This is a genomic window from Pseudoxanthomonas sp. P4_B2 (genome assembly GCF_056402315.1).
In genome coordinates this window covers 115,343-215,480 of the sequence record NZ_JBFUHQ010000006.1, presented here as the reverse complement: position 1 = coordinate 215,480, position 100,138 = coordinate 115,343, and the positions used below count along the sequence as shown (strand labels likewise).

The 100,138-nt window shown below is 63.2% G+C and carries 94 protein-coding genes (1 of these 94 only partly in view); 66 read left to right on the top strand and 28 right to left on the bottom strand.

Annotated features, from left to right (window positions below; genetic code table 11):
* The coding region (locus tag AC1DTQ_RS16065) for an Ig-like domain-containing protein (RefSeq protein ID WP_477850855.1) at nucleotides 1-2,726 on the top strand (2,726 nt) is incomplete at its 5' end.
* On the top strand, nucleotides 2,723-6,427 hold the full coding sequence (locus AC1DTQ_RS16060; RefSeq protein ID WP_477850854.1) for a TonB-dependent receptor: 3,705 nt from the start codon (nucleotides 2,723-2,725) through the stop codon (nucleotides 6,425-6,427). The genes AC1DTQ_RS16065 and AC1DTQ_RS16060, both read left to right, overlap by 4 nt.
* Nucleotides 6,428-6,533: 106 nt before the next feature.
* Here the strand turns inward: AC1DTQ_RS16060 and AC1DTQ_RS16055 are convergent, their stop codons facing one another.
* The 10 genes from AC1DTQ_RS16055 to AC1DTQ_RS16010 form a co-directional block, all read right to left on the bottom strand.
* On the bottom strand, nucleotides 6,534-8,591 hold the full coding sequence (locus AC1DTQ_RS16055; RefSeq protein ID WP_477850853.1) for an oxidoreductase: 2,058 nt from the start codon (nucleotides 8,589-8,591) through the stop codon (nucleotides 6,534-6,536).
* 3 nt (nucleotides 8,592-8,594) lie between these two features.
* Entirely contained in the window at nucleotides 8,595-9,899 is a 1,305-nt protein-coding gene (locus tag AC1DTQ_RS16050) for an amino acid permease (protein ID WP_477850852.1), read from the bottom strand.
* 327 nt (nucleotides 9,900-10,226) lie between these two features.
* Nucleotides 10,227-11,519 carry a Xaa-Pro dipeptidase gene (locus tag AC1DTQ_RS16045; RefSeq protein ID WP_477850851.1) on the bottom strand — a complete coding sequence of 431 codons (1,293 nt, stop codon included), beginning with the start codon at nucleotides 11,517-11,519 and terminating at the stop codon, nucleotides 10,227-10,229.
* Nucleotides 11,516-12,586, bottom strand: a complete 1,071-nt coding sequence (locus AC1DTQ_RS16040) for an aromatic ring-hydroxylating oxygenase subunit alpha (protein WP_477850850.1) — start codon at nucleotides 12,584-12,586, stop codon at nucleotides 11,516-11,518. Before AC1DTQ_RS16040 ends, AC1DTQ_RS16045 begins: the two co-directional genes overlap by 4 nt.
* Before the next feature lie 195 nt (nucleotides 12,587-12,781).
* The gene (locus tag AC1DTQ_RS16035) at nucleotides 12,782-14,803 is read right to left on the bottom strand and encodes a S9 family peptidase (RefSeq protein WP_477850849.1); all 2,022 of its coding nucleotides are present in this window, start codon (nucleotides 14,801-14,803) and stop codon (nucleotides 12,782-12,784) included.
* Between the two features lie 4 nt (nucleotides 14,804-14,807).
* Nucleotides 14,808-16,145: an acetyl ornithine aminotransferase family protein gene (locus AC1DTQ_RS16030; protein ID WP_477850848.1), complete on the bottom strand. Its 1,338-nt coding sequence runs from the start codon at nucleotides 16,143-16,145 to the stop codon at nucleotides 14,808-14,810.
* Nucleotides 16,146-16,197: 52 nt separating this feature from the next.
* A complete protein-coding gene (locus tag AC1DTQ_RS16025) occupies nucleotides 16,198-16,983 on the bottom strand; it encodes a CoA-transferase subunit beta (protein WP_477850846.1) in 786 nt (261 codons plus the stop codon).
* Complete coding sequence (locus AC1DTQ_RS16020; RefSeq protein WP_477850845.1) at nucleotides 16,980-17,834, bottom strand: CoA transferase subunit A; 855 nt, start codon at nucleotides 17,832-17,834, stop codon at nucleotides 16,980-16,982. The genes AC1DTQ_RS16025 and AC1DTQ_RS16020 overlap by 4 nt, the downstream gene beginning before the upstream one ends.
* On the bottom strand, nucleotides 17,831-19,399 hold the full coding sequence (locus tag AC1DTQ_RS16015) for an aldehyde dehydrogenase family protein (protein ID WP_477850843.1): 1,569 nt from the start codon (nucleotides 19,397-19,399) through the stop codon (nucleotides 17,831-17,833). Before AC1DTQ_RS16015 ends, AC1DTQ_RS16020 begins: the two co-directional genes overlap by 4 nt.
* The gene (locus tag AC1DTQ_RS16010; protein ID WP_477850842.1) at nucleotides 19,396-20,724 is read right to left on the bottom strand and encodes an aminotransferase family protein; all 1,329 of its coding nucleotides are present in this window, start codon (nucleotides 20,722-20,724) and stop codon (nucleotides 19,396-19,398) included. Before AC1DTQ_RS16010 ends, AC1DTQ_RS16015 begins: the two co-directional genes overlap by 4 nt.
* Before the next feature lie 113 nt (nucleotides 20,725-20,837).
* Here AC1DTQ_RS16010 and AC1DTQ_RS16005 point away from each other — a divergent pair, with 113 nt between their 5' ends.
* From AC1DTQ_RS16005 to hemC, 8 genes are all read left to right on the top strand, one after another.
* On the top strand, nucleotides 20,838-21,653 hold the full coding sequence (locus tag AC1DTQ_RS16005) for an IclR family transcriptional regulator domain-containing protein (RefSeq protein WP_477850841.1): 816 nt from the start codon (nucleotides 20,838-20,840) through the stop codon (nucleotides 21,651-21,653).
* Complete coding sequence (gene pcaF, locus AC1DTQ_RS16000; RefSeq protein ID WP_477850840.1) at nucleotides 21,650-22,879, top strand: 3-oxoadipyl-CoA thiolase; 1,230 nt, start codon at nucleotides 21,650-21,652, stop codon at nucleotides 22,877-22,879. The genes AC1DTQ_RS16005 and pcaF overlap by 4 nt, the downstream gene beginning before the upstream one ends.
* Nucleotides 22,880-22,928: 49 nt before the next feature.
* Nucleotides 22,929-24,338 carry a M20/M25/M40 family metallo-hydrolase gene (locus tag AC1DTQ_RS15995; protein WP_477850839.1) on the top strand — a complete coding sequence of 470 codons (1,410 nt, stop codon included), beginning with the start codon at nucleotides 22,929-22,931 and terminating at the stop codon, nucleotides 24,336-24,338.
* Nucleotides 24,339-24,451: 113 nt separating this feature from the next.
* Nucleotides 24,452-26,482: a tetratricopeptide repeat-containing sulfotransferase family protein gene (locus tag AC1DTQ_RS15990; protein WP_477850837.1), complete on the top strand. Its 2,031-nt coding sequence runs from the start codon at nucleotides 24,452-24,454 to the stop codon at nucleotides 26,480-26,482.
* A gap of 42 nt (nucleotides 26,483-26,524) precedes the next feature.
* Nucleotides 26,525-29,074: a TonB-dependent receptor gene (locus AC1DTQ_RS15985; RefSeq protein WP_477850835.1), complete on the top strand. Its 2,550-nt coding sequence runs from the start codon at nucleotides 26,525-26,527 to the stop codon at nucleotides 29,072-29,074.
* Nucleotides 29,075-29,201: 127 nt separating this feature from the next.
* Nucleotides 29,202-29,867 carry an alpha/beta hydrolase gene (locus tag AC1DTQ_RS15980; protein WP_477850866.1) on the top strand — a complete coding sequence of 222 codons (666 nt, stop codon included), beginning with the start codon at nucleotides 29,202-29,204 and terminating at the stop codon, nucleotides 29,865-29,867.
* 87 nt (nucleotides 29,868-29,954) lie between these two features.
* Nucleotides 29,955-30,686, top strand: a complete 732-nt coding sequence (locus tag AC1DTQ_RS15975) for a LytR/AlgR family response regulator transcription factor (RefSeq protein WP_477850834.1) — start codon at nucleotides 29,955-29,957, stop codon at nucleotides 30,684-30,686.
* A 59-nt stretch (nucleotides 30,687-30,745) separates the two neighbouring features.
* Nucleotides 30,746-31,651, top strand: coding sequence for a hydroxymethylbilane synthase (gene hemC / locus AC1DTQ_RS15970; RefSeq protein ID WP_477850833.1), 906 nt, complete (start codon nucleotides 30,746-30,748; stop codon nucleotides 31,649-31,651).
* Nucleotides 31,652-31,752: 101 nt separating this feature from the next.
* Here the strand turns inward: hemC and AC1DTQ_RS15965 are convergent, their stop codons facing one another.
* The 3 genes from AC1DTQ_RS15965 to AC1DTQ_RS15955 form a co-directional block, all read right to left on the bottom strand.
* Entirely contained in the window at nucleotides 31,753-32,550 is a 798-nt protein-coding gene (locus tag AC1DTQ_RS15965) for a DUF481 domain-containing protein (RefSeq protein WP_477850832.1), read from the bottom strand.
* Between the two features lie 134 nt (nucleotides 32,551-32,684).
* A complete protein-coding gene (locus AC1DTQ_RS15960; protein WP_477850831.1) occupies nucleotides 32,685-33,299 on the bottom strand; it encodes a hypothetical protein in 615 nt (204 codons plus the stop codon).
* Nucleotides 33,300-33,373: 74 nt separating this feature from the next.
* Nucleotides 33,374-34,033 (bottom strand): hypothetical protein, encoded by a 660-nt coding sequence (locus tag AC1DTQ_RS15955; protein ID WP_477850830.1) that lies wholly within the window; start codon nucleotides 34,031-34,033, stop codon nucleotides 33,374-33,376.
* A gap of 226 nt (nucleotides 34,034-34,259) precedes the next feature.
* Between AC1DTQ_RS15955 and AC1DTQ_RS15950 the strand changes: the two genes are divergently transcribed.
* The 11 genes from AC1DTQ_RS15950 (at nucleotide 34,260) to hslU (ending at nucleotide 46,097) form a co-directional block, all read left to right on the top strand.
* A complete protein-coding gene (locus AC1DTQ_RS15950; protein ID WP_477850828.1) occupies nucleotides 34,260-35,228 on the top strand; it encodes a helix-turn-helix transcriptional regulator in 969 nt (322 codons plus the stop codon).
* Between the two features lie 113 nt (nucleotides 35,229-35,341).
* Nucleotides 35,342-35,668 (top strand): hypothetical protein, encoded by a 327-nt coding sequence (locus AC1DTQ_RS15945; RefSeq protein ID WP_477850827.1) that lies wholly within the window; start codon nucleotides 35,342-35,344, stop codon nucleotides 35,666-35,668.
* 68 nt (nucleotides 35,669-35,736) lie between these two features.
* Complete coding sequence (locus AC1DTQ_RS15940; RefSeq protein WP_477850826.1) at nucleotides 35,737-37,878, top strand: prolyl oligopeptidase family serine peptidase; 2,142 nt, start codon at nucleotides 35,737-35,739, stop codon at nucleotides 37,876-37,878.
* A gap of 490 nt (nucleotides 37,879-38,368) precedes the next feature.
* Nucleotides 38,369-40,495 (top strand): S9 family peptidase, encoded by a 2,127-nt coding sequence (locus tag AC1DTQ_RS15935; protein ID WP_477850824.1) that lies wholly within the window; start codon nucleotides 38,369-38,371, stop codon nucleotides 40,493-40,495.
* A gap of 70 nt (nucleotides 40,496-40,565) precedes the next feature.
* Nucleotides 40,566-40,958, top strand: coding sequence for a YbaN family protein (locus tag AC1DTQ_RS15930; protein WP_477850823.1), 393 nt, complete (start codon nucleotides 40,566-40,568; stop codon nucleotides 40,956-40,958).
* 37 nt (nucleotides 40,959-40,995) lie between these two features.
* A complete protein-coding gene (lptM, locus tag AC1DTQ_RS15925; RefSeq protein ID WP_477850821.1) occupies nucleotides 40,996-41,232 on the top strand; it encodes an LPS translocon maturation chaperone LptM in 237 nt (78 codons plus the stop codon).
* Nucleotides 41,233-42,093: a diaminopimelate epimerase gene (dapF, locus tag AC1DTQ_RS15920; RefSeq protein WP_477850820.1), complete on the top strand. Its 861-nt coding sequence runs from the start codon at nucleotides 41,233-41,235 to the stop codon at nucleotides 42,091-42,093. It abuts the gene before it with no gap.
* On the top strand, nucleotides 42,090-42,764 hold the full coding sequence (locus AC1DTQ_RS15915; protein WP_477850818.1) for a DUF484 family protein: 675 nt from the start codon (nucleotides 42,090-42,092) through the stop codon (nucleotides 42,762-42,764). Before dapF ends, AC1DTQ_RS15915 begins: the two co-directional genes overlap by 4 nt.
* A gap of 81 nt (nucleotides 42,765-42,845) precedes the next feature.
* Nucleotides 42,846-43,754 carry a tyrosine recombinase XerC gene (gene xerC / locus AC1DTQ_RS15910; RefSeq protein ID WP_477850865.1) on the top strand — a complete coding sequence of 303 codons (909 nt, stop codon included), beginning with the start codon at nucleotides 42,846-42,848 and terminating at the stop codon, nucleotides 43,752-43,754.
* Nucleotides 43,755-44,054: 300 nt separating this feature from the next.
* Nucleotides 44,055-44,606, top strand: coding sequence for an ATP-dependent protease subunit HslV (gene hslV, locus AC1DTQ_RS15905; protein WP_310095177.1), 552 nt, complete (start codon nucleotides 44,055-44,057; stop codon nucleotides 44,604-44,606).
* Between the two features lie 117 nt (nucleotides 44,607-44,723).
* Nucleotides 44,724-46,097: an ATP-dependent protease ATPase subunit HslU gene (gene hslU, locus AC1DTQ_RS15900; RefSeq protein ID WP_477850817.1), complete on the top strand. Its 1,374-nt coding sequence runs from the start codon at nucleotides 44,724-44,726 to the stop codon at nucleotides 46,095-46,097.
* Nucleotides 46,098-46,196: 99 nt separating this feature from the next.
* Here the strand turns inward: hslU and AC1DTQ_RS15895 are convergent, their stop codons facing one another.
* Nucleotides 46,197-46,646: an OsmC family protein gene (locus AC1DTQ_RS15895; protein WP_477850816.1), complete on the bottom strand. Its 450-nt coding sequence runs from the start codon at nucleotides 46,644-46,646 to the stop codon at nucleotides 46,197-46,199.
* A gap of 97 nt (nucleotides 46,647-46,743) precedes the next feature.
* On the opposite strand from AC1DTQ_RS15895, the gene AC1DTQ_RS15890 reads away from it, so the two are divergent.
* Entirely contained in the window at nucleotides 46,744-48,045 is a 1,302-nt protein-coding gene (locus AC1DTQ_RS15890) for an SDR family oxidoreductase (RefSeq protein WP_477850815.1), read from the top strand.
* The gene (locus AC1DTQ_RS15885; RefSeq protein WP_477850814.1) at nucleotides 48,042-48,512 is read left to right on the top strand and encodes a DUF2269 family protein; all 471 of its coding nucleotides are present in this window, start codon (nucleotides 48,042-48,044) and stop codon (nucleotides 48,510-48,512) included. Before AC1DTQ_RS15890 ends, AC1DTQ_RS15885 begins: the two co-directional genes overlap by 4 nt.
* Nucleotides 48,513-48,522: 10 nt before the next feature.
* Here AC1DTQ_RS15885 and AC1DTQ_RS15880 read toward each other — a convergent pair whose 3' ends face one another.
* Complete coding sequence (locus AC1DTQ_RS15880; protein ID WP_477850813.1) at nucleotides 48,523-48,978, bottom strand: nucleoside deaminase; 456 nt, start codon at nucleotides 48,976-48,978, stop codon at nucleotides 48,523-48,525.
* Nucleotides 48,979-49,209: 231 nt separating this feature from the next.
* On the opposite strand from AC1DTQ_RS15880, the gene AC1DTQ_RS15875 reads away from it, so the two are divergent.
* The 7 genes from AC1DTQ_RS15875 to AC1DTQ_RS15845 all read left to right on the top strand — a co-directional run bounded on the left by AC1DTQ_RS15875 (nucleotide 49,210) and on the right by AC1DTQ_RS15845 (nucleotide 57,290).
* Nucleotides 49,210-50,742 (top strand): metallopeptidase domain-containing protein, encoded by a 1,533-nt coding sequence (locus tag AC1DTQ_RS15875; protein ID WP_477850812.1) that lies wholly within the window; start codon nucleotides 49,210-49,212, stop codon nucleotides 50,740-50,742.
* 189 nt (nucleotides 50,743-50,931) lie between these two features.
* Nucleotides 50,932-51,693, top strand: coding sequence for a bifunctional demethylmenaquinone methyltransferase/2-methoxy-6-polyprenyl-1,4-benzoquinol methylase UbiE (ubiE, locus tag AC1DTQ_RS15870; RefSeq protein ID WP_477850810.1), 762 nt, complete (start codon nucleotides 50,932-50,934; stop codon nucleotides 51,691-51,693).
* Between the two features lie 15 nt (nucleotides 51,694-51,708).
* The gene (locus AC1DTQ_RS15865) at nucleotides 51,709-52,500 is read left to right on the top strand and encodes a 3-keto-disaccharide hydrolase (RefSeq protein WP_477850808.1); all 792 of its coding nucleotides are present in this window, start codon (nucleotides 51,709-51,711) and stop codon (nucleotides 52,498-52,500) included.
* 280 nt (nucleotides 52,501-52,780) lie between these two features.
* Entirely contained in the window at nucleotides 52,781-54,706 is a 1,926-nt protein-coding gene (locus AC1DTQ_RS15860; protein ID WP_477850807.1) for a M1 family metallopeptidase, read from the top strand.
* 3 nt (nucleotides 54,707-54,709) lie between these two features.
* Entirely contained in the window at nucleotides 54,710-55,690 is a 981-nt protein-coding gene (locus tag AC1DTQ_RS15855) for an alpha/beta fold hydrolase (protein ID WP_477850806.1), read from the top strand.
* Between the two features lie 11 nt (nucleotides 55,691-55,701).
* Nucleotides 55,702-56,451: a hypothetical protein gene (locus AC1DTQ_RS15850; protein WP_477850805.1), complete on the top strand. Its 750-nt coding sequence runs from the start codon at nucleotides 55,702-55,704 to the stop codon at nucleotides 56,449-56,451.
* Nucleotides 56,452-56,822: 371 nt separating this feature from the next.
* Entirely contained in the window at nucleotides 56,823-57,290 is a 468-nt protein-coding gene (locus AC1DTQ_RS15845; protein ID WP_310095205.1) for an aminoacyl-tRNA deacylase, read from the top strand.
* A gap of 100 nt (nucleotides 57,291-57,390) precedes the next feature.
* Here the strand turns inward: AC1DTQ_RS15845 and AC1DTQ_RS15840 are convergent, their stop codons facing one another.
* Nucleotides 57,391-58,323 carry a carbohydrate kinase family protein gene (locus AC1DTQ_RS15840; protein WP_310095207.1) on the bottom strand — a complete coding sequence of 311 codons (933 nt, stop codon included), beginning with the start codon at nucleotides 58,321-58,323 and terminating at the stop codon, nucleotides 57,391-57,393.
* Nucleotides 58,324-58,610: 287 nt separating this feature from the next.
* Here AC1DTQ_RS15840 and AC1DTQ_RS15835 point away from each other — a divergent pair, with 287 nt between their 5' ends.
* From AC1DTQ_RS15835 to AC1DTQ_RS15755, 17 genes are all read left to right on the top strand, one after another.
* Nucleotides 58,611-59,660 carry a rod shape-determining protein gene (locus tag AC1DTQ_RS15835; RefSeq protein WP_093283831.1) on the top strand — a complete coding sequence of 350 codons (1,050 nt, stop codon included), beginning with the start codon at nucleotides 58,611-58,613 and terminating at the stop codon, nucleotides 59,658-59,660.
* A 114-nt stretch (nucleotides 59,661-59,774) separates the two neighbouring features.
* Nucleotides 59,775-60,917 (top strand): rod shape-determining protein MreC, encoded by a 1,143-nt coding sequence (mreC, locus tag AC1DTQ_RS15830; protein ID WP_477850803.1) that lies wholly within the window; start codon nucleotides 59,775-59,777, stop codon nucleotides 60,915-60,917.
* Nucleotides 60,914-61,393, top strand: a complete 480-nt coding sequence (mreD, locus tag AC1DTQ_RS15825) for a rod shape-determining protein MreD (RefSeq protein WP_477850802.1) — start codon at nucleotides 60,914-60,916, stop codon at nucleotides 61,391-61,393. Before mreC ends, mreD begins: the two co-directional genes overlap by 4 nt.
* A gap of 2 nt (nucleotides 61,394-61,395) precedes the next feature.
* A complete protein-coding gene (gene mrdA / locus AC1DTQ_RS15820) occupies nucleotides 61,396-63,513 on the top strand; it encodes a penicillin-binding protein 2 (RefSeq protein WP_477850801.1) in 2,118 nt (705 codons plus the stop codon).
* Nucleotides 63,510-64,628, top strand: coding sequence for a rod shape-determining protein RodA (gene rodA, locus AC1DTQ_RS15815; protein ID WP_477850800.1), 1,119 nt, complete (start codon nucleotides 63,510-63,512; stop codon nucleotides 64,626-64,628). The genes mrdA and rodA overlap by 4 nt, the downstream gene beginning before the upstream one ends.
* 275 nt (nucleotides 64,629-64,903) lie before the next feature.
* Entirely contained in the window at nucleotides 64,904-66,055 is a 1,152-nt protein-coding gene (mltB, locus tag AC1DTQ_RS15810; RefSeq protein ID WP_477850799.1) for a lytic murein transglycosylase B, read from the top strand.
* On the top strand, nucleotides 66,052-67,341 hold the full coding sequence (locus AC1DTQ_RS15805) for a septal ring lytic transglycosylase RlpA family protein (protein WP_477850797.1): 1,290 nt from the start codon (nucleotides 66,052-66,054) through the stop codon (nucleotides 67,339-67,341). Before mltB ends, AC1DTQ_RS15805 begins: the two co-directional genes overlap by 4 nt.
* 117 nt (nucleotides 67,342-67,458) lie before the next feature.
* Nucleotides 67,459-68,670 (top strand): D-alanyl-D-alanine carboxypeptidase family protein, encoded by a 1,212-nt coding sequence (locus AC1DTQ_RS15800; protein WP_477850796.1) that lies wholly within the window; start codon nucleotides 67,459-67,461, stop codon nucleotides 68,668-68,670.
* Nucleotides 68,671-68,871: 201 nt separating this feature from the next.
* Nucleotides 68,872-69,840, top strand: coding sequence for a CsgG/HfaB family protein (locus AC1DTQ_RS15795; RefSeq protein ID WP_477850795.1), 969 nt, complete (start codon nucleotides 68,872-68,874; stop codon nucleotides 69,838-69,840).
* A 271-nt stretch (nucleotides 69,841-70,111) separates the two neighbouring features.
* A complete protein-coding gene (locus tag AC1DTQ_RS15790) occupies nucleotides 70,112-70,576 on the top strand; it encodes a hypothetical protein (RefSeq protein WP_477850793.1) in 465 nt (154 codons plus the stop codon).
* 245 nt (nucleotides 70,577-70,821) lie between these two features.
* On the top strand, nucleotides 70,822-71,100 hold the full coding sequence (locus tag AC1DTQ_RS15785; protein ID WP_477850792.1) for a DUF493 family protein: 279 nt from the start codon (nucleotides 70,822-70,824) through the stop codon (nucleotides 71,098-71,100).
* Nucleotides 71,097-71,759: a lipoyl(octanoyl) transferase LipB gene (gene lipB, locus AC1DTQ_RS15780; RefSeq protein ID WP_477850864.1), complete on the top strand. Its 663-nt coding sequence runs from the start codon at nucleotides 71,097-71,099 to the stop codon at nucleotides 71,757-71,759. Before AC1DTQ_RS15785 ends, lipB begins: the two co-directional genes overlap by 4 nt.
* A gap of 119 nt (nucleotides 71,760-71,878) precedes the next feature.
* Complete coding sequence (locus AC1DTQ_RS15775; protein WP_477850791.1) at nucleotides 71,879-72,229, top strand: VOC family protein; 351 nt, start codon at nucleotides 71,879-71,881, stop codon at nucleotides 72,227-72,229.
* Between the two features lie 90 nt (nucleotides 72,230-72,319).
* Nucleotides 72,320-73,318, top strand: coding sequence for a tRNA dihydrouridine(20/20a) synthase DusA (gene dusA / locus AC1DTQ_RS15770; protein ID WP_477850789.1), 999 nt, complete (start codon nucleotides 72,320-72,322; stop codon nucleotides 73,316-73,318).
* Between the two features lie 101 nt (nucleotides 73,319-73,419).
* Nucleotides 73,420-73,665, top strand: a complete 246-nt coding sequence (locus tag AC1DTQ_RS15765) for a hypothetical protein (protein ID WP_477850788.1) — start codon at nucleotides 73,420-73,422, stop codon at nucleotides 73,663-73,665.
* A gap of 42 nt (nucleotides 73,666-73,707) precedes the next feature.
* Nucleotides 73,708-75,396, top strand: coding sequence for a type IV secretory system conjugative DNA transfer family protein (locus tag AC1DTQ_RS15760; protein WP_477850787.1), 1,689 nt, complete (start codon nucleotides 73,708-73,710; stop codon nucleotides 75,394-75,396).
* Between the two features lie 83 nt (nucleotides 75,397-75,479).
* Nucleotides 75,480-76,013 carry an N-acetyltransferase family protein gene (locus AC1DTQ_RS15755; RefSeq protein ID WP_477850786.1) on the top strand — a complete coding sequence of 178 codons (534 nt, stop codon included), beginning with the start codon at nucleotides 75,480-75,482 and terminating at the stop codon, nucleotides 76,011-76,013.
* Here the strand turns inward: AC1DTQ_RS15755 and AC1DTQ_RS15750 are convergent.
* A complete protein-coding gene (locus AC1DTQ_RS15750) occupies nucleotides 75,970-76,932 on the bottom strand; it encodes a hypothetical protein (RefSeq protein ID WP_477850785.1) in 963 nt (320 codons plus the stop codon). The genes AC1DTQ_RS15755 and AC1DTQ_RS15750 overlap by 44 nt on opposite strands.
* Nucleotides 76,933-77,074: 142 nt before the next feature.
* On the opposite strand from AC1DTQ_RS15750, the gene AC1DTQ_RS15745 reads away from it, so the two are divergent.
* Entirely contained in the window at nucleotides 77,075-77,590 is a 516-nt protein-coding gene (locus tag AC1DTQ_RS15745) for a DUF1993 domain-containing protein (RefSeq protein WP_477850783.1), read from the top strand.
* Nucleotides 77,591-77,605: 15 nt separating this feature from the next.
* Here AC1DTQ_RS15745 and AC1DTQ_RS15740 read toward each other — a convergent pair whose 3' ends face one another.
* On the bottom strand, nucleotides 77,606-78,124 hold the full coding sequence (locus tag AC1DTQ_RS15740; RefSeq protein WP_477850782.1) for an adenine phosphoribosyltransferase: 519 nt from the start codon (nucleotides 78,122-78,124) through the stop codon (nucleotides 77,606-77,608).
* A gap of 133 nt (nucleotides 78,125-78,257) precedes the next feature.
* Between AC1DTQ_RS15740 and AC1DTQ_RS15735 the strand changes: the two genes are divergently transcribed.
* On the top strand, nucleotides 78,258-79,595 hold the full coding sequence (locus AC1DTQ_RS15735; protein WP_477850780.1) for a PQQ-dependent sugar dehydrogenase: 1,338 nt from the start codon (nucleotides 78,258-78,260) through the stop codon (nucleotides 79,593-79,595).
* Between the two features lie 25 nt (nucleotides 79,596-79,620).
* Here AC1DTQ_RS15735 and AC1DTQ_RS15730 read toward each other — a convergent pair whose 3' ends face one another.
* Both AC1DTQ_RS15730 and AC1DTQ_RS15725 read right to left on the bottom strand, forming a co-directional pair.
* Nucleotides 79,621-80,130, bottom strand: a complete 510-nt coding sequence (locus AC1DTQ_RS15730; RefSeq protein WP_477850779.1) for a DUF1993 domain-containing protein — start codon at nucleotides 80,128-80,130, stop codon at nucleotides 79,621-79,623.
* 88 nt (nucleotides 80,131-80,218) lie between these two features.
* Nucleotides 80,219-80,620, bottom strand: a complete 402-nt coding sequence (locus AC1DTQ_RS15725) for a hypothetical protein (protein WP_477850778.1) — start codon at nucleotides 80,618-80,620, stop codon at nucleotides 80,219-80,221.
* Between the two features lie 234 nt (nucleotides 80,621-80,854).
* Between AC1DTQ_RS15725 and AC1DTQ_RS15720 the strand changes: the two genes are divergently transcribed.
* From AC1DTQ_RS15720 to AC1DTQ_RS15695, 6 genes are all read left to right on the top strand, one after another.
* Nucleotides 80,855-81,067, top strand: a complete 213-nt coding sequence (locus AC1DTQ_RS15720; protein WP_477850777.1) for a hypothetical protein — start codon at nucleotides 80,855-80,857, stop codon at nucleotides 81,065-81,067.
* A gap of 87 nt (nucleotides 81,068-81,154) precedes the next feature.
* Nucleotides 81,155-81,370, top strand: coding sequence for a hypothetical protein (locus tag AC1DTQ_RS15715; protein ID WP_477850775.1), 216 nt, complete (start codon nucleotides 81,155-81,157; stop codon nucleotides 81,368-81,370).
* A gap of 203 nt (nucleotides 81,371-81,573) precedes the next feature.
* Nucleotides 81,574-82,479 carry a phosphogluconate dehydrogenase (NAD(+)-dependent, decarboxylating) gene (gene gnd, locus AC1DTQ_RS15710; protein ID WP_477850774.1) on the top strand — a complete coding sequence of 302 codons (906 nt, stop codon included), beginning with the start codon at nucleotides 81,574-81,576 and terminating at the stop codon, nucleotides 82,477-82,479.
* A 182-nt stretch (nucleotides 82,480-82,661) separates the two neighbouring features.
* The gene (locus AC1DTQ_RS15705) at nucleotides 82,662-83,915 is read left to right on the top strand and encodes a sensor histidine kinase (RefSeq protein ID WP_477850773.1); all 1,254 of its coding nucleotides are present in this window, start codon (nucleotides 82,662-82,664) and stop codon (nucleotides 83,913-83,915) included.
* A complete protein-coding gene (locus AC1DTQ_RS15700) occupies nucleotides 83,908-84,675 on the top strand; it encodes a LytR/AlgR family response regulator transcription factor (RefSeq protein ID WP_477850771.1) in 768 nt (255 codons plus the stop codon). The genes AC1DTQ_RS15705 and AC1DTQ_RS15700 overlap by 8 nt, the downstream gene beginning before the upstream one ends.
* Before the next feature lie 74 nt (nucleotides 84,676-84,749).
* A complete protein-coding gene (locus AC1DTQ_RS15695; RefSeq protein ID WP_477850770.1) occupies nucleotides 84,750-85,037 on the top strand; it encodes a DUF3247 family protein in 288 nt (95 codons plus the stop codon).
* A 19-nt stretch (nucleotides 85,038-85,056) separates the two neighbouring features.
* Here the strand turns inward: AC1DTQ_RS15695 and AC1DTQ_RS15690 are convergent, their stop codons facing one another.
* A complete protein-coding gene (locus AC1DTQ_RS15690; protein WP_477850768.1) occupies nucleotides 85,057-86,106 on the bottom strand; it encodes an oxidoreductase in 1,050 nt (349 codons plus the stop codon).
* Between the two features lie 134 nt (nucleotides 86,107-86,240).
* On the opposite strand from AC1DTQ_RS15690, the gene AC1DTQ_RS15685 reads away from it, so the two are divergent.
* The gene (locus AC1DTQ_RS15685) at nucleotides 86,241-87,803 is read left to right on the top strand and encodes a carboxylesterase/lipase family protein (protein ID WP_477850766.1); all 1,563 of its coding nucleotides are present in this window, start codon (nucleotides 86,241-86,243) and stop codon (nucleotides 87,801-87,803) included.
* A gap of 18 nt (nucleotides 87,804-87,821) precedes the next feature.
* Here the strand turns inward: AC1DTQ_RS15685 and AC1DTQ_RS15680 are convergent, their stop codons facing one another.
* The gene (locus AC1DTQ_RS15680) at nucleotides 87,822-88,286 is read right to left on the bottom strand and encodes a hypothetical protein (protein ID WP_477850765.1); all 465 of its coding nucleotides are present in this window, start codon (nucleotides 88,284-88,286) and stop codon (nucleotides 87,822-87,824) included.
* A gap of 140 nt (nucleotides 88,287-88,426) precedes the next feature.
* On the opposite strand from AC1DTQ_RS15680, the gene AC1DTQ_RS15675 reads away from it, so the two are divergent.
* The 3 genes from AC1DTQ_RS15675 to AC1DTQ_RS15665 all read left to right on the top strand — a co-directional run bounded on the left by AC1DTQ_RS15675 (nucleotide 88,427) and on the right by AC1DTQ_RS15665 (nucleotide 90,386).
* Nucleotides 88,427-88,858 carry a hypothetical protein gene (locus tag AC1DTQ_RS15675; protein ID WP_477850763.1) on the top strand — a complete coding sequence of 144 codons (432 nt, stop codon included), beginning with the start codon at nucleotides 88,427-88,429 and terminating at the stop codon, nucleotides 88,856-88,858.
* An 80-nt stretch (nucleotides 88,859-88,938) separates the two neighbouring features.
* Nucleotides 88,939-89,511 (top strand): hypothetical protein, encoded by a 573-nt coding sequence (locus AC1DTQ_RS15670; RefSeq protein ID WP_477850762.1) that lies wholly within the window; start codon nucleotides 88,939-88,941, stop codon nucleotides 89,509-89,511.
* A gap of 62 nt (nucleotides 89,512-89,573) precedes the next feature.
* Nucleotides 89,574-90,386: a lytic transglycosylase domain-containing protein gene (locus tag AC1DTQ_RS15665; protein ID WP_477850761.1), complete on the top strand. Its 813-nt coding sequence runs from the start codon at nucleotides 89,574-89,576 to the stop codon at nucleotides 90,384-90,386.
* 89 nt (nucleotides 90,387-90,475) lie between these two features.
* Here AC1DTQ_RS15665 and AC1DTQ_RS15660 read toward each other — a convergent pair whose 3' ends face one another.
* On the bottom strand, nucleotides 90,476-91,621 hold the full coding sequence (locus AC1DTQ_RS15660; protein WP_477850758.1) for a PQQ-dependent sugar dehydrogenase: 1,146 nt from the start codon (nucleotides 91,619-91,621) through the stop codon (nucleotides 90,476-90,478).
* Between the two features lie 152 nt (nucleotides 91,622-91,773).
* Between AC1DTQ_RS15660 and AC1DTQ_RS15655 the strand changes: the two genes are divergently transcribed.
* On the top strand, nucleotides 91,774-92,292 hold the full coding sequence (locus AC1DTQ_RS15655) for a CcdC protein domain-containing protein (RefSeq protein ID WP_477850757.1): 519 nt from the start codon (nucleotides 91,774-91,776) through the stop codon (nucleotides 92,290-92,292).
* A gap of 76 nt (nucleotides 92,293-92,368) precedes the next feature.
* Here the strand turns inward: AC1DTQ_RS15655 and AC1DTQ_RS15650 are convergent, their stop codons facing one another.
* Entirely contained in the window at nucleotides 92,369-92,866 is a 498-nt protein-coding gene (locus tag AC1DTQ_RS15650) for a hypothetical protein (RefSeq protein ID WP_477850756.1), read from the bottom strand.
* A gap of 121 nt (nucleotides 92,867-92,987) precedes the next feature.
* Here AC1DTQ_RS15650 and AC1DTQ_RS15645 point away from each other — a divergent pair, with 121 nt between their 5' ends.
* The 6 genes from AC1DTQ_RS15645 (at nucleotide 92,988) to AC1DTQ_RS15620 (ending at nucleotide 96,055) form a co-directional block, all read left to right on the top strand.
* Nucleotides 92,988-93,176 carry a CPXCG motif-containing cysteine-rich protein gene (locus AC1DTQ_RS15645; protein WP_477850755.1) on the top strand — a complete coding sequence of 63 codons (189 nt, stop codon included), beginning with the start codon at nucleotides 92,988-92,990 and terminating at the stop codon, nucleotides 93,174-93,176.
* A 94-nt stretch (nucleotides 93,177-93,270) separates the two neighbouring features.
* Nucleotides 93,271-93,672, top strand: a complete 402-nt coding sequence (locus AC1DTQ_RS15640; RefSeq protein ID WP_477850754.1) for a hypothetical protein — start codon at nucleotides 93,271-93,273, stop codon at nucleotides 93,670-93,672.
* Nucleotides 93,673-93,869: 197 nt separating this feature from the next.
* Nucleotides 93,870-94,265, top strand: a complete 396-nt coding sequence (locus tag AC1DTQ_RS15635) for an EF-hand domain-containing protein (protein ID WP_477850753.1) — start codon at nucleotides 93,870-93,872, stop codon at nucleotides 94,263-94,265.
* 160 nt (nucleotides 94,266-94,425) lie between these two features.
* On the top strand, nucleotides 94,426-94,740 hold the full coding sequence (locus AC1DTQ_RS15630; RefSeq protein ID WP_477850752.1) for a hypothetical protein: 315 nt from the start codon (nucleotides 94,426-94,428) through the stop codon (nucleotides 94,738-94,740).
* Between the two features lie 131 nt (nucleotides 94,741-94,871).
* Complete coding sequence (locus AC1DTQ_RS15625) at nucleotides 94,872-95,600, top strand: HAD family hydrolase (RefSeq protein WP_477850751.1); 729 nt, start codon at nucleotides 94,872-94,874, stop codon at nucleotides 95,598-95,600.
* Entirely contained in the window at nucleotides 95,597-96,055 is a 459-nt protein-coding gene (locus AC1DTQ_RS15620; protein WP_477850750.1) for a hypothetical protein, read from the top strand. The genes AC1DTQ_RS15625 and AC1DTQ_RS15620 overlap by 4 nt, the downstream gene beginning before the upstream one ends.
* Nucleotides 96,056-96,072: 17 nt before the next feature.
* On the opposite strand, the gene AC1DTQ_RS15615 is transcribed toward AC1DTQ_RS15620, so the two are convergent.
* The 4 genes from AC1DTQ_RS15615 to AC1DTQ_RS15600 form a co-directional block, all read right to left on the bottom strand.
* Nucleotides 96,073-97,197 (bottom strand): cupin domain-containing protein, encoded by a 1,125-nt coding sequence (locus AC1DTQ_RS15615; protein ID WP_477850749.1) that lies wholly within the window; start codon nucleotides 97,195-97,197, stop codon nucleotides 96,073-96,075.
* A gap of 120 nt (nucleotides 97,198-97,317) precedes the next feature.
* Nucleotides 97,318-98,076, bottom strand: a complete 759-nt coding sequence (gene kduD / locus AC1DTQ_RS15610) for a 2-dehydro-3-deoxy-D-gluconate 5-dehydrogenase KduD (protein ID WP_477850748.1) — start codon at nucleotides 98,074-98,076, stop codon at nucleotides 97,318-97,320.
* Between the two features lie 145 nt (nucleotides 98,077-98,221).
* Entirely contained in the window at nucleotides 98,222-99,070 is an 849-nt protein-coding gene (gene kduI / locus AC1DTQ_RS15605) for a 5-dehydro-4-deoxy-D-glucuronate isomerase (RefSeq protein WP_477850746.1), read from the bottom strand.
* A 258-nt stretch (nucleotides 99,071-99,328) separates the two neighbouring features.
* Nucleotides 99,329-100,138 carry the 3' portion of a LacI family DNA-binding transcriptional regulator gene (locus AC1DTQ_RS15600; protein WP_477850745.1) on the bottom strand. It continues 246 nt past the right edge of the window, so the window shows 810 of its 1,056 coding nt (coding positions 247-1,056); its start codon lies beyond the right edge, outside the window — the gene reads right to left on this strand; the stop codon is at nucleotides 99,329-99,331.

The following is a 100,138-nucleotide window of genomic DNA, read 5'->3' as shown; positions in this document are numbered from 1 at the left end:
TTCCCGGAGCCAGCGGCGGCACGGCGGTGACCAACGTACTGAGCAACGACACGCTCAACGGCGCAGCGGTGGTGCCGAGCCAGATCACGCTCACCCCGACCAATAGCGGACCGATCACCATCAATGGCGACGGCACGGTCGATGTCGCCGCCGGCACTGCTGCAGGCAGCTACGCGGCCAGTTACCAGATCTGCGAAATCCTCAACCCCACCAACTGCGATACCGCCATCGTCAATGTCACCGTCGGCGGGGCCACCATCGATGCGGTCGATGATGTCGCCGGGCCGGTCAACGGCGCCACCGGCGCTATTGCGGTAATAAACGTACTGACCAACGACCAATTGAACGGCGCGCCGCTGTCGCCGGCTTTGGTCACCTTGATCCCGACCAACGTTTCGCCGCTGACGATAAACGCCGATGGCAGCGTAGACGTCGCTGCCGGCACGCCCGGCGGCAGTTACAGCGCCAGCTATCGCATCTGCGAAAACCTCAATCCGGTGAACTGCGACAGCGCGATAGTCACCGTGACGGTGTCGGCTGCCGTCATCGATGCAGTCGATGATCAGGCGGGACCCGTTGGCGGCGCGCAAGGCGCCACGGCGTTGATCAACGTGCTGGACAACGACACGTTGGGCGGCGCGCCCGCCAATTCCGGCAACGTGCTGCTGGCACCCGTTTCGCTGGGCCCCATCACGATTAATGTGGACGGCACGCTGGACGTCGCCGCCGGAACCCCGCCCGGAACCTATACCGCCGGCTACCGGATCTGCGACGCGAGCGATGCCTCCCGTTGCGACAACGCCATCGCCACGGTCGTGGTGGTCGCCACCTTGGTGGAAGCGGTGGACGACGCCGGTTCCACCCCACAAAACGTTGCCCTGACCGTGCCGGTGCTTGGCAACGATCTGTACAACAACGCGCCGGTCCAGCCGTCTCAGGTGACCGTAACCGCCGCCACGGATCCGGCGCATGGCACCGTCACCATTGCCGGCAACGGCGTCGTCAGTTATATGCCCGACGCCAACTACAGCGGCGCCGATACGTTCGATTACACGGTCTGCGAAACCCAGGCGCCCTCCAGCTGCTCCACCGCCACGGTAAGCATCGTGGTGCTGGCCAACCAAGTAACGGCCGTGGACGACCAGGCCACTACCGTCCAGCCCGACCCGGTAGTCATCGCCGTGTTGACGAACGACACCTCTGCCGGCGCGCCATTGGATCCGGCCTCGCTAACGGTTTCGTCCGTGCCCGCCAACGGCACCGTGGTTTGCGTGCAGGGCGCGTGTACCTACACCGCCAGCGCCGGCTACTCCGGGCCGGACAGCTTCGTCTACAACATTTGCGATATTTCCCAGCCGGTGCGCGTGTGCGACTCGGCGACCGTTACCGTGACCGTGCTCGCTACGCCGGTGCTGATCAGGTTGACCAAGCAGGCCGGGCAGAGGACCGCCCGTATCGGCGACCTGGTGCGCTATACGGTGACCGCCGAGAACATAGGCGAGGTCGATGCGGTCGCGGTGTCCCTGCTGGACATGGCGCCTGCCGGCTTCACCTTGGTGGACGGCCAGGTGCAAGTGGACGATCTGGACGATGCGGGCGCAGTCGTCGCAACGCGGCCCATGCGCGTGGACGCCCTGGACATACCGGTGGGCGGCCGCGCGAGCATCGTTTACTACCTGCGGATCGGCGCCGGCGTCGGTCCGGGCGTGCATACCAATCGTGCGGTGATGCAGGACGCCGCCGGCGAGGCCATCAGCAACGTGGCCACGGCCGATGTGGAAATAGAGTCGGATCCGCTGCTGGAAGACAGCCTCATTCTCGGCACCGTCTTCAACGACCTCAATGGCAACGGCACGCAGCAGCCGGGCGAAAGAGGACTGCCAGGGGTCCGCATCGGTTCGGTCGAAGGCCTGATCATGGAAACCGACGCCTACGGACGTTTCCATCTGGTGGGCATCAGCGGAGGCGCTTCGGCCCGCGGCCGCAATTTCATCCTCAAGGTGGACACAGCCACTTTGCCGGCCGGCAGCACCTTCACCACGGAAAATCCGCGGGTTCGCCGCATCACGCCGGGCATCCCCGTGCGCTTCGACTTCGGGGTGAAGATTCCGGACGGCAGGATCGGCGGCGGAAGCGCCAAGGCCATGGTCGAGCTGGGCGAGGTGTTCTTCGAGTCCGGACGTGCGACGATCGATGCGCGGTACGAAGACCTGTTCCAGAAAATAATCGAACCCATCAAGTCGGCCAAAGGCGGCCGGTTGCTGATTACCGCCCACGCCGACGCCGAAGATCTGGCCCTGCGCAGAGCGCAGGCGGTACGCACCGCACTGAACGAAAAGCTGGATGCGGCCACCGCCGCGCAGACGGCTATCGAACTGCGCACCGAGATCGACGGTTCCGAGGCGCTTGTGACCCTGGATTCGAATGTCGTGCTGGGAGAACTGCTGTTCGATACCGACCGCGCGGCGATCCGGCCGCAGTACCAAAAACTGATCGAACAGATCGCCCAGAACATCAATCAACGGGGAGCGGGAACGATAGAGATCGCCGGCCACGCCGATGCGCGTGCGAGCGCCGAACACAACCTCGCGCTCAGCCAACGACGGGCCGATGCGGTTTTCCGGGCGATCGCCGCTTTGATTTCGGAAGAGGCGCGGCAGCGATTGCGTGTGGTGGTGTCCGCAACCCCTACGCCCGCGGCGATGTCGGCAGGAGCCAGAAAATGATCATGACCACAAAGCAGTCGCCGGTGAAATTGATCGTTCGGGCTTTCTTGATGCTGGCGGCGATGCCGCTCGCTGTGCCGGCATGGTCTGCCGAAATACCCAAGGCGCAGGCGCCGAACTGCGGCCCCGACGCCTGCCGCAACGGCGACGATCTGATCTTCCGTATCCACAGCTACGGCGAAAGCCTGCCGGCCCGCGCCGGAGACGACGAGTCCGCATTGCAGGCCAGTCGCCGGGTGCGAATAGCCGCGGTGCAGGACAGTCGCGGCACCAGCGGCGTCGCCGAAGAGGGCCGGGCGGTCATCTCCGCCGAAACCAGCATCGAACTGCCGCAGGGCGGCCTGGTATGGGCGACCGAGGATCCGGCGTTGGCCGTGCCCGTGCTCAACGTGCAGGGCGCTTCGGTAGTGGCTTTCGAGCAAGGCCGCATCGCGGGCCCGGTTCGCTTCCATGCCTACAGCAACTATCCGGCATTCATCGAGCGGCTTGAGGTGCTCATCTACCGCGGCAGCGACACCGATCTGGTCGCCCCGCTGGCGACGGTGCCCGTGCCTATCGGCATCGTCGGCAGCGCCGATTGGGACGGCGCCTTGCCGGCCGGCATCAATCTGCGTGTGGGCGATGAGCTGCTGTATGTGGCGCGCGCTTACGGAGCAGAAAGCGCTTTCGATGAAACCCATGCCCAGCGTTTCAGGTTGGTCACCCCTGCCGATCTCGCCCGCAATGCCGTGTCCGCCCAGGATCAGGCGCAAAAGACCCTGGGTGTGGCGCTGGACGCGGACTCGGCGCAGTCCCGCCAGATCAGCAATGCGGTTTACGGCCGTAACGCGCTGCGGACGCAGAACATCGCATTGAATGGTTCGCGCATCCGCTTGCAGGGCCAGGATATCGCTACGGGTACGCGCCTGAGCATCAACGGACAAAACATTCCGGTAGACCAGGAAGGCAAGTTCGCCGCCGAGTTCCTGGAGCCGGTAGGCACCCACCGCTATCTGGTGGCCGCCACTTCCGACGACGCCACGGTAGAGCGAGCCATAGAACTGGACGTTACCGGCCGCTACACCTACCTGGTGGCGATGGCGGACCTGACCCTTTCCCAAAATGATGTAAGCGGCAACGTCGAGCCATTGGCCGGAGACGAGAACTACGAAGACGGTTTCTTGAGCGAAGGCAGGCTGGCGTTCTATTTGAAGGGAAAAGTACGCGGCAGGTTCCTGCTCACCGCCCATGCCGACACGCGCGAACGCGACGTCGAGCATTTGTTCGACGGGTTCCTGGACGCCGATCCGCAGGACATCTTCCGCCGGCTCGATCCTGACCTGTACTACCCGGTGTACGGCGACGATTCCAATACCTATCGCGATGTCGATACCCAGGGAAAGCTCTACGTTCGCGTGGATTGGGACCAGAGTCAGGCGTTGTGGGGCAATTTCGCCACCGGCTTCACCGGTACCGAATACGGTCAGTACAACCGCTCGCTCTTCGGCGCGGCATTGAACTGGCGCTCGCGTCCCGCCACCGCCCTAGGCGAGCCGCGCTCGCTGTTGAAAGCGTTCGCGTCCGAGGCGCAGACGGCGCTGGGCCACAGCGAGTTTCTGGGCACCGGAGGCAGCTTGTATTACCTGCGGCATACTGATGTGCTGCGCGGTTCGGAACAGGTGGTTCTGGAAGTCCGCGATCCCACTACCGGCCGTACCGAAGTGCGGGTGAATCTGCGCCAAGGCGTGGACTACGAGATCGATGCGCTGCAGGGCAGGTTGCTATTGACCCGACCGCTGGCCCAGCTGACGCGCGAGAACGTGCGTACGCTAAGCCGCGATACCCCGCTGGACGGCTACGAACAGCTGCTGATCGTCGATTACGAATATGTACCGATAGGCTTCGACAGCGACGATGTCAGCATGGGCTTGCGCGGCCGGCACTGGTTCGGGGAGCACCTGGCGCTGGGCGCGACCTATGTCGACGAAAATAGAAGCGGCGACGATTACCTGTTGCGTGGCGCCGACCTGACCCTGCAGGCGGGCCGTGGCACCTATCTGAAACTGGAGGCCAGCCGCAGCGAAGCGACGGCAGCGCCGCTGTTCTATTCCGACAACGGCGGACTCAGTTTCATCCAGCGCAATGCAGCAGCGGGCGCGCGATCCGGCGACGCCCGCGCGGTCGAGGCGCGGGTCAATTTGAAAGAGCTGGGTTGGACGAAGCAGGAATGGACCGTAGCGGCGTGGTGGCGAAGAGTCGATGCCGGATTCTCGGTCTCGCGCTTCGATACCGGAACCGAAACGGAGGAGTACGGCGCCGAGTTCCTGGGCTATTTCACCGACAACCTCAGCCTGTTCGGGCGCTACACCCACGCCGAACGCGGGAACGCGTCGCTGGAGCAGACCCAACTGACCGCCGACTGGCGGATCGGAAGCGACGGAAGTTTCGGCGCCGAACTTCGCCGCGTGGACGAACGCACCGCCGCCGACAGCACAGTCGGCATGCTAGCTGCGGTCAGTTACCGCCACCACGTTACCGAAATGCTCGAATTGTATGGAGTGGGCCAGTACACCCTCGACGACGATGGAGGACGGTACGCGCGCAACAACCTGGCCACCGTCGGTGCGCGCTATCTGTTCGGGGACCGCTCCAGTGTAGGCGCCGAAATCAGCAGCGGCAGTCGCGGCCACGGCGGAAAGCTGGATCTGGAAACGCGCGTGGGTCCGGACCATACGTTGTACGGCGCCTACAGTTACAGCACCGACACCACGTCGCGGGAACCGCTGTTCGACCGCGGCCTGCAATCGGGTTGGACCGTGGGCCAGCGTTGGCGCTTGAACAACCAGACCAACGTGTACAACGAGAGCCAGTACTTGAAGGATACCCGCAGCGAAAGCGCGGGCCTTGCCCACACCTTCGGCCTGGATTTCACGCCTTCGCCGGGATGGAATCTGGGCTTCACCCTGATGGATGGAGACCTTGATTCGAGTTCGGGGCATGTGGACCGCAGGGCGTACAGCATCAGCGGCGGCCGGACCGATCCGCGCACGCAGTGGTCCAGCAAACTGGAATACCGCAAGGACAGCGGCGCCGAGCAACGCGAGCAATGGGTCACCACCAATCGGCTCCTGTTCAAGATCAACGAGGATTGGCGCATCGCCGCGCGCGCCAACTACGCCGACACCCAGGACGACCTGAGTTCGGCGGCGAGCGCGAAATTGGCGGAGGCCAACGTGGGATTCGCATGGCGTCCGCACGACAACACCCGGTGGTCGGCATTCGGCAAGTACACCTACCTATACGACGTGGCCACGCTGGGACAGGAAGGTGGCAACCGTTACGACCAGCGTTCGCAGATTCTGTCTTTCGAAGGCATCACTCAACTCGATGATCGCTGGGAACTGGCGGGCAAAGTGGCCAGTCGGCGGGGCGACTATCGCGTTGGCCGCGGCACGGGCGCGTGGCTGAACAGCGATGTCGAATTCGCGGCAGTCCAGGTGCGGTACCATCTGGTGGCAAAGTGGGAAGCGCTGGCGGAATACCGTTGGCTCGGAGTGACCGACGGCGGCGACAAACGGGGTTGGCTGGTGGGCGTAGACCGGCAAATCAGCGACAACTTCAAGATCGGCGTTGGATTCAACTTCACCGAATTCGACGACGACCTCACCGACCTGGAATACGACAACCGGGGTTGGTTCCTGAATCTGTCTGGCTACTATTGAGGGTAGTGCGACGGGAACGCACGAAACCGAGGGCAATGATCTCGTCGGTTTCGGCGCATTCCGGCCATGGTCGAGCCTTTCTTTTTCGGATACGCGCCCGCGGCTATTACGCTGCGTGGAAGTGGCGTTTGAAGGCGACGTCTCCCGTCGGATCAGCATCCAGTTCACGGGCGTAGCGATGGCCCTCGTAGACCGCGTGCGCGATGAGTCCCGGGGCATGCGCATCGCCGATGCAGCGCACGGAGCGGACACCGGCATCGGCCCATTCGGCCTGGCGCGACAGTAGCGCCTGGTAGAGGGCATCGTCGGGCATCCTTGCGGTGATGGCCACGATCGCATCGCATTCCAGCACGCGCGGCTTACCGCTCCAAACGTGTTCGAGCGACAGCGTCGTGCCTTCGAAACCGGCGATGTTGTGCGACACCACTTGTTCGACCTCGAGCTCCGCCATGCGGACCTGGATATGCCGATAGTCCAGCGTATGCACGCTCCACGAGGCGATGGTGTCGTCGGCGGTGAGGTAGATCACCTCGCAGCCGTGTTTGCGCAACGCTTCGGCGATCACGCTGCCCAGGTAGAAGTAATCGTCGTCGAAAATGACCACACGGCCTTGCGGCAGGCGGCCGTCCATGATGTCGTCAGGCGTGAAGATGCGGTCGCTGTCGGCGAAGCCCGCGATCCCCAGTCCATTGCTGCGCCCGTAGCCATCGCGGCGCCAGTGGCAGCCGGTGGCCAGCACCACGTGTTCGGCGCCGAAGTCGAGCACGTCCTGCGCCGTCAGTCGCGAATCCTGGTAGACGCTCACGTTCTGCAGCTTGCCGATCTGGCCCACGCGCCAGTCGCGTACGCGCGCCCACTCGGACAGGCCGGGCAGTCGCGATTCGCGGGTGACGCGGCCGCCGAGTTCCTTGCGTCCTTCGGCCACGTTCACTTCGTAGCCGCGCTGTCCCAGGGCGCGCGCGGCTTCAAGACCGGCCGGACCGGCGCCGACCACCAGCACGCGCGATTCGGATCGGCGTACGGCGATCTTCTCCGGATGCCAGTCCTTGCGCCACTCTTCGCCCATGGTCGGATTCTGCGTGCAGCGGATCGGCGAAACGGTCATGTCGCCCGACACGCAGATGTTGCAGCCGATGCATTCGCGGATGTCGTCGATGCGGCCTTCCTCGATCTTCTTCGGTAGGAAAGGATCGGCGATGGACGGGCGCGCGGCGCCGATCAGGTCCAGCACGCCGCGCCTGATCTGCGAGACCATGGTGTCGGGCGAAGTGAAACGGCCCACGCCGACCACCGGTTTGCTGGTGGTCTTCTTGACGAAATCGATGAAGGGCTCTTGCGCGCCTTCGGCCGCGAAGCGGGAGGGCAGGGAATCGTTGTACCAGGCGGCGACGTTCACGTCCCACAGATCCGGAATCTCCGCCAGCATGCCGACGATGTCGCGCGCTTCGTTCAACTCCACACCGCCGGGCCCAAGCAGTTCCTCGGTGGCGAAGCGAATGGCGACCCCGCAGGTATCGCCGACAGCGTCCTTCGTATCCTGCAGCACTTCGCGCAGCAGGCGCACCCGGTTCTCCAGCGAGCCGCCGTACTCGTCGGTGCGTTGATTGCGGCGGCGTTGCAGGAAATGCATCGCCAGCGACAAGTCGTGCCCGGCGTAGACGTAGATGATGTCCATGCCCGCGCGCTTGCCGCGAATCGCCGCCTCGCGGTGCCAGCGGCGGTATTCGCGGATGTCGTGCAGGTCCATGGCCCGCGCCTGCGTCGGATAACCGTATTTGGTGGGCTGGTGTGAAGGCGCTATCAGCACCTCGCGCGAATACAAATTGGACGCGGTCGGCCCGTTGTGCGACAGCTCCAGCGCCGCCAGCGCGCCGTGCGCGTGCACCTTGTCGCTCATCAGCGCCAGTGCGGGAATGTCGCGGTCGTCCCACAGGCGCGCTTCGACGTATGGAGTCAGGTCGCTGCTGGGGTGGATCTCGCATTCTTCGGTCGAGATTACCGCCCAGCCGCCCTCGGCCTTCACCTCACGCATCGCCGCATGCGCCAGCGGCATGGCGTGGCCCATGCCGTTGCAATGCGGCACCTGGAAGAAACGGTTCTTGGCGGTCACCGGGCCGATCCGCACCGGCGTGAACAGGATGTCGTAGCGTGGGTCGCGGGCCATGATTCAGACCGTTCTCGCGCGCAGGCGCATGAAGAGATAGAGAGGCAGACCCGCGGCCCCCAATCCCAACGCGAGCAGGAAAGGTTCATGGCCCAGACCGACGAAGGCGAACAGCACATAGGCCGTTCCCATGACCGCGATCACCAGCATGTCGCGGACGCCTTGGCCGCTCATTTTCTTACCGCGCCACCACAAAATGCCCAGGGCGAGCGAGCAGCACAGGTACAACGGAAGATTGGCGGCGGTCACCACCGTGCTGAGGAACGTGAAGCCCGACACCAGCGATTTGCTGTAACTCATCAATATCATGATGCTTGCCAGCGCGGCGGTGACCAGCAGGGCGAACGCCGGCGCGCCGCGGCGGTTATTGCGCGACAGGAACGCGGGCAGCACGCCATTGTCGGCCATGGTGCGGGTCAGCTCGCCGACCAGCAAGGTCCAGCCATTCAACGCGCCCAGGCCGCTGATCACTACGAACAAGGCCAGCCAGCGCCCGAAGCCGTCGCCAACGAACCGATCCATCAGCAGCGCGAACGGGGCGGGTGCGGCTGCCAGTTCCTGCGACGGAATCAGTAGCAGGGGCACCGTCGAGACGATGAGATAGATCATCGCGGTGAGCAAGGTGCCGACGAGGGTTGCGCGGGGAATCGTGCGTCCGGGATTTTCGACCTTGGATGCTGGCACCGTGGCCGACTCTATGCCCAGCATCGCGAACAGGGCGATGGTCGAGGCCGCCATCGCATCGCCCAGAGCGATCGGTTTGGTGGGCAGATGCGCCACGTAAGCCTGCGGCGATTTAAGCAGCATCCAGGCGCCCAGCAGCGCGATGGCCAGCATCGGCAACAGCTTCAGAGTCGTGGTCACGATCTGCACGCCGCCGCCGGTGCGCACGCCGAACAAGTTGATAGCGACGAACGTCCACAGCAGGCCGAGCGCGAACAGCGAGGGTTGTAGTTGTCGAAGTTCCGGAACGACCGCGGTGATGTAAGCGACCACACCGGTCGCCAGCGCCGCATTGGTGATCCACACCGAAACCCAATAGCACCACAACGCGATATAGGCGGGTAGGTCACCCAGGGTGCTGCGCACATAACCGTAAGGGCCGTCGGCATGCGCCAGTTCGCGCGCCAGCCGCGCGAACACCCGCGCCAGCGCGATGCAACCGACGACGGTGATACCCCAGCCGATCATCGCGTTGTAACCGTAGGGCGCCAGCGAGGCGGGCAATAGGAAGATGCCCATGCCGATGGTGTTGCCTACTACCAGCGCGGTGCAGGTCCAGAAGCCGATTTTCTTCGTGTCGTTCATGGAACCCCTGAAGACCTGAACGCGTGTAAGTGGATGGGGCGCGGGAACGACCCCTTCTCCCCTTGTGGGAGAAGAGCCTGCCCCGTACTTGATACGGGGTGGCGCGAAGCGCCGGAAGAGGGGGAGACGGAGCCTGGGAGGCTTGCTGAGCGCGGAAGCTTCGAGTGTGGCGACAAGGTTGTATCGGCTCCGGAAACGTTGCCGTCGCATCGGTGGGCTGACTTCGGCGACCCCTCTCCCGCCGCGCGAAGCGCGTCGACCTCTCCCACAAGGGGAGAGGTGGAAATCACCATGCGGTGTGTTCGGGCCATGGTTATGTGCCTGCGGTCAGTCGAGGGAAATGCTTTGGCCGGCCTTCACCACCCCGCGCACCTTGCGCAAACATTCCACGTCCTGCAGCGGATCGCATTGCACTGCGACCAGATCGGCGAACTTGCCCACGGCGATCGAGCCCAGCTCTTTCTCTTTACCCAGCAAAGTGGCCGAACCGATCGTCGCCGACTGGATGGCCTGCAGTGGGGTCATCCCGTACTTGACCATGTAGGCGAACTGGCGCGCGTTGTCGCCGTGTGGGTAGACGCCGGCATCGGTGCCGTAGGAAATGTTGACGCCGGCTTTGACCGCCTTGCGGAAACCCTGGCGCTGGGCGTCGGTGGTTTCCAGGTTCTTGCGCATGATTTCCTCGGACCAGCCGGCTTGGCGGCCGACGGTATCGATGTAGTCGCCATTGTAGATGTCCGCGTCCAGCCAGGTGCCGTGCTGTTTCATCAGGGCGATGGATTCGTCGTCCATCAGCGAGCCGTGTTCGATCGAACGGACACCTGCACGCACCGCGCGCTTGATGCCCTCGGCGCCGTGCGCGTGTGCGGCGACGAAGGTGCCGTGTTTTTTCGCCTCCTCGACCGCCGCGCGGATCTGGGCTTCGGTGTATTCCGACTGGCCCGGCTCGGTGCCTGCCGCCAGTACCGCGCCGGTGGCGATGACTTTGATGAAGTCGGCGCCATGGTCCAACAGATAGTCCACATGCTTGCGGATTTCCTGCTCGTTGTTGGAGACGCCCAGGCGGAATTCCGGCGGCACTACCATGCCCGCGGGCAGACCGGTGATCTCGCCACCACCACCGCTGATGGTGATGTAGGCGCCGGCTACGAACATGCGCGGTCCCGGCACCAGACCGGCATTGATCGCATCGCGCAGGGTGACGTCGGCCAGACCACGGAACACGCCGACGTCGCGCACGGTGGTGAAGCCGGCGCGCAGCGTGTCCCGCGCATTCTTCGCACCGATGAAGGCGTCGCGCCCGGGGCTGCTTTTCAGCGGCGTGGCGGGATCGGCGGACTGGCCTTCGTCGGCCAGATGGGTGTGCATGTCCATCAGGCCGGGAATGACCGTGTAGGCCGACCAGTCGAGGACGTGCGTGCCGGCGGAAGCGGCGTTCCAGGGCGCGATGGAGACGATCTTTCCGTCTTCGATGCCGATCGCCTGGTCTGTCAGCACTTTTCCTGTCTCCACCTCCAGCAGGCGTCCGGCGCGGACGACGCTACGTTCCGCGCAGCCCGCATCGGCGGCGAATGCGCAAAGCGAGAATGCGGCGACCAGCAGGGAAGCGCGAACGGTCATGCGGGTGCTCCAGCGTCGTCGGCATAGGCCGCGCGCAACAGGTTCTGGAAATGCCAGACGCCGCTTTCGCGTTTGGGACAAAGCCGGCCTGCCTCGTAGAAGCCGGAGGCCAACCCTTTCTGCACCGCTTCGCAGATGGTCACGTCCTCGATCTGCACTTCGTCGCTGAAGGCCTGGTCGGCGGCGATGCGCGACATGGCTTTGTCATCCTGCGCGTAGTAATAGTCGAACTCCACGCGGCAGCGTCCCGGGCCCAGCGGCAGGATGCGGTTGGTCTGCAAACGCCCCGGCATGATGTTGAGCATCACGTTGGGATAGACGTGGTAGTAGAACGCCTCGCCTTCGCCATAGAACTCTCCGCCATCGCGCAGCGGCGAGGATTGCAGCGAATACCACGGAAATATTTCGGTGTCGTAGGCGCGGTAGTCCAACACCTTGGACAGGCCCGGATGCACGTGCGGCAGATGGTAGCCTTCCAGGAAATTGTCGATGTAGACCTTCCAGTTGCAGTCTATGTCGTAGGAATCCCGGCGCAGGTAACGCATCGCCGACAGATCGATCGGCGAGATCCGCTCGACGATGCCGCCATAGACCTCATCGAAGGTCGGGACGTCGTCGCTCAAAGCCACGAACACCAGTCCTTGCCATTCATGCACGCGCAATGGCGGCAGACGGATGTCAGCCACGTTGAAATCGGCGGCGGCCTGCATTTCCGGCGCGCTGCGCAGTTGCCCTTCCAGCGTGTAGGTCCAGCCGTGGTATTTGCAATGCAAGGCGCGCGCGCCCTTGCCGTTGCACAGCGCCAGCGGGCCGGCGCGATGGCGGCAGACGTTGGGGAAGGCACGCAGCACGCCGTCTTGGCCACGAATCACGAGCACCGGCACTTCGCCAATCTTCTCGACTACATGGTCGCCTGCTTCAGCCAGTTGGTCGTGGCGCGCTACCAGTTGCCAGCTGCGTGCGAACACCGAGCGCTGTTCCATCGCCAGCATGTTCTCGCCGAAGTAATAGCGCGCCGGCAAGGCGCTCGCCAGTTCAAGTTGCTTTACTGCATCAATGGTTCGCACTGCGGCTCCCCGTATAGTTGCGCGCTGCCGGGCGAGCCCGGCGTGTATAGAGCATCATTTCCCATCAATGCTTACCATCGCATTGTGCGCGTTTTGCGCCTAAGCGATAAGCCGTTCTGGAAAAAATTATCAGACCGTCATTCCCGCCTTCGCGGGAATGACGATTTGTTTTATTGCGAGAAGCAGCACAAGCATTCAGGGTTTAAGGAATCGGTCATACCACTCCAAGTTCCGCTCCAGCCGGTCGCGCAGGTAGCTGGGTACGGTCAGTCCGTGGTTCTCGCCCGGATAGATCACCAACTGCGTGGGCACCTCTAGAGAGCGTAAGGCCTGATACATCTGTTCGGCGCCCAGGCACGGCACGTTGAGGTCTTTCTCGGCGCACTGGAACAGCGTCGGCGTCTTGATCCAGTCCGCATGCAGGAACGGGTAGCTGGCACGGTCGTACAGCTCGCGGTCGTTCCAAGGGGTACCGAGTTCCAGTTCGTATTCGCGAATGTACTGATCGTGTCCGTACATGGCGTACATGTTGGACGCGCCCGCGCCGCTGACCGCTGCCTTGAAGCGGGTGTCGCGTGCGATCACTGCGTTGGTCAGGATCGAGCCGTAACTCCAGCCGCCGATGCCCAGGCGCTGCGGATCGGCGATGCCCATCTTTATCACGTGATCCACGCCTGCCAGCACGTCCTGTACGTCCTTGTTGCCCCAGTCGGCGTAGATCTCCTTGGCGAAATCGAAACCACTGCCGGAACTGCCGCGCGGATTCAATGCGACGATGGCGTAGCCATGCGCCGCATAGACCTGCCAGTCGGCCATGAATTCGTGGCTGTACTCATATACCGGACCGCCGTGGAGGCGCAGCAGGGTGGGGTAGCGCTTGCCGCTCTGGTAACCGACCGGCTTGACCAACAGGCCTTCGATCGTGTCGCCGTCGGCATTCTTAAAGCTGATCTTCTCGACATCCGCCAGCTGCTTCTGCGCCAGCCACTCATTGTGTTTTCCCAACGCGCGAAGACCGTCGCCATCCAATGCCGAGATCTCATAAGGACGATGATCGTCGCCGCCGAGCACCACGATGCGATCGCTGGCGGAAACAGCGAGGTCGTAGTCGAAGCGGTCGCCGTGGGTCAGTTCGGTGACCTTGCCGTCGGCCAGATCGATGCGCGACAAGTGCGTGACCAGGCTCTGCTCTATCAACGCATAGACGCTGTTTCCGTCCGCGGACCAGCGCGGCTTATAGAAGCAGCGGTCGATCGGGGCCGGAATCGTAGCCTGGCCGGTAGCCACGTCCACTACGGCGAGCTGCCAAGGTGCGTAATAGATCCACTTGTCCTCGCCGCTTTGCAGGTAGGCGATGCGTGTGCTGTCGGGACTCCATGCCGGCCGGGTTTCCCAGTAGGGATCGAGGTCGGAGCCCGGGAACGTGGTGACCTGGCGCTCGCTGGCTCCAGCCCTGGGTTCGATCACGTAGAGGTCGAAGTTGAGGTGACGGTCCGGGTCCTTTCCGCGCTTGGTGACATAGGCGATTAGTTTGCCGTCCGGCGACCACGCGGGAAGCTGCTCGTCGTGCGCACCGCTGGTCAATTGCTGGACTTTTCCGCTGGCGACGTCGACCAGGTAGAGATGCTTACGCCGCGAACCCAGGTAACCGGCGCCGTCTTCCTTGAACTGATAGCGCTCGGTGACGATCGGCGGCGGGTTCTTCGGCTTGGGCGTGCCGGCCGGAAATTCCGGATCCAGCGCGATCACCGCCAGTCGCTCGCCATCCGGCGACCAGACGAAATCTTCCACGCCATCGGCGAAGGCGGTGAGCCTGCGCGCTCTGCCGCCTTGCGCGGGGATCGTCCAAACCTGCGTGGTCGTCTCGTCCTCTTTCTCTTTCTCTTTCTCGAATTTCTGGTCGGAGAGGAAGGCGATCTGCTGTCCATCCGCCGACCATTGCGGACGCGATTCACTGCTGCCGGGAGTATCGGTCAATCGCGTACGTTCGCCGCCGTCATAGCGAACGCGCCACAGATCGGACTGGGCCTTGTCCTCGGTCGGATTGGCGGTGCTGACCGAATAGACCAGCGTTTCGCCATCCGGCGCGAATTCCGGTTCGGCCACCTCGGCCAGCCGCGCCAGGTCGGAGGGCAGGAAACGATGATCGGGTTCGGATGATTGGGCTGTGCTCGCGAACGGCACTGCCAAGGCCAGCAACAGGGGAAATCTGATCATGCGGTCAACGCTCGCCCGACAAGGCTTCATCCATGCTGGTCCGAAGCAGCGCGATGGCTTCATCCACTTCGTCCGCACTCACGTTCAACGGCGGCATGAACCGCACCGTACTCACGCCGCAGGAAAGCAGCAGCAGACCGTTGTGGAAAGCACGGGTGACGATGTCGTCGCAGAGCTTGCGTGCGGGAGTCTTCGCACCATCGTCCTCGATCAGTTCCATGCCGATCATCAGTCCTTGGCCGCGTACTTCGCCGATACAGGGATACTCGCGCGCCAGTTCGTGCAGCCGCTTCATGAAGTGCGCGCCAACGCTGGCCGCATTGTCCACCAGTCCGCCACGGACCAGATCCAGCGTCGCATTGGCGGCGGCGCAGGCCAGCGGATTGCCGCCATAAGTATTGCCGTGGGCGCCCCGTTTCCACTGCGACATCAACGATTTCCTGGCCACCACCGCGCCGATCGGAAGACCGGAGCCCAGGCCCTTGGCCAGGGTCATGATGTCGGGCGCTACGCCAGCGTGTTCGCAGGCGAACATTTTTCCGGTGCGTCCGATGCCCGATTGCACTTCATCGAAGATCAGCAGGATGCCGTGTTCGTCGCACAACGCGCGCAGACCGGCCAGGAATCCGTCCGGCGGAACTAGATAGCCACCTTCGCCCTGCAGCGGTTCCACTAGGATGGCCGCGACTTCGGCCGCGGGCACGTTGCGCTCGAACAGCATGCGCAAATAGTCGAGCACGGCCTTGCCCTGGTCGTCGCCGGCGAACAGCGGGCGGTAAGGATTGGGGTAGGGCACGTGGGTCACGCCCGGCATAGTCGGCGCGAAGCCGAGTTGCTGGGTGTATTTGCTGGAAGTGAAAGACAGCGAGCCCATGGTGCGGCCATGGAAGCCGCCCAGAAAGCCGATGAAGCGCGGACGCCGGGTCATGTAGCGCGCCAGTTTCAATGCGCCTTCCACCGCTTCGGTGCCGGACTGGCACAGGAAGCTCATCGCAGGTTCGTCGGCAATCGTTCGCATGGGCGCGATGGTGGCCAGGCGTTCGCCCAAGGCGGTCATGCCCTCGTGCCAGTAGTCGCTGGAGATATGCAGGAAATCGTCCGCCGCCGCTTTCACCGCGCTCACCACCTGCGGATGCGCGTGCCCGGTGGCGCAGACCGCGATACCCGCAGCGAAATCGAGAAAGCGGTTGCCATCCACGTCCCAGGCCTGGGTGCCGCGTCCATGCGACATCACGAATGGATAGTCGCGCGGATAGGAGGGGGAAATGACCTCCGCATCGCGTGCGATCATGGCTTTGGCCTTGGGGCCGGGAAGCGCGGTCTTGATATGCGGATGGCTCATGGAAGGTCTCTGGATCGGTTCGGGGATCGCATTCGGAAGCGCGCGCTCAGGGCTACAGGGGAAGCGCGACGGGTTGCGCATGCGCTGTCCGCGTCCGCGCATACAGGTCGCGCAGGATCTCCAGTTCCCTGGCCTCGGGCGCATCGATGATGCCGACATGGTCGGCCAGCGCCAGCGGCCAGCCCACGGCGGCGCGGGCTTCCTCCACATGCACTCCGCAGAACAACGCGCGCAACTGCAATTCCTGCGTCTGCGGGTGCGGCGCAAGCATGCCGAAGTCGGTGATCACCGAACACGGCCCGCGCCCCAGCACGCTGCTCCGCGCCCGCGCGCCCGAGCCCTGCAGATAGCCGGCGGTGGTGCGGAAATCCAGACTGGTCACGAAGCTGCGCGGCGAAGCTTTCAGCATGACGAAGGTTTGCCTGGCATGGGCGGCTATTTCCGGCGCGCCGCCAGCGCCAGGCAGGCGCGCGTGCGGCGCGTCGTAGGAACCGATCACGGTGCTGTTGAGATTGCCGTAACGATCGATCTGCGCCGCGCCCAGGAAACCTACGTCCACGCGTCCGGCCTGCAGGTAGTAACTGAAGATCTCCGGCAGCGGGACCACGCAGGCGGCGGTGCGGGCAAGTTCGCCGTCGCCGATGGACAACGGCAGCACGTCGGGACGCGTGCCGAGAGTGCCCGACTCATAGATCAGCACGATCTCCGGCGCATGGGTGAGGCGGGCCAGGTTGCAGGCGGCGCTGGGCAAGCCGATGCCGACGAAGCAGACGCAGCCATCCCACAACAATCGCGAGGCCGCGATCGTCATCCATTCTTCGCGCGTGCAGACGGTCATGCCGCGTCTTCCAGCAGGCCGCCGAGGAAATCACGGTGGTCGACGCTGCGCAGCACATGTGCGTCCATCCAGGCCAGGAAGCTTGCGCGGTCGCGTGCGATAGCGTCCCAATGCAGATAAAAAGCGTTGTCGCGTTCGTAATGGCCCTGCGCATAGGACGGATAGGCGCCGCCTGGGCAGTGGGCGACCGCGCTTACGATCCAATGAGGGAGCAGGATGGCGTTCATGGCGGGTGCGAGGTTCTCGACCAGTTCCTCCACCGTGACCACCAGCGTCTTGGCCGCCAGCGCCGCTTCGCGTGCCGCACCGACGATGCCGTGCAGAGCGACGTTGCCCTGACGATCGGCGCATTGCGCGTGCAGGATGGTCACGTCCGGGTTGATCGCCGGTACCGCCGCCAGCGTTTCTCCGGTGTACGGACACTGCACGCTGCGGACGCCGGGGTTGTGTGCCGGCAGGTCGGTATCCAGATAGCCGCGCAGCACGCCGAACGGCAATCGTGCCGCACCGGCGCAGTAGGCGGCCGCCATGCCGGCGTGGCTATGTTCGTCCAGTTGCAACGGCGCGGGCCAACGCTGCTCCACCGCATCGCGCAGGCGGTGCAGGGAGCCGACGCCGGGATTACCGCCCCAGGAGAAAGTCAGCTTGCGCGCGCAACCCATGCCGATCATCTGGTCGTAGATGAGATCCGGCGTCATCCGCACCAGGTGCAGATCATGGCGACGCTGGCGGATGATCTCGTGGCCGGCCGCAAAAGGAATGAGGTGGGTGAACCCTTCCAGCGCGACGCAGGCGCCGTCGTGCACGTGCTCGGCGATCGCATCGGCCAGGGTGAGGAAGCGCGCGCTCATTCCACCACCGTGCGCGATTGTTCCCGCAGGTACTGCGCCAGATAATAGAACGACGCGATGGCTTTGCCGGTGGAGCCGGAGCCCTTCCAGCCACCGAAAGGCTGATAGCCCGGCCATGCGCCGGTGGTGGCGCCCTGCGGCCGGTTGGCGTAAGTGACACCGGCTTCTATATGTTCGAAAAAATATTCCAGGTCGTCGTCGTTGCCATAGCAGCCAGCGGTCAGACCCAGCGGAGAGTCGTTGGCTAGCCGCAGCGCTTCTTCGCGATCCTTGACCCGACACAGCATGACGATAGGCAGGAACATCTCTTCGCCGAACAAGGGGTGATCGGCCGGCGCTTCGACCAGGGTCGGCGCGACGAAATAGCCGTGGGCCAGATCGCCGTCGTCGAGGCGCCGCGCGCCGGCCAGCACCCGTCCGCCGTACTGTGCGAGCAGGGTCGAATAGCGCCCGTAGTTCGTCAGCGCGTTGGCGGTGGCGACCGGTCCTAACCAATTCTCTTTCAAGCTGGGGTCGCCGACGCGCAGCGCCTGAATTTTCACCAGCAGGTTCTCGATCAGCGCATCGGCGATCGCTTCGTCCGCATAGACGCGTGAGAGCGCCGAGCACTTCTGCCCGCCCATGCCGAACGCCGAACGCACGATGCCGGTCGCCGCACGTTCCAGATCCGCGTTTGCGGTGACCACGCAGGCATTCTTGCCCCCCATCTCGGTGATGCACGGCCGTGGATAGGCGCCGGCGGCCATCGCGCGATAGATGCGCATGCCGACATCGAAAGAACCGGTGAAAGTAACGCCGGCGGTGCGCGGATGATCGACCAGCGTCTGCCCGATCTCGCTGCCATTGCCATTGAGATAATTGAACGCGCCCGGCGGAAATCCGGCGTCGCGCAGACAGTCGGCCAGCAGGCGACCGGACCAGGGTGTATCGCTGGCGCTTTTGAACACCACGGTATTGCCGGTGACCAATGCCGCAGCGACCGGACCGCCGGCCAGCGCGAACGGGAAATTGAACGGCGCGATCACCACCCAGACGCCATAAGGCCGCATCATGCTGCGGTTGCGCGAATGGAAACCCGGCAGCGGATCGTCCGGCAACACGTGGTCGTAGCCTTGCTGGCGTTCGAAATCTTCGGCGTAGTGGCGGAAGAAGTCCGCCGTCTCCTGCACTTCGCCTAATGCTTCCATGCGGTTCTTGCCGACTTCCAGGGTCAGCGCGGCCGCGATGGAGTAAACGCGCTCCTCGATCAGCGCGGCGACACGCTTAAGCAGGCGTACGCGCTCGGCCAAGGATGTCGCGCGCCAGCCGGCGAAGGCGGCCTGCGCCGCTTCCATCGCCAGATTGGCTTGTGCCACGTCCGCCAGGGCGAATTGACCCAGTATCCGCCGCTGGTCGATAGGACTGCGGCGTTGCTCCGAATCCGCACCCGCGCAATCCTTTCCTTCGATATGAAGTGCATGCGCTGCGCCCAGTCCCGCTTCGATCTCAGCCAACGCCGCATCGAAGCGGACATGCAGATCCGCCGGCGGATCGAACATCGTCGCGTAGGTCAGCTTGTAGCTCATGCGGGCACCGCAACTACATGGGTCATCGTGCCGATCAGGCGGTCCAGCAAGTTCAGCGCGTCGGTCAATTCGTCCTCCGCGATCACCAGCGGCGGCGCCAGGAGGATCAGATTGCCGCGCGCGGCGAAGGACACGCCTTGCTCGAGCGCTTCGTGCAGCAGCGCTTTCAACGGCGGCGCCATCTGCGGCCACGGGGCCAGCGGCGTACGGCTGGCGCGGTCGGAAACCAGTTCGATCACCGCGAACAAGCCGTGGCCGCCACGCACATCGCCGATCGCCGGATGGCGCGACTGCATGCGCCGCAACGACGCGAACATCTGCCCGCCGAGCACGCGCGAGCGCTCGATCAGCCTCTCGTCCTCGTAGGCTTGCAGCGCCGCCACCCCCGCTGCACAGGACAGCGGGTGACCGCAGTAGGTCAGGCCCGTGTAGAGCATCTCGTGCTCCAGCAATGCCGCGATACCTGCGGACACGACCACCGCGCCGAGCGGCAGGTGCGCGCCAGTCAGGCCTTTTGCCAGGGTCATCAGATCCGGCCTGGCTTGATCGCCATGACGCTGCCAGGCGAACCATTCTCCGCAACGACCGAAGCCGCTCATCACTTCGTCGGCAATCAGCGGGATGCCGCGTTCGCGGGTCAGCTCCCACAGTCCCGGCCAATAGTTGTCGGGCGCGATGATGCCGTTGGTGCCTGCGTTGGGTTCCATCATCACCGCGGCGATGTTCTGCGCGCCGTGCTGGTCGATGGTTTCGGCAACCGCGGCAACGGCGCGCGCGCCGCATTGCTCGTCGCTGTCGCTGCCGAAGGGGCAGCGATAGGCGTACGGCGGTGGAACATGCAGTACATGGAAGGCTTCGGGATCGACCTGCAGTTGCGTGCGCGAATCGCCCGACAAGGCCATGCCCGCATAGCTGGCGCCATGATAGGAACGGTCGCGGGCGATTACCTTGCCGCGCGGCAGGCGGCGTGCCTGACGCGCGAACTTGACCGCATGCTCATTGGCGTCGGCGCCGCCTAGAGTAAAGAACACGCGGCCGCCGTCGAAGCCGGATTTCTCCAACAGCATCTCGGCCAGATCCGCGCGCGGCTGCGCACCCCAGGCCGAAGTCACGAAACACAGGTGTTCGGCCTGTGCGCGGATGGCCGCAACGACATGCGGATGTTGGTGACCCAGATTGCTGCATTCGGCCAGACTGCTCATGTCCAGGTATTCGCGCCCGGCCTCGTCACGCAGGCGCGCGCCCTGGCCGCCGACAATGGTCGGCGCCCGCCATTCCGACTGCACGCACCAACTGTGCAGCACGTTCTCGCGCTCACTCGTCACAATCCATCCCGGCCCGGAGTCTATGTAGTTGTGCGGTAATCGAACACTAATTCGTATTGCGAACCCATTGGAAACCTTCTACGCTCGGGCTGTCAATCCACACGCGGTCGCGCATGGCAGCGAATCCCTTCGAAGAAAGTCCGGACTATGTGCAATCGCTGGCGCGCAGCCTGCAGGTATTGCGCGCGTTCGGGCACGACTTGCCCAGTCCCAGCCTGTCCGAGATCGCGGTAAGCACCAGCCTGTCGCGCGCGGTGGTGCGGCGCATCCTGCTGACCTTGCAGCACCTGGGTTACGTCGGCGCGCGCGGGCGCAGTTTCTTCCTCACCCCGCGGGTGCTGGAACTGGGCTACAGCTACCTGTCCTCGCTGGATCTCAACGAGCTGGCGCAGCAGACCATGGAACAACTGGCGCAGAAAGTCGGCGAGTCCTGCTCGCTGGCGGTGCTCGACGGCAACGACATCGTTTATGTGCTGCGCGTTCCGGTGCGACGGGTGATGAGCATCGCTCTGGGCGTGGGCGCGCGGCTGCCCGCGTTCGCCGCCTCGATGGGACGGGTGATGCTGGCCGACTTGCCGGACGCCGAACTGGACGCCTGGATGCAGGGAAACAAATTCCAGGCCTATACGCCGAAGACGCTGCGCAACGCGCGTGCGCTGAAGAGCGAATTGCTGACGGTGCGCAAGCAAGGCTATGCGATGGTCTCGCAGGAACTGGAACTGGGCCTGTGTTCCATCGCCGTGCCGATCCGCGCCGCCAACGGCTGCGTGGTCGCCGGCCTCAACGTGAGCATGCAATACACCGATAAGGCGCAAGGCCGCGCCTTGAAGGAAATCCTGCCCGCCTTGCGCGCGGCGCAACCCGAAATTGAGCAAGCGATCCGGCAGGGCGGCTGGGACCCGCACGTTTACAGGAGACAGGGCCTGTGACCTGCGCTTACCTCGTCGATGCGACGCGAACGCCATTCGGGCGTTACGGCGGCGCACTCGGCGGGGTGCGCTGCGACGACCTGGCCGCCCTGCCGCTGATCGCATTGATGAAACGCCACCCTACGCTGGACTGGACGGCATTGGACGAGGTGATCCTGGGGTGCGCCAACCAGGCCGGCGAGGACAACCGCAATGTCGCGCGCATGGCCACGCTGCTGTCGGGGTTGCCGGATAGCGTGCCTGCGGTAACGGTCAATCGATTGTGCGCGTCCGGCCTGGAAGCGATCGGGCAGGGTGCGCGTGCGATCGTCTGCGGCGAAGCGGAGCTGGTCATCGCCGGCGGCGTCGAGAGCATGACCCGGGCGCCCTATGTCATGGGCAAGGCCGGCGGAGCGCACGCGCGCGACCAGCAGCTGGCCGACACGACGCTGGGTTGGCGCTTCGTCAATCCGCGCATACAAGCCGGCTACGGCGTCGATTCGATGGCCAGCACCGCGGAGAACCTGGCGCGCGAACATGGCGTCGCCCGTGCCGACCAGGACGCCTATGCGCTACGCAGTCAGCAGCGCGCCGCTGAGGCCAAGCGGCAGGGCTGGTTGGCGGAAGAGATCACTCCGGTCCGGACCGCGGAGGGGCGGCTTGCCCAGGAAGGGTTTGCGCAAAACCGGGAGCCGATCGATTTCTCCCAGGACGAACATCCGCGACCGGACGCCCGCCTCGATCGTCTCGCCGCATTGGAGCCTTTGCCGGGGATGGAAACCATCACCGCCGGCAACACCTGCGGTATGAACGATGGCGCTGCGGCCGTGCTGCTGGCCTCGCAAGCGGCGATCGAGAAACACGGATTGCAGCCGTTGGCACGGATCACCGGTATGGCCTCGGCAGGCGTCGCGCCGCGGGTCATGGGCGTGGGTCCGGTGCCCGCCATCCACAAACTGCGCGCGCGCATGGGTCTGGACCTTGCCGACTTCGACCGTATCGAAATCAACGAAGCCTTCGCCGCGCAGGTGCTGGCCTGCACCCGCGCGCTGGGATTGGCGGACGACGCCGAACACGTCAACGGCAACGGCGGAGCCATCGCCCTGGGCCATCCCCTAGGCGCCAGCGGCGTGCGTTTGGCCATGACTGCGGCCTACGCGATGCGCCGCCACCGACAGCGGCGCGCCTTGGTCAGCCTGTGCGTCGGGGTCGGCCAGGGATTGGCGCTTGCATTGGAAACTCCATGAGCACCCACTCCATGAGCACCCGCTCGAAAGCACCGGCACAGGAGCAGGAATGAAGCACCAGGGTTCGAAGAGAATGTGTTTTTCGGCCGTTTCGGCGGTCTTGCTGTCGCTGCCTTTCGCCGCGCCGGCGGCCGAGCAGGCGCCGGCCACTCATCAGGCGCTCGGCCGCGGGCTGTTGCAAGAGCTGATCGACATCGACACCACGCCCGACCACGGCAGCACCACCGCGGCGGCTGAGGCCATGGCCAAGCGCTTCGTGGCCGCGGGCTTCGACCCGGCCGATGTGCAAGTGGTCGGCGACAATCCGCTGAAACGCAATCTGGTGGTGCGACTGCATGGTCGTGGGGAACGCGAACCGATCCTGCTACTCGCCCACCTGGACGTGGTGGAAGCCAAGCGCGAGGACTGGCACTTCGATCCCTACCGGTTGACCGAGGACGGCGGCTACTTCTACGGCCGCGGCACGTCGGATATCAAGGGTGGCGCGGCGGGCCTGGTCGCCGCGCTGTTGCGCCTGCGCCAGGAAGGCATCGTGCCGCGCGGGGACTACGTGCTGGCGCTGACTGCAGGCGAAGAGGACGGCGGCGACAACGGCGTGGAATGGCTGCTCGCGCATCGTCCCGAACTGATCAAGGCGCAGTATTCCCTCAATGTCGATGGCGGTGGTCCGGAGATCCGCAACGGCAAGCCGGCGGTGCTGTCGGTGGAAACCGCGGAAAAGGTCTATCTCAGCTTCACCCTCACCGTGCGCAACCCGGGCGGCCACAGCTCCCTGCCCACGCCGGACAACGCCATCTACCGGTTGGCGCATGGGCTGGCCAAACTGTCGGCGTTGCAGTTCCCGCTGCATACCAACTCGGCCACGCGGGGTTACTACGCGGGTCTGGCCAAGCTGTACTCCGGAGATGCCGGCGCCGGAATGCTGGCCGCGTCGCGCGAACCGCAGGATCCGGCGGCGCTGGCCCGGTTGGCGGCGACTTCCAGCTACAACAACGCGCAGCTGCGCACGACTTGCATCCCCACCTTGCTGAAAGGCGGGCATGCCGAAAACGCGTTGCCGCAGATGGCCCAGGCCACGGTGAATTGCCGCGTGTTGCCCGATGAAGACCTGGCCGGGGTCGATCTCGCCCTCAAGCAGGCGCTCGCCGATCCGGGTATCGAGCTGGCCCGCGTGGCCGAACCCAAGCCCAGCCCGCCTTCGCCGGTCAATGCTGAATTGTTCGCCCGCATCGCTGACGCCGCGAAGGGAGTTTGGAGTGAAATCCCGGTTTCACCTTATATGTCTGCGGGCGCCACCGACAGCGTCTTCCTGCGCGCAGCCGGCATGCCGGTCTACGTATTCAACGGCATGCCCTACGATGTGGACGACGACCGCGCCCATGGCCAGGACGAACGCATTCTGGTGAAGTCCTACTATCAATCGCTGCAATTCAACTATAGATTGCTGAAAGCGCTGTAAGGCGAACTGCCCCATCGTCGGAGTGTTGCAGTGAAGCGCGAAACCGAGAAAACACGGAGAGGCGAAGCCATTCAGGCTGCTTGGCGCTATGCGAATCCTGCAGGGGCGCCGGCTTGAATACGGCGGCCGGGCCCGTCGCGACACTGGAAACCGCGTTGGCCCACGCCTCGCGTTTGCTGGCGACGGATCCGGCGCTGGCCGGCGAACAGGCCGCGGAAATCATCAAGGCCGTCGGCGACCATCCCATGGCCTTGCTGGTGCTGGGCGTTTCGCACCGCGCACGGGGCGACATCGACGGCGCACTGGGCATCCTGCAACCGTTGGCGACCGCGCAACCGAATTCGGCCATGGCTCAGCTGGAACTGGGCATCGCATTGAGCCGTGCGCGACAGGGCGACGAGGCGGTCGCGGCATTGCGCCGTGCAGTGAAGTTGAAGCCCGATCTGCCGCAGGCCTGGCTCGCGCTGGGCGACCACTTGATGGCGATGGACGATGCCGAAGGCGCCGACGCGGCTTACGCCAACCACTTGCGCTTTTCCACCCGCGATCCACAGTTGCTGGCCGCCGCCAATGCCTTGTACGAACAGCGCATCCCCGAAGCGGAAGCGCTGCTGCGCGAACACCTGAAGCGCGCGCCCACCGATGTGGCCGCCATCCGCATGCTGGCCGAGGTGGCCATGCGCCTGGGCCGCAACGAGGATGCGGAACACCTGCTGGCCCGCAGCCTAGAACTGTCGCCCAGTTTCCATACCGCGCGTCAGAACTATGCGCTGGTACTGCACCGTTCCAACAAGCCCGCCGAAGCGCTGGAACAGATCGACCGGCTGCTGGCGCACGAAGCCGACAATCCGGGTTATCGAAACCTCAAGGCCGTGGTGCTATGTCGTATCGGTGACTACGAACCCGCCATCGATCTCTATCAGCAGATCCTCAAGGTCTATCCCAAGCATCCGAGAATCTGGATGAGCTACGGCCATGCGCTCAAGACCGCCGGCCACCAGGACCGCGCGATCGAAGCCTACCGGCGCAGCCTGCAACTGGAGCCGGGCTCGGGCGAAGTGTGGTGGAGCCTGGCCAACCTGAAGACTTTCCGCTTTTCCGCCGGCGACCGATCGGTCATGCAGCGGGAATTGGTCAAGCCCGATCTGGCTTCCGAACACCGCCAGCACCTGGAGTTCGCCCTTGGCAAGGCGCTTGAGGACGATGGCGAATACGAGACTTCGTTCCTGCACTACCAGCAGGGCAACGATCTGCGTCGCGCCACGCTGGCCTACAGCGCGAAGGACACCGCCGCGCGCGTGGCCCGCATCAAGCGCGGCTATACGCGCGAATTCTTCGAACAGCGTCGTGGTTACGGCGCGGTCGCCGCAGATCCCATCTTCATCGTCGGTCTGCCGCGCGCCGGCTCGACCCTGCTGGAGCAGATCCTGTCCAGCCATTCGGCAGTCGAAGGCACCATGGAGCTGCCGGAGATCACTTCCATCACCCGCGAATTGCGCGGCCAGGGCAATCGCGACCAGGCCATGCCTTATCACGAGGTGCTGGAGGCCATGGATGCCGACGAGCTGCGCGCGCTCGGCGAACGCTACCTGCAGCACACCCGCATCCAGCGCAAGACCGATGCGCCGTTCTTCATCGACAAGATGCCCAACAATTTCCTGCACATCGGCCTGATCCAGCTGATGCTGCCGAACGCGAAGATCGTCGATGCGCGCCGGCATCCTCTGGCCTGCTGTTTCTCGGGCTACAAGCAGCACTTCGCGCGCGGGCAGAGCTTCACTTACAGCCTGGACGACATCGGCCGCTACTACGCGGACTACGTCGAATTGATGGCGCATTTCGATGAGGCGCTACCGGGTAGGGTGCATCGGGTCTTCTACGAGGACATGGTGGACGACACCGAAACCCAGGTGCGCCGCTTGCTCGAATACTGCGAGCTTCCGTTCGAAGACGGTTGCCTGCGCTTCTTCGAGAATAAGCGCGCCGTGCGTACGGCCAGCTCCGAACAGGTGCGCAAGCCGATCTATCGCGAGGGCGTGGACCATTGGCGAAATTACGATCCCTGGCTGGGCCCCTTGAAAAGCGCGCTGGGCCCCGTCCTGGACAGTTATCCGGCAGTGCCGGAGTTTCCGTTGGCAAGGTAGTTATCCAAGTACCGACAATCATCACTGGAGAGAGTGACGCAGATGAGCAGACACGAAACGAAACGAAGCGAACGAAGAAAACCCCCGTCGTCTTTTGCCAGACTGCCGCTCGCGGCCGCCATCTATCTTGCGGTGGGATCGGCCGCCTTCGCGCAGGAAGCCGCGCCTGCGCCGACGCCTGCGGAAAAAGAAGCCGCCACCCTGGACACCATCACGGTGACTTCGCAAAGGCGCTCGGAAAACCTGCAGAAGGTGCCGATCAGCATCCAGGTGCTGGGCACCGAAAAGCTCGAAGAGCTCAACGTCGGCGATTTCGAGGATTACGTGAAATACCTGCCCAGCGTCTCCTACCAGACGTTCGGCCCCGGCTTCGCGCAGATCTACATGCGCGGCGTGTCCAGCGGCGGCGACGGCAACCATTCCGGTCCGCTGCCCAGCGTGGGCGTGTACCTGGACGAACAACCGGTCACCACCATTCAGGGTCCGCTGGATCTGCACATCTACGACATCGCGCGCGTCGAAGTGCTGTCCGGTCCGCAGGGCACGCTGTACGGCGCAAGCTCGCAGGCCGGCACCATCCGCATCATCACCAACAAACCCGACCCCAGCGGCTTCGAAGCGGGTTATAGCCTGGAAGCCAACAGCGTCAGCCATGGCGGCACCGGGCACGTAGCCGAAGGCTTCGTCAATATTCCGCTTTCCGAAAAGGCGGCGATCCGTTTGGTCGGCTGGAACCAGCACGATGCGGGTTATATCGACAACCGGGAGAACGACCGTCAGTTCCCGATCCGCGATCCCGCAGACCCCGACGCCATACCGAGCTGGGGCGGCGTGGTCAGCAACCGGGACTGCACTTCCACCGATCTGCTCTTGTGTACCGGGCGCGCCAAGGACAACTACAACGACGTCGATACCACCGGCGCCCGTTTGGCGTTGCGGCTGGACCTCAACGAAAACTGGACCATCAGTCCGACCGTGATGGGCCAGCGTGCGACCAGCAACGGCCTCTTCGCTTTCGACGACAGCGTCGGCGATCTGGCCGTGAACCACTACTATCCCGAGCGCACCGAGGACAAGTGGATGCAGGCGGCGTTGACCGTCGAGGGCAAGATCGGCAACTTCGACATCACCTATGCTTTCGCCCACCTCAAACGCGACGACGAGACCGATTCTGACTATAGCGACTACTCGTTCTGGTATGACACGCTGTACGCGTACGGCGGTTCCATCTACAACGACAACGGCGACTTCATCAACCCGTCGCAGTACATCCAGGGCAAGGACGGCTACAAGAAGACCAGCCACGAACTGCGCATCTCCTCGCCGGCCGAAAACCGTTTCCGTTTCGTCGGCGGCCTGTTCTGGCAGAACCAGAGGCACGACATCCAGCAGGATTACCGCATCGACGGCCTAGCCACCGACCTCTCGGTGCCGGGCTGGCCGGGGACGCTGTGGCTGACCAAGCAGATACGAGAGGATCACGACGAGGCGGTATTCGGCGAGTTCTCCTACGACCTTACCGACAAGCTGACCGCCATGGTGGGTTTCCGCTCGTTCCGGGTGGACAACACGCTTAAAGGTTTCCACGGTTTCGCCAGTTACATCGAAGACGATCCGGACAATCCCACCGATGCCTTCTGCGCCGATCCCGCCACGCCGTTCATGAACGCGCCATGCGTGAATATCGACAAGGAGTTGAAAGAGCACGACACCATCGGCAAGTTCAACGTCACCTACGAGTTCAGTGATACCAAGATGATCTACGGCACCTGGTCGGAGGGCTATCGCCCGGGCGGTAACAACCGCCGCGGCAGCCTGCCGCCGTACGTGTCGGATTACCTGACCAACTACGAGCTGGGGTGGAAGACCAGCTGGATGGACAACCGCCTCACCTTCAATGGTGCGGTGTTTCGCCAGGAGTGGGAGGATTTCCAGTTCAGCATTCTTGGCGCCAATGGTCTGACCGAAATCAAGAACGCGAACCAGGCGCGCATCAACGGCCTGGAAATGGAAATGAATTTCGCCGCCACCTACAATCTGCAGCTAACCGCCGGTGCGGCGTTCTACGACGCCAAGCTGACCGAGAACTTCTGCGGTTTGACCGATTCGTCCGGCAAACCGATCACCGATTGCCCGATTGGAGTCATCAATCCAGAAACGGGAGAGGAGTTCGAAGGTCCGGAGGCGTCCAGTGGCACCCAGCTGCCGGTAACGCCGAAGTTCAAAGGCAACCTGACTGCGCGTTACGTCTTCAACATCGGCGGGTTCGACGCTTATGTACAGGGAGCCGTGGTGCATGTCGGCGAACGTACTTCCGATCTGCGTACGGCGGAGCGGGAAATCCTGGGTGACCTGCCGGCCTACACCACGGCCGATTTCTCGGTGGGCATCGCCAAGAACAGTTGGGCATTGGACCTGTTCGTCAGCAACGCTTTCGACGAGCGGCCGCAGATCGCCCGGTTCACCCAATGCGCCGAATCGGTGTGCGGCAACGTTGATCATGCCCCCATACCAGGTTACGAAAACGGTCAGATCTACACCGTCACCTCCCCGCCGCGCACGGTGGGGTTGAGGTTCTCGCAGAAGTTCTGATCCATCGGAAATCGATTGGCACTTCGGACCCCGGCTCAGGCCGGGGTCTTTCATGCGCCTTCCTCAACGACGACTTTGTAAGCGGCAGCCGGGTCGGCCACAATGGGCCATGGACAACGCCACCGATCTGCTTGAAACCGTAGAACAGGAAACCGGCCCGTCGCCGCAGTGGGCGGTCATCTGGCTGCATGGCCTGGGCGCCGACGGCCACGACTTCGCGCCGCTGGTACCGGAGCTGGTGCGCCCGGACTGGCCTTCGCTGCGCTTCGTGTTTCCGCATGCGCCAGTGCGCGCGGTCACCATCAACAACGGCGTGCGCATGCGCGCGTGGTACGACATCGTCGGCATGGACTTCCCGACCCGCGCCGACAGCGAGGGCGTGGACCGGTCCATCCTGCAAACCGGCGCGTTGATCGACCGCGAGCACGCGCGTGGCATCGATCCGCAACGGATCCTGCTGGCCGGGTTCTCCCAGGGCGGCGCCATCGCACTGGCGGCGGGCCTGCGGCGAAAAACACCGCTAGGGGGATTGATCGCTCTATCGACCTATCTGCCCGGCGCCGAAGCCGCGGGCGAATCCATGGCCGACGGCGCGGCCACCCAACCGGTCTTCATGGCCCATGGCGCGGCCGATCCGGTGATTCCGATCACCTACGCCGAGCGTAGCGGACAACTGCTGCGGTCGTTCGGTTTCGAGGTGGAATGGCATCGCTACCCGATGGCGCACCAAGTCTGCGCCGAGGAAATTAGCGACCTAGGCGACTGGATGGCGCAGCGGTTCGCACACGCCTAAGTGTGCGCCGCGTCGCAGGGTGACGCTGACCGGAACCGTCGCTACCATGGGTAGCGTCTTCTACGCAGAACCGAGGAAGCAGGCACCGTGAAGGTGGTCATCGCCGACGACGAACCCCTGGCTCGCGAGCGCCTGCGTGCGCTGTTGGCCGAGCACGCTGGCGTGGAAGTCGTCGCCGAGGCGGACAACGGGCTTAGCGCCTTGCAAGCCTGCGCCGAATTCCGACCCGACCTGGTGCTGCTGGACATCGCCATGCCGGGCGTCGATGGTCTGGAAGCCGCCCGCCATCTCACCGCGTTTGATCCGCGGCCGGCCGTGGTGTTCTGCACGGCCTACGATGAGCATGCGCTGTCGGCATTCGATGCGGCGGCCATCGATTACCTGATGAAACCGGTGCGCGCCGAACGGCTCTCGGTAGCGCTGGAGCGCGCGCGCACTTTCATCGCCGGCCGCGAAACGCATGCGCCGGCGCTGCCAGGCCGAACCCCGCGCAGTCATCTGTGCGCGCGCATGCGCGGCAGCCTGCGCCTGATTCCGGTGGAGGACGTGCACTACCTGCAGGCCGAGGAGAAATACGTTGTGGTCCACCACGCGCGCGGCGAAGACCTGATCGAGGAATCGCTGCGCTCGCTGGAGGACGAATTCAACGGGCGCTTCGTGCGCATCCATCGCAACTGCCTGGTGGCGCGACACGAGATCACCGAACTCAAGCGCATCAGCGACGGCCGCGTGCAGGCCGTACTTCGCCACGGCAAGGAGCCGCTTGAAGTCAGCCGCCGCTGTGTGGCGGGTCTGCGCGATACGGTCAAAAACCTCTAGCGGCGCCAGCGGCATCACGGTGCCTGCCCAGCCGGGTGAACCGGCTTCATAATGGGCGAATGAAGCTGATCCGCATCGCCACCCGCAAGAGCCCGCTCGCCCTCTGGCAGACCGAACACGTGGCCGCGCTGCTCCGCGCCGCGCATCCTGGAGTCGAAGTCAGTCTGGTGCCGATGAGCACCCGCGGTGACGATGTGCTGGATCGCTCGCTGGCCGCGATCGGCGGCAAGGGCCTGTTCCTGAAAGAGCTGGAGCTGGCCATGCTGAGGCGCGAGGCCGATTGCGCGGTGCATTCGCTCAAGGACGTGCCGATGGAGCTGGACGCGCCGTTCGCGTTGTCGGCGGTCCTGGAGCGCGCCGATCCTGCCGACGCCTTCATCAGCAATCTTTATCCTTCGCTAGAGGCCCTGCCGCAAGGCGCGCGGGTAGGCACCTCCTCGTTGCGGCGGCAAGCGCAACTGCGCGCGCGCCGGCCCGACCTGCAACTGCTCGATCTGCGCGGCAACGTCAACACACGGCTGGCCAAGCTGGATGCGGGCGACTACGACGCGATCGTGTTGGCCTGCGCGGGTTTGGATCGCCTTGGATTCGAACAACGCATCCGGGTGCGTCTTGCCGCACCCGACTGGCTGCCCGCGCCGGCGCAAGGGGCGATCGCTATCGAATGCCGCGCCGAAGACAGGGAGTTGCAGTCCCTGCTGACGGTGCTGAACCATGGCCCCACCCGCACCTGCGTGGAAGCGGAGCGGGCCATGAACCGAGCTTTGCACGGAAGCTGTCACGTGCCGGTGGCGGCCTATGCGCAATTTCGCCTGGGCCGCCTGCACCTGCAGGGACTTGTGGGTTCGGCCATCGACGGCCGCATGGTGCGCGCGCAGGACGAAGCGGCAAGCGAAGCGCCGGAAGCGCTGGGGCAAGCGGTGGCTCGGGAGCTGCTAGCGCAGGGAGCGGGCGAATTCCTGTAGGCGGTCGGCCCGAATCCTTGTAGAGCCGAGCTTGCTCGGCTGCTTTTACCGCGCAACAAGAGCAGCCGAGCAAGCTCGGCTCTACAAAAAAGCGACGCCGATTACTTGAAGCGATACACGACGTTCATGGTGGTCAGCGTGTCGGTCTTTTTGCGGTCGGCCTCGACTTCGCTGTTGCGACGTGCTTGCAGGCCTGCCTTCAACGCAAGGTGCGAATTCATCGCCACCGAAACGCCCAGGTCGTTCTGGGTATAGGTGTTGTCCTTGCCCGATTCGACCAACAGCTTGTTCTCCAGCTCGGTGTTCTCGGTCAGGTCGAATTTCAGGCCGACGAAACCGCGGCCGATCAGTCCGCTCTCGGTCTGATTGTCCTCAGTGTTATGCGCGCGCCGGAAACCTGGACCCACCTGTACGTCCAGCTTGGTACGCTCGCCATCCATCATCCGCGTGCCGTAGCCCACGCTGACGCTCTGCTGCCAGTCGTAGGTGGCGAAGTCGTCCTGTTCCAGGCGCAGGGCCGTGGTGAACTGGCGGTGTTCGCCCAGTTTGAGCGCGCTGTTGGTACCGAAGGTGTAGCGGTTGGCCGTGGTCTCGGCTCTGCGGGTCACGCCGCCGTTTTCGTCTTCTACCCGATACTCGGCGCGGGCGCGTAGACCGAACAGATCCAGGCTGTGGATCCAGTCGCCCTGGGTGTACTGCAGATTGAAGCGGCCATTGAGGCTTTCGTTGATGCTGTTGCCGCGGGCCGAGGCGAAGCCCAGCTCGCCGCCGCCGGTCCAGTGCGAAACCTCGGCCGGTTCCTCTTTGCCGTCGCACTTACAGTCAGGATCCTGGTTTGCCCAGGCAGCGGGCGCCAGCGAGGTCAGCAAAAGAAGAGTCGGCAAGGCGTAGTGGGACATGGGCGGGCCTGGAAGGAGGTCGGAGTATTAATGTGAGGCGATGAAATCGTTTACAGCATACCTGCGATATCCGGTCGATACCAGGTCAAGTGCTTGTTCCAAATAGCATTTGTGACCGGTTGGCCATTGTCTGTTCAGGGTCGGCAGTATTCGCGATCGCGACGAAGTTCCTCGTCCAGCAACTCGCGTTCGCGGTCGGAAGTGGCGGTGAGCAGACCGGAAATTCGTGCCTGGATGCGTGGGCAAGGCGGTCCGGGATCGCCAAAAGCCTTGCCGATGAAGCCGACCACCCGTGCCGCACTGAGCGGCTCACGCATGCGGAAACTTCCCCGGCGGTCGCCACCCGGCAGTTGCGGGCGACGACTACGAAACGGATCCGGGGCGAAGGAGGGCGCCGCTTGTTCGCGCGCCTGCTCTCGGCCCTGCTCCAGCAATTCGGCCGCCGTAATCGGAAGGTTCGAGGTGGGATTTGCAATCGTCGGGGCAAGAGTGAGCACCACCGCGGGCCGCTTCGGCGCCGAAGCGGAATGCCGGATCTGCGCTTGTGGCACGGGAGACGGTGTTGGCGGGGAAGGCGTGGATCGAAGCACTGGATCGATGAACAACAGGCGCAAACGCGCGTTGTTTTCCAACGGCCGCGATTCACGGTCCTGATAGATCAGGACCCAGAACAATCCCATATGCACCGCCACCACTCCGAGCCACGCAGCGACCTGCGCGGCATACCCCTGCTTCCTTTCGGACCGCATCCTGACCCCCGTCTATTTCGCGAGGAGTCTGGCGGTCGTTCCCCGTTGGCGCAGGTTAAACGGCGGTTAGGAATTCATTGCGGCGCATCGATGGTTATCGTCGGGTCATCGAAGCGCGAATATCGCAAGGTCATCGAGTACGGTTTGCCCTGCGCCTGTCCCTGGTGCAGCAATTGCAGCGGCAGCCCGTCGTCGCCGATCCAGAAGGTGACCTCATTGGCTTCGGGCTGGTTGGGCTCGGGCTGCGTGTTCTTGACCAGGTATTTCTTCGCCGCCTGACCTTCCACGCTGTCGCTGCCCAGCGCTTCGACGCTCAGTCCGGCCTTGTTCTCCTCTATCTTCAGCGGGTCGCGCCATTGACTCAGCGTGCCCTTGGGCAGCGGCACTTTCATCGAGCGGCCGTTGGCCTGCATATACAGGGTGTCGCCGATGATCACTTGAGTCCCCACCGGCATCTTCATGCGATATCGATCGGGAGCGACGAAGTCCATTTCATTGGTCATCCCGCGCGCGCCTTCCATGGTCATCACCGCGTGGAAGGATTTTGCTTTCAGGAACTTGTCCATCGACGCCTTCACCTCGTCCACTGGGCTGGACAGCGGGCTGAGTGCGGCGGTATCGGCCACGGCGTTGGCGGGAGCGGCGGCTGCCACCGTGGGATCGGTTGGAGTGGGGGGCTTGCAGGCGGCCACGGCCAGAAGCAGACAGCCAAGCGCGATCGAACGAGGGGTCATGCGGAACTCCAGGGCTGGGGCACAGATTGGGAAGCACATTAGGAGCAATCGGCTCCGGAACCACAAACGGCGGCAGCTTGGGTCCGCGCGTTGGGGGTCGCTGCACGCGATAGATGCGCAGCGGTATCCGGCACCGCACGGGCCCAAGCTGCCGAGCAGCGGGTCCACATACGATCCAACGGCAACTTCAGCACGAAAACGGCCACGGCTCGGCCATAATCGGCGCATGGACAAGATAGAACGCATCACCGCCCTGCACCGCATCCTCAAGGCCGCGCGCTATCCGGTCACGGTCAAGCGCCTGCAGGAAGAATTGGGTTGCTCGCGCGCCACCGCCTACCGCGACCTGGCCTATCTGCGCGATGCGCTGATGGCGCCGATTGAGGGCGATGGCGAAGCCGGGTTCCGCTACCAGGCCGGCGAAAACGAACGTTTCGAATTGCCGGGCCTGTGGCTGAGCTCGGAAGAGCTTTATTCGCTGCTGGCCGCGCAGCAGTTGCTGATGCGCACCGGCGGCGGCGTGCTGGCAGGCGCGCTCGCGCCGCTGCAGAAACGCATCGAAGGCCTGTTGGCCGACCATGCCGGCGTCGACCACTGGCCGGTGGAGCGGGTGCGGGTAATTCCGCACCGCGGACGCCGGCTGGACGAAGCCAGTTTCCGCAGCGTGGCCTCGGCGGTGCTGGAGCGCAAACAGCTCAATTTCGAATATCGGGCGCGCTCCACCGACGAACGCACGCGGCGTACGGTTTCCCCGCAACGCATCACCCACTACCGCGACAACTGGTACCTCGACGCATGGGATCACGAACGCGCCGGCCTGCGCAGTTTCGCCGTGGATCGCATCAGCAACGCCAAGGTGCTGGAAGAAGCGGCGCGCAACCTGACCGACAGCGAACTCAACCAGCATCTGGCTTCAAGCTACGGCATCTTCTCTGGAGAACCCAAGGGCTGGGCCACCATCGTGTTCAGCGCCAAGACCGCGCGCTGGGTCGCCGACGAGCAATGGCACTCGAAACAGGAAGGCCGTTTCTTGCCCGATGGCCGCTACGAGTTGAAAGTGCCCTACAGCGTCTCTCGCGAATTGCTGATGGACATCCTGCATTACGGCGCGGATGCGGAAATCATCGAGCCGCCGGTGCTGCGCGAGCAGGCCAAGTCGTTGTTGGAGCTGGCGCTGAGCAACTACGGGCGTTGAGCGCTTTTTTCCCTTCTCCCTTCGGGCGCCGGTGGGAGAAGGGAAGAAAGGATGGTCGCAACCCTTGAGATGACGCCATTGCAGTCTGGCCTCCCAGCCAAGGAGCCACTGCCATGCCAAAGCTCGTATCCCCTGAAGACGGCGCCGTCTCGACCGATCCGCAACTCGAACGCACCCTGCGCCTAGTGTTGCTGACCGGATTGGCCCTGGTCCTGTTGCTGCCGGCAGCGCGCGGGCAGAGCGACTGGCTGGGCTGGCTGCCGATGTGGCTGGTGGGAATGCCAGCGGTGGCGCTCTGGTCCCTGCACCGCTTCCGGTTGCCGTTGCGCAAGGCCGCCTCCCGCGACGGCGCTTTGCAGTCCCCGCGCCGCCGTCGTCCGGGCGCGCAGGCGCGGCGCCGTGCGATACCTGTCTTGAAGCGTCTGCCCCGGGCGGCCTGACCTTCGGCAGGAGGGGTGGGTTGACGGCTGTGCTAGCGTGGAGAATTGATCCGGAAACCGGAGTATCCATGCCCAAACTCACCCATGCCTGCCAGACAATCGTCATCGCCGCGGGTCTTGCCGCTGCCGCCGGCAGCACTTTCGCCCAGGAGCCCGCCGCAGTGACCGATGACAAATACGCCTGGCTGGAAGACGTGGAAGGGCAGAAGCCGCTGGCATGGGTCAGGGCCCAAAACGCCAAGTCCGAAGCCGAAATCGCCGCTACTCCCGAGTTCAAGCAACTGGAGGGCAAGATCCTCACGATGCTCGATTCCGACGCCAAGATCCCGGGCGTGGAAAAGATCGGCGACTACTACTACAACTTCTGGAAAGACAAGAACCACGAGCGCGGTCTCTGGCGTCGGACCACGTTGGAGGAATACCGCAAGCCGCAGCCCCTGTGGGAAACGGTCATCGACCTGGATGCGCTGAATGCGGCCGAAGGCCTGCAGGACGACAAAAAATGGGTCTGGCATGGCGCCGACTGCCGCAAGCCAGACTACAAACGCTGCCTGATCGCGCTGTCGCGCGGCGGCTCCGACGCCGACGTCACCCGCGAGTTCGATCTCACCACCAAACAATGGGTCAAGGACGGTTTCTTCCGTCCCGAAGCCAAGGGCGCTCTGGGCTGGAAAGACGCCGATACCGTCTATGTCTACACCGACTTCGGTCCGGGCAGCATGACCCCTTCCGGTTATCCGCGCATCGTCAAGGAATGGAAGCGCGGCACGCCGCTCAGCGCCGCCACCGTGGTGTACGAGGGCACCAACGAAGACATGTACATCGCGGCCTACCATGACAGCACGCCTGGTTTCGAGCGCGATTTCGTCAGTCGCACCATCGCCTTCTACAACGACGAACTCTATCTGCGCGGCAGCGACGGCAAGTTGACCAAGATCGACGCGCCGAACTCGGCCAATAAAAGCGTCCATCGCGAGTGGTTGACGCTGGAGTTGCGGGAACCGTGGACGACCAGCCTTACAAGCAGCCGCATCTACGTGGCCGGTTCGTTGCTGGCTATACGCCTCGACGACTTCCTGGCCGGCAAGCGCAATTTCGAAGTCCTTTTTGAACCTACCGAAAAGACATCGCTGGCAAGTTTCGCTTGGACCCGCAACCGCCTGGTCCTGAATGTTCTCGATGATGTGAAGAACAAACTCAGCGTACTTACGCCCTCCGCTGCAAATTGGAAGAAAAGCGAATTCGCTGGCGCTCCCGCGCTGGGCACTATCGGCGTTGACGCGGTGGACAGCGACGAAAGCGACTCGGTGTGGATGACCGTCACTGATTACCTGACTCCGACCACGCTGATGCTGGCCGAAGCCGGCGGTCCGGCGTCGGCGGTGGAAGTGCTCAAGACCATGCCTGCCTTCTTCGACAGTTCCAAGGAAGCGGTGGAACAGCACTTCGCCACCTCCAAAGACGGCACCAAAGTGCCTTACTTCCTGGTGCGGCCAAAGGACCTGAAGTACGACGGCAGCGCGCCCACTTTGTTGTACGGTTATGGTGGTTTCGAAATTTCGCTGACACCGGGGTATTCCGGCGGCGTGGGCATGGGCTGGTTGGAGAAGGGTGGCGTCTACGCCGTAGCCAATATCCGCGGCGGCGGCGAATACGGCCCGCGCTGGCACCAGGCCGCGCTGAAACAGAACCGCCACAAGGCCTACGAGGATTTCGCGGCGGTGGCGCAGGACATGATCGCGCGCAAGATCACTTCGCCTGCGCGTCTGGGCATCCAGGGCGGCAGCAACGGCGGCCTGCTGACCGGCAACATGCTGATGCAGTATCCGCAGCTGTTCGGTGCTGTGGTGGTGCAGGTGCCGCTGCTGGACATGAAGCGCTACAGCCACCTGTTGGCAGGTGCTTCGTGGATGGCCGAATACGGCAATCCGGACACCGCCGATTGGGAATTCATCCAGAAGTTCTCGCCTTACCACTTGTTCGATCCGTCCAAGACCTATCCACCCACCCTGTTCATGACTTCCACTCGCGACGACCGCGTGCATCCGGGCCACGCGCGCAAGATGGCGGCCAAGATGCTGGAGGCGGGCAAGGATGTGCGCTATTTCGAGAACATCGAAGGCGGCCACGGCGGCGCAGCCAACAACAAGCAGTCGGCGCATATGAGCGCGCTGGCTTACACCTTCCTGTGGCAGCAGCTCAACAAGTGACCTTAGGAAAGTCGGCGGGAGTCTTTCAGAAGTAGCCCTTCCCCTGCTTGCGGGGGAAGGTGCCGAAGGCGGATGGGGCGCTCTTGGCGCCATTTGTCAGAGCAGAGCAAAGCGTTCGCGCTTTGCGCGAGTCACTTTTCTTTGAAAGGCAAAGAAAAGTAACCAAAAGAAAGCCGCCCCCGTATCAAGTACGGGGCAGGCTCTACGGCGCGCCCCACGATAAAGCTGTGGGGTCCGCAAGCAGGCCGGGAATTTCCGTAAGGCGCTTCCTGCGCCTCCGGAAACGGCGCACATCCTTGTGCGCCGCCCCTACGGGGTTTACCCGACCTGCTTGCCGCGCCTCACGGGAGGGAGGAGCCAGAACCAAAGCCAAAGCCAAAGCCAAAGCACGTATCGTCCCGGGCTATCCTTTCCCTAGTCGCGGCACGACGATTGATAGTTCAAGATTGTTCCCCACCATTGCGCAGTGCCCAACAAGGACACACTTGTAATGAAACCAACCTATTTCCTGCTTGCGGCCACCCTTCTGATGACCACTTTCCCCAGCTCCGCCCTCTCGCCGGTCGCCACTGCGCCGGATGTCGCCAAGAAGCCGCATGAAGTCAAGGCTCCTTTCGGCGCCACGCGCAACGACGACTACTACTGGCTACGCGACGACGATCGCAAAAGTCCGGAGATGCTCGCCTACCTCAACGCGGAGAACGCCTACACCGACGCGGTGCTGGCGCCGACCAAGCCGCTGCAGGAGAAGCTCTATAACGAGATCGTCGGCCGCATCAAGCAGGACGACGCCAGCGTGCCCTACCGCGAGCGCGGGTACTGGTACTACACGCGTTTCGAGACCGGCAAGGATTACCCCATCCAGGCGCGTCGCAAAGGCAGCATGGACGCGCCGGAAGAAATCCTGCTGGACGTCAACCAGATGGCCGAAGGCAAGGGTTATTTCAGCGTCGGCGATGCGCAAGTCAGCCAGGACAACAAGCTGCTGGCCTGGGCCGACGATGCCGTGGGCCGGCGCCAATACGTGATCCGTTTCAAGAACCTGGAGACCGGCGAGATCTATCCGGACGCGATCAGCGGCGTGTCCGCCAACCTGGTCTGGGCGGACGACAACAAGACGCTGTTCTACGTTGAGAACGATCCGGAAACGTTGCTGACCGTACGCGTAAAATCGCACGTGCTGGGTACGCCGGCTTCGGCCGACAAGCTGGTGTACGAGGAAAAGGACGACAGCTTCTACATGGGCATCGGCCGCAGCCGCGACGACAAGTTCATTTGCATCTCCGTGGAAAGCACGGTGTCCTCCGAACAGCGCTGCGCACCGGCCAGCGATCCGTCGCGGTTCACGGTGTTGGCGCCGCGCGAACGCGATGTGGAATACAGCGCCGACCACCTGGACGGCCGCTGGGTGATCCGCACCAACTGGAAGGCGAAGAACTTCCGCATCATGACCGCGCCTTCCGCCTCCACTTCGCGCGAGGAATGGAAAGACTGGATCGCGCACAGCGATGAGGTCTACATCGAAGGTTTCGAGCTGTTCGACGGTTTCACCGCCATCAGCGAACGCTCCAACGGGCTGGAGCGCCTGCGTCTGCTGCGCGCCAACGGCAAAGAGGAATACGTCAAGGCCGACGAGCCGGCGTATTCGATGGGCCTGGACGTGAACTCCGAACACGACACGCCGTGGCTGCGCTACAGCTACACCTCGATGACCACGCCTGCCACCACCTACGAACTCAACGTGGAAACCGGCGAGCGCAAACAGCTCAAGCAGCAGCCGGTGATCGGTTACGACGCGAGCAAGTACGCTACCGAACGCCTGTGGGCGACCGCCCGCGACGGCACCAAGGTGCCGGTGTCGCTGGTCTATAAAAAGGGTTTCGAGAAGAACGGCAAGGCCGCGCTGTTCCAGTACGCCTACGGCAGCTACGGTTCCTCGACCGATCCGGGATTCAATTCGACTATCGTCAGCCTGCTGGATCGCGGCGTGGTCTACGCCATCGCCCACATCCGCGGCGGCCAGGAAATGGGCCGCGACTGGTACGACAACGGCAAACTGCTGCACAAGAAGAACACCTTCACTGATTTCATCGACGTCACCGACACGCTGGTCAAGCAGGGTTACGCGGCGCCGGACCGTGTCGCCGCATCCGGCGGCAGCGCCGGCGGCTTGCTGATGGGCGCGATCGCCAACATGGCGCCGGAAAAATACCGCGTGATCGTGTCGCAGGTGCCGTTCGTGGACGTGGTCACGACCATGCTGGATCCGACCATCCCGCTGACCACCAACGAGTACGACGAGTGGGGCAATCCGGAGAAGAAGGAGTTCTACGACTACATCCTCACCTATTCACCTTACGACAACATCAGCAAGCAGGCCTATCCGGCGATCTTCGTGGGCACCGGTCTGTGGGATTCGCAGGTGCAGTACTGGGAGCCGGCCAAGTACGTGGCCAAGCTGCGCGACGACAACACCGGCACGCTGCCGCTGCTGTTCCGCATCAACATGGAAGCCGGTCATGGCGGCAAGTCCGGCCGCTTCCGCCGCTATCGCGAGGCAGCGGAGTATTACGCCTTCGTGCTGGATCAGTTAGGTGTGGCCGAACCAGCGGCGTAATAGCTGGCAACTGTTGTAGGAGCGGGCCCTGCCCGCTCCTACATTGGTACTCTCGGCCTATGATGCGGTCATGAGCAACCGTTCGCGCTTCCGCTGGGCCTGGTGGCTGCTGGCCTACGTCAGCCTGGGTGTCGGCATCGTCGGCATTTTCGTACCGGGTCTGCCGACCACCGTCTTCATCCTGGTGGCCGCCTACGCGGCCTCGCGCGGATCCGACCGCCTGCATCGCTATCTGCAAACACACTCACGCTTCGGCCCGATGATTCGCGACTGGCAGGCCCATGGCGCCGTATCGCGCCGCGCTAAATGGGCCGCTACGCTGACCATGCTGGCTTGCGCCGGAATACTGCTGGCGATCATGGTCAGCGTGGCCTCGCACCGCTGGTGGATGGCGGCGTTGCCGATCGCCTGCATGGCGTTGGTTTCGGCTTGGCTGTGGATGCGTCCCGAACCCCCGGGCTGACCCTGTCGGTTCATGCCTATCTGGCTATACTTCGGCCATGAATAAATCACTCCGCACCGCTTTTTTTCTATCCCTGTGCGCAGCCCTGACGGGCTGCGGCGCCAAGGGCCCGCTGATCCTGCCGGAGAAGGCGGCGCCGATCGAGGCGCCTGCGGAGACGGTCCCGGAAACGCCGGCCCCCGAAACGTCAGTGCCCGCCGATGACACGACCACGACTCCCGCCGACCAGCAGACGGAAGACGCGGTCGACGATCCCGCAACACCGGCCGAGTAAATGACTGATCGGGCTTCCCCAGGGGCGCCAGTATTGCGTTTCTCCAAGATGCACGGCGCCGGCAACGATTTCGTCGTCGTCGATCTGCGCGACGGCGCGCGGCCGCCGGATGCGGCGCTCGCATCGCGACTGGCGGACCGCCACTTCGGCGTCGGCTGCGACCAGATCCTTACCATCGAGAAGCCGCGCAGCGCTGACGCGGTAGCCTCCTACCGCATCTGGAATTCCGACGGATCGCCCTCGCAGCAATGCGGCAATGGCGCGCGCTGTGTCGCAGCCTGGCTGGTGCGCGATGGCGTTGCCCGCGGCGGTCGTTTCCGAGTCGACAGCCCGCTGGCGACGCATGACGTCGAGCGCCTGCAAGACGATCGCTATTCCATCGCGATGGGTGTGCCGGAGTTCGATCCGGCCAAGATTCCGCTGGCGGGATTCGCGTCCATGCAGGACGGCTATGAAATCGCGCTCGACAGGCAAACCATCGGCTTCGGCGCGGTGTCGATGGGCAATCCCCATGCGGTGGTCGAAGTGCAGGACATCGACACTGCACCCGTCGCGACACTGGGTCCTGCGCTGCAATCCAGCGCCGTATTTCCGCAGTCGGCCAATATCGGCTTCGCCCAGGTGATTGCGCGCGACCGATTGCGTCTGCGCGTTTTCGAGCGCGGCGTCGGCGAAACGCTGGCCTGCGGCAGCGGCGCCTGCGCGGCAGCGGCGGTGCTGATGCGGCGAGGGAAATTGGACCGCGCGGCGACTGTCTCGTTGCCGGGCGGCGATCTGCGGATAAGCTGGCCCGATGACGCCGCGGAGGTCATCATGTCCGGACCGGCGGCATTCGTATTCGAAGGGGAATGGAAGCAATGACCGAAGCACAAGAAAAGCTGGGCGCCCACGAGATCGCGGCCTGGCTGCGCCGGCACCCGACCTTCCTCAAGCAGTTCCCCGATCTGGCGCTCACGCTGATCGTGCCGCGTGAGGAAGGTCCCACCGCTTCCCTGGCCAGCTACCAGCTGGAAGTGCTGCGCGACAAGAACCGCGAGCTTTCCAAGCGCCTCAACGACCTGTTCGCCAACGCGCAGGAAAACGAGCGCCTGGCGGTCCGCACCCACCAGTTGACCCTTTCGCTGTTGAAGCAGAACACCGCGCAGGACACCTTGCGTGCGATGGCCGCCTCGCTGGCGGAGGATTTCAACGGCGACCTGGTGCGCATCGTGCTGTTCGAACCGATCCCCGGACTGGACGACGCCGAATGGCTGCAGGTCGTGGCGGAAAACAGCTCGCATCTGAATTCGTTCCGAGATTGCCTGAAGGACGGCGAACCGCTGTGCGGCCGCCTGCAGCCCGAGAAAAACGCGGTTTTGTACGGCGCGCGCGCCGAGGAAGTGCAGTCGTCGGCGCTGCTGCCGTTGCCCGGCCTGGGTCTGGTCGCGGTGGGTAGCCGCGACGGCAACCGTTTCTATCCGGGCATGGGAACGCTGTTCCTGCGCATGATGGGGGAAGCGCTGGCGGTTGCGATGAAGCGGTATGGGGATTGACCGAATAGGGTTGGCCCGTCGTTCCAGCGCAAGCTGGAACCCATTTTGCTTTTGCTTCGCCACATGAGCGCCAAGATCAAAATGGATCCCGGCGTTCGCCGGGATGACGATCGAGGGACCTTCGAAGACTTTCTTTCCCATCTGCAAGTCGAACGCCGCATGTCGGCGCACACACTGGATGCCTATCGCCGCGATCTCACCGCGTTGACCGACTGGGCCGCAGCGCAGGGCACGGCCAACCTCGCCGAACTCGATACCGAACAATTGCGCGCCTTCGTCGCCGCCGAACACCGCCGCGGCCTGTCTCCGAAAAGCCTGCAGCGCCGGCTCTCCGCCTGCCGCAGCTATTTCAACTGGCTGCTCCGGCACGGCCGCATCGCGGCCAGTCCCGCTGCCGCGTTACGCGCGCCGAAATCGCCGCGCAAGTTGCCGCAGGTCCTGGATGCCGACGAGGCCTCGCGCCTAGTGGAAGTGCCGACCGACGTGCCGCTGGGATTCCGCGATCGCGCCCTGCTGGAACTTTTCTATTCCTCCGGTCTGCGTCTGAGCGAACTGTGCGGGCTGCGCTGGAGTGATCTGGATCTGGCTAGCGGTTTCGTGACCGTGCTCGGCAAAGGCAACAAACAACGCAAGGTGCCGGTCGGTTCGCACGCGCGCAAGGCATTGCAAGCATGGCGCGACGAACAGAGACCTGCGGGCGATACGCCCGTGTTCCCGGGACGCAATGGCGGCCCGATTTCCCAGCGCGCCGTGCAAATCCGCATGAAACTGCTGGCGCAGAAGCAGGGCATGTTCAAGAACGTGCATCCGCACATGCTGCGGCACAGTTTCGCCAGCCATATCCTGGAATCCTCAGGCGACCTGCGCGGTGTGCAGGAACTGCTGGGGCACGCCGATATCGCCACCACGCAGATCTATACGCACCTGGACTTCCAGCACCTGGCCAAGGTCTACGACGCTGCGCATCCGCGCGCCAAGCGCAAGACCTAGCTCTCCTTCTCCCATCGGGAGAAGGTGCCCGAAGGGCGGATGAGGGCATGGAGCGTCAGCTTGTACCGATGCATGGGAGGCCTAATCGTTGCCATTCCCTCACCCGGCGCTTCGCGCCACCTTCACAGCCTTGCACACCCTTCGGGCGCCGGTGGGAGAAGGGATGCACATAGCTTTTGATCTTTCCTCCCCCAAAGAGCAGCCGAGCAAGCTCGGCTCTACAACGATGGGCCTGCCAGAAGTCACGCTTGAACCCGCGCCGGCCGTCCCCACCTCACTAGTTAACACCACGGAGGCCGCATGGACCCCAGTCAGAACCCGAATGTTTTCCACGCCACCACCATCCTGTCGGTGCGGCGCAACGGTCGCGTCGCCGTGGCCGGCGACGGGCAGGTCACCCTCGGCAATACGGTGATGAAAGGCAACGCCCGCAAGGTGCGCAGGCTCGGCCGCGACGGCCAGGTGCTGGCCGGCTTTGCTGGCGCTGCGGCCGACGCATTCACTCTGTTTGAACTGTTCGAAGCAAAACTCGAAAAGCACGGCCAGCTGCAGCGCGCCGCAGTGGAGCTAGCCAAAGACTGGCGTACCGAACGCCGTCTGGGCAAGCTTGAAGCCCTGCTCGCCGTAGCTGATAAGGACACTTCGCTCATCATCAGCGGCACCGGCGATGTGATCGAGCCCGAAGACGGCCTCATCGCCATCGGTTCCGGCGGTTCCTATGCGTTGTCGGCTGCGCGCGCGTTGATGGCGCATACCGAGATGGACGCGAAATCCATCGCGGTCGAATCGCTGAACATCGCCGGCGACATCTGCATCTACACCAATCGCAACATCGTCGTCGAAGAGCTGTAAGCCTCGTCAACAATCCATTGTCATTCCGAGCGCAGTGAAGAATCCGCTTCGCTGCTTCCGCAACGCACCGGGCAGAGCCCTCACTGCGTTCGGGAGGACGATACCAAGAGCACACTTATGTCCGCCAAACCCGAGAACATCAGCGCCACCATGACCCCGCGAGAAATCGTGCAGGAACTCGACCGCCACATCGTCGGCCAGCACGCGGCCAAGCGCGCGGTCGCCATCGCACTCCGCAACCGTTGGCGCCGCATGCAATTGCAACCGGACCTGCGCGACGAAGTGATGCCGAAGAACATCCTGATGATCGGACCGACTGGCGTGGGCAAGACCGAGATCGCGCGTCGCCTGGCCACGCTGGCCAATGCGCCGTTCGTGAAGGTCGAGGCCACGCGTTTCACCGAGGTGGGCTATGTTGGCAAGGACGTGGAGCAGATCGTACGCGACCTGGCCGACACCGCCGTCAAGATGTATCGCGAGCAGGCGAAAATACGTGTGCGCACCCAAGCCGAGGAGCGCGCGGAGGATCGCATCTTGGACGCGCTATTGCCGCGGCGCAGTGCCGGTATCGGTTTCGATGCCGAGGCCGCGCGCAACGAACCCTCGGCGCACGACGGCGATACCCGCACCAAATTCCGCAAGATGCTGCGTGCCGGCGAGCTGGACGACCGCGAGATCGAGCTGGAACTCTCCGCCAACGTCAGCATGGACATCATGACTCCGCCGGGTATGGAGGAAATGGGCCAGCAGCTGCGGCAGATGTTCTCCAGCATGGGCAGCGCCAAGTCGCATACGCGCACGCTGACCATCAAGGCCGCGCGCCCGCAGCTGGTGGAAGAGGAGGCGGCCAAGCTGGTCAACGAAGACGATATCCGCGTCGCGGGGATCGAGGCCTGCGAGCAGAACGGCATCGTGTTCATCGACGAGATCGACAAAGTCGCCAAGCGTGGCGGCAACATGAGCGGGGGCGATGTAAGCCGCGAAGGCGTGCAGCGCGACTTGCTGCCGCTGGTGGAAGGTTCCAACGTCAGCACCAAGTACGGCACGGTCAAGACCGACCACATCCTGTTCATCGCCTCGGGCGCATTCCACCTGGCCAAGCCCAGCGATCTGATCCCGGAATTGCAGGGTCGTTTCCCGATCCGGGTGGAACTCTCGGCGTTGTCCAAGGACGATTTCGTGCGCATCCTCACCGAGCCCAAGGCCGCGCTGACCCGTCAATACGAGGCGTTGCTGCAGACCGAGGGCGTGACCGTGGAGTTCACCGTCGATGCGGTCGACCGGCTCGCGGAGATCGCCGCGCAGGTCAACGAACGCCAGGAGAATATCGGCGCACGCCGCCTGCACACGGTGCTGGAACGCTTGCTGGACACGCTGAGCTACGAAGCGCCCGATCGCGATGGGCAGAAGGTCAGCATCGACAAAGCCTATGTCGACACGCACCTGGGCGAACTGGTGCAGGATCCCGACCTGAGCCGCTACATCCTGTAACCAGCTTGTTTTTTTGTAGGAGCGACGTAAGTCGCGAAGCCGTGAAGAATTGAATCGCCATGAGCTTCGCGACTTACGTCGCTCCTACAAATCAAGGATTCATTGCGGCTCGATAGTGACTACGGTCTTCACCGAATTGGCGATGAAGCAATGCTCGTGCGCCGAATGGTGCAGGCGTTGCAGTCCCTCGGCATCGGGCGCACTGCCTTCAGCGAAAACGATCCTGGGACGCAAGGTGACGCGGGTCAGTGCGATCTTGCCGGCCTCGTTTTTGCCCAGCGCGCCTACTGCTTCGTCGGCATAACTGTCGATCACCCAGCCCTTCTTGGCCGCGATCGCCAGCAAGGTCAACATGTGGCACGACGACAGTGCCACTACCAAGGCTTCCTCCGGATCCACGCCGTGTTCGCTGCCCAGGTACGCCGGTGCCGCGGAGCCCGTCAGCCGTTGCCCGCGTTCGAAGCTCCATTCGTGGTCGCGGCTGTAGCCCTCGGGAGTGAACGGCTTGCCGTCGCGGTTCCATTGGAGGGTGGTCTTGTGTTCGGACATGGCGCTGCTCGCGTGCCTGGGGAGGCCAACGATATCCCAATGCCAGGTCCACAGGTGTCTGCTAGCCTTGCAAGCAGAGAGAGGGCCGAGCATCGCAATGGATAGGGAAGAAGAATCCAACAGGACGGTGCTGGTAGTCGGTGCGGCGGGATTCCTGGGTGGGTACATAGTTGCGGCGTTGCGGGAACGTGGCTGGCGCGTATGGCGGGGCGTGCGTGTCCGAAGCCGGGAGTTGGAGGCTGACGAACGCAAATGCGATCTGCAGCAACTTCTGTCTGCCGAAAGCTGGTTGCCGTTACTGGCGGGCGTTGACGCCGTGATCAATGTCGCTGGCATTCTGCGCGAAGAACATGGTCAGGCTTTCGAAGTAGTCCACTATGCCGCTCCGCTGGCCTTGGCCCGTGCCTGTGTCGAGAAAGGTGTCCAGTGCTTCGTGCAGATATCGGCATTGGGCATACCTGAGGATGGCGAGTTCATCGCCTCCAAACATCGCCTCGATGACGCTTTGCTGGAGCTTCCTTTGCGCAGCGTGATATTGAGGCCCTCCGTGGTCTATGGTGTTTCCGGTTCCTATGGTGGAACCTCGCTATTGCGTGCGCTGGCTGCGTTTCCGGGTGCACTGCTTTTGCCGGGCGACGGGCGCTGGCCGATCCAGCCCGTTGCCGTGGAGGATCTGGCCGATCTGGCTGCGCGTGCTCTGGAATCGAAGGCGGAAGGCATCCACGAAGTCGGTGGTCCGGAGCCCATGACCTTGCGCGAGTATCAGAGCATTTGGCGCGAATGGCTGCGTATCCCTGGTCGACGCGCCATTTTCGTTCCCGAACTTTGGGTGGCGCTGTTGGTTCGCTTCTGGGAAATCATCGGTAGCGGCCCGATAGGCGAAACGATGTGGCGCATGCTCAAACGCGGGAATATCACCGCCAACGGCACGACCACGCGCTTGCATGATGAGTTCGGAATCGCTCCTCGACCGTTGCGAGAAGTGCTCATCTCGCATCCCAGTCATGTGCAGGACCGATGGCAGGCGCAGCTTTACTTTCTTGCGCCAACGCTACGCTTTGGCGTCGCTGCGCTTTGGCTGGTTTCCGCCTGGGTGGGGTGGACGACGCAGACATCGGAAATAGAACGATTGACCGAGGACTCGGTTCTCAGTGCGATGGCTCCGGTCGTGATCGCACGCGTGGCCGCCACCCTCGATCTGATCTTCGGACTGTGGCTGCTGACGGGATTACGTTTGCGCGTTGCGATCGCAGCGATGACGGTGATGGTGCTGGCTTATACGCTGGTGTTCGGCATTGCGTTGCCCGCGCTTTGGCTGGACCCTTTGGGCGGACTGGCCAAGAACCTGGTGATCCTTCCGGCGCTTGCCGTGCTCTGGGTGCTTTCCGAGAGGAGATGAGCTTGCTTTACCTTTGGGTCAAATGGATCCACATCCTGTCTTCGACGCTGCTTATGGGCACCGGGCTCGGCATCGCGTTCTTCATGTGGGTGGCGCACCTGCGCGGCGATGCAAAAGTGATTGCGGCCACTGCGCGGACGGTGGTGATCGCGGATGCCTGTTTCACTGCGCCGGCGGTGGTGGTGCAACTGCTGACCGGGTTCTGGCTGACCCGCATCATGGGGATACCGCTCACCCACTATTGGATCAAAATCGCGCTGATACTTTTCGGTCTGGTCGGCTGTTGCTGGCTGCCCGTACTGTGGCTACAGGTACGTGCCCGCAATCTGGCGATGCAGGCGAGCGCTGGCGGAGAGCCCTTGCCAGCGGCTTATTACCGCACCATGCGCTGGTGGTTCTGGCTGGGCTGGCCGGCCTTCCTTAGCGTAGTGGCCATCTTCTGGCTGATGGTGATGAAACCGGGCTGAGATAACGCATTCAATCCTCGCCGATATCCTCGTTCCACACTTCCGGATTGGCGGCGATGTAGTCGCCCAGCATGGCGATGCATTCTTCGTCGTGCAGGTCGATGACGTTGACGCCGTTCTCGCGCAGCCAGTCGATGCCGCCGCTGAAGTTGACCGATTCCCCGACCACCACCGTGCCGATGTTGAACTGGCGCACCAGCCCGCTGCAGTACCAGCACGGCGCCAGAGTGGTGACCATGATGGTGTCGCGGTAGCGGCGCTGGCGGCCGGCTTTCCGGAAAGCATCGGTTTCGCCGTGGACCGAAGGGTCGTTTTCCTGGATGCGGCGATTGTGGCCGCAGCCCAGCAGATTGCCGTTGTGGTTGAAAAGAGCGGCGCCGATGGGAATGCCGCCTTCGGCCAGACCCAAGCGGGCTTCGGCGACGGCGGTTTCCAGCAGGGAGCGGTAGTCGATGGTGGGGGCCATGGATAGGTCCGGAAGAGGCGGGTGCGGGAGATGGTGACATGTGTGGATAATTCAGGAAATGCGGCCTGGGTCACTTCTGCATCGGCGGCAGTCCTCTATCTAGTGATGACAGGAATCGGCAGCAGGTTGTCGCTTTCGCCAGAGCGAGGGGTCGAGGTGGCATTGAGGAAAAGCGCAACGCTTGCGAATGGCATGCGGGCCGTGCTCGCGTGTGGTTTGGCGTTGGGGTTAATGACGGGCGCTGTGCCAGTGCAGGCGCAGATCGTCGAGGGACAGTTGCAGCTGCAATGGGGAGATCCGCGTGGCGGTGTCGGGCAGGCGAAACGACCCGGTAAATTCCTGGTCACGCTGGTGACCGACGAAGGCAAGCGCCAAGTGCTGGACCCAGCGCAGGCAAGGATCGCCGCCGGCGATCTCTACGCGCTGGCTAATCGCCGGGTAGCGATCGAGTTCGCCGCCGATCCGCGCAGCGTCGTGCGCAGTAAAGTCGAAGCCATCGTTCCCGCCGACAACCTCGGCCAGCCCTACGACCCTGCGGTTCCCCTGAAGAGCGGGCCGGTGGCCAAGGCGATTGCAGGCTCCACGCGCTGGGTGACGGTGGCCTGCAAGTTCTCCGATATAGAAACCGAGCAGAAGACGGTGGAATTTTTCCGCGGCCAGTACGGCACGCTGCCCGGCCAGCTGGGCCACTACTGGCCGGAAGTGTCGTACGGGAAAGTTAACCTGACCGGGAGCGATGCCTATGGCTGGTTTACCTTGCCGCAGCCGCGTTCGTTCTACATCACTGGCGAAGGCAATGGAAAAGCCAATCTGGACAAGTTGTTCGAGGACTGCGCCGCTGCGGCCGATCCCACCGTGGATTTCGCCGTCGTGCAGGGCATTAACATGATGTTCAACGGCGACTTGGATGGCTATGCCTGGGGCGGTGGCGCATGCGGGCCGCTGGAGGGCGTCGCCAACCGCTGCATCCGCAACACGTGGAATCCACCGTGGTCATTCAACAATTTGGCCCCGTTGGCCCATGAGATGGGGCACGGCTACGGCTTGCCGCATTCCGATAATTCCGATGGAGACGACGATCCTTACGACAATCCCTGGGACGTGATGAGCGATGGATGGCGTAATGCCGTCGCCAATGCGACCTATGGCAGCCTGCCCAAGCACATCAACATCTACCAGCGCGATCGCCTGGGCTGGGTAGGCGCTGCCCGCAAGCTGCTGCTGACGGTGGGCGGGCCGCGAGTGACAGTCAACCTGGATGCGGCCAGCCTTGCGGGTTCCTTGAACACGCAGATGGTCGTGTTCACGATTCCGCAAGAACCAGGGGTGCTCTACACGTTGGAAGCGCGGAAGCGCGTGGGCAGCTACGAGGCCAACCTGGCCGGCGATGCAGTCATCATCCACCGCGTGGTGAATGACGGCATGGCCCACAGCGTGGATGCGACCGTGCCGCCGGCCAATGTGTCGAACAACGAGGGATCGATGTTCAAGGTCGGCGAAACCTGGGTATCGCCCTACAACGCTTATTGGGTCACGGTGGAATCGGAAACCGCGACGGGCTTCGTAGTGTCCTTGGGTCCGCAGCCGCGTTTCATGGGCGGTCCCGCACCGATGCGACTTTCGACTGGCGGTACGACCAGCGCCTCGCAGCCGACGGTGCTATCGACTCCGGAGAGCGGTAAGCCACGCCAGACAGAGGACTGCGCGGCAGGACGGAGCGGCGGAATCTCCATGCGAAAGCAATGCGGTGGACGTATCAAGTAGCCGGTCCCGGACGCTGACCCCGTGCGCTCTCCAGGGCAATTTTGATTCAGGCCTATACGAAGCTCGTCATCCTAGCTTTCGCTGGGATGACGAAGGCGTATCAGCGCGCGTAGACCTTCCTCTGGCAGGAATGGGCATGGATGCAGGGTTCGCAGGCGACTTCCGCTCCGGCAGTGCGATAATGGCGGCATGAGCGAGTCCCCCTACAAATCCGGCACTACCCACTTCGGCTTCAAGGACGTCGCCGCCAAGGACAAGCAGAAGCTGGTCGGCGAAGTGTTCTCCTCGGTCGCGGGCAACTACGACTTGATGAACGACCTGATGAGCCTGGGCGTGCATCGTGTCTGGAAGCGCTATTTCGTCGGCACTGCGCAGGTGAAGCGCGGCGACCGCGTACTCGATCTCGCCGGCGGCACCGGCGACATCGCCGCGCTGCTGAAGGACCGTGTTGGCGAGGAGGGGGAGATCGTGCTGGGCGACATCAACGCCGGCATGCTCTCGGTCGGCCGCGACCGCATGACTAATCGCGGGCTGGTCAACGGACTGGACTATGTGCAGTGCAACGCGGAATCGCTGCCGTTCCCCGACAACAGCTTCGACCTGGTCACGATCGCTTTCGGCCTGCGCAACGTTACCGACAAGGATGCGGGCCTGCGGGAGATGTTCCGCGTGCTCAAAATAGGCGGGCAGGCGCGGGTGCTGGAGTTTTCGGAAGTGACCGTCGACTGGTTCAAGCCCGTCTACGACTTCCATTCGTTCAAGATCTTGCCGAAGCTGGGCCAACTGTTCGCCAAGGACGCCGGCAGCTACCAGTACCTGGCCGAAAGCATCCGCAAACATCCGCCGCAGGAAGAGCTGAAGACGATGATGCAGGAGGCCGGCTTCGAGCGCTGCAGCTACAAGAATCTGTCCGCTGGCATCGTGGCGGTGCATACGGGCTATAAGGTCTGATACAGGCGACTGGCGATGAATAATGAAAAAGCAATCATGAGAAAACTTCTGATGGTTGCTTTCGTTATCCTGAATGCGAAAGCCGCGTTCGCCCAGGAAATAAAGGACCCAAAAGCAACCGAGGTTTGGGAGCCCGAGCCTAAAATCGTAACGCCCGGCACGGTAGGCATTGCAGCGCCGCCGGCCGATGCCATCGTTCTGTTCGACGGAACGAATCTGGATGAATGGACCTCGGTCAACAAGGCGAACGCTCCTGCAGAATGGACGGTTTCCGAAGGCGTGGTCACGGTAAAGAAAGGCGCCGGAAACATTCAGACCAAACGCTTGTTCACCGACTACCAGTTGCACCTCGAATGGCGCATTCCTGAGAACATCACGGGAGAAGGGCAGGCGCGCGGCAATAGCGGCTTATTCCTGGCCTCCACCGGTCCTGGAGACGAGGGTTATGAAATCCAGATCCTGGATTCCTATAACAACCGGACCTATTCCAACGGCCAGGCCGGTGCGATTTACAAGCAGCACATTCCCTTGGCCAATGCCAATAAGAAGCCAGGGAAATGGCAAACCTATGACGTGGTCTGGACTGCGCCCAGGTTCAACGACAATGGGTCGCTGAAGAGTCCGGCAAGGGTTACTGCGTTCATCAATGGCGTGCTTGTACAGAACGATGTCGAGCTGCAAGGCGCTACCGTTTACATCGGCAAACCATCTTATAAGAAGCATGGCCCTGCGCCCATTAAACTTCAGGATCATGGCGATCCGAGCGAACCCATCAGCTTCAGGAATATTTGGATAAGAGAGCTCTAAGCGCTCAACAACGACTGCATTCTGTTGTTCAGGATTCTGCTGGAGCTGGCGCAGATATCCCTCGGCTTCGTCGATGCGCATTGGGCGGCGTAGCTTCCCTTCTCCCTCTGGGAGAAGGTGGCGCGAAACGACGGATGAGGGAGGGAGAATTCGGGTCACGGGAACTGCATCACAAACCGATAGTCCACTCCCTAATCCGCCCTCCGGGCACCTTTTCCTAGGGAGAAGGGAAGCTAAAGAGCGGTAAACTGAGCGTATCCCCCGTTCCTGGATACCCCTGATGCGTTCCACTTTCCTATTGCTGTCCTGCGTCGCCGTGTTGGCGGTCGGTTGTTCCCGCGAAGCCGCCCCCGTCCCCGAAGCCGCTCCCGCCAAACCCCAGCCCGTCGCCGTGAAAGTGGACCGCAGCCAGGACGAAAGCTCCTATGCAGAGCCCGGTAAGGTCGTGATCACCGATCTGGCGCTGGACTTGGCTGTCGATTTCGACAAAAAGACCATCGGCGGTACCGCCACTTACAAACTCGATTGGAAAGATAAATCCGCCACCCAACTGGTACTGGATACGCGCGCGCTGACGCTTTCCAAAGTGGAAGGCGACGATGGCAAGGGCAACTGGACACCGCTGAAATACGCGCTGGCCGCCAACGACAAGATCTTCGGCAGCAAGCTGACCATCGAAACGCCGGCACGCAACCCCAGCGTGCGGATCGCCTACCAAACCTCGCCCGAAGCCTCCGGCCTGCAATGGCTGGAGCCGTCGATGACCGAAGGCAAGAAGCTGCCTTTCATGTTCAGCCAGTCGCAGGCGATCCACGCCCGCAGCTGGGTGCCGCTACAGGACACGCCCAGCGTGCGCTTCACTTACAGCGCCCACGTCACCAGCCGTCCGGACGTGATGGTGCTGATGAGCGCCGATAACGACCCGGCCGCCCCGCGCGATGGCGATTACAGCTTCAAGATGCCCAATCCCATTCCGTCGTATCTGCTGGCTATCGCTGCGGGCGATCTGGTGTTCAAACCCATTTCCGCGCGTAGCGGCGTATGGGCCGAACCGACCATGGTCGACAAAGCCGCCAAGGAATTCGAAGACACCGAGAAGATGATCGCCACCACCGAAGCGCTGTACGGCCCCTATCGCTGGGGCCGCTACGACATGCTGGTGCTGCCGCCATCGTTCCCGTTCGGCGGCATGGAGAACCCGCGCCTGACCTTCGTCACGCCCACCGTGATCGTCGGCGACAAGTCGCTGGTGTCGCTGATCGCGCATGAGCTGGCGCACAGCTGGTCCGGCAATCTGGTGACCAACGCCAGCTCCAAGGACATGTGGTTGAACGAAGGCTTCACCACTTACGTGCAGTCGCGCATCACCGAGGCGGTGTATGGGCAAGAAGCGGCCGAGATGGAGCGCCAGATCGACCAAGCCGACCTGGCCGAAGAAATCAAGACCGCCGCTCCCGCCGATCAGCTGCTAGTTCTGGCGCCATTGACCGGTCGCGATCCGGATGAGGCCTTGTCCGGCATCCCGTACAACAAGGGCGCCTGGTTCCTGCAGTTCCTGGAACAGCGTTTCGGCCGCGAAGTGTTCGATCCGTTCTTGCGCAGCTGGTTCGACGATCATGCTTTCCAGAGCGTCAACAGCGACCAGTTCGTCGCCTACCTGCGCAAGAATCTGCTGCCCAAGAATCCGACTGCGGTCACCGAGGCCGAGCTGAACACCTGGCTCAACGAACCGGGTATTCCCGCCTTCGCACCGAAAGCGCAGTCGCGCGGCTTCGCCATCGTCGACACCGCGCGCATCGCCTGGCTGGGCAGCAAAACCCTGCCGAACGCGCAGATCACCTCGGCGTGGACCACGCAGCAATGGGTGCATTTCATCGACGGCCTGGGCGACAAGCTCGGCACCGAGCAGCTGAAGCAGCTCGACGACGCTTACAAGTTCACCGGCACCCAGAACGGCGAAATCGCAATGCGCTGGTATCCGCTGGCCGTACGCAGCGGCTATGCCGAAGCGCAGCCGGCGATCGGCGCATTCCTGGAGCGGGTGGGCCGCCGCAAGCTGATCATGCCGATCTACGAGGAGCTGGTGAAGACGCCCGAAGGCCTGGCCTTCGCCAAGGAAGTCTTCGCCAAGGCGCGTCCGGGTTATCACCCGATCACCACCGGGTCGGTCGAAGCGCTACTGGCCAAGACGGAAGCCGGCAAGTAAGCGATGCGTTCTCGGCGTCGTACTCTGAAAACGGTCGCCTTGCTGGCGGCCGTTTTCGTTTGCGCGATGGCGGTATGGCTGTGGCGCGATCCGCTGGCGTTGATCCATGCGGAGTTCGCGCGGCAGCGCTGGGCCGCGGGCCTGTCGCTGCGCCAGGCGCAGGTGGCCGGCCACCGCTGGGTCTACGCGGTGCGCGAAGCAGATGAGGCCGACGCGCCCACCGTAGTGATGATCCACGGCTTCACCGGTAGCAAGGAGAACTGGTATCCGTTGGCCGAGAGATTACGCGGCCGCTATCGCCTGCTGATTCCGGATCTGCCGGGCTGGGGCGACAGCGAGCGCATCAAAGGGCAGGACTACGGGTTCGTGGCGCAAAGCGAAAGGGTCGCGGCTTTCATCGATGAGATCGCCAAACAGCCGGGCAGCGAAGTCGTGCTGCTGGGCCATTCGATGGGCGGGGGCATCGTCGCCCTGACCGCCGCGGATCGCCCGCAAGGCGTGGCGCGCGTGGGACTATTCGATGCCGCCGGCGTGCGTTTCAAGGACAACAAGTTCGGCACCGAGGTGTTGGCGGGCAAGAACCCGTTCGGCGTGGAAGACGAGGCGTCGCTCAAGCGCTACCTCGATACGGTGTTCCATCTCGATGCCGCCAAGCCCTCGATCCCTTGGCCAGCGTCGCGCGCGGTGATCGGCTGGCGCAAGCAGCAGGCCCAATTCGAACAAAGCGTGCTGGACAGGATAGGACGCAGTGACGAACGCTTCCTGCCGGGTGAAGCCGCTGCGTATATCCGTCAGCCTGCATTGCTGTTGTGGTGCAGGCAGGATGCGGTGATCGATTTCAGCGCCATGGACCTTTATGCCGCGCAGATGCCGCAAGCCAGCAAGGTACTGCTTGACGGTTGCGGACATATGTCGATAGTGGAAAAACCGGACGAGGTCGCGGCCGCGGTCGAGTACCTGATCAACAAGGGAGCATCCCGATGAAAAGCAGCCCGATGAAAATCGACTCAATGAAAATAAGCAAGGCAAAGAACGCCGTCTTCCTGCTCTTCTGCGCGCTTGCATTGAGCGCCTGCGGCGATCGCGAAGCCGAACAGCGCGCCGCCGCGCAGGCGCAGGTAGCCGCTCAGGAAGAAGCGGCCGCGGCCTTGGCGCGCGAGTACGACAACGCCGTGACCAGCCAGAACTGGGACATGGCGCGCGTGCACGGCTCGGCGTTGCTCTCGCAGTATCCCGACAGCCAGGCGGCCGCGAAGATGAAAGCTGGCTACGAAGAAGTGAAAGCCAAGGGCGAAGCGGCGCGCGAGCAGCGCCGGCTCGCCGCGCTGTGGAATTACGCCCAGGTCTCCGCGGCAGGCGGTACCCAACGTTCGGCGATGATCTACAGCAAGGATCCGGTGGACCTGGACGGCAGCGGTGCAAAGCCGGTGCAGTTGGTGTTCCGCGACCATCCCAAATGGAAGCGCAGCGCCTACCTGGTGTTGCAGGCCAGCGATTTCCGTTGCGCCGGAGGCTGCAACGTGAAAGTCGTGGCCGATGGCGGCGCTGCGAAGTCGATGGCCGCCTGGCGCCCCGATACCGACGAAGCGATCGCGATGTTCGTCACCGACTACAAAGGGTTGTGGCGGTTGGTCGGCAAGACGAAAGTCCTTTCGATTGAATTTCCGATCAAAGGCGGCGGCACGCGCACCGCTACTTTCGAAACCGGTGGCCTCGATGGCGCGCAGATGCCGGGTTGGAATTAATCGCCCACTCATAGCAAGTGCCGTGTCGACCTCCCCCTTTGAAAAAGGGGGAGGTAGGGGGATTTGCTCTTGCTTTGTCTTTGTTCCGCGCTTGCTCTAGCGAGAGGAAGATCAAAAGCAAATCCCCGGTAGCCCCTTTTTTCAAAGGGGGCACTCCGTGTTTGGCCTTTTTGTTCCGTCATTCAAGCTCTTTGCTCAGCGCGCATGACCATCACGCCATCCTCGGCCGGCGGGAGTATGCTTGGCTTCATGGCGAGCGCAAGCGCAATGAACGCGCCCGCCAAGGTGACGCGACGCCGGAAGCTCGCGTCAGGTACATCTGCGACGCAGCGCTGCATCGGACGGCGAGCCTGCGCCACGCGGAGGCGACCATGCTCTCTCCACGACTGCACCACTTCCTAGACGAGCGCCACGGCCACTACACCGCGCTCACCCACGAACGCACCATCACCGCGGACCAGACCGCGGCCGCGGCGAATATAGGCAGCCGGCATTTCGCCAAGACCGTGATGCTCAAGGTCGACGGCAAGCTGGCGATGATGGTGATGCCCGCCACCTACCGGGTCGACTTGTTGCGCCTGTCGCGCGCGATGGGCGGTAATCTGGTGGAACTCGCGCAGGAAGACGAATTCCGCGATGCGTTCCCGGATTGCGAACTAGGGGCGATGCCTCCGTTCGGCAATCTCTACGGCATGCCGGTCTATGTCGATTCGCGCCTGACCGGACAAGCCGAAATCGCTTTCAACGCCGGTTCGCACACGGATGTGGTGCGCATGCCCTACAGCGAGTTCGAACGGTTGGCGCAGCCGGAATTGCTCTGGCTGGCGCATGTGATGTGATCAGCAGGAGGTAGTGTAGGGCGGGTCTTGACCCTCCTTCAGGGATATCGCGAACTCTCTGAAGGCGGGTCAAGACCCGCCCTACGCGGATTGCGGATGATTACAGCGAATAGCCGAACTGCTGTTTGAACTGCTCGGCGAACTCTGCGTAGTCGAAGCGCTGGTTCTGGGTACCCGGGTGTTCGACTTTCAGCGCGCCCATCAGGTTGCCCATGCGGCCGATGGTCAACCAGTCGTAGCCCTTCTCGATGCCGAAGATCAGGCCTGCGCGGAACGCGTCGCCGCAGCCGGTGGGATCGGTGACGCGGCGTTCGTGCGCCGGCGGGATTTCGAAGGTCTTTTCCGGGGTGTGGATCTGCGAACCGTGCGGGCCGCGGGTGGTGATGTAGGCCTTGACCCGCTGCATGATCTCGTTTTCGCTCCAGCCGGTGCGTTCCTGCAGCAGGTTGGATTCGTAGTCGTTGACAGTGACGTAGTCGGCCTGTTCGATGAAATGGCGCAGTTCGGCGCCGTTGAACAGCGGCATGGCCTGTCCGGGATCGAAGATGAACGGGATGCCGGCTTCGGCGAATTCGGTCGCGTTCTGCAGCATGCCTTCGCGGCCGTCGGGGCTGACGATGCCGAAGCTGACACCGGGCACGTTCTTCACATGGTTCTCGTAGCTGCGCATCATCGCCCCGGGATGGAAGGCGGTGATCTGGTTGTTGTCCAGGTCGGTGGTGATGAAGGCCTGCGGGGTGAACAGCTCGTCGATCACCTTGACCTGGCTCATGTCGATGCCCTGCTCCACGAACCACTCGCGGTAGGGACCGAAATCCTGGCCCACGGTGGCCATCGGGATCGGCTCGCCGCCCAGCAGCTTGAGGTTGTAGGCGATGTTGCCGGCGCAGCCGCCGAATTCGCGGCGCATGCGCGGCACTAGGAACGACACGTTGAGGATGTGGACCTTGTCCGGGAGGATGTGGTTCTTGAACTGGTCCGGGAACACCATGATGGTGTCGTAGGCGAGGGAACCACAGATCAGTGCGGACATCGGGCAGTCTCTTCAATGAGGAAAGTCGCTCCCGGCGGGCCGGGCAACGGCCAGGCGTCGGCACCTTGGCGGCGCAAAGGGTAACGGCTGGGACAGGTGCAGACCAGCGCGCGCGAACTGCGGGGCGTATGAACGATCGCGGCGGATGTCGCGAAACACTGGAAATAGTACGGTTTTCCCCAGATTTTCCCTTGCCGCACCCCGGGGCGGTTGTTAGTCTAGCGAACCCCCGAATTCCCCACCGCGCGGACTTTGCGCCGCGTCGGCACAGCAGGACTCTTCCCTCGATGTTCTTCAAGAAACTCCGCGGCATGTTCTCCAACGACCTGTCCATCGACCTGGGCACGGCCAACACCCTGATCTACGTACGCGGGCAGGGCATCGTCCTCAACGAACCTTCGGTAGTCGCCGTGCGCCAGGACCGCGCTTTCGGGGGCACCCGTACCGTGGCCGCCGTCGGCGCCGAGGCCAAGCAGATGCTGGGCCGCACCCCGGGCAATATCACCACCATCCGCCCGATGAAAGACGGCGTTATCGCCGATTTCACCTACACCGAGGCGATGCTGAAGTACTTCATCAAGAAGGTGCACAAGTCGCGCTTCCTGCGTCCCAGCCCGCGCGTGCTGGTATGCGTGCCGGCCGGTTCCACCCAGGTGGAGCGGCGCGCGATCAAGGAGTCGGCGGAAGAAGCCGGCGCTCGCGACGTCTACCTGATCGAGGAGCCCATGGCGGCGGCCATCGGCGCCGGCATGCCGGTCACCGAGGCGCGCGGCTCCATGGTCATCGACATCGGCGGCGGCACCACCGAGGTCGCGGTGATCTCGCTGAACGGCATCGTTTACTCGCAGTCGGTGCGCATCGGCGGCGACCGCTTCGATGAGGCCATCACCAATTACGTGCGCCGCAACCACGGCATGCTGATCGGCGAGGCCACGGCCGAACGCATCAAGCTGCAGATCGGCTGCGCCTATCCGCAGCCGGAAGTGCAGGAACTGGAGATCTCCGGCCGCAATCTGGCCGAGGGCGTGCCGAAGATGATCAAGATCACTTCCAACGAGGTGCTCGAGGCGCTGCACGAACCGCTGGCCGGCATCGTCAGTGCGGTCAAGCTGGCCCTGGAGCAGACCCCGCCGGAGCTGTGCGCCGATGTGGCTGAGCGCGGCATCGTGCTCACCGGCGGCGGCGCGCTGCTGCGCGACATGGATCGCCTGATCTCCGAGGAAACCGGCCTGCACGTGCAGGTGGCCGACGATCCGCTGACCTGCGTGGCCCGCGGCGGCGGTCGCGCGTTGGAGTTGGTGGACATGCACGGCAACGAGTTCTTCGCCCCCGAATAAAATGCATCGCGTGGGAGCAGCCGCTCCCACGATTTCTGCACGCGGTTCGCACAACTTCTGCGGCAATCACCGATACTGCCGCTTCTCGTTTTCCTCCCATCCGAACCCCGATACGTGCCGTCCTACGCCGGTCCTCCCGTCACTGCCCGTCCAGGCGAAGTCGCCAGCACGCTCAGGCTATTGGGATACCTGGCGTTGGCCATCGCGCTGGTCATCTTCGATCACCGTGGCGGCTGGCTTTCGCAGTTCCGCGTGCAGGCCAACGTCGCCACCCAGCCTTTGTGGTGGCTGGCTGGGCTACCCGGACGGCTGGGCACGCGCATGCAGGACGATGCCGGCACCCGTACCCGCCTGACCACGGAAAACCGCAACCTGCGCAATGAGCTGCTGATCGCCAACGCGCGCCTGACCCGCCTGCAAACGGCCGCTGCCGACAATGCGCAACTGCGTGCGTTGCTGGGCGCCGCCGAAAGTCGCGGCCTGGACGTGCAGCTCGCTCCGATCCTCAACATCGATCTCGACCCGACCCGCCAGCGTCTGGTGCTGGATGCGGGCAGCAGCGATGGCGTGCATGTGGGTCAGGCGGTGATCGACGCCGGCGGTTTGATGGGGCAGGTCATCGAAGCTACCCCGTCCCATTCCACCGTGCTGCTGCTGACCGACCCCGACCACGCGGTGCCTGTGGTGGTGGTGCGCAATGGCGTACGCCTGATCGTGTACGGCCGTGGCGATCATCTGGAACTGTCCGATGTGCCGCTCAATACCGACGTGAAGATCGGGGACGTCATCGTCAGCTCTGGGCTGGGCGGACGGTTTCCGGCCGGCTTTCCAGTGGGAACGGTGACCGGCCTGCGTCCCGACGACAGCCGCGCGTTCCTGGTCGGCGAACTCAGGCCCGCCGCGCAGCTCAATCGCGGGCGCGACGTACTCCTGCTGCGTTCGGCGCCGAAGGCGTTGATAAGGAATAGGGAATCGGCAATGGGCGAAGCCGCCGCGTCGAGCCCCTCTCCCGACGGGAGAGGGGTTGGGGAGAGGGTACGGGGTGAAGCGAATGCTGGTGCTGGTGCTGGCGTTGGAACGTCTTCGCCCGCGGTCGAAAATGCGAATGCACCGACGTCTGCAGCTTCCCGTGTAAACCGTACGCTCACCCCAACCCCTCTCAGCCCTGCACAACCCTACGGGGCGCCGGCGGGAGAGGGGCTTGAAACCAAGCCTGCAAACCCAGTCCCGGCAACTCCGCAGGAGCCCACCCGATGAGCCGGCCACGCAGAGGTTGGATCATGCCGGTGAGCATCATCATCGCGCTGCTGCTGGGCTTGTTGCCCTTGCCTGGCTTGTTGCAGCCGCTACGCCCTTATTGGCTGGCGCTGATCTTGGCTTATTGGGTTATCGAAGCGCCGGATAGCGCCGGGCTAGGTTTCGCTTTCACGGTCGGCATCATCGCCGACCTGATGTTCGGTGCGTTGCTCGGCGAACAGGCGCTGCGCCTGGTGATCATGACCTTCATCCTGCAGCGGTTCCGCGCCCGCCTGCGCTTCTTCCCGATGTCGCAGCAAGCGCTGGCGATCGGGGTGCTGCTGCTCAACGATCGGGTGGTGACCGGCGCCGTGCATCTGGCGCTAGGGGAGCCGGCGTTGCCCTGGAACTACTGGTGGGCGCCGGTGTTGGGCATGTTGCTGTGGCCGCCGCTGTTTGTGATGCTGGATGCGCTGCGCCTGGGCAAGCGCCAGTAATCATGCGGCCCGTCCGCCGACCGTCGAAGAATCCGCATGCGGAAGCCGAACAGTTCCGTCGCCGCGCGGCGCTCGGTTTCATCATGGTCGCGGTCGCGCTGCTGGGCTTGGCCGGGTGGTACTTCAAGCTGCAGGTGCTCGACCACACCGAGTACGCGACGCTGTCCGAGGCCAATCGCATCAAACCCAAACCGGTGGTGCCCGGCCGCGGCACCATCTTCGACCGCAAAGGCCGGCTGCTAGCAGAAAACGTGCCTGCGTTCCGGCTTGAGGTGATGCCGGAGAAGGCCGGCGATCCGAAAAAGCTGGTCGCTGAGCTGGGCAAGATTTTCGTTCTCACACCGGAAGACATCGAGCGTTTCGAGGCCACTCGCAAGGCGACCCGGGGGTTTCGGCCGATCACGCTGAAGTTGCGGGTCAGCGAGGAAGAGATGGCGCGTTTCGCGGTGGATCGCTGGCGCTTTCCCGGGGTGGAGCTAGAGCCCTATCTGACCCGCCGCTATCCCTATGGCGACTTGTTCGGGCATATCGTGGGTTACGTGGCGCGCATCGACGACAAGGACCTGGAAACCCTGGGTGAAGGCAATGCCGCCTTGACCCACATCGGCAAGACCGGCCTCGAGCGTTATTACGAGGACGTACTGCGCGGCAAGATCGGCTACGAGCAGGTCGAAACCAACGTCGAGGGCCGTGCGCTGCGCACGGTGGGACGCGTGCCGGCCCAGGCGGGCTCGGACCTGCGGCTGAGCGTGGATGCCAACCTGCAACTTGCCATGGTGCAGGCTTTCGGCGAACTGGAGGGCTCGGCGGTCGCCCTGGACCCGCGTACCGGCGAAGTGCTGGCCATGGTCAGCCTGCCCAGTTACGACCCCAACCTGTTCGTCAACGGCATCTCGCACGCTGACTTCAACGCATTGAACAGCAACCCTTCGCGCCCGCAGTTCAACCGGCTGGTGCTGGGCGGGGTGGCGCCGGGTTCCACCATCAAACCGCTGACCGCGTTGGCCGGGCTGGACAGTGGTTTGCGCAGACCCGAAGACAAGGTCCTGTCTACTGGCATGTTCCGCCTGCCCGGCATGAAGGGCCGCGGCTGGGGCGATTCCCACCGCGGCGGCCACGGCTGGACCGATGCACGCAAATCGATCGCCGATTCGGTCAATACCTATTACTACCGCCTGGCACTGGACATGGGCGTGGAACGCTACGACACGTATCTGAAGAAGTATGGTTTCGGCGCACCCACCGGGATCGACCTGATGGGCGAGATCGACGGGATCCTGCCGTCGCCGGCGGCCAAGCTGAAGCTCAACAAGGAGCGCTGGTATCCCGGCGATCTGGTCAACGCGTCCATCGGACAGGGCATGTGGAAGGTGACCCCGCTCCAGCTCGCGCGCGGCACCGCCGCACTGGCCGACCACGGCATGTTGCGTCGCCCCCATCTCGTCGCCGCGCAACGCAGCGGTTTCGATTCGCCCTGGCAACCGTTACCGCAACCGGCGCCCATCCGCATCACCGACCATCCTGAGAACCTGCGTGTGGTTCAGGAAGGCATGGAAATGACGGTCAACGGCCCCGGCGGCACCGCGCGCAGAGTCGCCCTCGGCGCGCCTTATCGTATGGCCGGTAAAACCGGCACCGCGCAGGTAGTCAACCGCAGCGCCTATGCGGTAGACCCTCGGTCACTGCCCATGCACAGGCGCCACCGCGCGCTGTTCATCGCTTATGCGCCGGCCGAAAACCCGACCATCGCCATTGCCATTGCGATTGAAGGCGGCGGCTTCGGTGCCGACACCGCCGCGCCGATCGCGCGCAAGGTCTTCGATGCGTGGCTGCTGGGCAAGATGCCGGAAGTGCCGGAGACGGAGAAGGCAGAACCGGGAACGGTCGCAACTGCCTCGAGCCCCTCTCCCCCCGGGGTTGGAGTGAGGGTAGGGGATGAGGCGAATGCAGGCACTCGCGTCGTACCCAACTCGCCCGCGCTCGAAAACGTCAATGCAACAACCTCGGCCGCTCCACGTGTAAACCGTACCCTCACCCCAACCCCTCTCAGCCCTGCACACCCCTCCGGGGCGCCGCCGGGAGAGGGGCTTAAGCCCAAGCCGCAGGAGCCCCAGCCATGAGCGAGATTCTGCGCTGGCTGACGGATCTGGTCCGTTATTTCCTGCGGACCCTGGATTGGCCGCTACTGTTGGCGCTCAGCGCGTTGATGGGTATCGGTCTGGCTGTGCTGTACAGCGCCGGTGGCGAAACACAGGGCACTCGGCTGATGCTGGCGCAGGGCGCGCGTTTTGTGGTCGGCTTGGCGGCGATGTGGGGCCTGTCGCGGGTGACGCCGACGCGCTTGCGCGCATGGACACCAGGCATTTTTCTGGTCTCGTTGCTGCCGTTGATCCTGGTGTTGTTCATCGGCAGCGGCAAGCACGGCAATCACTGGATCGACCTGAAGCTGTTCTATTTCCAGCCCTCGGAACTGATGAAGCTCAGTTTGCCGATGATGATGGCCTGGTTTCTGCACCGCGAACCGTTACCACCGCGCTTGCGCACCGTGCTGGCGGCAGGGTTGCTGGTCGGCGTGCCGACCGGACTGATCCTGCTGCAGCCCGATTTCGGTACCGGCATGCTGGTTGCGGCCAGCGGCGTATTCGCACTGCTGCTCGCCGGATTGCCATGGTGGTGGGTGGGCGTGGCAGTAGGCGGGGTGTCGGCTGCGGCGCCGGTGGCATGGCTGTGGTTCCTGCGTCCTTATCAAAAGGATCGCATCCTGACCTTCCTCAATCCCGAAAACGATCCGCTGGGCACCGGTTGGAACATCATCCAGTCCAAGATCGCCATCGGCGGCGGCGGCATGACTGGAAAGGGCTGGGGCGAAGGCACCCAGTCGCACCTCAACTTCCTGCCCGAGCACACCACCGACTTCATCTTCGCGGTGCTGTCCGAGGAGTTCGGCTGGATCGGCGTGGCCGTAGTGTTGGCGCTGTACTTGTTCGTGATCGGCCGTTGCCTGTGGATCGCCATCGATGCGCGGGATACCTATTCGCGCTTGATCGCCGGCACCATCGGGCTTTCGTTCTTCGTCTATGTGATCGTGAACGGCGGCATGATTTCCGGCCTGTTGCCGGTCGTGGGCGTGCCGATGCCATTGCTGAGTTACGGCGGGACCTCGGCGGTATCGCTGCTGGCCGGGTTGGGATTGGTGATGTCGGTCCGCGCGCATCGTCCGGTGCACGGATATTGAGTAAGCACCTATCCACCAATGGATGCATCCATTGATGAATAGGTGAAAGCGCCGCCACTGCTTTCCCCCTTTGAAAAAGAGGGCTACGACGGATTTGCTTTTGATCTTGCTTGTTGATGAGCAACCAGCAAAACAGAACCACATCAGGAGCAAGAGCAAATCCCCCTCAGTCCCCCTTTCCAAAGGGGGAGGTCTTGCAGGACCGCCGCTGCGAGAAGAAGTTGCTCTCGCACTATTCACTCTTCCTCGCAACACGCATGCTACCCTCGGCGCCGATGACCCGAACCGCTCTTTTCTGTCTGTTTACCCTTGGCCTCGTAGCATGCGCGACGCCGGTGAAGTCCCCGACGCCGGCGCAGCAAACGGCCGCCGAGCCGGTGACTCCCAACTCCGCGAAAGGCCCTGCGGAGGCTTCCGTGGAAGCCCTGCCGGCCAATGCGCCTATCGATCCGATTCCTGTCCCTTTCGAGGTCGCGCGAGCCGATTTCGTGCGCGATACAGCGGCCAAATACGGCATCGCGCCCGCCACGATCGAAGCCACGCTGTCGCAGGCGCAGTTCCTCGACAACGTGGTGTCGTTGATGTCGCGACCGGCCGAGCGGACCAAGACTTGGGCCGAATATCGCCCCAATTTCATTACCGAATCGCGCATCGAGGGCGGGCGCGCCTTCCTCGCCACACATCGCGATGAATTGCAGCGCGTGCAGGCACGCACCGGTGTGCCTGCCGAGATCATCGTCTCCATCATCGGCGTGGAAACCAGCTACGGCGGGTTCACCGGCAACACGCGGGTGATCGATGCCTTGTACACGCTCGCGTTCCGCTATCCGCGCAGCGGCAATCCCGGGCGCGCGGCCTATGAATACAAGCGCGAGCAGTTCTTCCGCGACGAACTGGCGCAGCTGTTCGCGCTCGGCCGCGAGGAAAACCTGGATATCGCCAGCCTGACCGGCAGCTATGCCGGCGCGATGGGCCTTGGCCAGTTCATGCCCTCCAGCTATCGCGAATTCGCGGTGGACGGCAATGGCGACGGCCGCCGCGACCTGTTCAACAGTTACGACGACGTGTTTTCCTCCATCGCCAACTATTTCCTGAAGAAGGGCGGCGAACGCGGCGGTTGGGTGCGCGATGGCGCGGTCGTCGCACGCGCGGAACTGCAGCCGGGTTACGCGGAGTTCAATCCCGAGAGCTGGACGCCCGACTACACGCTGGCCGACTTGGCCCAGCGCGGATACCGTCCGCTGGATCCGGTTGCGCCCGATGCCACCGCCACCCTGGTCTCGCTGGAAGGCAGTGCCGGCAAGCAGTACTGGCTGGGCTTCCAGAACTATTACGCCATCACCCGCTACAACAATTCCAAGATGTACGCGATGGCCGTCTACCAGCTGTCGCAGGCCATCGCCGGCAAAGAGATTCCACCGGCATGAGGTGGCTGGCGCTGCCGTTGATGGCGCTCACGCTTGCGGCTTGCAGCAGCGCACCGAAGAAGTCTTCTCCTCCGCCCTCGTCGGCCGACGCCGGCCGGCGTGCGCAACCCCCGGTGCCGACACAAACGAACGCTGCGGGCTGCACGCAGAAATACTCGCCGGCGCAGGAAGACCTGAGCAAACGCGGCGACTACCAGGCCGGCGGGCTGTATGCGCCGCATGTCCCCGATACCACGCCCGACCACGTTCCCGATGTGGATTGCATCGCCGAGCCGCTGGTCACCAGCGAGCCGCGTTCGGCCATCGGCAACCGCTCCCCTTACAGCGTATTGGGCAAGAAGTACGAAGTGATGCAGCGTGTCGACGGTTACGTGGAGCGCGGCACCGCGTCGTACTACGGCAACAAGTTCCACGGCCGCCGCACCTCCAACCAGGAGGTGTACGACATGTACGCCTTCACCGCCGCCCACAAAACCCTGCCGCTGCCGAGCTTCGCGCGCGTCACCAACCTGGACAACGGCAAGTCGGTGGTGGTGCGCGTCAACGATCGCGGACCTTTCCACGATGGCCGCGTCATCGACCTTAGCTATGCCGCTGCGGTCAAGCTGGGCATCACCCAGCGGGGAACTGGCAATGTGGAAGTACGCGCGCTGACCAGCGCCGATCAGGGCAGCATGCTGGCATCCGCTCCCGCTGCGGTGAAGACCACGATCGCCACCGGCGTACCCACGCGCATCGCCACCGGCAAACCGACACCGATGGACGAACTAGTCGACAATTTGCCCAAGCAAGCGCTGGCGACCGCCACCGACGACGATGCGCCGTCCGATCCTTCGCAGCCCTGGCGCTATCACGTCACCCCGCAGTTGGACAAAAAACCCACTGCCGACGAATTCGACGCCTGGATGAGCTCGCGCGGCGTGCGCGTCGCCACCGGCAAGCCCGCTGCGGTGGAGAACCGGCCCGCATCTGCCGCGCCCGCTGCGGTGGAAGTGGCACGTGCCGCGCCGCCGGCCGCTGCCGCGCGCCCTGCCTCGATGCCGACGCGTCCCAATGGAGACGTGCAGCTGCAGGTGGCCAGTTTCGCCAGCCGCGAGAACGCCGACCGCGCCTTGGCCAGATTGAGTGCCGCCGGCATCGCCCGCGCCAGCCTGAGCGATGTCGCCAGCAATGGCCGTACCCTCTGGCGTCTGCGCGTAGACGCCGCCGACCAGGCGGCCGCCACGGAACTTGCCGGTCGTATCGCAGGCCTGGGATTTGGCCAGCCGCAGGTAGTTCGCGAATAGCCGTCCAAACGGGCGTGTTCGCTGCTGCGGACCGCCTACCCAGCACCGACACCTCAAGCTTCAACCCGTACAATTTCCTTCTTTCATCGGCCCCGGCCTTCCTGGAGTTAGCAGCAAATGAAGTTTCGTTTCGCAATCGCCGCGCTGGCCACCGTTACGGTCGGCCTGGCTTTCGCCCAGACTCCCGCGCCCCAGCCCGTGCCGCAACCTGCCGCACCCGCGGCGGCCACGGCGCCAGTGGCCGTCCCGCCTGCCCCCAAGCCTGCGGGAACCGCCTGGGTGCTGATGGACTACACCACCGGTCAGGTGTTGGCGGGAGAGAACTATAACGAACGCGTAGAGCCGGCCAGCATCACCAAGGTGATGACCTCTTACACGCTGGCCGCCGAACAGAAGAACGGCAAGATCAAGCCCGACGACCAGGTCATGCTGAGCGAACGCGCCTGGCGCGAGGGCGGCGCGGGCACCGACGGCAGCTATAGCGGCTTCGCCGTCAACCAGACCGCCAAGCTCGTCGACATGGAAAAAGGCATGGCGGTGCAATCGGGCAACGATGCGGCTATCGCATTGGCCGAACACGCTGCCGGCAGTGAGGAAGCCTTCGCCGCGCTGATGAACAATTACGCCGCCAAGATCGGTATGAAGGGCTCGCACTTCGTCAATGCGCATGGCCTGTCGGCGCCGGAGCACTATTCCACCGCCTACGATCTGGCGTTGCTGGGGCAGGCATTGATCCGCGACTATCCGGACACCTACGCCTTCAACAAGATCAAGGAATTCACTGTAGGCACCATCACCCAGCCCAACCGCAACCTGCTGTTGTGGCGCGACTCCGCGGTGGACGGCATCAAGACCGGCCACCATTCGGGCGCGGGCTATTGCCTGATGAGTTCGGCCAAGCGCGGCGACCAGCGCCTGATCGCGGTGGTGATGGGCTCCACTTCGGAAAAGCAGCGCGCCGACGACAGCATGGCGCTGTTGAACTGGGGCTTCCGCTTCTTCGAAACCCACCGCCTCTACGAATCCGGCAAGGTCATCGCCCAGCAGCGCGTCTGGAAAGGCACCACCAAGCAGGTGCAGCTGGGCGTTGCGCAACCGTTGTTGGTGGGTGTGCCGCGCGGCCGCTATGCGGACCTGAAGCCTTCCATGGACGTGCCCAAGGTCTTGGTGGCGCCATTCAAGAAAGGCCAGACCGTCGGCACGGTCAAGGTCAGCCTGGACGGCAAGTTGGTGGCGCAGGCGCCGCTGGTCGCGCTCAACGAAGTGGAAGAAGGCGGATTCTTCCGCCGCCTGTGGGACAGCTTCTGGATGTGGTGGGAGTCGGAGTGATCCGCCTGCCATGACCCATGGAAAGCCGGCGCAAGCCGGCTTTTCTCGTTTCTGGGGCCACAGTTTTCCGCGAAGTGGCCGAGGTAGTCAGGAACCCGCGTTCCTACGACTGTTCCGGTGCTGATTACGGACCGGTGTCCGGCGCGGGCGTCCGCAGCGCCGACTCCGGCGTTCATGCATTCTTTATTTGGGGAAGGTTCGATGACTATCAATATTTCCAGGCACGCGGCCCTGGCCGCAGGCGTGTTCGGTTTGGCCCTGGCCGCAGCTTCGGCGCCGGCGCTGGCGCAACGCCAGAGCGCGCAGGAGCAGCGCAAAGAACAGACCGCGCAAATTCCGACCTGTGCCAAACGCCTCGGCACCATCTCAGTGATCGAACCGGAAGATGCGACCAACTGGTGGAGCGGCCAGCAGTTGCCAGCGCCGTCCAAGCTGATCAAGGTCTTCGTCACCAAGTCGCGCTGCTTCACCCTGGTCGACCGCGGCGCCGGCATGAACGCGGCCATGGGCGAACGCGCGCTGGCCTCCAGCGGCGAATTGCGTGGCCGTTCCAACATCGGCAAGGGCCAGATCAAGGCGGCCGATTATGTGCTGGTGCCGGATCTGATCGCGCAGAACAACGACGCCGGCGGCAATGCGATCGGCGGGTTGCTCGGCGGCCTGATCGGCGGTGATGTTGGCCGAATCGCGGGCGGCTTGAATTTCAAGAAGAAGACCGCCGATGTGGTCCTGACCGTCACCGATGTGCGCTCGTCCGAGCAAGTGGCCATGGCCGAGGGCAACGCCAAAAAGACCGATATCGGCTGGGGCGCCAGCGCCGGACTGTTCGGCGGCAGCGGTTGGGGCGAGGCGGGCGCTTCCGGCTACGCCAACACCGAGTTGGGCCAGGTCATCACCCTGGCGTATCTGCAGGCCTACACCGACATCATCAGCCAACTGGGCGGCTTGCCGGACAACGCCTCGGCCGCCAACGTCACCCAGGCTCTTACGGTGACCAGGTCTGCGCGCCTGCTGGCCAATTCCAAGGGCACCGGAAAGGCTGTGCGCACGTTGGATCCGGGCATGATGTTGTACCCGACCGGCAACAAGGACGGGATGATGTGGGAAGTGGAAGACGAGCTGGGCAACAAGGGCTGGGTCAATTCCACCATGACCGAGCTCTCGCGCTGAATCAACTTAAGAGAAGGTGGTTTCTTCCTCCGTCTACGAGGACAAATTCGACGCGGTGGGAGCCGGAGCGATTCCCGCCCTCCATGGTTCAGAAGCAGAGTTGGCATTCTCCGCAATCTCTACGCGCAAGCACTTGTAAGTGTGAGATATATCGCGTTTTTCCTAGGGTTGTGCGCACGCAGCGGCGATGATTTACCATCGGTAAGACACTCGGAAGATCATGTGAGATCTACGGTGCCGCTCAACTCAACCACTATGGAAGGATCGCTTTATGAGCAAGGGATACTCGCGCGTTTTTACTGTGGCTATGCTGGTCTTGTTCTCCGTTGCCGCGCACGCGGGCTCGGCAGATCTGCGTCAGTTCGAGCCAGCGCAGCTCAAGCAAAACATCATCATCGGTAAAACCACAAGCAGTCAGATCAAAGTGATTTACGGGAACCCCGATAGCATCTCCCGGGCGCCGGCCTCCCAGGGCGGATATGACACAGAGTGGACCTACGACAAGAACGAAAGCGATACGGCTGGCGGAAAAGCGCGCAAGTCGGTAATGGGCCGCATGCGGAGTTTGCTCCCGTTCTCCAGCAACACCGGTACGGCCGCCGACGTGGCGGTTGAACAAGGTGCAGGAGATCGAAATACCAAACGTTATGTCCTGCATATCGAGTACGACAAAAAGGGTGTAGTCACGGATTACGCCGTATCTGAATCCAACGAGAAGAAAAGTATCGACGAATAAACAAGGCCAGGAGGCAAAGAGCAGGGGCGTACGAAGCAAGACGGGTGATTTTTCGACTAGGGCCGCATGCGAATGCGGCCTTTTTCATAGTCGGCCCGACGTGGGAGCGGCGTTCCGCCGCGAGCTCTGCTTTTGATTTCGGGCTTGGCACAGGACCGGACAAAAATTCGCGGCGGGACGCCGCTCCCACGGCCGTTCTCACCGCAACACTTGGGTTTAGGCCAAAACGGCCCAATAATCGCGATATGGAAATCAAATCTGACAACCCCGACCACGGCTTCCAGTTCCCCGGCACGTTCGAGCTCAGTGCCATGGGTTCGGCCGACGGTGGGCTGGAAACCGAACTGCCGCGCCTGCTGGTCGCTGCCGGTATCGAAGTGCTGGAGGAAAGCATCAGCTGGAAGCATTCCTCCAACGGCAAATACGTCTCGGTGCGCATCGGCTTCCGTGCCGATGATCGCGCCCAGTACGACGCCGCCCACCACGCATTGCGCGCGCATCCGGAAGTGAAGTGGACGATATGACCGCGTCGCCGGCCCGCGTGCGCGAGCTCGGCCGCCAGTCCTACGAACCGGTATGGCGCGCGATGCAGCGTTTCACCGATGCGCGCGACGAAACCACCGACGACGAGATCTGGCTGGTGGAGCACGAACCGGTGTTCACCCTGGGCCAGGCCGGCAAGCCGGAACACGTGCTGGCCGCCGGCGATATCCCCGTCATCCACGTGGACCGCGGCGGTCAAGTGACCTATCACGGACCCGGGCAGATCGTGGCCTATCCGCTGTTCGACCTGAAACGCATGAAGGTCGGCGTGCGCGAATACGTCCACCGGATCGAACAAGCCATCATCGACACCGCGGCAGAATGGAACATCCACGCAGAGCGCAAAGAAGGCGCGCCCGGTGTCTATGTCGCAGGCGCCAAAGTCGCAGCGCTCGGGATCCGCGTGCGCCGCGGATGCACCTTCCATGGCCTGGCATTCAACGTCGGCATGGACCTGGAACCGTTCCATCGCATCAATCCCTGCGGCTACCAGGGCCTGGAAGTCACCACGCTGTCCGATCTGGGCGGACCATCCGGCATGGACGCGGTCAAGCCGGTGCTGCTGGAGAATCTGGCCCGACAGTTCGGACTTCGACTGCGGACCGAGGCGGAAATGCCGGACCTGTCGCGGGCCGCATAAACGCCCGTTCATGTTTTCGGGGCAACCCGTGACCCGGACATGACCTGTAGCGCGGGTTTCACTACCTAGTAACCGTGTCTTCTGTATCCAAGCACTATCTGAAGCGAAAGGTGAGTGCTATGTCCATCGTCAACGCATTGGCTGGAATCGCGGTTAAGGACATCGATGCGGCCGTGGTCTGGTACGAACAGATACTTGGGCCGGCGTCGCGTCCGATGGACGAAGTGGCCGAATGGCAGCTTCCCAACGGCGGATGCGTCCAGGTCTTCGAGGACGGCATTCGCGCAGGCTTGTCGTCGGTGACGCTGGTGGTGGAGGATCTGGATCGCGAAATCGCCGGCCTGGAATCCAAAGGCATACGTATCGGCGAGAAATCCAGATCCGATCTGGTGGACGTGGCGATCGTGCAGGACCAGGACGGCAACCAGGTCGTGTTCGCGCATGCCAAGAGCGATGCGCTTGTGAGCTGAACGGCGTTGGGCCTTGGTTTTTTCAGGCCGCTACAGAGCCCGCCGCTGATCTGCCGAGTCCCGCGACCGGCCTGCCTTTACAATAGGCGCATGCCCGTCGCGCCTCTTTCCACCGATTCCCTGCGCCTGTCCGTCGCCCCGATGATGGACTGGACCGACAGCCACTGCCGTGTGTTCCATCGGTTGCTGGCGCCGCGCGCGCGTCTGTATACCGAGATGGTGCACGCCAACGCGGTGTTGCAGGGCGATCGCGCACGGCTGCTGGCGCGCGACCCGGTCGAAAACCCCGTGGCCCTGCAATTGGGCGGCAGCGACCCTGCATTGCTGGCTGGCGCAGCGCGAGTGGGGCAGGAACATGGGTTCGACGAAATCAACCTCAACGTCGGCTGCCCCTCCGACCGCGTGCAGGCCGGCCGTTTCGGAGCCTGCCTGATGAAAGAGCCCACGCTGGTCGCCGACAGCGTATCGGCCATGGTCGCGGCTGTGGACATTCCAGTCACCGTGAAATGCCGGCTGGGCGTGGATGAGGAAAACGACTACGACCGTTTCGCCGGCTTCATCGATACCGTGGCCAGCGCGGGTTGCCGCATCTTCTTCGTGCACGCACGCAACGCGTGGCTGAAGGGCCTTTCGCCCAAGCAAAATCGCGAAGTGCCGCCGCTGCGCTACGACTGGGCATACCGGATTAAGCGTGAGCGCCCGGATCTCATGATTGCGGTCAATGGCGGTATCGCGACCGTGGAAGATTCGCTGCTGCATCTGCAGCACGCCGACGGAGTGATGCTGGGCCGCGCGGCCTATCACGATCCCTATCTGCTGCATCGCTTGGATGCGGCTCTGTCCGGCGGGGAAACGCTGCCGCGCGCACAACTGCTGCGCGCAATGCGCCCTTATGTGGAGAGCAGGCTCGATCAGGGCCTGGCGCTGAAGCACATCGCGCGGCATCTGCTGGGATTGTTCCATGGACAACCCGGTGGCCGCGCATTCCGCCAGGTGCTGAGCGAAGGCGCGCATCGTAATGGCGCGGATTGGGCGCTGGTGGAGCAGGCCATCGCGGCGACCGAATCGCGGATGCAGTCTGCGGCGTGATTGCCCGCGAGGCTTTCGCTGTCAGCAGGGACTTCGAGCCGGGACTTCAATTAGGCGGGCAGTACGTACTATGATCGGAGCAGAAGCCAGGAGGCCAGGCCATGACGGAATACAGCCATACGCTACTCGTCCGCGGACGCTATCAGATCGTCGCCCTTACCGAGGAAGCGCAATTCGATCCGGCGGACGTAACCGGTTACGCCGTTTTGTCGTCGGCAGGCGCCAAACTGCGGCACGAGGTCAGCCTTGAAGACGCACGCGATTGGGCGGACCGGCTGATCGAGGAAGAAAGCGCGCAGCGCAGCGATCCGCCGGCATCGGTCAAACCGAAAAAGCGCCGGCGCTAAGCTCGCAGGCCACGGAAGAAAGAACAAGACAAGGAGTTGCAGGTGGACAGTAAAAAGCTCGTTTTCGCGTTGTTCGCCTTGCTGGCGTTCCTGCTGGCCGGGCTGTATCTGTCCGGCTATTTAGCGCTGCTGCTGCTCAAGCTAGATACGGGCCTGTTGAAGTGGAACACCTACCTCGACTACTGGAAAGCATTGGACCTGCCCCAGGTGCAGCGTTACGCGGGCAAGATCAAAGTGGCCGGCTACCTGGGTTTCGGTTTGCCCCTGCTGGTGTGGCTGGCATTGCTGGTCCTGGTGCTCAAGCCGGCCAAGCAGTCGATGCACGGCGATGCGCGTTTCGCCGGTGCGGGCGACCTGGCCAAGCATGGCCTGTTCAAGCAGTCCGACAACGGCATCGTGGTCGGCAAGTTCAACGGCAAGCTGGTGCGCCTAAGCGGGCAGCAGTTCGTGATCCTGGCCGCGCCTACGCGCTCCGGCAAGGGCGTGGGCATCGTCATCCCCAACCTGCTGGATTACCAGGAATCGATGGTGGTGCTGGACATCAAACAGGAGAACTTCGACCTGACCAGCGGTTGGCGCGCCAGCCAGGGCCAGGAAATCTATCTGTTCAATCCTTTCGCCGAAGATCGCCGCACGCACCGCTGGAACCCGCTGAGCTACGTCTCGCAGGACCCGGCCTTCCGTATCTCCGATCTGCAGAGTATCGCCGCCATGCTGTATCCGGATGGCTCGGACGACCAGAAGTTCTGGGTCAGCCAGGCGCGTAATGCATTCACCGCCTTTGCCCTGTACCTGTTCGAGAATTTCGACGAACAGCACGGGCAGGGATATCCCAAGGAATTCCTGTCGTTTCCGACGCTGGGCGGCATCTATCGATTGTCCTCCGGCGATGGCAGCGAGTTGAAGGCCTATCTGCAGAAGCTGTCGAAACAGCCGTTTCTGAGCAATCATGCCAAGACCGCTTTCGCCAATATGCTGTCGCAGGCAGAGGAAACCTTCGCCTCCATCCTGGGCACCTTCAAAGAGCCGCTCAACGCTTTCATCAACCCGGTGCTGGACGCCGCCACCAGCGCCAACGACTTCCTGCTCACCGACGTGCGCAAGAAGAAGATGACCATCTACATCGGCATCCAGCCCAACAAGCTGGCCGAGAGCCGGCTCATCGTGAACCTGTTCTTCAACCAGATCATCAACCTCAACACCAAGGAACTGCCGCAGAGCAATCCGCAGCTCAAGCACCAGTGCCTATTGCTGATGGACGAATTCACCGCCATCGGCAAGGTCGAGATCATCGCCTCGGCGGTGTCCTATATGGCCGGCTACAACATCCGCCTGTTGCCCATCATCCAGAGCATGTCGCAGCTCGACGCCACTTACGGCAAGGACGTCTCGCGCACCATCATCACCAACCATGCACTGCAGATCATCTACGCCCCGCGCGAACAGCAGGACGCCAACGACTATTCCGACATGCTGGGCTACACCACGGTGCGCAAACGCAACCGCTCGCAGTCGCACGGCGCGCAGGGCAGCGTGTCGTTCAGCGAGTCGGAAGAGAAGCGTGCGCTGATGTTGCCGCAGGAACTGAAGGCGATGGGATTCGACAAGGAGGTGTTCCTGTACGAAGGCATCCCGCATCCGGTGAAATGCGACAAGATCAAGTACTACCAGGACAGCTATTTCACCCAGCGCCTGATGCCCAAGGTGACCGTTCCCACGCTCCGTTTTTGAAGCATTGCGCGTGGAGGCGCGTGGCCTGGCCTGCAACGGCTTTGCGTTTACGGTAAGGTAACGTTGCCGATATCCAAGCTCCCATGAAAACCAACGCCGTGATCCGTCCGGCCCGCCTGGCCGATGCCGCCGACCTGTCGGCGTTGATGCGCCGGACTTTCATCGCGGCCAATGGCCATTGCAGCAGCCCGGAGAACGTGGCCGATTTCCTGGATGCGGCCTATACGCCTGAGTTGCAGGCGCGCGAGATACGCGACCCGGATACGCTCACGGTGCTCGTGGAGCAGGACGGGCAATGGGCTGGCTTCGCGCAGCTGCGTTGGGGTTCCACGCCACCGCCGGTAGTGGGTTTGCTGCCGACGGTGGAATTGGGCCGCATCTATCTGGACTCAGCCTTCCATGGTCGCGGCCTCGCCGCGCAACTGGTCGCCAATCTGCTAGCGGCCGCCAGCCTACGCGGTTCGCGTTCGGTATGGCTCAACGTGTGGCAGGAAGCGGCGCAAGCGATCCGCTTCTACCAGAAGCACGGTTTCGAAATCATGGGAAGTTCTCTGTTCAAGGTAGGCGATGAAGTCAAGGATGACTGGGTGATGATGCAGGCGCTGCCGACCGCATAGACGGCGACCGTTGCGACGCCATGATGGCGTCGCGCAGTTGTGTGGTTTTTACGGTGCGGGCGAACGCCAGTTCATCTCCGTGCCTGCTGATGCCGAGTTGCGCGTAAGCGTCGACAAGCGAAGGGAACACGCGGGTCGCGGCATAGCGCCGATACAGCACCGAGAAAGTGTCGTTGCCCGCCACGCGATCCAGCGCCGAAACGAAATCCTGCGGCGCCAGCGAATCGGTGCCGTGCAGGCAGCAATCGGCATAACGGTCGAGAATGGCGTCGAGGGTGGTGCCGGAATCGCGGCGCAAGGCCAGATCGGCTTCCAGCCAATACGCGGCGCCGGCCCAGTACACGCGCATGGTGCCGCCGCGTCCGCGGCCCATCGCATCCAAGCGCGCGCCGGTAGAGGCAGCCTCGCCCCGGCGGAAACCGGCGTCCAGGCGTCGCCAGGCCTCTTCGGCGTCCAGCATGCCCGCGCGGGCGCGCGACACGTTCTGGTAATAGCTGGCCAGCCCTTCCGCCAGCCAGCGCCCGCTGTCGCCCAGGTAGGGATGGAACAGGTGCGAGAGTTCGTGCACCGCTGTCCAGTCCGCGCGCAGCTCTTCGTAGCTCGCATCGCGGCGCACGTAAAGCAGCACGCCGGTTTCGCCGCGACGACGCGTCTGTCCCCAGGGCACGGGGCTGTCGTCGTCGCTGTCGGTTTCTTCGATACGCACGTAGGCGTCGCGCAGCGGATATCGGCCCGATTGCGTTTTGGTGGCCTCGGCGGCTTCCTGGATCCAGCGTTGCAGCATCCGCACGCGCGCAGGATCGTCCACCTCCACGATCTCCACGCGCAGGCGCGTATCGTCGGCCTGCAGCACGCGCGACTCCGTGGTGGCCAGGCATAGTGTCGGCAGCAGCGACAGCAGCAGGAAGAATATGCGCATGGAGCATTGGACGCGCAGGGACGGGCAAGGTTCCGTGAAAGCCGCGCCGTCGCGGGATGCACTCTCCCGCGAATCCGGGCTAATCCGGCACGGCCGCGCTGCGTAGACTGGCCGCCTTCATTCCTTCGGCAGCACTAATCCCATGAGCGATACCCTTTCCATGTACCAAGCCACCGTACCGGTCAGCCAGCGCGCGCTACGCAATCTGCGCCAGTTGCTGGTCAAGGGCGAGTCCCATGCGCAGGCGCAGGGCTATGATCCCAATGTGTTGTTGCAGACGCGGCTGTATCCGGACATGTTCCCGCTGCTACGCCAGGTACAGATCGCCACCGACGGCGTCAAGAACGCCGCCGCTCGATTGACGGGCGTAGAAGCGCTGCGTTTCGAAGACGATGAATCCACGTTCGCCCAGCTTTACGATCGGCTGGATCGTGCCATCGAATACCTGGGCACTTTCACGCCCGAACAGTTCGTGGGCAGCGAAGCACGGCCGATCTCAGTGCCGCGCCGCAACAAGGAGCCGCTCAGCTTCGATGGCCGCACCTATCTGTTGAGCTTCGTCACTCCCAACCTGTATTTCCACGTCGCCACCGCTTACGCGATCATGCGCCATACCGGCGTGCCGCTGGGCAAGGCCGAATTCCTCGGCGGAAGCTGAGACTTCCGGGCGCCTCTAGAACACCGCCGCCGCCCATAGCGGCGCCGGGTCGGTCCAGCCCTTGCGCGCGTCGAGGAAACCAAGCTCCAGCAACACGGCCGCGCCGACGACTTCGGCGCCCTGTTGCCGGGTCAAGGCGAGCGCCGCTTTCAAGGTGCCGCCGGTGGCCAGCACGTCGTCGACCACGATCACGCGCGCGCCGGGTGGCAACGCGTCGGTGTGGATGTGCAAACGGTCGCTGCCGTATTCCAGCGCGTATTCCAGCGACAGCGTGCGCGCAGGCAATTTTCCGGGTTTGCGCGCCGGCACGAAGCCGGCACCCAATTCCAGCGCCAAAGCGGCACCGAGAATGAAACCGCGCGATTCGACGCCGACGACGGCATCCAGATTTTCTGCGCGCCATGGCGCGGCCATTTCCTCGATCGCGGCGGCGAAAGCATCGGCGTCGGCCAGCACCGGAGTGATGTCCTTGAACAGGATGCCGGGTCTGGGAAAGTCCGGAACGTCGCGGAGCAGTTTTTGCCAAGAAGACATCGGAAGGTCCTTTAGGGCGGCTGACGATGCTAAACCGTCGGCGCGCCGTTTTCGCTTTCCCGGGCCGACGCTCACGCCGGATTGACCTTTCGGGTCGCAAACTTCCGTCACCGCCACGCCGGAGGCCAGAGCCATGAAACATGCGTGCCTTGCCGTCTCTTTATCCGTGTCGATGCTGCTGTCGGCCTGTAGCAACGGCCATACCCAAACAGCGACCGGGCAGGATACGGGGCCCTCGCCGGTGCTGCGCGAACCCAAGAGCTCGCTGATTCCCACCATAGATATCGCCCCGGCCGTGGGCTGGCCGGCGCAGGGGAAACCCCTGGCGGCCCAGGATTTCGCAGTCAACGCGTTCGCCAGCGGCCTGGATCATCCGCGCACGGTGTATGTACTGCCTAACGGCGATGTACTGGTTGCCGAAACCAATGCGCCGCCCAAGCCCGACGATGGCAAGGGCATCAAAGGCGCGATAATGAAATCGGCAATGAAAAAAGCCGGGGCCGGCGTGCCCAGCGCCAACCGCATCACCCTGCTGCGCGATGCCGATGGCGATGGCACGGCGGAAACGCGCAGCGTTTTTCTACAGAACCTGAATTCCCCATTCGGCATCGCCCTGGTCGGCGAAACCCTGTACGTGGCCAACACCGATGCGGTGGTGAGTTTTCCCTATCGCAAGAGCGAAACGACCATCACGGCCGCGCCGACGAAAGTCGCGGATCTGCCCGCAGGCACCCTCAACCATCATTGGACCAAGAGCCTGGTCGCCAGCGCCGACGGCAAGCGTTTGTATGTGGGCGTAGGTTCCAACAGCAACATCGGCGAGAACGGCATGGACAAGGAAGTCGATCGCGCGGCCGTGCTGGAGATCGATGCCGCTACTGGCGCGCGTCGCGTATTCGCCAGCGGTCTGCGCAATCCTACTGCGTTGGCCTGGCAACCGCAGGACGGAAAATTGTGGACGGTGGTCAACGAGCGCGACGAACTGGGCGACGATCTGGTGCCCGACTACCTGACTTCGGTGCGCGACGGTGCGTTCTATGGCTTTCCTTACAGTTATTACGGCCAGCATGTGGACACGCGCGTGAAACCGCAGGATCCCGCGCTGGTCGCCAAGGCCATCGCACCGGACTATGCATTGGGTTCCCATGTGGCGGCACTGGGTCTTGCGTTCTATACGGGCCAGGCCCTGCCGCCGCGTTTCCGCAATGGAGCTTTCATCGGCCTGCACGGTTCATGGAACCGCAAACCGCCCAGCGGCTACAAAGTGGTATTCGTGCCTTTCAATGAAGGCGTACCGTCCGGACCGATAGAAACCGTGCTGCAGGGGTTCCTCAACGACAAAGGCGAAGCGCAAGGGCGCCCGGTCGGTGTGGCTGAGGACAAGGCGGGTGCGATCCTGATCGCCGACGATGTGGGCAACACGATCTGGCGGCTGACGTCGTCATCCCGACCGGCGCCAGCCAAGTCCTGACGGCGAAGGGAGCTTCCGTCAGCGATCAGCCGAACGGTCCCAGATAATCCAACTTGCCGACCGGGATGCCTTGATGGCGCAGAATGCCGTGCGCGGTGGCCAGGTGGAAATAGAAGTTGGGCAGGGCGAAGGTCAGCAGATATTCCTCACCGGTGAGTGTGGCCTGAATCTTGCCGAATTTCAGGGTGATCTCGCGTGCTCCGCTGCCCTCAAACTGCCCAGGCTCCACGCTAGAGAAGAAATCCAGGGTGTTGCGGATGCGTTGCCGCAGTTCGGGAAACGTGGTTTCGGTATCGGGGAAACTAGGCGCTTCGATGCCGGTCAGGCGCACGACCGCATTCTTGGAAGTATCGCTGGCGCGTTGTACCTGGCCGGCCAAGGGCAGCATGTCCGGAGACAGACGCGCCTGCACCAATATTTCGGGGTCCAATCCGCTGACCTGCGCATGCGCATCGGCTTTGTCCAGATAGGTTGAAAGCACGCCGAAGCCGCGCACGAACGCGGGGATCGACAGACGGTAGATGGAAAGAGACATAGCATTCTCCGGGCGGAAAACGGGAGTGCGCAACCTGTCGGTCGCGGGTTTTCCCGCCAAGATAACAGGGCGAGGGTCTCCGTACCGATCAGGCGTGCACCACGTTGCGGACCCTGCGCATCTCCAGGTTGCGCGGCGGCGGATTGGTGGCCGCTACTTTGCGTGGTGCAGTGCAGTGTTCCCCAGACTGTATCCGTTGCCACACGGCTTTGACGATCCTTTCCACGATGCGCCACTCCGTGCGCTGCGGCAACGGAAATTGCCGCTGATAGCGTTCTTTCAGCGCGGGGAACAACATTTTTAGGTCGTCGCGGTGGTGATATAAATAACAGTCGTACGCGAACTTGATCGCGGGCACGTAAGCTTCGTACGCAAGGCCTTGGCGGTGGAACGGCATCCTGCGGTAGCAGCAACGCCAGTACTCGAGTTCCACTTCAATATTCAGGGCTACCTGTTGCGGAGCCGCGTGCGTGTCGAGGAACGGACCCATGGTCTCTCCTTCACGTGCGCACTCGTCTCCTTAACCGTTTCCGAGGATCTTGTGCAGGCATCGTGATATCCACGATCCCCCCTGTATTTTACAAAACGGAAATAGCACAGACAGCGGCCAAATTCCGCTGCCGGCCGACGAACGGACGGACACGTCGCTGCAACAACTGCGCGCCACCATTCCCAACGCAAGCCGCGATGCCTGCGCTTGCGCGTTCGTTGCGGGAGAAGAAACATGCAAAGAGTACTGTTCACCATCACCTCCAGCTACAATGGCTGGCAGGTGCGCGATGAGCTCCGAAACCGTGACTGGTTCGAGCAATTGGAAGATGCGGTCGCTTCCGCCAATACCCTCGCGCATACCCGGTACGTATTGACCGGCCACTCGACGGGGGTGCTGGTCGACGTGGGTCAGGGCGATACCGTCATGCGAATACGGCACGGCTGACTTCGCATTACGTTGGGGTGATGGGATTTTCACCCGGCGATGAAGGTCGCGGAGGTAGGGTTGGGCTCCCTGATACGGGAGCATGAGATGAACAACGACTATTTTTTCGCACAGGATCAGGCCGGCGGCCTGCAGCGGGTTCATGTGGTGCGTCCTTCCTCCGGCGAGCACGAGAGCGAGGGCGATGCCAGTAAGCGCGGCGCCGTATACGCACTGGATGACGGCAGGCCGCTGCGGCGTATCGATAACGACACTTTCCAGATCCTGGATACGGGTGCGCTGGTCACTCTGGTACGCGACTGAGGAACGAGGCGAATCCCCCTGGCCGGTGCGCCCGAAGGTTCCGGACTTAGACCCGCGACGAGCGCTTCAGCAGGACGCCGGATTTTTCATGCGCTCTGCACGGGGCCGGCATTCATCGTTTCACCAAAGCGCCCAGCGATGCGTGATCTTCAGGCGGCAGGCATGCGAAGCTATGCGGCAATCGCCGGATTGAAGGAATGCATATGCAATTGGGAATGATCGGCCTGGGCCGCATGGGCGCCAATATGGCCGAACGGCTGGTGCGCGGTGGCCATACCGTGGTGGGTTTTGACCCCAGCCCGGAAGCTCGCGGCCTGGCTGCGAGCAAGGGAATTGCACCCGCGGCATCGCTGGCCGAGCTGATCGATCAGCTTCCCGCGCCGCGCGTGCTCTGGTTGATGGTGCCGGCCGGAAAGATCGTCGACGACACCCTGGCGGAGTTGCTGCCGCTGCTTTCGCGCGACGACGTGGTGGTGGATGGAGGCAATTCCTTCTACAAAGACACGATGCGCCGCAGCGAGATGCTGGCGGCGCAGGGCATGCACTACGTCGATTGCGGTACCAGCGGCGGAGTGTGGGGCCTGGCCGAGGGCTACAGCCTGATGATTGGCGGCGAAACCGCCGCGGTGGAGCGGCTGCGTCCCCTCTTCTCCACCCTTGCGCCAGCGTCCGATCGCGGCTGGGGCAGAGTAGGCCCTGGCGGCGCCGGCCACTTCACCAAGATGGTCCACAACGGCATCGAATACGGGCTGATGCAAGCCTATGCCGAGGGCTTCGCAATCATGCAGCACAAGACCGATTTCGCGCTCGATCTGCATCAGATCGCCGAGATCTGGCGCGAGGGCAGTGTGGTGCGCTCCTGGCTGCTCGACCTGACCGCCGATGCCTTGGGCAAGAATCCGAAGCTGACCGGCATCGCGCCCTATGTGGAAGATTCCGGCGAGGGCCGCTGGACCGCAGCGGAGGCCATCGATCTCAACGTCTCCGCGCCGGTCATCACCCTGTCGCTCTTGGAACGTTTGCGCTCGCGTGACGGCGACTCCTTCGCGGACAAGCTGCTGGCGGCGATGCGGAACGAATTCGGCGGGCACAAGATCAAGGCCGAGTAGGCCGGCAAGCGGTCCGCGTGCCGCCAGCGCGCGCATCCATTTTGAGGAGGCGCTGCCGGGATGCCTGAAGAGGCCATTTTCAAGGGTTTCGTCGCCGGAATCCGGGTTCCATCGCCGGGCCCACCACCCGCTGCTTGCGGAAGGCTAATCTCCATCGCAACCCAGCACCCCGGAAAGCCTTCGTGAAAACCAGCATCTTCTTCGTCTTCCGTCTCGCCGCCGCCTGGTTCGCAGCGTTTCTGTTGCTGATAATGGTGTGGAATGGGGTATTCGACGGCAGCCCACCCGAGGGTTTGTTCTTCCTGCTGTTCGTCATAACGTTGGGGTTCGTGATTGCCGGGGCGATCTCGCATATCCGCCGCATCCGCCTCATCGCCGGCCGCATCGATCCGGGCACGCTGGCCAATCGCCACTCCCGCCAAGTGGAGATTCCGCTGGAGGCCGGCGAAGCCTTCGACCTGGTCGATGCCGCCATCCGCGAACTGCCGCGTTCCGAAGAGATCGAAAGCGCACGCGACAGCCTGCAAGTGCGTTCGAAGGTCACCCGCGTCAATCCCTACAGCAACAAGAGCCCGGGCCGCTTCAATCCGCTGTACTGGATCCATATCAAGCGCAACCAGATCCTGGCCACGGTGACGCCGCGCGACGGCACCAGCAGCGTGAGCCTAGTGTGCGAACCGGAAAGCGGTGCGTGGAGCGACTGGTTCAAGGTGGACGACGGTACCAACCTGGAAAACGCCGAGGCGATCACCCGTGCCATCACCCGCCGCGTGGCCGAGCATCGACGCAACGAGCAGGCCGCCGCGCAGCAAACCGTTACCGAGAAGGAGCTGACCGTCGCCAAGCTGAGTCTGCTGCATGCCCAAGTCGAACCGCACTTCCTCTACAACACTTTGGCCAGCGCGCAATACCTGACCCGCAGCGACCCGGCGCGCGCCGATGAGATGCTGGGAAACCTGATCACCTACCTGCGCCACTCGCTGCCGCGTACGGAAGATTCGCTGTCCACGCTGGGAGAAGAGCTGGAACGCGCCCGCGCCTACCTGGAGATTCTCAAGATCCGCATGGGCGCGCGCCTCAATCTGCAGATCGAAGTGCCGGAGGCGCTGAAGTCCATTCCGTTCCCCGCGATGATGCTGCAGACGCTGGTCGAAAATGCGATCAAGCACGGCCTGGAACCGAAGTCGGGAGGCGGCACCGTCTGGATCATCGCGCGCACTATCGACGACATGCTGGCGGTCACCGTGGCCGATGACGGGCAGGGCTTCAACGCGGGAAGCAGCGGCACCGGCATTGGTTTGAAGAACGTGCGCGAACGCCTGCGCCTGGCCTATGGCGGCGCGGCGTCGTTCGCCATCGTCGCCAACTTCCCCAGTGGGGTAGCCGCGACCATCAACATACCCAACGACGCCACCAAGGGAGACGATCATGCTTAAGTGCGTCATCGCCGAAGACGAAGAGCTGCTTCGCAACGAGCTGTCGAAGCTCATCTCCGAAGCCTGGCCTGAGCTGCGCATCGTCGCCGAGTGCGAGGACGGCGGCGCGGCGCTAGAAGCCATCGCCGAACAGCAGCCGGAAGTCGCTTTCCTCGATATCCGCATGCCAGGCTTGACCGGCCTGGAGGTCGCCGCCGCGGCCGCCGAAGCCAGTCCGAATACCCAGATCGTATTCGTGACCGCCTACGACCAGTATGCGATCGATGCCTTCGACAAAGGCGCAGTCGACTACCTGCTCAAGCCCATCGCGCCCGAACGTTTGGCCGCGACGGTGCAACGCCTGCAGATGCGCATCGCACAAGGCACTCCCGACGCCGATGCGCTCGCCGCGCTGGTCAAGCAATTGGGCGCACGCCTGCAGCCTGCAACGGCCGAGCCGCTGGTCTGGATCACCGCCAGTGCGGGCAAGGACACGCGACTGATCATGGTCGACGACGTGGCTTATTTCCAGGCCGACCACAAATACACCGTGGTGATGACCGCCGAAGGCGAGTCGCTATTGCGCAAACCGATCCGCGAGCTGCTGGAGGTGCTGGATCCGGCTATTTTTAAGCAGATCCACCGTTCCACCATCGTCAATCTGAAGGCCATCGCCTCCATCGCGCGCGACGACACCGGCAAGGGCACGGTGAAACTGAAATCGCGGCCGGAGACGCTTACGGTCAGTCAGCCCTTCATGACCCTGTTCCGCAATATGTGATGGCAATGTCCGTGCTTCACATCGCGCTACGATCGACGGTCTAACCTGCGCTCCCCAACAGTTGGAGAACGGGGATGAGCAATATCGCCGAACGAGTGCATACCGACCAGGGAGAAATCGCCTTGATCGAATCGCGCATCATGGAGTTGAACGACGCGTCCGCCGTCGAACTGAGCTTGTCCGATGGAAGGAAACTGCGAGGAGTGGTGACGGTGCGTCCCAGCGTGCAAACGTTCCGTGATGCGGACGGTAGGGAAGGGATCAATGCCGTGCTGCGCTTGGACGATCTGCATGAGCCCGGAAAGACGCATCACGTCTGGCTCGATCAGGTGACCGATATCTTCCCTCTTAGTAGCGACTGAGCTTCGCGCTCCGGCTGTCCTAGGCGGTCGGCGTGCAGGCGATCTCGCGCCGTTCGGCCGAACTGCGCATTCCCCCTTCCAGCATCGCCATGACTTGCAGCGCCTGCGCCGTGGTCACCGAAGGCGGGTTGCCCTGCAATATCGCATCGCGCAACTGCGCGTAATAGCGCAGGTAGTCACCCGGGACGCTTTCCACAGCTTCGGCGCGCGCCTTATCCTGAGCCCTCGTGTGCAGCATCCCCGGTTGCGGATCTTTTCCCCAGCCCGCCTGTCCAGGAACTTGTCCGTTACGCAAGGCCTCTTCCTGCGGATCCATTCCGTGTTTTATATAACTGCCGCGCGTGCCATGCACGGCGAAACGCAGGCCATGCGCCGCGACCAGCGCGCCGGCGTGCAACATCACGCGGAGCTTCGGATAACTCAATAGCACGTGGAAATAATCGGCCGTCTGCGCGCCCTCGCGCTGCAAGGCGATGTCGGCGCTGATCGCCTCGGGCATGCCGAACAGTTGCAAGGCCTGGTCCAGCAGATGCGGACCCAGGTCGTACCACACGCCCGAACCGGGCTGGTCGCGTTCGCGCCAGCGGTCGGCCACGACCGGGCGATAGCGATCGAAGTGCGAATGGAATTCAGCCACTTCGCCCAGTGCGTTTTGCGCGATCAGTTTCTGCACAGTGAGAAAATCTGCGTCCCAACGTCGGTTCTGGAACACACTGACGATGCGTTGCGCCCGAGCGGCGTGGGCAACGACCTGTCGCGCCTCCTCCAGCGTCACCATGAAAGGCTTGTCCACCACCACGTGCTTGCCCTGTGCGAGGGCGGCCATGGCAAGCGGAGCATGTGCGGTATTGGGCGCGGCGATGACGACCAGATCGATGTCCGGGTCGGCGAAAGCGATTTCAGCATCGCCGACCACACGCACCTCCGCATGATCGGCGTGTACCTTGCCGGCGTCGCTGGAAACCACGCTATGCAGGCGCAGCCCAGGCGTATGCACGATCAACGGCGCATGGAATACCTTGCCGACGAAGCCGTAACCCACCAGCGCCACATTGAGGATCCGTTCCAACTGCCTGCTCCGATCGCACGGCGGTCGATGCCGCCTGCCTAGTCTAATGCCCGTGGAAGGGCTAGACCGTGATCGCCGATGCGGCGCCGCGAACTGGCATGATGCGCACCATCACCTGTGCTGGAGGCGATTGCATGAAAGCTCTGTCGACCCTCGCGCTGTTGCTGGCGGGAAACCTGTTGTTGCTCGCACCCCAGCGTGTCGTCGCCGCAGAGCCGTCTTCGTCGCTGCTTGTCGTAGCTACCCGCAGCGGCACGCTCCAAGGACGAGCAGAGAAAGGCCTGAATGTTTTCCGTGGCGTTCCTTTCGCTGCGCCGCCGCTTGGGCCCTTGCGTTGGCATGCGCCGCAGCCGGTTGCGGCATGGAGCGGTACGCGCAAGGCCGACGCCTATGCCGCGTCGTGCATGCAGAAGCCGGGAATTCCGGTGTCGGAAGGCGGTACCGACGGCCCATTGAGCGAGGACTGCCTCTATCTCAATGTCTGGGCGCCGGCCTCTGGAACCTCGGGCAAGCGACCGGTGATGGTATGGATACACGGCGGCGCACTGGTATTCGGCTCGGGCAACGTGGCGCTGTACGACGGCGCCGCGCTGGCGCAGAGGGGCGCGGTGGTGGTGACGATCAATTACCGCATGGGCCCGCTCGGGTTCTTCTCGCATCCGGCTATCGATGGCGAAGCGGCGCGCGGCCCGGTCAATTACGGTCTGCTGGACCAGATCGCCGCTCTGCGCTGGGTGCGCGACAACATCGCCGGCTTCGGAGGCGATCCTGGCAACGTGACGATCTTCGGCGAATCGGCCGGTGCCCAGAGCGTGCTCGCGCTGTATGCATCGCCGCTGGCGCAGGGGCTATTCCACAAGGGAATCGCGCAAAGCCCTTACGGCCTTCCCAGCCACACCCGCGCCAAGGCGCGCGAGGTCAGCGAGCAGGTAACGACCGCGGTAGGCCTGGCGGGCGCAAGCGCCACGGCGGCGCAACTGCGTGCGGTTCCGGCTGCGCGTTTCTTCCAGCTCGGCGAAACCAGCGCGACATTGGCGCCGGGTTTCATCGTCGGCGACGAAGCATTGCCGCGGCCGATCCTCGACGTATTCCAGAACGGCAAGCAGGCGCGCATGCCGCTGATCATCGGCAGCAACAGCGATGAAGCCACCGTGGCGTTGGCGTTCGGCGTGGACCCGGTCAAGGTAGTGGAGAAATTGCGCGCCGCCAAATTCCTGCTGAAGAAATTTTACCCCGGCGTTACCGACGACGCGCAACTCGGTCGCGAAAGCGTGCGCGACCTAGTGTTCACTTCCTTCGCGCGCCGCATCGCTTACCTGCACTCGCAGTCCGCGCCGACCTGGCGCTACTACTTCAGCCACGTGCAGCAGGGATTGCAGGGCAGGGTGCCGGGGGTGGGGCACGGCGGCGAGATTCCGTTCGTGATGGGCACAGGCGTCGATTGCGGCTGCTTGCCGGTTCCGTTCACGGCTGCGGATGGCGCATTTTCGCGACAGGTCGGCGACTACTGGTTCGCGTTCGCGCGCTCTGGCAAGCCGGCGGCGGCGAACGCGCCCGCCTGGATGCAGGACAGCGTGCGCGAGGCGAGGACTCTGGAATTCGGGAATCAAGTAGCGCTGAGAAAGGATTTCATGAAGACGCGATTGAATGCCTTCATTGCGATCCTGAAGATGGCGGGCGCGCTGACTGCGCGATAGCGACGACTGCCAAGACGGTCAGCGCTCTTGGCGCTTGACCGCGCCCATGCGCTTGATTTGCGATTCGATGTGCATACGCGCCAGATCCAGGTAGTGGGCGTGCGGTCCGCTGCCCGATCCCTGCACCTCTCCCAGATAAGCGGCGCTGTCCCACACCCGGGCCAACCAATCGGCGCTTTCGTCCGACAGGGTCAGCGTGACGGTATAGCGCATGTCCCGGCCGCCCTCGTCCAGGCAGTGGTAGACCACGGGGAATTGGCCGGCGAAGGTCGCATCGCCGCAACGGCGTTTCAGGTGCAGGCGCGCTTCCTCGACCAGCTGCTCCTTCTCGCTCTCGTGGATCATCAGCATCTGCGAACGGACGAAATCCGAAGCGCGGAAAAAGGGATCGATGCCGTCCGCGGGGTTGTAGCCCTGCGTGCGCAGCCACTCGATAAAGGCGGCCTCCATTTCCATGGAACCGGCTTTGAGCTTGTTGCTCATTTGTAAGATCCCCATGCGAATCGAGCTATTCCTGCTCCGAGCTTAGCAGGGCTTGCGGGGGACGGGACAGCGGCGCCATGGCGGTCCCGGCGCAGAGGCGTATCCTGCGTCTGCCGCCATCTTCAGTCCCGGGAGGGAACATGAACGTCGCCGCCTCGCGTCCGTTGGGTTTCTGGATCGTCTCCGTGCTCGCCCTGCTTTGGAACCTGTTGGGCATGGCCATATTTTTCATGCAGATCAACATGCCTGCCGAAACGTTGGCCGCAATGCCGGCAGAACAGCGTGCGCTGTACGAATCCACGCCCGTCTGGGTCGATGGTGCCTTCGCGGTCGCAGTGTTCGGCGGCGCACTTGGCAGCGCGATGTTGTTGATGAGGAAGCGTCTTGCGCTGCCCCTGCTGGCCCTGTCGCTGCTCGGCGTGTTGGTGCAGATGGGCTATACCTATCTGATGACACCGGCGTTCCGCGTTTACGGCGCGAGCGGCGCCATCCTACCGGCCTTGCTGGTGCTGATCGCGCTATTCCTGGTGGGGTTCGCACGCAGATCCCTTGCCCGCGGCTGGATCAACTGAGCTGTTGCGATCGTCTGTGATCGCTAGACGGTCGGCCGGTTTCATTCTCCTGATTCACACATCCCCATCGAGATAGCCCAATGAACAAACTTCTCCTCGGCACTGCATTAGCGACTCTCCTGCTCGGTGCTTGCAACAAGCCTGCCGACACGCCTGCTCCGGAAGCGCCGACGCCTGCAGCAGCGGCCGCCACTGCTACCGCGCCGGCCGCCGCCGCTTCCACTGCCGACACCGCTGTCGACGCTGCGCCTGCCGCGCCTGACGATAACGCGACCGATGCGGCTATCGACAAGATTCTGGGCGATCACACCAAGTACCAAGCCGTGATCAACGCCTATCAGAAAGCCGTCGCCGGGGGCGACAAGGAAGGAGTCGCCGCGCTGGTCGATTACCCCCTTGCCGCCACCATCGACGGCAAACAGACTTCTATCAAGGATGCGGCGGGTTTCGTGCGGAACTACGACAAGATCGTCACTCCGGCCATCGCGAGCGTGATCAAGACGCAGAAATATTCCGAACTAATGGTCAACGGCAAGGGCGTGATGTTCGGTAGCGGCGAAACCTGGATCAACGGCATCTGCAAGAAGGGTAGCGCCGATTGCAGCGAATTCGAGGTCAAGGTGGTGGCCATTCAGCCGGGTGTTTCCGGCTGACGGGGCATCGGTACGTCAGCCGGTTATGCGCCGGTTGGCCTACGAAGGTTTACGATCCGCGCATGTTTTCGCCCCGCACCCTGCTGGCCGCCTGGTTGATCGGCCTCCTCGCACTAGCCTCACCGTCCGTGGAAGCGCGCACGGTCTACCGCTGCGTGCGCAACGGCACGGTCAGCCTGTCGACCGCGCCGGAGCCGGGTTCCAAGTGCGAAGCCAAGCAAGTCGAGGACGATACGGCCAAGGTCCCCAACCTGTGGGGATCGATGGGCGTGTTCAGCGGCACGCTGTACCAGCGCGAGCAAGACGGGCAACTGGTCTATGGCACCCGCAAACTGCCAGGCTCCACCGTGTACCTGAAGTTCACCGTGGAAACGCCGCCCGGGGAACCGGCGCATCCCGGCCTGGGCAAGGTGGGCAAGCCGCGCCTGGACATGTACGCCAAACAATTCAAGGCGGCGTCTAAATCCACGGGCGTGGAGGATGCGTGGTTGCGCTCCATCGCCCATGCCGAAAGCGGCTTCGATGCGAATGCGCTTTCGCCAAAGGGCGCGCAGGGCGTGATGCAGCTGATGCCGGAAGTGTCGAAGCAATACGGCGTGGTGGATCCTTATTCTTCGGTGCAATCGATCAATGCCGGCGCCAAGCATCTGAAGGGGCTGCTGAAGCGCTACAAGAACGATCTGATTCTGGTCGCGGCCGCCTATAACGCAGGCATCGGTGCGGTCACGCGCTACAAGGGCGTGCCGCCGTACGCGGAGACCCAGGCCTATGTGGAGAAGGTGCAAGCGCTGCACCAGCGCTACCGGCAGGCGCTGGGTCCTGCGCCGCTAACGCCGGCCGATGCGATCCAGCAAAAACTCAAATCCTCGCCGTAGGAATTTTGTAGGAGCGACGCGAGTCGCGAAGAACGGACATTTTCAGAGCATCGCGACTCGCGTCGCTCCTACGCGCTCCTACAACATTCCTAAGCCGCCGGGCTGAGCCTCAGCAGTCGGCCGCCCGAACCTTCCTTCTCGTCCTCCAGCAGCCACAGATTGCCGTCGGGACCCTGTTCGACTTCGCGGATGCGCTGTCCCATGTCGTAACGCGCCGCTTCGCGCGCTTGGGTTCCATCGAATTCAATGCGTACCAGCGACTTGGACGAAAGCCCGCCTATGAAGGCATCGCCGTTCCAGTCCGGGAATGCCTTGCCGGAATAGATCAGCAGGCCGGCGGGAGAGATCACCGGGTTCCAGCTGACCTTCGGCGCTTCGAATTCAGGGCGGGTCGGATGATCGGGAATGTCGCGGCCATCGTAGTGGTTGCCATTGGAGACGGTGGGATAGCCGTAGTTCTTGCCGCGTTCGATCAGGTTCAACTCGTCGCCGCCCTCCGGCCCCATTTCCTGTTCCCATAAGCGCCCTTGTGCATCGAAAGCGATGCCCAGCGCATTGCGATGTCCCAGCGACCACACCTGCGCGGCCACGCCGCCCTGTTTGGCGAAGGGATTGTCGGCCGGTACGCTGCCGTCGTCGTTAAGGCGGATGATCTTGCCCAGGTTGGATTTCATGTCCTGTGCCGGGGTGAATTTCTGGCGCTCGCTCGAGGTGATCCACAACTTGCCGTCGGGACCGAAGGCGATGCGATGGCCGTAATGCCCGTTGCCGGAAACCTTCGGCACCTGGCGCCAGATCACCGACAGATCGGACAGCGCACCGCCGCCTTTTTTATCCAGAGTCAGTTTGGCGCGAGCCACCGCGCCGCCGCGCGTGTCGTCTTTGCCGGCCTCGGCATAGCTGAGGTACACCCAGCCGTTGCTGGCGAATTGCGGATGCAGCACGACATCGCCGAAGCCGCCCTGTCCACCATAGGCCACCGCCGGCACTCCGCTGATCTCGCCGACCTTGTTTGCGGCAGGCGTCGCACCCAAGGCGACCAGTTTCAACGCTCCTTTCTTCTCGCTGACCAGCAGGCGCCCGTCGGGCAGGAAGGTCATCGCCCACGGCTCCTTGAACTGGCCCATCGGGGTGGACTGGAAGGGCAGTCGTGTCTTTTCCTGAGCGGCGCAGCCGGTCGCAAAGAGGGCGAGCAGTGCAGTCGCACAGGCGGCGGTAAGCAGGTTGCGGGGCATGGGAATTCTCCGAAAGGGTTGAGGGGTTATGGCACGGGTGCCGTAAAGGCCGCGTTTTGCCTTACTGTCTCGGGACGCAACGAATGACCTCTGGCACCTAGATTGCAGGTGCGCAGGGCATATTCTGGATCGAGTCAACGCGAGACCTTCCCATGCCCGCCGCCGTCCTCCCAGCTCTGACGCCCTATCTCGCCACCGCCGGCATCGGCTGGCTCTATTACCGCCGCATCCGACGCAGTTTCGGTCGCCAGCGTTGGCAACCGAAGCGCACCATTGCCCGCTTGGTGCTGGTGTCGCTGGTGGCGGTCAGTCTGATATGCGCAGCCGTCTTCCTGCCGCACGTGGGCGTAGGCATCGGTATCGGCGCGGTATTGGGGGGCGCACTGGGCGTGTTCGCGCTGAAGTACACCCATGCCCAAGTGACCGACGGACAGCGCTTCTACACGCCCAACCCCTGGATCGGCGGCGGACTCAGCCTACTGCTGCTCGGACGCCTGGCCTGGCGTTGGAGTCAGGGCGCCCTGACTGGCGGCTCCGCGCAGGCCGCGCTACAGGCTAGTCCGCTGACTATGGGCATCGCGGCGACGCTGATCGCCTACTCGCTGGTCTACACCAGCGGATTGTTGCTGCGCATGCGCCAGCTGGCACCAGGGCAGACCCTGAGCGACTAGGTCCGTATCGCTATCGATTCGACGGCGCTCGCCGAGCCTGAGAGAAAGTAGGTTCCGGGCCGGGCCGGGCTACGGCTTAGGTCAACGCAGTGGTGCCCTCGTAGGGCAATCGCGTCGCCCCAAGTCTGAGCAGGGCCGCTTCCGCTGCAGGCAGTTGTGGATCCTCGGCGTCGAGCACCACCAGGATCCGGCCCGCCCTTATTTCTCCCTCGAACTTGCGCCTGACCGGATCGTCCACTGTCGATCCCAATAATGCCGATACCCAGGTGCCGACCGCCGCACCGCCTACGGTCAGCAATGCCGCGCCGGCCAGCGTTACTCCCAGCGGAGGGAATGCGATAGCAACCAGCCCGGCCACTAGCCCCACGGCGCCTCCGGTGGCCGCGCCACGCAAAGCGGCCGGCATGAAATCGGTGGCCGCATCCTTGTGCCGGTCCTGGATCGAGTCCAGCTCTATGTCGGCGCGCGCGATCAGGGACAGGTTGTCGTCGGTAAGGCCGGCCTCACGCGCGACGCTGAGGGCATCCTGGGCGGCAGCTAGGTCGGGAACGCTGAATACATGACGGGTCTTCATGATTTCGGCCTCCTCTTGAAACCACGCCCATTACCTCCCCAACCGGGTTAGCCATGCGTGACGGATAGAGCACGACGAATAATGGGAGACTGTGGCTTCCCACGGCAGACACACGGACACCATGCTTCCCTTCGAATCCATCCAGTGTCCCTATTGCGGGGAACCCATCGATCTGTTCATCGATGACTCGGTCGATCATCAACAGTATGTCGAGGATTGCCAAGTCTGCTGCCGCCCGATCAATGTGTCGGTGACGACGGGCGACGACGGTGAGGTGAGCGTAGTGGCGCGTGCGGAAAACGACGTATGACTTTCTGCAAACAGCTCGCCTTACTTCTGGATTTTCGCGAGGTCATGGCTGATATCTCGTCGGCCGATATCTCGTCGACCCTGGTGCGCAGTCCGTGAACCTGCCATTGCATCTCGGATTTCTGGGCGCGCTAGAAGCCGGCTTGATCGCGTTGCTGGTCGGAATACTGTCGTATGGCTTGTGGAACTGGCTGATGCGATGGGTAGGCGCAAGCATAGGACACGTGATCGGCTGGGCCTGCATAACCGCGGCGGTAGTGGCTGGAGGCATCGATACATGGAATCTTTTCTACCTGGGCTTCATGAAGTTGGAGTCGCCTTTGTATGCGCGTCTGGCCCTGCAGAATATCCACGATGCCGAATCGCTAGGCGCACGAGTGGTATGCGAAGTAGCGGGCGCATTGGCCGGCGTTGCGGTCGGTTGGCAATTGTTCAGCGGCGGATTTCGTGAAGATAGCGTTCCGGAAAAGGGCGAAAACGCCGATAAGCCCGATTGATAGAACGATTTCATCACAAACGAAACGCTGGGCTTACTAGCCGTTCACGACTCACTAACGAAGTGGGTAACCGCTTCTGCCGGCCTTGTGGTTAACACGATGTGCAGCGGCGAATTCGCCTGCCTGTTTGATTCAGCAGCGTTTGTGCATGGTGTGGCCGTGCGACGAATAGCACCCACACCTACGGAGTAACGACGATGAAGAACACCAAATCCACGCTTGGTCTGATCGCCCTGTCCGCCGCTCTGGCGATGCCGATGGCCTATGCACAATCGCAGACCGAAGAAGCCGCGCAGCCGCAGACCGAGCAGCCGACTCCCACCGAATCCGCAACCCCGACCGACAGCGCGCAGGGCGCGGCCACGCAGCCGACCGAGCAGGCTACCGGCGCTGCATCGAGCGGCGGCAAGCAGGGCTGGAACGATGTGGACACCGACAAAGACGGCGCTATCAGCAAGCAGGAAGCGTCCTCCAATGCCGGTCTTTCCCAGATCTTCGACAAGGCCGATGCGGACACCGACGGTAAGCTGACTCCCGACGAATATAAGGCGTTCGTGAGCAAGAATTACGGCGAGCCGGAGTCGAAGAAATAAGCAAAAGCTGACATAAAACTGAGTTGCTGCAAAACCGACACCTCTGTGTCGGCATCGGGGAAGGGGGCGGCGCAAGCCGTCTCCTTTTCCTTTTTTGGACGACGGAGTTTCAATACACGACAAGACAAACACACGACAAGACACTCGAGAGGAGAAAGCGATGAAAACGAAAGACTTCACAGAACCACGTGAGAACTCGCCAGTGCGCATAGCGCTGGTGTTGGTCGCGGCTTTGTCCGCTTCTGTTCTGATTTCCGGTTGCAACAAGCCGGTCGACGAACAGGCGCCGCCCGCCGCGGAAACCACGCCGCCGGCCGAGGCGCCGCCACCGGCTGAAACCCCTCCCGCCACCGATCCGGCCGCACCGGCTCCCGCGGATTCGACCACTCCGCCGCCGACCGATCCGGCTACACCGCCGTCGGACCCGGCGACAGCGCCGACTCCGACCGATAGCGATTCCCCCCCGAAAAACTGACCGAAGATATCTCGGTTCCGAGAGGACGGAACGAACTTACTCCGGGCAACAGCGAAGGGCGGCTTGGGCCGCCCTTCGCGTGCCGCCGTCGCTGTTATCCTGACGCCGTGCGTTACAGGAGGCGGCGAATAATGGCGGGTGGGATCAGTTGGGTCGGGTTCGACGGCGACGATACTCTGTGGAAGAGCGAGGACTACTACCGTGCCGCGGAACTGGCCTTCGAGGAAATCATAGGCCAGTACATCGACCTGACTGACGCGCGCACCCTGCAGCACTTGCTGGAAGTGGAACGCCGCAACCTGCGTATATTCGGCTATGGCGCCAAGGGCATGACCTTGTCGATGATCGAGTCGGCCGTACAGCTGACCGGAGAGCGCATAAGCGCACGCGACATTCACCGCGTGATCGAAATCGGCCGCAGCACCCTGCAGCACCCGGTGGTCCTGATCGATGGCATCCGGGAGGCGGTGCACACCATCGCCGCACGGCACGAGATCGTGCTGATCACCAAAGGCGATCTGTTCCACCAGGAATCCAAGATCGAACAATCCGGACTGGCCGACGTGTTCCATCGCATTGAGGTGGTGTCCGAGAAGGACACTAAGACCTATGCGCGCGTGCTCCGTGAGCTCGAGGTGCCCGCTGCCGAGTTCGTGATGATCGGCAATTCCCTGCGTTCGGATATCGAACCGGTGGTCGCGCTCGGTGGGTGGGGCATCTACATGCCGTACCACATCACCTGGGCGCATGAGGCCGAACACGCGATTGCGGAAGGAGAGCCGCGCATGCTGCAGGTCGACACCGCCCGCGATCTTCCCGATGCGCTTTTGCGGCTATCCGTCGCGGCAATCAAGTCATGACGTATCCGCTCTCCCGCCTACTGATCGCCGCGCTACTTCTGGGCATGGCCGCGCGCGCGTTCGCGCAGCCCGCCGAAGAATCCGCTTACCAGCCGCGCAGCGGCGATGCGTGGATAGACCGCCAGCTGACGGATATCAATCGCTATGCCGCACGCTATCCGCGAAGCTTCGCCGATGAGGTCGCGCGCTACTATTCGGTGCCACGAGACTATGTAGAAGCCATGCAGCAACAGCCCACCTGGGGGCCAGGCGACATCTTCATGGCTTGCGCACTGGCACAGCGGATTGCACAACCCTGCCGGGTCGTGGTGCGCGAGTGGTCCCGCGACCACGCCGACGGTTGGGCGGGCGTGGCGACGCGTCTGCAGGCCAAACCGGGCACGGCGCCCTACCGCGAACTGCGCAAGGACATCGAGCAAACCTACACGCGCTGGGCGCGTCCACTAGCGAAGTAGTGGCGTGCCGTTGCCGGCTATTGGTCGCCTTTCTTGCGGTAAGTGATCAGCAGGACCAAGTCCTCATCGCCAGTCTGGCGGATGGTATGGGTACTGCCGGGACGGGTCAGCATGGCATTGCCGGGGCCGACCGGGTGTTCCTTGCCGTCCAGCGTATAGACGCCGGTTCCGCTGATTACGTAATAGATCTCGTCATGATCGTGCTGGTGCAGGCCGATCCCGGCGCCGCGCCGCAGGGCGCGCTTGCGGAACTCGAACGACATGCCCGGCGCGTCCTTGAAGAACGGATACGCCGTGGTTTCGCCCGAGCCGCCGTGGGGCCCGGGTTGCGTTACTGCGATATCGCGTTCGTGCACAACGAGAGAGGGGTACGGCTGCGAGGACCGATCGGTCAGCGCGGTCGGGCGTGCACCGCAGTCGGTATCGCGAACCAGGTGCTGCTTCAGCGCAGGATCCAGTTTTTCCCAGCCCCCCACCACCAGGCAAGCCACAGCAAAAGCACCGCGGCGCTGGAAGTGGGTGTCGTCGGCTTGGCCCTGTTCGGGCACATGCATGTAGAAGGCTTTGGACGGTTCATCGCCCAACGCGCGCAGCCAGTCCATGCTGGTCGCGCCCAGGTCGATCAGGCCGACTTGCTCGCGCTTGGCCAGATCGCGCACTGCTTGCGAATAGGCTCCGTGCGTATCGAGCAGTTGGCCGTGGTCGAACTTGCGCCGCGCCACCGGCGTGATAAGGATCGGCGTGGCGCCGCGTTCGCGGGCCAGCGTCACATAGCGCATTAGCCATTGCGGATAGGCCTGCAACGGCTCGTTGTAGCGCGCGGGATCCTCGATTTTCTCGTCGTTGTGGCCGAACTGGATCAGCAGTACGTCGCCCTTGCGCAGATCCTTGGCGATGCCGTCGAACCAGCCCTGGTAGATGAAGCTGCGCGCGCTGCGTCCGCTCTGCGCGTGGTTGCGTACTTGCCAGGTTTTGTCCAGGTAGGTTTGCAGCACCTGACCCCAGCCGGTGCGCGGGGCGCGCTCCGGACCGTATTCGCTGGCGGTGGAATCGCCGGCGATGAAGACCTGGCGGGTTGGCGAGCCTGCAGCAGCGGAAATTGCTGCTGCCATGAAGACCAGAAATAACATCCACCTCAACATATCGATTCGCCTCTAGATTTGAATCAGGATGTGAGTCAGGTGTGGGAGCGGCCTCCGGCCGCGAGCTCTTCCAACAGAAAGTCCGAAAGCTCGCGGCCAGAGGCCGCTCCCCCCAATTCGCTACCGGGCCAGCCAGCCGCCATCGACCGGGATCACTGCGCCATTGACGTAGTCCGAAGCGCGCGATGCCAAAAACACAGCGGTGCCGCCCAGATCGGCCGGTTCGCCCCAACGGCTGGCCGGAATGCGCTCCAGGATGGCTTTGTTGCGATCGGCGTCGGCGCGCAGCTGCGCAGTGTTGTCGGTGGCCATGTAGCCCGGCGCGATGGCGTTGATGTTGATGCCCTTGGCGGCCCATTCGTTGGCCAGCAGGCGGGTGATGCCAGCGATGCCGGACTTGCTGGCGGTGTAGGACGGCACGCGTATGCCGCCCTGGAACGACAGCATGGAGGCGATGTTGATGATCTTGCCGCTGCCTTGGGCGATGAAATGTCGGCCCGCCGCCTGCGACATGAAGAACGCGCCCTTGATGTTGACGTTCATCACGTCGTCCCAGTCCTTCTCGCTGAACTCCACCGCGTCGGCGCGGCGGATCAGGCCGGCGTTGTTGACCAGGATGTCCAGTCCGCCCAGGCCGGCCACGGTTTCGGCGACGATGCGTTCGACCGGTTCGATGCTGCTGAGATTGGCTTCGATGTTGAGGAAGCGGCGCCCCAGCGCCATCACTTTTTCCTCGGTCTCGGTAGCGGCCACGATGCCGGCGCCAGCGATATCCGCGCCCGCTTCGGCGAGCGCCAGTGCGATGCCTTGGCCAAGACCGGTGTTGGCGCCGGTGACCAGCGCGACCTTGCCTTCCAGACTGAATGGATTGCTTGCCATGTGTTTTCCCTCGGTGCGTGGGTGGGTTTCTGCTGTGTTTTTTTTGTAGAACCGAGCTTGCTCGGCTGCTTTTTGGCATTTGGCTCTTGGCTTCCGGCCAAAGCCTCAGCCGGGCAAGACCGGCTCTACAAAGACCAGGCCGGTTCTACTTGAGCTGGCAGATGTCGAGCACGTTCATGTCGGTGTAGTCCAGGTTCTCGCCGCCCATGGCCCAGATGAAGCAGTAGTTGCTGGTGCCTGAGCCCATGTGGATCGACCAGGGCGGCGACACCACCGCTTCGCCGTCGGCGACCACGATGTGGCGCTGCGCATCGGGTTCGCCCATGAAGTGGTAGATGCGATCGTTATCGCCGAGGTCGAAGTAGAAATAGACCTCGCTGCGGCGGTCGTGCAGGTGTGGGGGCATGGTGTTCCAGACGCTGCCGGTCTTGAGCACGGTGAGCCCCAGCAGCAGCTGCGAAGACTGGCAGGTGGCGGGCACGATGTACTGGTAGATGGTGCGTTCATTGCTGGTTTCCAGCGAGCCACGCTCCAGCGAGACCGCGTTGGCGATGGCCAGCGGCTTGGTTTCGAAACGCGCGTGCGCCGGCGTCGAGGTCAGGTAATAGCGAGCCGGGTTGGCCGCATCATCGGAGGCGAACGAGACATCGGCGCTGCCCATCGCCACGTATAGGCCATCCTTCGGTCCCAGCGTATAGCTGGTGCCGTCTACGATGACCTTGCCGCTACCCGCGCCGACGTTGATCACGCCCAACTCGCGGCGTTCCAGGAACGGCTTGCCGGCGGCCGAGGCCGGTTCGGTCTGGCGCGGCAGTTCGATTGCTTTGGAAATGGGGGCCGCGCCGCCGATGACGAAGCGCTCGTTGTGCGAATAGTTCAACTGCACGGTGTCGGCCACGAACAGGCCGCTGATCAGGTAGCGGTCGCGCAACTGGTCGTTGCTGGCGCCTTCCATCATGTCGGGGTGGGTGGCGTGGTAGGTCTTACAGTACATGGTCGGCTCCGTGCGGGGCGATGGGTGGACGGCACCCGGGCTAAGGGTGATTCTAAGGCCTATGGTAACCGGTGTCATTTCGCAGTGCGGCAGGACTTATCCAGAAGGAAAAACAAGCAGTACGGTTGTGTGGCTTTGCCCCCTTTGGCAAAGGGGGCTACGGGGATTTGCTCTTGATCTTGCTGCGGAGCAAGAGCAAATCCCCCTCAATCCCCCTTTTTCAAAGGGGGAGGTCAAAGCAGGGCGGATGCGCCACGCTCATTCCGGTGGTTGGCAGGAGTCGCGAATCACCAGATGCGGGCGCACGCTGGCTGAGGACAGCGTGGCCATGGCGTCCGGTTGCACCAGCATGGAGGCGGCCAGGCGCCCGGTATCGCGAGTGGGGCGACGTACGGAGGTCAGCGAAGGCCACAGACGCGAGGCCAGCGGGCTGTCGTCGAAACCCACCACCGACAGCTGCTGCGGGATGCTGATGCCCGAGCGCATGGCGACCTTGTATACGCCGGCGGCCATTTCGTCGTTGCCGGTGAAGATGGCGGTAGGGCGTTGCTTGCCGGCAAGCAGTTTTTCGGCCGCGGACACGCCCGATTCGAAGGTGTAGCCGGCTTCCACGATCCGCGACTTCGGCAGCTCCATGCCGTAGCGGCCGAGTCCTTCGACGAAACCGGCCGTGCGTTCCAGCGCCGAACGATAGTTGTTGGGGCCGGTAATCAGCGCGATGTCGCGATGGCCGAGCATGTACAGATAGTCGGCCGCTTCGGCGGCGCCGTCGCGGTCGTGGGTGACCACCATGCGCGACATATCGTCCATCGCCACCGGCGCGATGCGCACATAGCGGCAGCCGATTTCCAGCAGCATATCGGCCAGGGCCTGGTCTTCGGAAACGCGCGGCACCAGCATGACACCGTGCAGTTTCTGCTGCTGGGCGAAGCGGCGCACGCCGTCGATGTAATTGGGGCTGCGGCTGTCGCAGGGATGCACTACCAACTCGAAACCGGAATCGCGGATCGCGTCCAGCGCGCCGTACTGCATGTTGACGATGTACTGCGCGGTCGGATTGTCGTAGAC

What these genes read in the sequence shown, in the direction of transcription:
- AC1DTQ_RS15665 (WP_477850761.1), top strand. Translation starts at nt 89,574, where the DNA reads ATGTTTTCGCCCCGCACCCTGCTGGCCGCCTGGTTGATCGGCCTCCTC.
- AC1DTQ_RS15855 (WP_477850806.1), top strand. Translation starts at nt 54,710, where the DNA reads ATGCGTTCTCGGCGTCGTACTCTGAAAACGGTCGCCTTGCTGGCGGCC.
- AC1DTQ_RS15860 (WP_477850807.1), top strand. Translation starts at nt 52,781, where the DNA reads ATGCGTTCCACTTTCCTATTGCTGTCCTGCGTCGCCGTGTTGGCGGTC.
- AC1DTQ_RS15960 (WP_477850831.1), bottom strand. Translation starts at nt 33,299, where the DNA reads ATGCGGTCCGAAAGGAAGCAGGGGTATGCCGCGCAGGTCGCTGCGTGG.
- AC1DTQ_RS15670 (WP_477850762.1), top strand. Translation starts at nt 88,939, where the DNA reads ATGAACAAACTTCTCCTCGGCACTGCATTAGCGACTCTCCTGCTCGGT.
- AC1DTQ_RS15805 (WP_477850797.1), top strand. Translation starts at nt 66,052, where the DNA reads ATGAGGTGGCTGGCGCTGCCGTTGATGGCGCTCACGCTTGCGGCTTGC.
- AC1DTQ_RS16050 (WP_477850852.1), bottom strand. Translation starts at nt 9,899, where the DNA reads ATGAACGACACGAAGAAAATCGGCTTCTGGACCTGCACCGCGCTGGTA.
- hslU (WP_477850817.1), top strand. Translation starts at nt 44,724, where the DNA reads ATGTCCGCCAAACCCGAGAACATCAGCGCCACCATGACCCCGCGAGAA.
- AC1DTQ_RS16045 (WP_477850851.1), bottom strand. Translation starts at nt 11,519, where the DNA reads ATGACCGTTCGCGCTTCCCTGCTGGTCGCCGCATTCTCGCTTTGCGCA.
- AC1DTQ_RS15835 (WP_093283831.1), top strand. Translation starts at nt 58,611, where the DNA reads ATGTTCTTCAAGAAACTCCGCGGCATGTTCTCCAACGACCTGTCCATC.
- hslV (WP_310095177.1), top strand. Translation starts at nt 44,055, where the DNA reads ATGGACCCCAGTCAGAACCCGAATGTTTTCCACGCCACCACCATCCTG.
- AC1DTQ_RS15680 (WP_477850765.1), bottom strand. Translation starts at nt 88,286, where the DNA reads ATGAGCAACAAGCTCAAAGCCGGTTCCATGGAAATGGAGGCCGCCTTT.
- gnd (WP_477850774.1), top strand. Translation starts at nt 81,574, where the DNA reads ATGCAATTGGGAATGATCGGCCTGGGCCGCATGGGCGCCAATATGGCC.
- AC1DTQ_RS15890 (WP_477850815.1), top strand. Translation starts at nt 46,744, where the DNA reads ATGGATAGGGAAGAAGAATCCAACAGGACGGTGCTGGTAGTCGGTGCG.
- rodA (WP_477850800.1), top strand. Translation starts at nt 63,510, where the DNA reads ATGAGCGAGATTCTGCGCTGGCTGACGGATCTGGTCCGTTATTTCCTG.
- AC1DTQ_RS15985 (WP_477850835.1), top strand. Translation starts at nt 26,525, where the DNA reads ATGAGCAGACACGAAACGAAACGAAGCGAACGAAGAAAACCCCCGTCG.
- AC1DTQ_RS16060 (WP_477850854.1), top strand. Translation starts at nt 2,723, where the DNA reads ATGATCATGACCACAAAGCAGTCGCCGGTGAAATTGATCGTTCGGGCT.
- AC1DTQ_RS16030 (WP_477850848.1), bottom strand. Translation starts at nt 16,145, where the DNA reads ATGAGCCATCCGCATATCAAGACCGCGCTTCCCGGCCCCAAGGCCAAA.
- AC1DTQ_RS15785 (WP_477850792.1), top strand. Translation starts at nt 70,822, where the DNA reads ATGGAAATCAAATCTGACAACCCCGACCACGGCTTCCAGTTCCCCGGC.
- AC1DTQ_RS15755 (WP_477850786.1), top strand. Translation starts at nt 75,480, where the DNA reads ATGAAAACCAACGCCGTGATCCGTCCGGCCCGCCTGGCCGATGCCGCC.
- AC1DTQ_RS15635 (WP_477850753.1), top strand. Translation starts at nt 93,870, where the DNA reads ATGAAGAACACCAAATCCACGCTTGGTCTGATCGCCCTGTCCGCCGCT.
- kduI (WP_477850746.1), bottom strand. Translation starts at nt 99,070, where the DNA reads ATGTACTGTAAGACCTACCACGCCACCCACCCCGACATGATGGAAGGC.
- AC1DTQ_RS15995 (WP_477850839.1), top strand. Translation starts at nt 22,929, where the DNA reads ATGAAGCACCAGGGTTCGAAGAGAATGTGTTTTTCGGCCGTTTCGGCG.
- AC1DTQ_RS15875 (WP_477850812.1), top strand. Translation starts at nt 49,210, where the DNA reads ATGACGGGCGCTGTGCCAGTGCAGGCGCAGATCGTCGAGGGACAGTTG.
- mreD (WP_477850802.1), top strand. Translation starts at nt 60,914, where the DNA reads ATGAGCCGGCCACGCAGAGGTTGGATCATGCCGGTGAGCATCATCATC.
- AC1DTQ_RS15945 (WP_477850827.1), top strand. Translation starts at nt 35,342, where the DNA reads ATGCCAAAGCTCGTATCCCCTGAAGACGGCGCCGTCTCGACCGATCCG.
- AC1DTQ_RS15865 (WP_477850808.1), top strand. Translation starts at nt 51,709, where the DNA reads ATGAATAATGAAAAAGCAATCATGAGAAAACTTCTGATGGTTGCTTTC.
- dusA (WP_477850789.1), top strand. Translation starts at nt 72,320, where the DNA reads ATGCCCGTCGCGCCTCTTTCCACCGATTCCCTGCGCCTGTCCGTCGCC.
- AC1DTQ_RS15675 (WP_477850763.1), top strand. Translation starts at nt 88,427, where the DNA reads ATGAACGTCGCCGCCTCGCGTCCGTTGGGTTTCTGGATCGTCTCCGTG.
- AC1DTQ_RS16015 (WP_477850843.1), bottom strand. Translation starts at nt 19,399, where the DNA reads ATGAGCTACAAGCTGACCTACGCGACGATGTTCGATCCGCCGGCGGAT.
- dapF (WP_477850820.1), top strand. Translation starts at nt 41,233, where the DNA reads ATGACTGATCGGGCTTCCCCAGGGGCGCCAGTATTGCGTTTCTCCAAG.
- AC1DTQ_RS15930 (WP_477850823.1), top strand. Translation starts at nt 40,566, where the DNA reads ATGAGCAACCGTTCGCGCTTCCGCTGGGCCTGGTGGCTGCTGGCCTAC.
- AC1DTQ_RS15700 (WP_477850771.1), top strand. Translation starts at nt 83,908, where the DNA reads ATGCTTAAGTGCGTCATCGCCGAAGACGAAGAGCTGCTTCGCAACGAG.
- hemC (WP_477850833.1), top strand. Translation starts at nt 30,746, where the DNA reads ATGAAGCTGATCCGCATCGCCACCCGCAAGAGCCCGCTCGCCCTCTGG.
- mrdA (WP_477850801.1), top strand. Translation starts at nt 61,396, where the DNA reads ATGCGGCCCGTCCGCCGACCGTCGAAGAATCCGCATGCGGAAGCCGAA.
- AC1DTQ_RS15845 (WP_310095205.1), top strand. Translation starts at nt 56,823, where the DNA reads ATGCTCTCTCCACGACTGCACCACTTCCTAGACGAGCGCCACGGCCAC.
- AC1DTQ_RS15725 (WP_477850778.1), bottom strand. Translation starts at nt 80,620, where the DNA reads ATGGGTCCGTTCCTCGACACGCACGCGGCTCCGCAACAGGTAGCCCTG.
- AC1DTQ_RS15660 (WP_477850758.1), bottom strand. Translation starts at nt 91,621, where the DNA reads ATGCCCCGCAACCTGCTTACCGCCGCCTGTGCGACTGCACTGCTCGCC.
- AC1DTQ_RS16035 (WP_477850849.1), bottom strand. Translation starts at nt 14,803, where the DNA reads ATGATCAGATTTCCCCTGTTGCTGGCCTTGGCAGTGCCGTTCGCGAGC.
- AC1DTQ_RS15715 (WP_477850775.1), top strand. Translation starts at nt 81,155, where the DNA reads ATGAACAACGACTATTTTTTCGCACAGGATCAGGCCGGCGGCCTGCAG.
- AC1DTQ_RS15750 (WP_477850785.1), bottom strand. Translation starts at nt 76,932, where the DNA reads ATGCGCATATTCTTCCTGCTGCTGTCGCTGCTGCCGACACTATGCCTG.
- AC1DTQ_RS15685 (WP_477850766.1), top strand. Translation starts at nt 86,241, where the DNA reads ATGAAAGCTCTGTCGACCCTCGCGCTGTTGCTGGCGGGAAACCTGTTG.
- AC1DTQ_RS15935 (WP_477850824.1), top strand. Translation starts at nt 38,369, where the DNA reads ATGAAACCAACCTATTTCCTGCTTGCGGCCACCCTTCTGATGACCACT.
- lipB (WP_477850864.1), top strand. Translation starts at nt 71,097, where the DNA reads ATGACCGCGTCGCCGGCCCGCGTGCGCGAGCTCGGCCGCCAGTCCTAC.
- AC1DTQ_RS15885 (WP_477850814.1), top strand. Translation starts at nt 48,042, where the DNA reads ATGAGCTTGCTTTACCTTTGGGTCAAATGGATCCACATCCTGTCTTCG.
- AC1DTQ_RS15915 (WP_477850818.1), top strand. Translation starts at nt 42,090, where the DNA reads ATGACCGAAGCACAAGAAAAGCTGGGCGCCCACGAGATCGCGGCCTGG.
- AC1DTQ_RS15730 (WP_477850779.1), bottom strand. Translation starts at nt 80,130, where the DNA reads ATGTCTCTTTCCATCTACCGTCTGTCGATCCCCGCGTTCGTGCGCGGC.
- AC1DTQ_RS15630 (WP_477850752.1), top strand. Translation starts at nt 94,426, where the DNA reads ATGAAAACGAAAGACTTCACAGAACCACGTGAGAACTCGCCAGTGCGC.
- mltB (WP_477850799.1), top strand. Translation starts at nt 64,904, where the DNA reads ATGACCCGAACCGCTCTTTTCTGTCTGTTTACCCTTGGCCTCGTAGCA.
- lptM (WP_477850821.1), top strand. Translation starts at nt 40,996, where the DNA reads ATGAATAAATCACTCCGCACCGCTTTTTTTCTATCCCTGTGCGCAGCC.
- AC1DTQ_RS15950 (WP_477850828.1), top strand. Translation starts at nt 34,260, where the DNA reads ATGGACAAGATAGAACGCATCACCGCCCTGCACCGCATCCTCAAGGCC.
- AC1DTQ_RS15650 (WP_477850756.1), bottom strand. Translation starts at nt 92,866, where the DNA reads ATGAAGACCCGTCATGTATTCAGCGTTCCCGACCTAGCTGCCGCCCAG.
- AC1DTQ_RS15775 (WP_477850791.1), top strand. Translation starts at nt 71,879, where the DNA reads ATGTCCATCGTCAACGCATTGGCTGGAATCGCGGTTAAGGACATCGAT.
- AC1DTQ_RS16025 (WP_477850846.1), bottom strand. Translation starts at nt 16,983, where the DNA reads ATGACCGTCTGCACGCGCGAAGAATGGATGACGATCGCGGCCTCGCGA.
- AC1DTQ_RS16055 (WP_477850853.1), bottom strand. Translation starts at nt 8,591, where the DNA reads ATGGCCCGCGACCCACGCTACGACATCCTGTTCACGCCGGTGCGGATC.
- AC1DTQ_RS15965 (WP_477850832.1), bottom strand. Translation starts at nt 32,550, where the DNA reads ATGTCCCACTACGCCTTGCCGACTCTTCTTTTGCTGACCTCGCTGGCG.
- ubiE (WP_477850810.1), top strand. Translation starts at nt 50,932, where the DNA reads ATGAGCGAGTCCCCCTACAAATCCGGCACTACCCACTTCGGCTTCAAG.
- AC1DTQ_RS15720 (WP_477850777.1), top strand. Translation starts at nt 80,855, where the DNA reads ATGCAAAGAGTACTGTTCACCATCACCTCCAGCTACAATGGCTGGCAG.
- AC1DTQ_RS15880 (WP_477850813.1), bottom strand. Translation starts at nt 48,978, where the DNA reads ATGGCCCCCACCATCGACTACCGCTCCCTGCTGGAAACCGCCGTCGCC.
- AC1DTQ_RS15655 (WP_477850757.1), top strand. Translation starts at nt 91,774, where the DNA reads ATGCCCGCCGCCGTCCTCCCAGCTCTGACGCCCTATCTCGCCACCGCC.
- AC1DTQ_RS15790 (WP_477850793.1), top strand. Translation starts at nt 70,112, where the DNA reads ATGAGCAAGGGATACTCGCGCGTTTTTACTGTGGCTATGCTGGTCTTG.
- AC1DTQ_RS15850 (WP_477850805.1), top strand. Translation starts at nt 55,702, where the DNA reads ATGAAAATCGACTCAATGAAAATAAGCAAGGCAAAGAACGCCGTCTTC.
- AC1DTQ_RS15615 (WP_477850749.1), bottom strand. Translation starts at nt 97,197, where the DNA reads ATGTTGAGGTGGATGTTATTTCTGGTCTTCATGGCAGCAGCAATTTCC.
- AC1DTQ_RS16020 (WP_477850845.1), bottom strand. Translation starts at nt 17,834, where the DNA reads ATGAGCGCGCGCTTCCTCACCCTGGCCGATGCGATCGCCGAGCACGTG.
- kduD (WP_477850748.1), bottom strand. Translation starts at nt 98,076, where the DNA reads ATGGCAAGCAATCCATTCAGTCTGGAAGGCAAGGTCGCGCTGGTCACC.
- AC1DTQ_RS15620 (WP_477850750.1), top strand. Translation starts at nt 95,597, where the DNA reads ATGACGTATCCGCTCTCCCGCCTACTGATCGCCGCGCTACTTCTGGGC.
- AC1DTQ_RS15740 (WP_477850782.1), bottom strand. Translation starts at nt 78,124, where the DNA reads ATGTCTTCTTGGCAAAAACTGCTCCGCGACGTTCCGGACTTTCCCAGA.
- AC1DTQ_RS15745 (WP_477850783.1), top strand. Translation starts at nt 77,075, where the DNA reads ATGAGCGATACCCTTTCCATGTACCAAGCCACCGTACCGGTCAGCCAG.
- AC1DTQ_RS15735 (WP_477850780.1), top strand. Translation starts at nt 78,258, where the DNA reads ATGAAACATGCGTGCCTTGCCGTCTCTTTATCCGTGTCGATGCTGCTG.
- AC1DTQ_RS15955 (WP_477850830.1), bottom strand. Translation starts at nt 34,033, where the DNA reads ATGACCCCTCGTTCGATCGCGCTTGGCTGTCTGCTTCTGGCCGTGGCC.
- xerC (WP_477850865.1), top strand. Translation starts at nt 42,846, where the DNA reads ATGGATCCCGGCGTTCGCCGGGATGACGATCGAGGGACCTTCGAAGAC.
- AC1DTQ_RS15625 (WP_477850751.1), top strand. Translation starts at nt 94,872, where the DNA reads ATGGCGGGTGGGATCAGTTGGGTCGGGTTCGACGGCGACGATACTCTG.
- AC1DTQ_RS15940 (WP_477850826.1), top strand. Translation starts at nt 35,737, where the DNA reads ATGCCCAAACTCACCCATGCCTGCCAGACAATCGTCATCGCCGCGGGT.
- AC1DTQ_RS15695 (WP_477850770.1), top strand. Translation starts at nt 84,750, where the DNA reads ATGAGCAATATCGCCGAACGAGTGCATACCGACCAGGGAGAAATCGCC.
- AC1DTQ_RS15645 (WP_477850755.1), top strand. Translation starts at nt 92,988, where the DNA reads ATGCTTCCCTTCGAATCCATCCAGTGTCCCTATTGCGGGGAACCCATC.
- AC1DTQ_RS15895 (WP_477850816.1), bottom strand. Translation starts at nt 46,646, where the DNA reads ATGTCCGAACACAAGACCACCCTCCAATGGAACCGCGACGGCAAGCCG.
- AC1DTQ_RS15800 (WP_477850796.1), top strand. Translation starts at nt 67,459, where the DNA reads ATGAAGTTTCGTTTCGCAATCGCCGCGCTGGCCACCGTTACGGTCGGC.
- AC1DTQ_RS15795 (WP_477850795.1), top strand. Translation starts at nt 68,872, where the DNA reads ATGACTATCAATATTTCCAGGCACGCGGCCCTGGCCGCAGGCGTGTTC.
- AC1DTQ_RS16005 (WP_477850841.1), top strand. Translation starts at nt 20,838, where the DNA reads ATGGCAGCGAATCCCTTCGAAGAAAGTCCGGACTATGTGCAATCGCTG.
- AC1DTQ_RS15840 (WP_310095207.1), bottom strand. Translation starts at nt 58,323, where the DNA reads ATGTCCGCACTGATCTGTGGTTCCCTCGCCTACGACACCATCATGGTG.
- AC1DTQ_RS15765 (WP_477850788.1), top strand. Translation starts at nt 73,420, where the DNA reads ATGACGGAATACAGCCATACGCTACTCGTCCGCGGACGCTATCAGATC.